This window comes from Pseudomonas sp. NPDC088885 (assembly GCF_044750025.1).
GTDB lineage: Bacteria > Pseudomonadota > Gammaproteobacteria > Pseudomonadales > Pseudomonadaceae > Aquipseudomonas > Aquipseudomonas rustica.
On sequence record NZ_JBIVJB010000011.1, the window covers coordinates 1 to 91,305 of the forward strand.

At 60.0% G+C, this 91,305-nt stretch carries 60 protein-coding genes, 1 tRNA gene, 1 rRNA gene and 2 pseudogenes; 17 read left to right on the forward strand and 47 right to left on the reverse strand.

Annotated features, from left to right (window positions below; translation table 11 throughout):
• The 5 genes from ACIP1X_RS08185 to dibA form a co-directional block, all read right to left on the reverse strand.
• Positions 1-681: sulfate ABC transporter permease (locus tag ACIP1X_RS08185; RefSeq protein ID WP_400751000.1), on the reverse strand; the 681-nt coding region annotated here is incomplete at its 3' end.
• Positions 682-694: 13 nt separating this feature from the next.
• On the reverse strand, positions 695-1,513 hold the full coding sequence (cysT, locus tag ACIP1X_RS08190; protein WP_008080019.1) for a sulfate ABC transporter permease subunit CysT: 819 nt from the start codon (positions 1,511-1,513) through the stop codon (positions 695-697).
• 204 nt (positions 1,514-1,717) lie between these two features.
• Positions 1,718-2,731 (reverse strand): sulfate ABC transporter substrate-binding protein, encoded by a 1,014-nt coding sequence (locus ACIP1X_RS08195; RefSeq protein ID WP_008080017.1) that lies wholly within the window; start codon positions 2,729-2,731, stop codon positions 1,718-1,720.
• A 149-nt stretch (positions 2,732-2,880) separates the two neighbouring features.
• Entirely contained in the window at positions 2,881-3,063 is a 183-nt protein-coding gene (oscA, locus tag ACIP1X_RS08200) for a sulfur starvation response protein OscA (RefSeq protein ID WP_034151822.1), read from the reverse strand.
• Positions 3,064-3,386: 323 nt separating this feature from the next.
• Positions 3,387-5,306 carry a phosphodiesterase DibA gene (gene dibA / locus ACIP1X_RS08205; protein ID WP_400751003.1) on the reverse strand — a complete coding sequence of 640 codons (1,920 nt, stop codon included), beginning with the start codon at positions 5,304-5,306 and terminating at the stop codon, positions 3,387-3,389.
• Between the two features lie 146 nt (positions 5,307-5,452).
• Here dibA and desA point away from each other — a divergent pair, with 146 nt between their 5' ends.
• Positions 5,453-6,634, forward strand: coding sequence for a delta-9 fatty acid desaturase DesA (gene desA, locus ACIP1X_RS08210; protein WP_400751006.1), 1,182 nt, complete (start codon positions 5,453-5,455; stop codon positions 6,632-6,634).
• Between the two features lie 237 nt (positions 6,635-6,871).
• On the forward strand, positions 6,872-7,861 hold the full coding sequence (locus tag ACIP1X_RS08215; RefSeq protein ID WP_400751009.1) for a GGDEF domain-containing protein: 990 nt from the start codon (positions 6,872-6,874) through the stop codon (positions 7,859-7,861).
• A 163-nt stretch (positions 7,862-8,024) separates the two neighbouring features.
• Here the strand turns inward: ACIP1X_RS08215 and ACIP1X_RS08220 are convergent, their stop codons facing one another.
• The 3 genes and pseudogenes from ACIP1X_RS08220 to gabD all read right to left on the reverse strand — a co-directional run bounded on the left by ACIP1X_RS08220 (position 8,025) and on the right by gabD (position 12,278).
• Positions 8,025-9,236, reverse strand: a complete 1,212-nt coding sequence (locus tag ACIP1X_RS08220; protein ID WP_212546331.1) for a response regulator — start codon at positions 9,234-9,236, stop codon at positions 8,025-8,027.
• Positions 9,237-9,373: 137 nt separating this feature from the next.
• Positions 9,374-10,650 (reverse strand): annotated as a pseudogene (gene gabT, locus ACIP1X_RS08225) (4-aminobutyrate--2-oxoglutarate transaminase).
• 185 nt (positions 10,651-10,835) lie between these two features.
• Positions 10,836-12,278 carry an NADP-dependent succinate-semialdehyde dehydrogenase gene (gabD, locus tag ACIP1X_RS08230; RefSeq protein WP_400751012.1) on the reverse strand — a complete coding sequence of 481 codons (1,443 nt, stop codon included), beginning with the start codon at positions 12,276-12,278 and terminating at the stop codon, positions 10,836-10,838.
• Between the two features lie 431 nt (positions 12,279-12,709).
• On the opposite strand from gabD, the gene ACIP1X_RS08235 reads away from it, so the two are divergent.
• Positions 12,710-12,786, forward strand: a tRNA-Arg gene (locus ACIP1X_RS08235).
• 69 nt (positions 12,787-12,855) lie between these two features.
• On the opposite strand, the gene ACIP1X_RS08240 is transcribed toward ACIP1X_RS08235, so the two are convergent.
• The 7 genes from ACIP1X_RS08240 to ACIP1X_RS08270 all read right to left on the reverse strand — a co-directional run bounded on the left by ACIP1X_RS08240 (position 12,856) and on the right by ACIP1X_RS08270 (position 17,427).
• Positions 12,856-13,167: a type II toxin-antitoxin system RelE/ParE family toxin gene (locus ACIP1X_RS08240; RefSeq protein WP_400751015.1), complete on the reverse strand. Its 312-nt coding sequence runs from the start codon at positions 13,165-13,167 to the stop codon at positions 12,856-12,858.
• The gene (locus tag ACIP1X_RS08245) at positions 13,167-13,463 is read right to left on the reverse strand and encodes a type II toxin-antitoxin system Phd/YefM family antitoxin (protein WP_400751018.1); all 297 of its coding nucleotides are present in this window, start codon (positions 13,461-13,463) and stop codon (positions 13,167-13,169) included. Before ACIP1X_RS08245 ends, ACIP1X_RS08240 begins: the two co-directional genes overlap by 1 nt.
• A gap of 138 nt (positions 13,464-13,601) precedes the next feature.
• Positions 13,602-13,868 carry a hypothetical protein gene (locus tag ACIP1X_RS08250; RefSeq protein WP_400751021.1) on the reverse strand — a complete coding sequence of 89 codons (267 nt, stop codon included), beginning with the start codon at positions 13,866-13,868 and terminating at the stop codon, positions 13,602-13,604.
• Between the two features lie 19 nt (positions 13,869-13,887).
• Positions 13,888-14,484, reverse strand: a complete 597-nt coding sequence (locus ACIP1X_RS08255; RefSeq protein ID WP_400751024.1) for a hypothetical protein — start codon at positions 14,482-14,484, stop codon at positions 13,888-13,890.
• Positions 14,481-15,062 carry an RNA polymerase sigma factor gene (locus ACIP1X_RS08260; RefSeq protein WP_400751097.1) on the reverse strand — a complete coding sequence of 194 codons (582 nt, stop codon included), beginning with the start codon at positions 15,060-15,062 and terminating at the stop codon, positions 14,481-14,483. Before ACIP1X_RS08260 ends, ACIP1X_RS08255 begins: the two co-directional genes overlap by 4 nt.
• Before the next feature lie 30 nt (positions 15,063-15,092).
• A complete protein-coding gene (locus ACIP1X_RS08265) occupies positions 15,093-16,778 on the reverse strand; it encodes a von Willebrand factor type A domain-containing protein (protein ID WP_400751027.1) in 1,686 nt (561 codons plus the stop codon).
• Between the two features lie 88 nt (positions 16,779-16,866).
• On the reverse strand, positions 16,867-17,427 hold the full coding sequence (locus ACIP1X_RS08270) for a YbhB/YbcL family Raf kinase inhibitor-like protein (protein WP_053116460.1): 561 nt from the start codon (positions 17,425-17,427) through the stop codon (positions 16,867-16,869).
• A 139-nt stretch (positions 17,428-17,566) separates the two neighbouring features.
• Here ACIP1X_RS08270 and ACIP1X_RS08275 point away from each other — a divergent pair, with 139 nt between their 5' ends.
• Positions 17,567-19,090 (forward strand): FAD-dependent oxidoreductase, encoded by a 1,524-nt coding sequence (locus tag ACIP1X_RS08275; protein ID WP_400751031.1) that lies wholly within the window; start codon positions 17,567-17,569, stop codon positions 19,088-19,090.
• Between the two features lie 236 nt (positions 19,091-19,326).
• Here the strand turns inward: ACIP1X_RS08275 and pgaD are convergent, their stop codons facing one another.
• From pgaD to ACIP1X_RS08350, 15 genes are all read right to left on the reverse strand, one after another.
• Positions 19,327-19,854 (reverse strand): poly-beta-1,6-N-acetyl-D-glucosamine biosynthesis protein PgaD, encoded by a 528-nt coding sequence (gene pgaD, locus ACIP1X_RS08280; RefSeq protein ID WP_159811945.1) that lies wholly within the window; start codon positions 19,852-19,854, stop codon positions 19,327-19,329.
• On the reverse strand, positions 19,851-21,206 hold the full coding sequence (gene pgaC, locus ACIP1X_RS08285; RefSeq protein WP_159811944.1) for a poly-beta-1,6-N-acetyl-D-glucosamine synthase: 1,356 nt from the start codon (positions 21,204-21,206) through the stop codon (positions 19,851-19,853). Before pgaC ends, pgaD begins: the two co-directional genes overlap by 4 nt.
• Before the next feature lies 1 nt (position 21,207).
• Positions 21,208-23,205: a poly-beta-1,6-N-acetyl-D-glucosamine N-deacetylase PgaB gene (pgaB, locus tag ACIP1X_RS08290; RefSeq protein WP_400751034.1), complete on the reverse strand. Its 1,998-nt coding sequence runs from the start codon at positions 23,203-23,205 to the stop codon at positions 21,208-21,210.
• Between the two features lie 12 nt (positions 23,206-23,217).
• A complete protein-coding gene (gene pgaA, locus ACIP1X_RS08295; RefSeq protein WP_400751037.1) occupies positions 23,218-25,698 on the reverse strand; it encodes a poly-beta-1,6 N-acetyl-D-glucosamine export porin PgaA in 2,481 nt (826 codons plus the stop codon).
• 256 nt (positions 25,699-25,954) lie between these two features.
• A complete protein-coding gene (locus ACIP1X_RS08300) occupies positions 25,955-27,460 on the reverse strand; it encodes a YdgA family protein (RefSeq protein ID WP_400751040.1) in 1,506 nt (501 codons plus the stop codon).
• Positions 27,461-27,754: 294 nt separating this feature from the next.
• The gene (locus tag ACIP1X_RS08305; protein ID WP_053116453.1) at positions 27,755-28,390 is read right to left on the reverse strand and encodes a hypothetical protein; all 636 of its coding nucleotides are present in this window, start codon (positions 28,388-28,390) and stop codon (positions 27,755-27,757) included.
• Between the two features lie 93 nt (positions 28,391-28,483).
• The gene (locus tag ACIP1X_RS08310) at positions 28,484-29,926 is read right to left on the reverse strand and encodes an efflux transporter outer membrane subunit (protein ID WP_212550029.1); all 1,443 of its coding nucleotides are present in this window, start codon (positions 29,924-29,926) and stop codon (positions 28,484-28,486) included.
• Positions 29,923-30,825, reverse strand: coding sequence for an HlyD family secretion protein (locus ACIP1X_RS08315; protein WP_053116451.1), 903 nt, complete (start codon positions 30,823-30,825; stop codon positions 29,923-29,925). The genes ACIP1X_RS08310 and ACIP1X_RS08315 overlap by 4 nt, the downstream gene beginning before the upstream one ends.
• Entirely contained in the window at positions 30,822-31,031 is a 210-nt protein-coding gene (locus ACIP1X_RS08320) for a DUF1656 domain-containing protein (protein ID WP_007917703.1), read from the reverse strand. Before ACIP1X_RS08320 ends, ACIP1X_RS08315 begins: the two co-directional genes overlap by 4 nt.
• The gene (locus ACIP1X_RS08325; RefSeq protein WP_400751044.1) at positions 31,028-33,091 is read right to left on the reverse strand and encodes an FUSC family protein; all 2,064 of its coding nucleotides are present in this window, start codon (positions 33,089-33,091) and stop codon (positions 31,028-31,030) included. Before ACIP1X_RS08325 ends, ACIP1X_RS08320 begins: the two co-directional genes overlap by 4 nt.
• Positions 33,088-33,516 carry a MarR family winged helix-turn-helix transcriptional regulator gene (locus tag ACIP1X_RS08330; protein ID WP_159812031.1) on the reverse strand — a complete coding sequence of 143 codons (429 nt, stop codon included), beginning with the start codon at positions 33,514-33,516 and terminating at the stop codon, positions 33,088-33,090. The genes ACIP1X_RS08325 and ACIP1X_RS08330 overlap by 4 nt, the downstream gene beginning before the upstream one ends.
• Before the next feature lie 143 nt (positions 33,517-33,659).
• The gene (locus ACIP1X_RS08335; RefSeq protein WP_400751047.1) at positions 33,660-33,941 is read right to left on the reverse strand and encodes a type II toxin-antitoxin system RelE/ParE family toxin; all 282 of its coding nucleotides are present in this window, start codon (positions 33,939-33,941) and stop codon (positions 33,660-33,662) included.
• Positions 33,931-34,176, reverse strand: coding sequence for a type II toxin-antitoxin system Phd/YefM family antitoxin (locus tag ACIP1X_RS08340; RefSeq protein ID WP_053116448.1), 246 nt, complete (start codon positions 34,174-34,176; stop codon positions 33,931-33,933). Before ACIP1X_RS08340 ends, ACIP1X_RS08335 begins: the two co-directional genes overlap by 11 nt.
• Before the next feature lie 92 nt (positions 34,177-34,268).
• Complete coding sequence (locus ACIP1X_RS08345; RefSeq protein WP_212546343.1) at positions 34,269-34,514, reverse strand: DUF2789 domain-containing protein; 246 nt, start codon at positions 34,512-34,514, stop codon at positions 34,269-34,271.
• 157 nt (positions 34,515-34,671) lie between these two features.
• A complete protein-coding gene (locus ACIP1X_RS08350; RefSeq protein WP_400751051.1) occupies positions 34,672-35,133 on the reverse strand; it encodes an aminoacyl-tRNA deacylase in 462 nt (153 codons plus the stop codon).
• A 173-nt stretch (positions 35,134-35,306) separates the two neighbouring features.
• On the opposite strand from ACIP1X_RS08350, the gene ACIP1X_RS08355 reads away from it, so the two are divergent.
• On the forward strand, positions 35,307-35,837 hold the full coding sequence (locus ACIP1X_RS08355) for an NfeD family protein (protein WP_400751053.1): 531 nt from the start codon (positions 35,307-35,309) through the stop codon (positions 35,835-35,837).
• Between the two features lie 2 nt (positions 35,838-35,839).
• On the forward strand, positions 35,840-36,598 hold the full coding sequence (locus tag ACIP1X_RS08360) for a slipin family protein (protein ID WP_007917711.1): 759 nt from the start codon (positions 35,840-35,842) through the stop codon (positions 36,596-36,598).
• A gap of 38 nt (positions 36,599-36,636) precedes the next feature.
• On the opposite strand, the gene ACIP1X_RS08365 is transcribed toward ACIP1X_RS08360, so the two are convergent.
• The 12 genes from ACIP1X_RS08365 to ACIP1X_RS08420 form a co-directional block, all read right to left on the reverse strand.
• Positions 36,637-38,217: a glycosyltransferase family 39 protein gene (locus tag ACIP1X_RS08365; RefSeq protein ID WP_400751055.1), complete on the reverse strand. Its 1,581-nt coding sequence runs from the start codon at positions 38,215-38,217 to the stop codon at positions 36,637-36,639.
• A gap of 94 nt (positions 38,218-38,311) precedes the next feature.
• Positions 38,312-39,880, reverse strand: coding sequence for an efflux transporter outer membrane subunit (locus ACIP1X_RS08370; protein ID WP_400751058.1), 1,569 nt, complete (start codon positions 39,878-39,880; stop codon positions 38,312-38,314).
• Positions 39,877-40,947, reverse strand: a complete 1,071-nt coding sequence (locus ACIP1X_RS08375) for an HlyD family secretion protein (RefSeq protein ID WP_212550039.1) — start codon at positions 40,945-40,947, stop codon at positions 39,877-39,879. The genes ACIP1X_RS08370 and ACIP1X_RS08375 overlap by 4 nt, the downstream gene beginning before the upstream one ends.
• Positions 40,948-40,974: 27 nt before the next feature.
• Positions 40,975-42,513 carry an MFS transporter gene (locus tag ACIP1X_RS08380; protein WP_400751060.1) on the reverse strand — a complete coding sequence of 513 codons (1,539 nt, stop codon included), beginning with the start codon at positions 42,511-42,513 and terminating at the stop codon, positions 40,975-40,977.
• Between the two features lie 227 nt (positions 42,514-42,740).
• Positions 42,741-43,658, reverse strand: a complete 918-nt coding sequence (locus tag ACIP1X_RS08385; RefSeq protein ID WP_053116440.1) for a LysR family transcriptional regulator — start codon at positions 43,656-43,658, stop codon at positions 42,741-42,743.
• Between the two features lie 130 nt (positions 43,659-43,788).
• The gene (locus ACIP1X_RS08390; protein WP_212546384.1) at positions 43,789-44,655 is read right to left on the reverse strand and encodes an ABC transporter permease; all 867 of its coding nucleotides are present in this window, start codon (positions 44,653-44,655) and stop codon (positions 43,789-43,791) included.
• Positions 44,656-44,676: 21 nt separating this feature from the next.
• Positions 44,677-45,537, reverse strand: coding sequence for an ABC transporter ATP-binding protein (locus ACIP1X_RS08395; protein WP_400751064.1), 861 nt, complete (start codon positions 45,535-45,537; stop codon positions 44,677-44,679).
• 5 nt (positions 45,538-45,542) lie between these two features.
• Positions 45,543-46,568 carry an ABC transporter substrate-binding protein gene (locus ACIP1X_RS08400; protein ID WP_053116437.1) on the reverse strand — a complete coding sequence of 342 codons (1,026 nt, stop codon included), beginning with the start codon at positions 46,566-46,568 and terminating at the stop codon, positions 45,543-45,545.
• 18 nt (positions 46,569-46,586) lie between these two features.
• The gene (locus ACIP1X_RS08405) at positions 46,587-47,483 is read right to left on the reverse strand and encodes a TauD/TfdA dioxygenase family protein (protein ID WP_400751066.1); all 897 of its coding nucleotides are present in this window, start codon (positions 47,481-47,483) and stop codon (positions 46,587-46,589) included.
• 374 nt (positions 47,484-47,857) lie between these two features.
• Complete coding sequence (locus ACIP1X_RS08410; protein WP_053116435.1) at positions 47,858-49,225, reverse strand: HlyD family type I secretion periplasmic adaptor subunit; 1,368 nt, start codon at positions 49,223-49,225, stop codon at positions 47,858-47,860.
• Positions 49,215-51,371 carry a type I secretion system permease/ATPase gene (locus ACIP1X_RS08415; RefSeq protein WP_212546386.1) on the reverse strand — a complete coding sequence of 719 codons (2,157 nt, stop codon included), beginning with the start codon at positions 51,369-51,371 and terminating at the stop codon, positions 49,215-49,217. The genes ACIP1X_RS08410 and ACIP1X_RS08415 overlap by 11 nt, the downstream gene beginning before the upstream one ends.
• A gap of 33 nt (positions 51,372-51,404) precedes the next feature.
• The gene (locus ACIP1X_RS08420; protein ID WP_053116433.1) at positions 51,405-52,754 is read right to left on the reverse strand and encodes a TolC family outer membrane protein; all 1,350 of its coding nucleotides are present in this window, start codon (positions 52,752-52,754) and stop codon (positions 51,405-51,407) included.
• A gap of 358 nt (positions 52,755-53,112) precedes the next feature.
• On the opposite strand from ACIP1X_RS08420, the gene ACIP1X_RS08425 reads away from it, so the two are divergent.
• Together ACIP1X_RS08425 and ACIP1X_RS08430 are read left to right on the forward strand one after the other, a co-directional pair.
• The gene (locus tag ACIP1X_RS08425) at positions 53,113-72,648 is read left to right on the forward strand and encodes an immunoglobulin-like domain-containing protein (protein WP_400751069.1); all 19,536 of its coding nucleotides are present in this window, start codon (positions 53,113-53,115) and stop codon (positions 72,646-72,648) included.
• Between the two features lie 148 nt (positions 72,649-72,796).
• Positions 72,797-73,135 (forward strand): hypothetical protein, encoded by a 339-nt coding sequence (locus ACIP1X_RS08430; protein WP_053116431.1) that lies wholly within the window; start codon positions 72,797-72,799, stop codon positions 73,133-73,135.
• 168 nt (positions 73,136-73,303) lie between these two features.
• On the opposite strand, the gene lapD is transcribed toward ACIP1X_RS08430, so the two are convergent.
• The gene (lapD, locus tag ACIP1X_RS08435) at positions 73,304-75,250 is read right to left on the reverse strand and encodes a cyclic di-GMP receptor LapD (RefSeq protein ID WP_400751071.1); all 1,947 of its coding nucleotides are present in this window, start codon (positions 75,248-75,250) and stop codon (positions 73,304-73,306) included.
• Positions 75,251-75,264: 14 nt separating this feature from the next.
• Entirely contained in the window at positions 75,265-75,957 is a 693-nt protein-coding gene (gene lapG / locus ACIP1X_RS08440) for a cysteine protease LapG (protein WP_212551643.1), read from the reverse strand.
• 194 nt (positions 75,958-76,151) lie between these two features.
• Here lapG and ACIP1X_RS08445 point away from each other — a divergent pair, with 194 nt between their 5' ends.
• The 5 genes from ACIP1X_RS08445 (at position 76,152) to ACIP1X_RS08465 (ending at position 83,228) form a co-directional block, all read left to right on the forward strand.
• Entirely contained in the window at positions 76,152-76,862 is a 711-nt protein-coding gene (locus ACIP1X_RS08445) for a GntR family transcriptional regulator (RefSeq protein ID WP_400751074.1), read from the forward strand.
• 770 nt (positions 76,863-77,632) lie between these two features.
• Complete coding sequence (locus tag ACIP1X_RS08450) at positions 77,633-78,409, forward strand: DUF3050 domain-containing protein (RefSeq protein ID WP_400751076.1); 777 nt, start codon at positions 77,633-77,635, stop codon at positions 78,407-78,409.
• Positions 78,406-79,335: a diiron oxygenase gene (locus tag ACIP1X_RS08455; RefSeq protein WP_400751079.1), complete on the forward strand. Its 930-nt coding sequence runs from the start codon at positions 78,406-78,408 to the stop codon at positions 79,333-79,335. The genes ACIP1X_RS08450 and ACIP1X_RS08455 overlap by 4 nt, the downstream gene beginning before the upstream one ends.
• 10 nt (positions 79,336-79,345) lie before the next feature.
• The gene (locus tag ACIP1X_RS08460) at positions 79,346-82,738 is read left to right on the forward strand and encodes a non-ribosomal peptide synthetase (RefSeq protein WP_400751082.1); all 3,393 of its coding nucleotides are present in this window, start codon (positions 79,346-79,348) and stop codon (positions 82,736-82,738) included.
• Positions 82,739-82,760: 22 nt separating this feature from the next.
• Entirely contained in the window at positions 82,761-83,228 is a 468-nt protein-coding gene (locus tag ACIP1X_RS08465; protein WP_400751085.1) for an SRPBCC family protein, read from the forward strand.
• A 126-nt stretch (positions 83,229-83,354) separates the two neighbouring features.
• Here ACIP1X_RS08465 and ACIP1X_RS08470 read toward each other — a convergent pair whose 3' ends face one another.
• Positions 83,355-84,140, reverse strand: coding sequence for a methyl-accepting chemotaxis protein (locus ACIP1X_RS08470; protein WP_371262348.1), 786 nt, complete (start codon positions 84,138-84,140; stop codon positions 83,355-83,357).
• Positions 84,141-84,209: 69 nt separating this feature from the next.
• Positions 84,210-85,235: pseudogene (locus tag ACIP1X_RS08475) on the reverse strand (cache domain-containing protein); the annotation flags it as partial.
• A 360-nt stretch (positions 85,236-85,595) separates the two neighbouring features.
• On the opposite strand from ACIP1X_RS08475, the gene ACIP1X_RS08480 reads away from it, so the two are divergent.
• The 4 genes from ACIP1X_RS08480 (at position 85,596) to ACIP1X_RS08495 (ending at position 90,946) form a co-directional block, all read left to right on the forward strand.
• Positions 85,596-86,096 (forward strand): sigma-70 family RNA polymerase sigma factor, encoded by a 501-nt coding sequence (locus tag ACIP1X_RS08480; protein WP_026000801.1) that lies wholly within the window; start codon positions 85,596-85,598, stop codon positions 86,094-86,096.
• On the forward strand, positions 86,096-87,097 hold the full coding sequence (locus ACIP1X_RS08485) for a FecR domain-containing protein (protein ID WP_400751088.1): 1,002 nt from the start codon (positions 86,096-86,098) through the stop codon (positions 87,095-87,097). Before ACIP1X_RS08480 ends, ACIP1X_RS08485 begins: the two co-directional genes overlap by 1 nt.
• An 88-nt stretch (positions 87,098-87,185) precedes the next feature.
• Positions 87,186-89,690, forward strand: a complete 2,505-nt coding sequence (locus ACIP1X_RS08490; RefSeq protein ID WP_400751091.1) for a TonB-dependent siderophore receptor — start codon at positions 87,186-87,188, stop codon at positions 89,688-89,690.
• 77 nt (positions 89,691-89,767) lie between these two features.
• Entirely contained in the window at positions 89,768-90,946 is a 1,179-nt protein-coding gene (locus tag ACIP1X_RS08495; RefSeq protein ID WP_400751094.1) for a PepSY-associated TM helix domain-containing protein, read from the forward strand.
• Between the two features lie 72 nt (positions 90,947-91,018).
• Here the strand turns inward: ACIP1X_RS08495 and rrf are convergent.
• Positions 91,019-91,134: ribosomal RNA gene (gene rrf, locus ACIP1X_RS08500) — 5S ribosomal RNA — on the reverse strand.
• Positions 91,135-91,305: the final 171 nt, after the last annotated feature.

The following is a 91,305-nucleotide window of genomic DNA, read 5'->3' on the forward strand; positions in this document are numbered from 1 at the left end:
CACCGACACCGCACCGAATTCACCCATGGCCCGCGCGGTACACAGCACCACGCCATAGATCAGGCCCCACTTGATGTTGGGCACGGTGACATGCCAGAACATCTGCCAGCCATTGGCGCCGAGCAGTCGCGCGGCTTCTTCTTCCTGCGTGCCTTGTTCTTGCATCAGCGGGATCAGCTCACGGGCCACGAACGGCACGGTGACGAAGATCGTCGCCAGCACGATGCCCGGCAAGGCGAAGACGATCTGGATGTCGTGATCCTGCAGCCATGGCCCGAACAGGCCCTGCGCGCCGAACATCAGCACGTAGACCAGACCGGCAATCACCGGCGACACCGAGAACGGCAGGTCGATCAGCGTCACCAGCATGCTCTTGCCACGGAACGAGTACTTGCTCACGCACCATGCGGCGCTGACGCCGAACACCAGGTTCAACGGCACCGAAATCAGCACGGCGAACACGGTGAGTTTCAGTGCCGACAGTGCGTCCGGTTCAAAGATCGCGGTGAAAAATGCGCCGAGGCCATTCTTCAAACCCTGCGATACAACGATGAACAACGGCAGCAGCAGAAACAGGAAAAAGACCAGCCAGCCAAGGCCGATCAGGACTCTGCGCGAAGTGGCACTGCCACGGCGTGCAGCGTTGGCCGAAGAGGCGGCCGCAATAGACGATTGGGACATTGTTCGCGCCTCCTTATGGGGTTTCGATGCGCCGCTGCAGCAAGTTGATCAGCAGCAACAGGACGAAGGAAACCACCAGCATCAACACGCCGATAGCGGTGGCGCCGGTGTAATCGTATTGGTCGAGTTTGACCATGATCAGCAGCGGCAGGATCTCGGTTTTCATCGGCATGTTGCCGGCGATGAAAATCACCGAACCGTACTCGCCGACGCCACGCGCGAACGCCAGGGCAAAACCGGTGAGCCAGGCGGGCAGCAGCGCGGGGACGAGGATGTGGCGGAACACCTGCAGGGGTTTCGCACCGAGGCACGCGGCGGCTTCTTCGACTTCACGAGGGATGTCGGCCAATACCGGCTGCACCGTACGCACTACGAATGGCAGCGTGACGAAAGTCAGCGCCAGGGTGATACCGAGCGGGGTGTAAGCGATTTTGAAACCGAGGTCAGCGGCGAATTGCCCGACCAGACCGGCCGGAGCGTACAGCGCGGTCAGCGCGATACCGGCTACGGCGGTCGGCAGCGCGAAGGGCAGATCGATCATCGCGTCGATCACCTTGCGCCCCGGGAACGTGTAACGCACCAGCACCCACGCCAGCAGCGTACCGATGATGCCGTTGATGATCGCGGCACACAGCGCGGTGCCGAAGCTCAGCTTCAATGCCGCCAGCACGCGCGGTGCGGAGATGATCGCCCAGAACTGATCCCAGGTGAGTTGAGCGGCGTGGACGAACATCGCCGCCAGCGGGATAAGCACAATCAGGCTGAGGTACACCAAGGTGTAACCCAGCGTCAGCCCGAAGCCGGGTATGACGGGGGAGATACGACGCGACATAAAAGTCCTTGGTTAAAAACGCATCAATGTGGGAGTGAACTTGTGGTGAGGGGATTTATCCCCGTTGGGCTACGCAGTAGCCCCAAAATCGGCAAATGCGGAAAACCAGATACACCGCATGTGAAGGTTTTGGGGCAGCTTCGCTGCCCAACGGGGATAAATCCCCTCGCCACAAAAGCCCGCTCCCACAGTTTTGAAGTCAGATTACTGCGCCTGATAAATCTGGTCGAACACGCCACCGTCGTTGAAGAATTTCGGTTGCGCAGTTTTCCAGCCGCCGAAGTCTTTGTCGATGGTCACCAGATCCAGTTTCGGGAACTGCTGGGCGTATTTGGCAGCGACTTCTTTGTCACGCGGACGGTAGAAGTTTTTCGCGGCGATTTCCTGACCGGCCGGGCTGTACAGGTGTTTCAGATACGCTTCGGCGATCTGCTCGTTGCCCTTCTTCTCGGCGTTTTTGTCGACCACGGCCACTGGCGGCTCGGCGAGGATCGACAGCGAAGGCACGACGATGTCGAACTTGTCGGCGCCGCCATCTTCTTTCAGGGCCAGGAACGCTTCGTTTTCCCAGGCCAGCAACACGTCGCCCTGACCGTTGTTGACGAAAGTAATGGTCGAACCGCGCGCACCGGTGTCGAGGATCGGCACGTGCTTGAACAGGGTTTGTACGTATTCTTTAGCTTTGGCTTCGTCACCGCCATTGGCTTTCAGGCCGTAGGCCCACGCGGCGAGGAAGTTCCAGCGTGCGCCGCCGGAGGTTTTCGGGTTCGGGGTGATCACCGAGACGTCGTTCTTGACCAGATCGCCCCAGTCCTTGATGCCTTTCGGGTTGCCCTTGCGCACCAGGAAGACGATGGTCGAGGTGTACGGCGTGCTCGCTTCCGGCAGACGCTTCTGCCAATCGGCCGGCAGGGTCTTGCCGAGTTTGGCGATTTCGTCGATGTCGCCGGCCAGAGCCAGAGTCACCACGTCAGCGCGCAGACCGTCGATCACTGCACGACCCTGCTTGCCCGAACCACCGTGGGATTGCTGGATTTTCACGGTGTCGCCAGCGTGATCTTTCTGCCAGAACTTGATGAATTCAGCGTTGTAGTCCTGATACAGCTCGCGCGTCGGGTCATACGACACGTTGAGCAGCTCGTAATCCTTGGCAACGGCAGAACCGGCAAACACAGCACTGGCCAGGGCGGCCAAAGCGTAACGGCGAATCGACGACATGGTGAAAGCTCCTGGAATTCTGGGTGGTGGCTTTTTTCTTATGTATTTCGCAAATCGTGGTGCCGGTTCAAAGATCGCAGCCTTCGGCAGCTCCTACACACACAGCCCCCTGTAGGAGCTGCCGCAGGCTGCGATCTTTTGATCTTCACTCAGCCCGGTTGCTTACCCGGTTGCTGCAAACGGAATTTCTCTTTGCGTTCGATCTGCACGACTTGCGCGTTGTGCACAGTGATCTCCACCGCGCCAAATCGCAGATCGCGCAGTGCGCTCTGGATTTCACGCAAAATGGTGGTTTCGTCCTGACCGTCAACGCTGCGAAGGGATGCGCTCATGGTGCTGCTCCTTTGAATGGGATATGCCTGGCAGTGGGCGGCACTGCGTTCGGCGTGGGAGCAATATAAGAGAGGCGCGGATATTCTTAAAAAGACTATTTAAGAATGTTTATATAACTGAAAAACATTATGTGGCGGGGCAAGGGTTTGCGCCGATCTGTGAGCGACAGATAACCCTGTGGCGAGGGGATTTATCCCCGTTGGGTTGCGAAGCGACCCTGAAAATTTGGGGACTGCTGCGCAGTCCAACGGGGATAAATCCCCTCGCCACAGGTTTTGTATTCACCTCAGGTTTTGTGTGCACCCAGGTTTTGTGTCAGCTGTCAGCCAATAACAGGTGCTTTCATCCAATCAATCTCCAACGCCGGCACCGGCCGCCCAAACCAATACCCCTGCCCCAGATCACATGCCTGCTCCAGCAAAAACACGGCCTGTTCCGCCTGCTCGATCCCTTCCGCATGCACCTGCATGCCCATGCTCCGCGCCAGCGCGATAATCACCCGGACAATCGCCGCGTCGTCCTCATCCCACGGCAAACCTGCAACAAATCCCTGATCGATCTTCAATTTCTGCACCGGCAAGCGCTTGAGCCGCAACAGCGACGAATAACCGGTACCGAAATCATCAATCGCCAGACGAATCCCCAACTCACGCAAGCGGTGCATCTGCTCTAGCGCCACTTCCGGATCGTCCATCACCGCGCTCTCTGTAACTTCCAGCTCCAGATACGCCGGATCCAGCCCAGTCTCGCGCAGCACCTGTGCCACTTGTTGATACAGTTCACGCCGCGCAAACAACCGCGACGAAACATTCACCGCGACAAACGACAGCACCACCCCGGCCCGCTGCCACTCGCACATTTGTTGGCAAGCCTGCTGCATCACCCAGGCGTCGATTTCGGCAATCAACCCGGTGCGCTCGGCAATCGGAATGAATTCCGCCGGCGACACCAGTCCACGCTGCGGATGCTGCCAGCGCACCAGCGCTTCTACGCCGATCAGGCGACTGGTTTTCAGGTCATGCACCGGTTGGTAGTAGACGCGCAGCTCTTGCAGTTCCAGCGCGCGGCGCAGTTCGAAAGCGAGTTCGACCCTTTGCTGAGCGTGAGCGGTGAGTTCTTCGGTGTACAAGGCGTAACCGTTGCGCCCGCTGTTCTTGGCTTTGAACAGTGCGGCATCGGCGTTGCGCAACAGTTGTTCCGCGCTCAAGGCATCGCTGGGGAACAGGCTGATGCCGATGCTGGCATTGATGAACAGTTCGTGGCCGTCGATGCAGAACGGTTCTTTGAAGCCATCGAGAACGCGCTGGGCCAGCGCCGCCGCTTGCGCAGGCTGTGGACAACTTTCCGCGAGCACCGCGAACTCGTCACCGCCGAGCCGCGCCAGGGTGATGCCGGGGCCGAACAGCTCCTGCAACCGCGACGCCACCGCTTTGAGTAGCCGATCACCGACGTTATGCCCGAGGCTGTCGTTGATCATTTTGAAGAAATCCAGATCGATCAGCAGCAGCGCACAGCCACGTTTGTGGGTCTGCGCAGACGTCAGCGCTTGCTCGGCGCGATCGCTGAACAGCAGGCGATTGGGCAGATCAGTCAATGGATCGTGGTGGGCGAGGCGTTTGAGTTCGTGCTCGGAATCCTTGATCGCGGTTATGTCGGAAAACACCGCCACGTAATGGCTGACCTCTCCGCGATCATCGTGAATGACGCGGATGGTTTGCCATTGTGGATAAATCTCGCCGCTTTTACGCCGGTTCCAAATTTCGCCGCTCCACTCTTCCTGCGACGCCAACGTGGCGAACATCGCCTGATAGAAGCCCGGCGGATGGTGGCCGGACTTGAACAGGCTCGGCCGTTGACCGATGACCTCTTCACGCTGATAACCGGTGATTTCGATAAAGGCGCGGTTAACGTGGACGATCAGCCCCTGACGATCAGTGACTAGCACGCCTTCGCGGGTGCAATCGAACACGGCCGCCGCCTGCCGCAGACGCTCGCGATCAGCGTGACGTTCGCGCAACCGCGCTCCGATACCGAGAAACTCACACAACCGCGCCCGCGCCAGAAAAATCAGCCCGGCGCTGACCGCCGCAAACAGATAACCGTTGATCAGTTGCCAACGAGCAAGATCGACGGAGTTATCGAAGAAATTGTTTAATAAATAATCAGAACCTTGCAACCAGACAGCGGCAAGCACGAGATAGAGCAGCGCTGCACGCAAGGCATCGCGATAAGTGGCAGACATTCGGCTGTCCATGTCCCTACAAAAAGGTTGGAATTATAGGCCAAGTAACATCCAGCGACTCTTATCTGAAAGGGCGACTGGTTTTATCTGTGTGCTTAGTGATAATGCAACGGCTGTTTTTATCTTTATCGAGGGCCCTATAGCCTATGTGGTACGAAGGTTTTCTTGGCTTGTCGGCCTGGTCTCTGGTCGCGGTCACCCTGCTGATGACCCACGTGACGATTGTAGCCGTCACCGTCTATCTGCACCGTTATTCGGCCCATCGCTCGCTGGAGCTGAATGCTGGCCTGAAACATTTCTTCCGTTTCTGGCTGTGGCTGACCACGGCGCAGAACACCCGCGAGTGGACAGCCATCCACCGTAAACACCACGCCAAGTGCGAAACCGAGGATGACCCGCACAGCCCGGTCATCAAAGGTCTTTCCACCGTGCTGCGTACCGGTGCCGAGCTGTACCGCGCCGAAGCGCAGAACCCGGAAACCCTGCGCATCTACGGCAAGAACTGCCCGGAAGACTGGATCGAACGCAATGTCTACAGCCGTTATCCGCTGCTGGGCGTGGCGATCATGGGCGTTATCGACCTGATGCTGTTCGGCACCATCGGCATCACCATCTGGGCGATCCAGATGATGTGGATCCCGGTGTGGGCCGCTGGCGTCATCAACGGTCTCGGTCACGCGGTCGGCTATCGCAACTTCGAATGCCGCGACGCGGCGACCAATCTGGTGCCGTGGGGCATCCTGATCGGCGGCGAAGAACTGCATAACAACCATCACACCTACCCGAACTCGGCCAAGCTGTCGGTGAAGAAGTGGGAGTTCGACCTCGGTTGGGCGTGGATCAAAGTCTTCAGCTTCTTCCGTCTGGCCAAGGTTCAGCGCGTTGCACCGATCGCCCACCGTGTCGAAGGCAAGGGCAATCTGGACATGGACACCGCGATGGCGATCCTCAACAACCGCTTCCAGATCATGGCCCAGTACCGCAAATTGGTGATCGGCCCACTGGTTCAGCAAGAACTGGCCAAGGTCGATCACTCGGTGCGTCACCAGTTCCACCGGGCCAAGCGCCTGCTGTCGCGGGAAACCAGCCTGCTGGAAGACCGTCACCACTTGCGCATCCAGAACATGCTCGAGCACAGCCAGGCACTGAAGGTGATTTACGAAAAACGCCTGGCCCTGCAGCAGATCTGGGTCAAGACCAGCTCCAATCGACACGACATGCTCGCCGCCATCAAAGAGTGGGTTCACGAAGCGGAAGCCAGCGGCATCCAGTCTCTGCGCGACTTCGCCGGCCAACTGAAAACCTACTCTCTGCGCCCTACTGCCTAACGCTGTCCCCTGTGGCGAGGGGATTTATCCCCGTTCGGCTGCGCAGCAGTCGCAAAACCTGCAACCGCGTTTTAACAATTAAAACGCGGTTGCAGCACCACCCAGCGGCAATCCCCCCTTCCCCTGCAAAATCCGGGAACTTCGCCCAAAATCCCCTATCTCAAAGACACTTCGCCATCCCGGCGGGCTGTTCTGTGGCCGTTGTCGATTGCGGCACGCCCTTTGAGACTTGTGCCGATGGTCAATAACAACCAAAAAGACTCATCTTTCCCGCAGTGGCCCGAAGCCGCGCAAACCCTCATGGCCTTGATGCACGCCCAAGGCGAAGTCGCCCGCTTAAGCGAACGCGAACAGCTGTTCAGCTCGCTGCTGGTCAGTGTCAACGCGGTGCTTTGGGCGTTTAACTGGGAAACCCGTCAGGTGCTGTACGTCAGCCCCGCGTATGAACGGATTTTCGGCCGCTCCGCCGGCCTTCTCCTCGCCGACTACAACCAGTGGCGCGACAGCATCTACCCCGACGACCTCGAATACGCCGAACGCAGTCTCGCCGAAGTCCTGCACAAGGGCGCGGTGGAAGATCGCGAATACCGCATCATCGCCGCCGATGGCCAGATCCGCTGGCTCAGCGACAAATGCTTTATCAACCGTCAGGACGATAGCGGACAACCGGTGATCATCGTCGGCATTGCCGAAGACATCACCGAAAAGAAGCAGATGGAAACCGAGCTGCATCGTCTGGCGACCACCGACGTGCTGACACAAAGCAGCAACCGCCGACACTTCTTCGAATGCGCCCACCGCGAGTTTGAAGAGGCGCGGTTGCAAGGTTCGCCGATGGCGTTTTTGCTGCTGGATATTGATGACTTCAAAGTGATCAACGACAGTTACGGGCATCCCGAGGGCGACAACGTGTTGCAGCGAGTCGCCGAGTGCGGGCGCGGATCTTTGCGTCGCGGTGATCTGTTTGGGCGGATTGGCGGGGAGGAATTTGCGGCGGTGTTTCCGGGGTGCGCGCCGGACATGGCGATGCAGGTCGCGGAACGCTTGCAACAGGAGATTCAACGTCTGGGTTTCAACCACGATGGCCAGACCTTCAGCATCACCGTGAGCCAGGGCCTGACCAGCCTCACCGACGAAGATGAAAGCCTCGACAGCCTGTTCGCCCGCGCGGATGCAGCGATGTACGAAGCCAAGCGCCAAGGCAAAAACCGCATTATCTCTGCCTGAATATTCGATTTGAAATGCGAACCTGTGGCGAGGGGATTTATCCCCGATGGGGTGCGAAGCGCCCCCCTTTTTGATTCAAAAAGAGGGGGACTACTGCGCAGTCCATCGGGGATAAATCCCCTCAACACAAAGTCTCGACTCTTATAAGAAAGGTGTGGGCGGGTTACTTACGCATCCGCATCAGCTCCGGCAAGCCGATCTTGAGCAGCCGTGCCGTGCGGCTTTTCGCCAATTCTTCTATGCCTTCATGCTCAGTCAGGTGCGCCATTTGCGCCGCCATGTTCATCACAAGCGCTTCACGGGAATACACCCCGCCACCGAGTTGATACACCGCCGCAATCAGCTCACGCAGCTCCAGCGGCAATCGCCAGCGCGTGCGCAACGCCGATCCATACGCCGCACCAAATTCCGCCAGCGCCTCACCAACCTCCTCCAGCTCATCCAGCGCCCCACCGGCCTGCTGCCATTCCTGCAAACAACGCAGCAACGCCAGATCACCCAACCGATGCAGCATCCCCGCGCAGTAGCAGCGCTCCTGATCCAGATCGAGCAAACGCGCCAACGTGCGCGCGTATTCAGCGGTGTGCAGCGAAAGCCCCCAATAACGCTCGGCATAATCCGCCAGACACGGATCGCTGAGCCTGGCGCTACGCTTGAGCGCCAGCCCCAGAATCAAGTTCATGCTCTGCCCGGTACCGAGCCGGTGCAGTGCCTGCGCCAGTGTCTGCACGGGCGCGCCATGGTGTTGCGCGGCGCTGTTGGCGGCAGCGATCAACACGGCAGTGATCTGCGGATCGGTTTTTATCTCATCTTCGAGCACCTTCAGATCCAGCCCGCCAGGGTTGAGGCTGCGCTTCACCGCCACCTGCACATCGGTCATCAGCGGCGCGCCGTCGGCCTGCTCACGGCGTCGCTCGAGAAACACCGACAGCGTCATACCCGGCGCCAGCGCCGGCACTTCGCAGAACACCTCTTCCCCGGCATTGAGCAGCAACCCCTGCAAACGCTGGGTCAGGCTTTCCATGTTCAGCGGCTTGGTCAGATACGCCGTCGGCGCCAGCGGAATCGCTTCGCGCACGCTGGCGCTGTCGTTGCGGCTGCTCATCAGAATGAACGGCAGCGGCGGATTGCGTTTGCGCTGCCGCACGCTGCGCAGCACGTTCAAACCATCGATGCCGGGCAGCTCCCAGTCGACGATAGCGAGGTCATACGGCACTTCGCTGAGCAACGACATCGCTTGCTGGCCATCGGCACATAGATCCAGCCGCGCATCGCAACGCACGTTCAGCAGCACTTGTTTGAGCAGGTCGCGCGACCACGGGTCGGCCTCGGCAATCAGCACTCGGGGTACGGCGGGTAAATCAACGGCAGTCATGCGCGCTCTCCCTTGCAATGCCTGAACCTTAGCCAATGCTGGCCTTTCGATACAGTGCTAAAGCCCCCGATGTGTTTCAAGGGGCGTAAAAAAACCCGCCGAAGCGGGTTTTTTGTCGATCAGGTCACACTGGGTGATCAGAGCTCGGAGAAGCACTCTTCGATGATCGCCAGACCTTTGTCCAGTTGCTCGTCCGGCGAGGTCAGCGGTACGAGTACGCGCAGAACGTTGCCGTAGGTGCCACAGGACAGCAGGATCAGACCCTTGTCGCGTGCCTTGGCCACAACCGATGCCACTGCTGCAGCGTTCGGCTTGTGGCTGTCGCCGTTTTCGAACAGCTCAACAGCGATCATCGCGCCCAGCGCACGGACTTCACCGATCACCGGGTACTTGGCCTGGATAGCCTTCAGGCCAGTCACCAGACGCTCGCCGACTGCTTTGCAGCGATCAAGCAGGTTCTCTTCTTCGAACACTTCCATCACGGCCAGCGCAGCGGCGCATGCGATCGGGCTACCGGCGTAGGTGCCGCCCAGGCCGCCTGGAGCAATGGCGTCCATGTATTCGGCCTTGCCGCAGACACCGGCCAGCGGGAAGCCGCCAGCGATGGATTTGGCGAAGGTGGTCAGGTCGGCAGCAACGCCCATCTGTTCCATGGCGAAGAAGGTACCGGTACGGCCAGCGCCAGTCTGTACTTCGTCAGCGATCAGCAGGATGCCGTGCTGGTCGCACAGAGCGCGCAGGCGCTTCATGAACTCTTTCGGCGCGACGTAGAAACCACCTTCACCCTGTACAGGCTCGATGATGATCGCGGCGATGTCTTTCGGCTCGGCGTCGTTCTTGAAGATGCGTTCGATCGAAGCGATCGAATCGTCGATGCTTACGCCGTGCAGTTCGTTCGGGTATAGCGCGCGGAAGATGCCGCCGGCATCAGGCCCATGCCGGCCGAGTAAGGCACGACTTTACCGGTCAGGCCCAGGGTCATCATGGTGCGACCGTGGTAAGCGCCGGTGAAGGCGATCACGCCAGCACGGCCAGTGGCGGCACGGGCGATTTTCACGGCGTTTTCGACGGCTTCGGAACCGGTGGTAACCAGCAGGGTTTTCTTGGCGAAATCACCCGGGATCTTCGCGTTGATTTTTTCGCACACTTCTACGTACGGCTCGTAAGCCAGCACCTGGAAGCAAGTGTGGGTCAGCTTGTTCAGCTGTTCGGTCACGGCGGCGATGATTTTCGGGTGCACGTGGCCGGTGTTCAGTACAGCGATACCGCCGGCGAAGTCGATGAACTCACGACCTTCAACGTCAGTCACGGTAGCGTTTTTTGCCGACTCAGCGAAGATCGGGTGAATCTGGCCAACACCACGTGGAACAGCTGCGGTACGGCGGGCCATCAGTTCAGCGTTAGTCTTGCTCATTACAGTCCTCATTCGCCGCTCATCGGGCGGCGTTGTTCAAGGATTAAGCGGGAGGAAGCGACGGTGGCAGCATGCGATGATCGACTGCCACGGCGTTCCCGGCCGCAGAGAAAATTCCGGTTTGAAACGACGCAAAGGGACAGCGCTCTCGTGCCCTTTGCGTTTGCAGCGATCTTTGACCGGGCTTAGATGCCCAGGCAGAGGTATTTGATTTCCAGGTAATCTTCGATGCCGTACTTGGAGCCTTCACGGCCCAGGCCCGAAGCCTTGATGCCGCCGAACGGCGCGACTTCATTGGAGATCAGCCCGGTGTTGACGCCAACCATGCCGTACTCCAGCGCTTCCGCGACACGGAACACGCGACCGAGGTCGCGAGCGTAGAAGTACGAAGCCAGACCGAACTCGGTGTCGTTGGACATCGCGATCACTTCGGCTTCGTCTTTGAAGCGGAACAGCGGCGCCAGCGGACCGAAGGTTTCTTCCTTGGCCACAGCAGCATTTTTCGGCACGTTGGTCAGGATGGTCGGTTCGAAGAAGTTGCCTTCCATCGCTTTGCCACCGGCCAGCACGGTCGCGCCTTTGGCTACGGCGTCAGCAATGTGTTCTTTGACCTTGGCCACAGCTTTTTCGTCGATCAGCGGGCCAGTGGTGGTGCCGTCTTCCAGACCGTTGCCGATCTTCAGTTTGGCCACAGCCACTTTCAGCTTCTCGGCGAACGCGTCGTAGACCGAATCCTGAATGTACAGACGGTTGGCGCAGACGCAGGTCTGACCGTTGTTGCGGTATTTGGAAATGATCGCGCCTTCGACGGCCTTATCCAGGTCCGCATCGTCGAACACGATGAACGGTGCGTTGCCGCCCAGTTCCAGCGAAACTTTCTTGATGTCCTTGGCGCATTCAGCCATCAGCTGACGGCCGATTTCGGTCGAGCCGGTGAAGGACAGTTTGCGCACGATCGGGTTGCTGGTCAGCTCGCTGCCGATGTCGCCGGCGCTGCCGGACACCACGCTGAATACGCCAGCAGGAATGCCGGCACGCTGAGCCAGTTCAGCCAGAGCGAATGCGGAGAATGGAGTTTGCGAAGCAGGCTTGAGCACCATGGTGCAACCGGCAGCCAGCGCAGGGCCGGCCTTACGGGTGATCATCGCTGCCGGGAAGTTCCACGGGGTGATAGCCGCAGTAACGCCGATTGGCTGCTTGATAACGATCAGACGCTTGTCTGGCTGGTGACCCGGAATCACGTCACCGTAGATGCGCTTGGCTTCTTCGGCGAACCATTCGATGAACGAAGCGGCGTAAACGATTTCGCCCTTGGCTTCGGCCAGCGGCTTGCCCTGCTCGAGCGTCATCAGGCGAGCGAGGTCGTCCTGGTTCTCGATGATCAGTTCGAACCAGCGACGCAGCTTGTTCGCACGGTCCTTGGCGGTCAGTGCACGCCAGGACGGCAGCGCTTTGTCAGCGGCTTCAATGGCACGGCGGGTTTCGGCAGCGCCCATCTTCGGCACGGTGCCGAGGATTTCGCCAGTTGCCGGGTTATTGACCTTGATCGTCTGACCGTTGTCCGCATCGACCCAAGCGCCATCAATGAAGGCTTGCTGGCGGAACAACTGGGTGTCTTTAAGCTGCATGTCGGCTTTCCTTAACAGCACCGCGGCCTGCGCGGAGCAAATTATGATTGTAGAAAGGCGCCTCGCAAGGCTGCCGTCAGGGAAATCAGTGACCGGGTGTGGCGCATCAATCGTGGACGATTCGAACCACTGGCGCTTCAACACCCGCTCAACGAGCGTTTGAAATCTCAAACGGATCGTAGGATCAAAGGGGTTAAAGGACAATAGGTCGTTCGAAAAAAAGAACAAAAACGCCGCTTTTGCCGGATTTTTCAGATCAACGAGCCAAACCCGGTGCCGCAGCAAAACCATAGATCAACCCCGCGAAAGCGCCAAGCGAGGGTTTTGCAGGACGTTACAGCTTTAAGGAATACAGTGATTTCAGCGGACACGCGCACTGACAAACCCCAGCATGGACGCCCCGAGCCGACCTAGGTATGATGTCGCCCGCTGCACCAGTAGCTCAGCTGGATAGAGTACTGCCCTCCGAAGGCAGGGGTCGTGGGTTCGAATCCCGCCTGGTGCACCATTGATCTAAACGAGAAAGCCCCGGACTGATGAAGTCCGGGGCTTTTTTGTGGGCGATTGCATTTCAATTCTACTGAGGCTCAGCACCTACAGCTTCAAACAATCGGGCAAGATCTCGCGCACTGTGCAAAACCCGCTCTATCTGAACGTCTCCCTCTACGATCGAGTAAAAAATCAAATAACGAGCATGAGTGATCATCTTCAGCCCCTTGGCACAATCCTCTCGCGGAATGCCTTGATTAGGCTGAGCGATCAAGTGATCGCACCGTACGCGTAACTCGCCAACGAAAGAACGTGCGCGCTTGGGATTATCGCGAGCGATAAAGCGGGCAATCTGCTGCAAATCCTCCCGTGAAATCGCGGAAAAAAACAACCGCCTCATCAACGACTTTGCTCAGCTTCAACACCATCTATAAGCGCATCAAGCTCATCGAATACAGTGTCAGCGGCGATTGCCGGACGGGGATCATTGCGGCTGGCCGCAATCGCCTCGCGTAACTCGGCAGCTCGAAGGCGATCCAGCAACTCCTGATAAGTCGCATGCGCCAGGAGATAGGCAGCGGGACGATTGTGATTGAGAACAGCAATGGGTTCTGAACCCGCCTGTTCAATCACCGTACTCGGGCTCCGTTTCAGTTCAGTAATACTCACCGAACGACTCGCAAGCAACTGCTCCATGGCGACTCCAAAAGGTACAGAAAAAAGTACCTTATAGTGCTCTTTTTAGAGAAGGAGGGTCAATGCTTATGAGTCTGTAAAAGAAACCGGGAAAGGGAGAGTGTTTACAACTTGAAGCCAGAATCCGCCAAAGCGGCATTACTCCGTCGTCCAATCAAACTCATCATATTCTTCGTCATCCTCTTCCCCCTCAACCTCCTCAAAAACCTCGTCCTCATCAACGACGTCTTCTTCCGGCTGGTTCAGCAGAAATTCCTTACGTGCCTCAGTAATAGCGCGCCGCATCTCTTCGCCCTTTTGCGGGCAGTTGAGCAGTTGGGCAATGCGGTCAATTTTCGATGCCACGTTGTCCTCCGGCGTATTGGCAATGCCCCGATAGTGCGCGTTTTTGCGGGGCATTGCCAAATGGCTGAGGTTTGCAGGGTCATTTTTCTTGCAACTGTTCGAGTCGGGCGTCGAGATCGACGTTCGGGTAGCGTTTGTGCAGGTTGTTGAACAGGCTGTCGGCGGCTTGCGATTGGCCGGATTCGCGCAGGCGCAGGACTTCGCGCAGTTGTTCGTCGAGGCCATTGGGTGGGGCGGCGGCGCGCTTGCTGACCTTGGCTTCATCCGCGCTGATCGCCTGGCTTTGCATTGGCGCGGCCATTTCCATCATCGGCGCGGGCGCGGCTCGGGGCGCTGCCGGGGCGGACAATCGGTGCAGTTGCGCGGAATCCTCTTCGGCCATCGGCACAGCGAGTTTCGGCGCCGGGGCGTAGTCGTATTGGCGCAGCGGTTCGGGCGTGCGCTGCACCAGCGACAACATCAACGCGACGCCAACGAGGCTGGCGAATGCGACTTGCCAGCGCGGTTTTCGGCAGGCCCGCAACCAGCGTTGCCACAGGCTCGGTTGCACCGCAGGCGTTTCGCGGCGCGCGGTATTGAGGATGAATGCGTCGAGATGCGCGGGCGGTTCAGCGTTGTGCTGTTCGCGCACGTATTTGATCAGCGGATCTTCGGGTGTCTGGCGGGCGTCAGTCATGTGAGTACCTCCTCGGCCAGCAGCCGACGCAGTTTTTGCTGGGCGTAGCGCAAGCGGCTTTTGACGGTTTCCAGCGGTGTTTCGGTGAGGCTGGCGATTTGTGCCAGGTCGAGGTCGCCGTGCGCGCGCAGCAAGAACACTTCGCGCTGGTCGGCGGGCAAGGTTTGCAGGGCGCTTTCGAGGCGCTGGCTGTCGCGGCTGAGGCTCAGCAGTTGCTCGGGATCGCTCGCTTCATCGCTGACCGCGTGAGTTTGTTCCTCATAACTGTCGTGCAGCGGTTGTTGCGCGCCATGTTTGCGCCAGTGATCGATCAGGCGGTTGCGTGCAATCTGGAACAGCCACGTACGAAATGTCGCGCGACCTTGTGGCTGACTGGCGCTGCGGATCAGGCTGAGCCAGGTTTCCTGAAACACCTCATCGGCCAATTCCGGTTTACCGCTCAACCCAAGCAGAAACCGGTACAAACCCTGTCGATGACGGGCGTATAAGAGCTCGAACGCCGCGCCGTCGCCCTCGCGATAACGCGCCAGCAGCGATTCATCGCTGCTGGCGGTCGGGCTGTCTGCCGAAGCAAACAACTGGCTGATAAAACCCTTCAGACGATTCACTTATTCAATCCGTTGTTCAGTGGCCTGCGCATTCGATGCGGTAGAAGTGCGCAGACTCTGCGCCAGCTGCACCAGTTGCACGAACTCGTTGCGCAAGCCGAAACGGTCGTCACCACGAGCGCCACGGGCCAGCGTTTCGGTGTCTTTCAGGCTGAAATCGCCGGTGTAGCGGCCGTCCTTGAGTTGCTGGGAAAACGCGGCGACCGCAGCGGCAAAACGCAGATCTTCGCTGGCGCTTTTCACCTGATTGGCAATCGGCCGCTCGATCAGCAGACTTTTCCCACCTTCGGGCTGTTGATATCGCACACGCAGCATCGCCAATTCCCCGTTCGCGTCAGAAACCGCTGGCGTCGATTTACCGTATCGCAACGGCTCCAACCAACCCTTCTCGCCTGCCGGAACAATTTCGTACAGCGCGGTCACCGTATGGCCTGCACCGATTTCGCCGGCATCGACCTTGTCATTGCTGAAATCCTCACGCTTCAACGCGCGGTTTTCGTAGCCGAGCAGGCGATATTCGCTGACCTGCGCCGGGTTGAACTCCACCTGCAACTTGACGTTTTTCGCGACGATGGCGAGGGTCGAACCGAGTTGATCGACTAGCACCTTGCGCGCCTCGCGCAGGTTGTCGATGTAGGCATAGTTGCCATCGCCGGCGTCAGCCAACTGTTCCATCAAGTGTTCATTGTAGTTATCCACACCAAAACCAAGAGTGGTCAGGGAGATTCCGGTTTTGCGTTTATCCACAGCCATTTGCTTGAGGCTGTCGAAGTCGCTGACCCCGACGTTGAAATCACCGTCGGTGGCCAAGAGGATGCGGTTGATGCCTTTGCCGATGAAGGCCTGCTGCGCCATTTGATAGGCCAGTTCGATGCCTGAAGCGCCTGCGGTCGAGCCACCAGCGGTTAATTGCTCGATGGCTGTACGAATTTTCGTTTTTTCCCGTCCGGAAGTCGGTTCAAGCACCACTCTCGATTCGCCGGCGTAGACCACCAGCGACACGCGATCCTGATCGCGCAATTGATCGACCAGCAATTTCAGCGTGCTTTTCACCATCGGCAAGCCTTCACGACGATCCATCGAGCCGGACACATCGACCAGAAACACCAGATTGGCCGGAGGCAATTCCGCCACCGCGCGATCGGAAGCCTTGATGCCGATGCGCAGCAAGCGCGTGTGCGGGTTCCACGGTGACGCGGCCAGCTCGGTGGTCACGCCAAACGGCGAGCCATCGCTCGGCAGCGCGTAGTCATAAGGGAAGTAATTGACCATTTCCTCGAGCCGCACCGCACCTTCCGGCGGCAGCCGTCCTTGATTAAGCAAACGGCGGACGTTGGCATAAGCACCGGTATCGACGTCGGCGCTGAAGGTTGAAACCGGGGTTTCGGCGACGCTGTGAATCGGGTTATCGGCCAAGGCCTGATATTGCTCGCGCTGCTCGTCGCGATAGCCTTGTGGATAACTTTCGCTCTGCGGCATCGGCGCGCTGCCCGCGTTGGGCATTTTGTACAACGCGCGTTTAGCCATTGTGCTGTCGGCCATCAGCGCTTCCTGCTGGATCAATTGCGCAGGCTGAGCGGGCGCCGGCACTGCAGCGGATTCCGGGTTGGAGGAAACGCCGCAGCCGGCCACCACCAGCAACACACCGACAGCAACGGGCCGCAAGAAATACACAGGACGGGACATGGGGGCTGACCTCGGGGATGAAATTGATCATTCATCCACTGAGACGGGCCGCCCCTTCAGTTCGGGTTAAACGCCGCTGAAAATATTTTCAGCGGTGATAACGCCGCACCGCACTGCTGTTGCGCAGCACATGACCTTTGATTTTTTCCATCAGTTCGGCGCGGGTCAGACCAGCCGGCAAGGCGTCCGGGGCCAGATCAAGGGCGTAGATCTGGATGATGTAGTGGTGCGCGCTATCGCCCACTGGTGGGCATGGGCCCATGTAATGGGTGTTGCCCTTGCTGTTGGTGCCGCCGACGCCTTCGAACGCGGATTTCGCACCGACACCGGCCGCAATCTGGTGCGTCGTGGCTTTGATGCCGTAGTGAATCCAGTGATCAACGCCCAGACCTTTCTGGCCGTCCGGATCGTGCATGACGATCGCGTAGCTCTGGGTACCCGTCGGGCCGGCGTTCCAGCTCAATGCCGGCGACTGATTCTTGCCACCGCAACCGGCCGCATCGCTGGCCGCTGCCGAGGTGAACAGACGGTTGTCGGAAACACCCGGGATGCTCAGGGTGAAACGCTCCTGGGCCTGCGCCGGAAACTGCACGCAAAGGGCGACGGCAATGGCCGCCAGCCAAGGGTTGAGAGAGGTCAATCGGGTCATTCCGGGAGCACCTTGTGCAGTTGGGCCGTCGTCGGCTTGCAGACTATAGCTGTACCGTTCGTGCCGTGGCACCAGGAAATCGCTGAACCTCGCACCACGGCGCAAACTCGTAAGAGAAATGCCCGTGAGGAAGCCGATCATGTCCCTGCACCGTGTCGCCCGCTTCGCCGATGTCCCTGAAGACCGTGGCCTGCAAGTTGAAATCGGCGACTGCAAGATCGTTTTGCTGCGTGCGGGAGGCCAGCTACGCGCGTTTCAGGGCGAATGCCCACACGCCGGCGCGCCACTGGCTGACGGCGCGTTGTGTCACGGACGGCTGATTTGCCCGTGGCACAAGGCGGCTTTTCGGGCGGAGGACGGCGCGTTGTGCGAGCCTCCAGCGCTCGACAGTCTCAAGCGTTATCCATTGGAATTGCGTGGCGATGAGGTTTGGGTCGATGACCAAGCGCTGGCGGATCCGCACACCCCGCCGGCGGACGATTCACGCACTTTCGTGATCGTCGGCGCGGGGGCAGCAGGCACCGCGTGTGCGGCGGCCTTGAGGGAAAAGGGTTTTGGTGGTCGCATCGTGATGATCGACCGCGAACCCGACGCCGGTTACGACCGCACCGTGCTGAGCAAATTTGTCCTCGCCGGGGACATGCCGCCGGAAGAAACACCGCCGCTGCGAGATGAAAGTTTTTATAAAGAGCAGCGCATCGAACGCCAGCGAAGCGAAATCACCTCCATCGATGCCGAGACTAAAAGCCTCCATTTCAATGACGGCCAAACGCTGAGCTACGACGCAGCCGTACTCGCCACTGGCGGCGAACCCAATCCACTGGAATTGCCCGGCGCCGACCTGCCGCAAGTTTTCGTCCTGCGCTCAAAAGCCCAGGCCGAACAGATCATGAAAGCGGCCAGCCCCGATCAACGCGCGGTGATCATCGGCGACAGCTTTATCGCCCTCGAATGCGCCTCGGCCCTGCGCCAGCACGGTCTCGACGTCACGGTGCTGGCGCGCCACGAAATTCCTTTCGCGGCGCAATTCGGCGAGGCGGTGGGCAAAGCGATCCGCGCCCTGCATGAAGAAAAAGGCGTGAAATTCATCACCGATCATGAGGCGACAGAGGTCATTGGCGACGGCAAAGTCGAGGCGGTGCTGCTGGACAACGGACTGCGCATTTCAGCCGATCTGGTGCTGGCGGGTATTGGCGTGCACCCGGCGACTGAGGCGTTCGCGTCACTGCCGAGGGAAAAAGATCAATCTTTGCGCGTTGATGACGGCATGCGCGTTACCGAAGGACTGTGGGCGATTGGCGACATCGCCACCTTCCCGCTGCACGGCCAGCCGCAGCGCATCGAACACTGGCGCCTGGCTCAGCAACATGCGCGCATCGCGGCGGCCAATATGCTTGGCGGCGAGGAGCATTATCTGGACGTGCCGTTTTTCTGGACGTGGCATTTTGGCAAGAATTACGACTACCTCGGACACGCCGAGCATTGGGATGAAGTAGAGTTTCTTGGCGAGCCGGAGCATCCGCCGTTTATTGGGTTGTTCGGCAGAAACGGCATTCTGGTCGCCGCGGTGGCCTGCGAAAAGGAACGAGCGATGGCAATGCTCGCCGAACGCATGAAACAACCGCTAATGATGGAAGAAGCCTGGGCCCTCATCCAGATCTGATCACCGATCCCGTGTCCCGTGTAGGAGCTGCCGGAGGCTGCGATCTTTTGATCTTTAAAATCAAAAGATCGCAGCCTTCGGCAGCTCCTACAGGTGCTTCGAGCTTTGATCCAGCGTTTGATCGCTCCCACGCTCCAGCGTGGGAATGCAGCCCGTGACGCTCCGCGTCAGTGGACGCGGAGCGTCCCAAGAGGCATTCCCACGCGGAGCGTGGGAACGATCGGTCAAGCACTGGGTTACCGGGTCAAAGGCTCGCGATTTTCGTCATCTTCGGCATGCAGAAAGATCACCCGTGGGTGTTCCAGCGGTGCCAGCGGTGCTGGCAATTCGGCCTGTTTGACTGGCCAGAAATGCGTCACCACATGGCTGATGTCGCCGTCCTGATCGTTGTGAATGGTCATCACGCCCGGCGTGCGCAGCTTTTGAAAACGGTCATCGCACAGCTTGAAGCTCTTGCTCAGCCCTTCATCGTCAATCACCGGCGACGGCAATCGACGCTGGGCGAAGCTGCGACTTTTACGCTGTTGATAGCGCGCCCAGGAAATCAGCACCACCGCGTTGACCAACGCAATCCACATGTAGATCTGCAACGTGCCCAGCGCATCGAACGCCGAGTTGTCGATACGCGGCGCGCCCGCATGCGTCTCGATCAACGGCCACAATCCGCGAATCAGCAGATACAGCAGGCCAACCCACGCCAACACGGTGAGGATCACGTCGATCACTACCAGGAATGGCCGCTGGCGAGTCCGGATGATTTTCATTTGATGACCTCTTCTTCGTCGTCGCCGAGCGGTTTGATGCCCCGGTCAGGGCTGACCCAACGCGCACGTTTCTGATGTTGGCCGAACAGTACTTTCGGAAAACTGACCAGCGTGGTCAGCAGGCTGATGAGCCAGAACACCAATGGATACCAGACCACCCAGAACATGGTCTTGCCCAGACCCGGCTCATAGCGGCGGTCGATGATGATGCTGACTGCGAACTGCACCAGGCAGACGAAAGCCAACAGCAAACCGGTGAAGGCCGGCGGCATCAGGTGATCCACCGCAATCGCTTCCGGCATGACCACGAATTTGCCGACGCCCCAGAAAATCACCGACAACAGGAAGGTGAACGCCCAACCGGTCGACAGGCAGTATTCGAACAGCAGCGGCCACAGGTAACGATGGCGGTACTGCCAGATGCCGCGAATGTTTTTGAACAGCACTTCTGCGCCGCCCTGAGCCCAACGCAGACGTTGCTTCCACAAGCCGCCGAGGGTTTCCGGCATGAGAATCCAGCACAGCGCGCGCGGCTCGTAAAAGATGCTCCAGTGATCGAGTTGCAGCTTCCAGCTGATGTCGATGTCTTCGGTGATCATGTCCGGGCTCCAGTAGCCCACCCGGTTCAGCGCGGTACGGCGGAACGCGACGATCACACCGGACACGGTGAAGATCCGCCCGAACACCCGTTGCGTGCGTTTGATCAAACCGATAATCGAAGAGAACTCGCCAACCTGCACTCGCCCGACCAGCGTCGAACGTGTGCGGATCCGTGGGTTGCCGGTGACCGCGCCAAGGCGTGCGTTGTCCAGCATCGGCGCAACCAGATAGGCCGCCGTGTTCGGCGCCAGCAGCGCATCACCATCGATGCACACCAGATATTCACTGCGCGCGGCAATTGCGCCCATGCGCAGGGCCACAGCCTTGCCCTGGTTTTCCGCCAGGTGAAGAACACGCAGGCGCGGATCTTCCTTGGCCAATGCGTCGAGTACTTGCGCGGTGTTGTCCTTGGAGCCGTCGTTGATCGCGATAACTTCGATGTTCGGGTAATGCTGAGCCAGCGCCGCGTGGATCGTATCGGCAGCGTTGTCACCTTCGTTGTAGCAAGGGATCAGGATCGAGATCAGCGGTTCGCCTTCCAGTGGCGGCGGCAGGGTGTCGTCCTTCCACGGCCAGTGGCGTTCCCAGTGCAGCCAGAAATACAGGCCACCGGCAATCCACAACCCGGACATGAACAACGGGTAGAAGAACACGAAGTCCATCAGGAACTGCCCGGTCACCAGGAAGATCAGCCCCAGCGGAACGCCGAGGACGATCGCCAGAACAAGCAGGGCTAACAGTCTATCCAGCATGTTATGGATTCCATTTGTTGGAGAGTGCAGGCCTTACGATTTTCAGGTCTGGCAGGTTGTCGAGGAAGTTGTCCGGGTAGTAACCGAAACTGGTCGCGCCCTGACGCTTGAGACGGCCCATCCAGTCCGCCATCACCGCTGCGTCAATGTCGGCCTGGTCTTTTTTCGTCCAGTCCCGTGCCTGCAATTCGAACACGGTGCGATCCAGTGCCCCGGGACGTTTTTTGACGATTTCGACCAGCGCTTCCAGCCACGGCCCGGACTGCGCCTGCGTCTGTTTTTCCATCAATGGCATGGCCATTGGCGCCGTCCAGTCGTAGGTCGCGAGGAAGTCGTCGAGGTTCTGCGCGAACCACGCTTCGCTGGCCGGATTGATCATCGGCTCGGCGAAAATATTGCGCGCGGTCTGCACCTGCGGGCCACGAATGGCGCGGACTTTGGCAGTCAGCTCGTTGGTGAAATCGATGAGGTATTTGCTCTTGAAACGCGTCCAGCGCTGCATCGCCGCCGGATCATCGCGAAGTGCGGCGATCGAACCCGGAAGACCGTTGGCGGCGTAAACCTTCAGCGCCTGCGGGCCGGCGTCTTCGAAATCCGAAAGCACCGCATCGTCGTGATAAATAATGCCGTCGACCGAGGTCAGTCGCGCCACGTCTTCGTAGATTTCACCGATGATCCGCCGCACTTCCGGATCGAACGGCGACAGGCGTTGGTACTGATCCGGATCGACCGACGTGGTGCCGGTTTTCGGATCCCAGCGCGTCACGCGCGGCAGCTTCGAATCGAGGCCAAAACTCAGCACTGGCATCCACGCGAATACTTTCACGTGAGCGCGGGTGCGCAGTTGCCAGGCGACGCGGTCGAACAGGTCGGCGCGCACTGGCAAATGACGGTTGGGGAAGTACAGCGAATGCACCAGGCCATCGCCCTTCGGATCGGCAAAGGCTTGCAGGAACACGGTGTTGGCCCCGAGGTCAGCCATGCGCTGCACCAGTTTGCCGAGGTTGATGTCCTGTTGCGCCGGATCCGGGTCGTAGACGTTGTCTAGGTCGACGTGCACCACGCGCATGGCGAAATCGGACTGCACCGCGACGACGCTGTTGGCGAAATGCTCGCCGTCAGGGTCGGAGGCGACGAGGAAGCGCGGGCTGCTCATCAGGTTGTCGAGGGTATCGAGGCCGTCATCGAGGGTCAGGGCCATTTCATAGCCCTCCTCACCGACCACGGTCAGCGAAGTACCGTCCGCCGTGCCATACGGCCAGACCCAGACCCGTGGTTTCTTGCCGGTGACCTTGCGGATTTTCTCCGAGATGTTGTTCACGTCGGTGCGGATCCGCGCCTGAAAATCGGCCTCGGATTCATAACGTTTGGTCACCGGATCGTAGCGACGGGTCGCGGCGGCAGGCTGCATGTTGCCCTGCGGGTTGGCCAGAATGCCTTTGTGGTTGGCGTCGGTGTGCGCAGCGATTTCCACCAGACCGGATTTCGAGATTTCGCGCACCTGATCCCAGGTGAGGAAGTCGGAACGCGCACGCGGTGTGCCGGCGAAATCCACCGGCTGGTTCAGCGGCGTGTCGATCCAGCTGCCGACTGGCGCCAGCAGTGCATGCCAGTTATAGGCGCGCAACACCGGCAGCACGCGGGTGTAGAAGCTCGAATAACCATCGTCGAAGCTGAGCAGAATCGCTTTCGCCGGCAGCTCCGGGCCGCCCTTGCGCGCCGCCATGATCTGGTCGACCGTGACCGGTTTGTAGCCGTTCTCACGCAGCCAGGCGAGTTGTTCGATCATGCGCTCGGTGCGCACCGCTACCACGGCCTGATCGGGATCGCGATCCTCGATATCGTGGTAGGCGATACCGAGTACGTGGTTTTTCGGCCACGGTTTTTCGCTGGCCGCCACCGGACGCTCGGACGGCGGCGCGAAGGCCGGAGCTTGCTGGGCGCAAGCGCTGATCAACAGCGCTCCCAGCAGAAGGATGAAACGCGAAATCAATGGCATCTTCAAACTCTTCTAGAAGCGGAAAGTGAGGTCGACGAGCAGACGCAGATCGGTCTCCCGATCACCGTCGTAGAGCCGGTTGATCACACTGAACAAACCGCCCACCTCGAACACGTCGTTCCAGGCATAGCGTTGGCCGTAGCCGAGCAAGGCCATGCCGCCGGTGCCGTGATCACGCTGGCTGTACGTCCCCGCGCCGGCCTGGAATTGCTGACTCCAGGACGTTTCGTAGCGGTGGTAGAGGACGTGGTTGACGTTGACCAGCGGCATCACGCTGAAGTCAGATTTCGGGTTGAAGTACGGCACGTCATCGGATTTCGAGTTGTGGCTGGTGCCGACTTCCAGACCGGCATCGACCTGAATGTTCGGCGCGCTGTAAACGCCCTCGCGGCCCGTGAGCAAGGCTTCGACACGATCGTTGCCGTCGCTGAAGTGCGACGGGCTCACCGACAGGCGCCACTCGCGGCTTTCGTTGGCGCGCCAGCGGATGAAACCGCTGCCGCCGTTGGCCTTGATGTCGCTGTTGAGCGCGCGCAGCGGTGTTTCCGCCGAGAGGTATTCGAGGCTGCCGCCGTACTGCCAGTGGTCGTTGATGTCGCGGGCGATCGCCAGACGCGCGCCCTGTTTGTCGCCGTAGCCGTAATCGTGATTGGAGACTTCGGCTTCGAGGGTCATGTCGCGGGTGCGCCGCTCCAGACCGACACGCTGGAAGCGATGGTTGCCGGTGCCTTCGGCAAAATCGCCGGTGGCGTAACCGACGCCCGCAAACACACGCCAATCGTCATCAATCGGCGGGCTGTAAATCGTGCTTTGAATACCGAAATCGCGGCTGCCACTGACGGCGCCTGCACCGCTGCTGCCGCCACCGTTGGCCTTGCCGCCGTAGGCTTCGACGCGCAGTTCGGACATGTCGTGAACTTCACGTTCACGGGCCAGACGCTGCACCTGGCGGTTGTCCGGATAGCGCGCGACGACGTCATCGGTCAGCGCATCCATCTGCCGCCATTCCTGCAATTCCATCGCGGTGTGTGCCTGACCGATTTCCAGGCCCATGTCGCGCGGCACCATGCTCTCGGTTTCCTTGAGCTGCATTTCTGCGCGGCGTGGCCAGTTGCGGGCCAGGTACAAATCGGCCTGGGCCAGACGCAAACCAGTATTGCCCGGCGCCTGATCGACCAATGTTTGAAGGCTTTGTTCGCCGTGGGGCAGATCGGAACTGTAGGTGCCGGCCTGCGCCGCCAGTTGTTGCGCGTCCATCCATTCATCGTTCGGGTTGCCGACTGGCAAGCCCTTTAGCTCGATGCGCGGACGCTGCGATTTGGCGGCGTCTTCGGCGACTTTGCGCGCCTCGTCGGCACGGTCACTTTCCAGCAACGCGTAATACAGCGCGGTGCTGTCTTCGAGGCGGTTGCCGACGTCGGCATCCGGCGCGGCAAGCACTTGGCGATACAGGTCGGTGGCGATTTCCGGCTCACGCTGATCGAGATAAGACGCCGCGACCCAACGCAATGCGTAGGTCGGAATTTTCACGCCTTCGGCTTGCAGCTTTTGATATTCAGCGATGACGTCGGCGGTGCGCGCGCGAGCCTTGAGCGCGCCCATGCGGTCGATGCGCCAGCGGGTCACGTCTTCCTTGGCGCTGGCGTCCGGCGTCCAGGTGGCGAGGAGTTTGTCGTAGTCAGCCAGCGCACGATCGGCGATGACGTAGCGTTCCTTTTCACTGCGACTGGCCATTTCGGCAAGACGCACACGCTCAGCGGCCAGATCACCTTCGAGGCGACGCAGCGTGACCGGATCAATCAGACCCGGACGTTGGTTGGCCAGGCGCAGCGCGGGCTCTGGCAGACGGGCCTTTTGCAGCGCGACCACATATTCACGGGCAACTTCCGGTTTGTTGCCGGCGCGAATAAAGGCCTGATCGTATTCGAACAGCGCGTCGTACTGTTTGCCCGCGCGATTGAGTGCGTAGCCCAGCGCGAGGCGGCGTGCAGGGTCATCGGGTTTGGCAGCCACCAGCGCTTGGGCGCGGGTCACGGCTTGGTCGGGTTTACCGCCATCCGCTTGCGTCAGGGCCAGGCCCAGTTGCAGGTCGGCGTTATCCGGCTCCAGCGCGAGGGCCTTGTTGTAGACCTGAGTCGCCTGATCCCAACGCTTGAGATTGCGATAGGCACGCGCGGTGGCGGTCAGTGCCTGCACCGGCAGCACGCGGTCGCGGCCCTGGGTTTCATAGACTTGCACGACTTCGGCGTCGAGCCCGGCCCAACTGGCGATTTGCAGGTGATCGCTAATCTGCCCGGTGGTCGACTGACCCGCCGGCACCTGACGCAACACCGTCAGCGCAGGCGTGTACTGCCCGGCCCGGGCATCGCGCACCATCTGATCATAGGGTGTGTCGGCAAACGCCATGACCGGCCAAAGCAATTGGCTGCACAGCGCGACACGGAACAACGGGCGTAAACCACGATGCAATACGGGAACATCAATACGCGGCATTCGTCAGCATCCTTACATGGCCAGCCGGGTCGCAATGCCCTCCTTGCCCATTCGTAACGGTGGCCGAAACTGACAGCCTCGGCCAAGCTTAGTCAGGCAGTCTTGCACGCAAGCGTAGACCAGTATCGAGAACACAATAATTGTTCAGAATCGTCAGGGCGGTTCTGCCAGCACATCAAAAACCCAAACCCCAGACAGCAAAACGCCCGGCGTCTGTGCGGTACAGAGGCCGGGCGTTGCTATTAAGCGCGCAGAATTACTGCACTTGCGTGACGCCGCCGAACTTGCTCATCAGGAAGCCGACAAACTGCTCAACGGTCATCTTCTGGCCGTTGAATTCGACCTGATTGGCCGCGTAATGCAGCTTGGTCACGACGTTGCTGCCGTCGACGACGGCCAACTGCGAACCGACCGCCATGCCGGCGAACATGTCGGCCGCTTCCTTGGACTGATCAACGATCGCTTTAGCATCGGTCTGGCCGTCGAGTTGCGCCTGCACGCTGAGCAGATCAATCAGCATCGGCTTCGACACCTGAATGTTCAGGTCGAGCAGCGCGATCAGTTGTTTGGCCAGTTGATCCGGTGGCAGATCCATCGATTGCGGCTTGGTCAGGTCAATCACCAGATTGGCCTTGCTCTCACCGTTGGCGGTGTTGAACGAGAGGTTTTCCAGCGCAAATTGCGGGCCGGCAGCCAGCAGTTTTTGCAGATCGGCTTTGACTTGCGCGTCTTCCGCTTCGGTCAGGTTCAGCTCTGGCGCTGGCAAGCCTTGCGCGGCAGCCTCGGCGGCGGCTTTTTCGTACGGCTGCAGCTTGGTCTGGTAGATCTGCATCAACGACAGGGTCGACGGGATGTCGAGGTTTTTCAGGCTCATGGCCAGGTTCGCCGAGCCGATTTTCTTGTCGTTGAACGACACTTCGCCAATCTTGTAGTCGGCGCGACCGGAGGCGTTGCTGCCGTTTTCTTCGGTGAGGTTCTTCATTTCGAAGTTCTTCACGCCGAGCACCGACTGCTTCGGCCCGAAGGTCGATTTGCTGCTGGTCAGCTCGATGGTGTTTTCGCCGGTGTAATAGCCGTAGCTGCTTTTGGCGAGGTTGCTGGCCAGGGTCAGACCGTTGAGTTCGATCTGTACCGGCGCCTGATCTTCAGCCACGGTCACCAGTTTCAGGTTGTCCATGTAGCCGTTGGCCTTGACCTTCTGCGCCTTGGCGTTGGCGGCGATGTCCATGTTCAGGCCGGAGAATTTCAGGCTCGATTTGTCGTCCAGCGCGGTTTCAAACGGCACCAGTTCGAGGGTGCTGTTGGTCGATTCGTCGTAGCCGATGCTGGTCACGCCTTTGAGCGGCGCGGCGCCTTTGGTCGCGGCAAACCATTTTTCGGTGGCGGCGTTCTTTTCCAGCTCGTAGTTGCTGGTGGCCATGACCGGCAGCCATTTCAGCGACAGCAGACGCGAGAACGGCAGCGGGCCGTGTTCGATGTGGTCAACGAAGAGCAGCTCGACCGGCGCGTCGCCGAACATCTCGCCTTCACCTTTCAGGCGATAGTGCGCGGTGCTGGTGAAGGTGTGGCGATCCAGCGACACCAGTTCCAGCGACGCGGTGCCGTTGGAGCCGGCCATGGCGGTTTGCAGTTCTTTGTTGGCGTTGCTGACGGCGTCGTTCAACACGCCTTCGATTTTGGTCCCGGTGTACCAGGCCCCGCCTACGCTGATCGCGCCGATGGCAACAACAATTCCGAGAAGCACGCCTGCTGATTTATTCATGAATGACCTGATCGATTTCCGTGGCTGTGAGTGTGGTCGTCTTCCCTGAACCCGTGACCGGGTTGCGGCTCGACTTCGCTTAATTCAGCGGTGGAGATTAGCACCGGGCGCGGGAAGTGACCCAATGATTAAAGGTGAAAGAGTGTCTAAGGGGATTGTGGACAGCGGTCAGGCTTGAAGAGTTTCGCTGTTTTTGAAGGCGCTATCGCGAGCAGGCTCACTCCTACAAGGGGAACGCACTCCAAATGTAGGAGTGAGCCTGCTCGCGATGAGGCCGGTAGATTCAACAGAGAATCAGGAATACTGAACCTCAATCTCATCCAGCTGATGATCAAAGCTCTTCAGCCGCGCCGTCCAGGTATAAACGAGCACTTCAAAATCCCGATCGATCACCGCCCCACCCGGCCCATCGGCGCGCGGATCACAGAAATCCAGCTGATAACGCTCACGGGCCATGGCCGTGGCGACATCGGAGAGTTCGCGGGCGTTGTTGAGCCAGTGCCAGCCCTCGCCATCAATCTGCTTGTCGAGTTCCAGACACTGTTTTTTCAGCGCTTCGAGGCTTTTTTCCAGCGGCGTGCCGGTGAGTTCGCCCATGACTTCGGCGAACGTTCGGCCCGGTTGCCAGTAGCTGCCCCAGAAATACCGGTCGAACACGGTTTCGACCCGGCGCAGGGCGACTTTGGTGTCCCAGATCAGCACCCGCGTCTTGCCTTGTTCGAGCTGGCGTTTTTTCACCCGCTGAACCTGGATCGACGCCCACGCCACACCAACGATCGCCATGACCGCGATCAGCGCCGTCACGCTGTCGAGAAAGATCATGGCCTTGTCGATCTGATGGGCCAGCATGATGCCGTAGAAATAGGTGGCCGACAGCAGCACCAGCGCTGCGAGGGCGCACCAGAAGCCGAGAGCGTAAGGGTTTTTCATTATTGGTTTCCCCTAGACCAGCGCTAGCAATGTGCGCTGGAAGGGTGCTTTGCACGGGGCGCCCTTCCAACACTTCAAAGCATAGCAACGGCCTCAGGGTTTGCCGGGGCTTGGAGCGTGCGTTCGTCCGCTTTCCCAACCGCCGCCGAGGGCGAGGAACAAATCGATCTGGCTCATCGCAACTTGAGTGTTGGCGGCGGCCAGTTGCGCGGTGACATCGGTGTAGGTGCGGGTCGCTTGCAGATCCGCCAGGAACGACTCGCGGCCGGCCTGGAAGAAGCGGTGCGTCTGGTCGGCGGCGAGTTTCGCCGACTGCTCGGCATCGGCCAGTGCATCGCGGCGTTGCAGCAGCGCGCTGTACTGCGCGAGGCCGGTCTGGGTTTCGCGAATGGCGTTGAGCACCACGCCGTCGAAGTGCGCCAGCGCGCCTTGGGTGGTCGCTTCGGCTTCACGGATGCGCGCACGGGCGCCGTTGGTCGGCACTTTCCAGCTCAGCGACGGGCCGAAACCCCAGCGATTGGTTGACGGATCACCGAGGTCATCGAGAATACCGACGGTGCCGATGGTCGCGCCGATGCTGATGTCCGGGTACAACTCGCCAGTGGCGACGCCGATCCCGGCAGTCGCAGCGGCCAGACGCCGTTCAGCCTGACGAATGTCCGGACGACGTTTGAGCAGTGCGGCACCGTCACCGACCGGCACCAGTTGAGCGATTTTCGGCAGCTCGGCGCAGGTCGCGGTGCCTGCTGGCAATTGATCGACCGGTTTCGCCAGCAGCATCGACAGTCGGAACAACCCGGCCTGACGCGCTGCTTCATAACGCGGCATGTCGGCGCGCAGGGATTTGAATTGGGTTTGCGAACGAGTGACCTGGGTTTCGTCGCCACGGCCGGCGTCGCGCAGACGCTGGATCAGCGTGGTGCCTTGCGATTGCAGGTCGAGGGAATGCTGAGCGATTTCGCGTTCTTCGTTGGCCGCGCAGACTTGCGTGTAAGCGCGAACCACGTCTGCGACCAAGGTGATGCGTGCGGTGTCAGCGGCGGCTTGAGTGGCATCGGCGTTGGCCTTGGCGCCTTCGATGCCGCGCTGCAAGGTGCCCCACAGATCGAATTGGTAAGAAGCGCTGATGCCGATGTCACCGATATTGGCCACCGGGACTTTTTCCGGCAGCAAAAACGCCTGTCCGGATTCCTGCAAACGCTCAGCGCCCATTTTCACGCCAGCGCTCCAGCCACCGGCCGCTTCGGCTTCATCGACCTGAGCGCGGGCGCGTTGCAAATTAGCCGCCGCAACACGCAGATCGGTGTTGGACGCCATCGCTTGCTGCACCAGTTGATCGAGGCGCGGGTCTTTATACAGTCGCCACCAATCCGCCGGCACCGGCGCCGAGACCACAGGCTTACCGTCGACAGCCAGTTCGCCCTGAAAATCCTTGCGCTGAACCGCCGAATTCTCAGGCACGTGATAGTCCGGCCCGACCATCTGACACGCCGACAGCATCACGCCCAACCCGGCGATCATCAGGGCCCTGCTCATTGCGCGGGCTCCTGCTTTTTATCGTCGACCTTCGAGTCTTCGATGATCGATACCGTGGCAGTGCGCCCGGCGATCATGCGGAAATCTTCCGGCACGTCATCAAAGGCAATCCGCACTGGAATCCGCTGCGCCAGCCGCACCCAGCTGAACGCCGGGTTGACGTTGGGCAACAGGTTGCTGCCGCTGGTGCGGTCGCGGTCTTCGATGCCGGCGACGATGCTTTCGACATGCCCGCGCAGTTTGGCGCGGTCGCCGATCACACGGATATCCACCGACTGACCGACATGAATGCCGTCGAGTTTGGTCTCTTCGAAATAGCCGTCGATGTGGAACGAATTGCTGTCGACCACCGACAACACCGGACGCCCGGCGGTGACGAATTCCTGCGGACGCGGCGCGCGGTCGTTGACGTAGCCGTCGACCGGACTGCGAATCACCGAGCGATCAAGATTGAGCTGGGCGCTGTCCACCGCAACCGTGGCTTCGGCCAGTGCCGATTGCGCACGGGCCACACGCGACTGGCTTTCTTCCAGTTGCTCGGCCGGCACCAGGTTACCGAGGCCACGGTTACGTTTGGCTTCGCGCTGGGCCTGAGCGAGGGTTTCCTCGCGATCAGCCACAGCCGCTTTGGCCTGACGCAGGGCCAGTTTGAAGCGATCCTGGTCGATGCTGAACAGCACCTGGCCGCGCTTGATCAACTGGTTGTCTTTCACTTCAACCTGCTGGATCAACCCGGACACGTCCGGGGCGATCTGAATGATGTCGGCGCGAATGTGGCCGTCACGGGTCCACGGCGCGAACATGTAATACATCACCATGCGCCAGACGAGGACAACGGCAAAAGTCACGATCAGCAGGGTCAGTACCACGCGACCGATGGTCAAAAACGGTTTTTTCATGTCATCAGGTATCGACTGAGTGAGTCCACGCCGTACAGAAGTACCGCGTAGAGCGCCACGTTGAACAATGCCCGGTGCCAGACCAGACGGTAAAAGTGCACGCGCGTAAGCACGGCATGCACCAACAAAAACAGCACATAAGTGATGCCCATCAACACCAGCAAGGTCGGCAGGAAAATGCCGCTGATGTCCAGATCACCGATCATAGGGGCGCTCCATCGGGCAGCGGTTCTTCGGGCTCGGCGCTGGAAACGAATTCGACGCCGGGCAGCAACGCCAGACGCAAACCGCTCAAGGCGTGCAACAGGTTTAGCCGGGTTTCATCATCGCCGTGACCATTGAGTGCGCGGCGGGTGCGATCCAGAGTCATCAGCAACGGCGCAGGCGCCGGCAAGCGTTCGCCGGCCTTGAGGCAAGCGCGGAAATACTCACCGACTTCACTGACCACTTGCTGCAACAAAGCGTTCGGTGCGCCGGTGACCCGTGGCGTGTAGGCGAGCAAATCGAGCAGGTTCAGACCGACGCGCACTTCGCGCATGGCGATGCCGGTGTCCTGCCCGGTGAGGGCCAGACGCGGCAGGTGCTGCATCAGCCGATCGAGCAACTGCACACCCAGTTTGCGGTGCTCGGCGAGGTTGGCCGGCTCGGTCATGTGCACGATGTCTTTCCAACTGAAACGGGTCAGGCGTTTCGCTGCCAATTCGGCACCAAACGGCCGCGCCACCAGCGTCCAGATAAACGCGAACAGCAGACCGATCGGACCCGCCAGGTTGGAGTTCACGAAAGCGAAAAAGTCCGCATCGTAAGCGCCCTGAATACTGATGAACGACGAGGTGTTGACCAGCGTCAGCAGCATGCCGAGGTAGAAGCGCGGCTGCACCGTCAACGTGCCGACGCAGATAAACGGGATGGAAAACGCCAGCACCAGCATCGGGAAGTCGTGCAGGTTGGGCAGAATCAAAAACAGATAAAGGCTGGCGAACAGTACCGACATGCCAGTCCAGAAAAAGAACCGGTAAATCTGCGGCGCCGGGTCGTCCATCGAGGCGAAGAAACTGCACGCCACCGCCGCCAGAATCACCGCGCTGCCGCCGTCCGGCCAGCCGAGCAGAATCCACAGCACCGAGGCGGTGATGATCGCCAGAATGGTCGAAGCCACCGAGTAGAGCATCAGCCCACGGTCGATAAACGGTGTCAGCCGACCCAATCGCCAATGGCGGTAAACCGCGCGCCAGTTGTCTTGGCGCTCGCAGACAATCGCGTCCTGCAGGCTGCGGCAGTCCTGCCACAAATCGATGAATTCACCGAGCCGGTAGATCGAGTTGGAGAACAACAGTTGCCGGCGATCTTCCAGTGCTTCGGCACTCGGTTGCAGGGCTTCGAGCTGATCTTTCAGCGCTTGCCAGCGGTCGAGATCGGCGTCTTCATGACCGAGCCATTCGCGGGTCGCGACGAGCAGCGGTTCGAATTTTTCCACCAGCTCAGGCGTGCGCCGTTCGAGGGCGTAGAGCGAATCTTCCAGCGCATCGATCACCGGTAATAGATGAATCATCCGCCCGCGCAATTCTTTGGTGTTGCGCACGGTTTGCGGTCGCGAGCCTTCGTGGGGCAACTGGCCGATCATCAATTCGAGGCTGTTGAAGTTGGCGACCATGGCCATGCGCAGCGCGGTGACTTCTTCGGGCTGCACGTCGCGACTGAGGAATTTCAGGCTGTAGGTGGTTGCGTCGGCGAACCACTTGCTCACGGCGTCGTTGAACACCGGCGCCAAGCGTCGCGGCCAGAACATTGCGCCGACCACGGCGGCGACAGCGATGCCGAGGAAAATCTCTTCCGTGCGTGCTTCGGCCACGTCCCACACCGCCAGCGGGTTATCCACCACCGGCAAGGCAATCAGCGGCAAGGTGTAACCGGCGAGCATCAATGCGTAGCTGTTGGCGGTGCGCAAATGCAGGGACATGAACAACAGAATCCCCGTCCACAGCGCGATGACCACCACCAATACATACGGGCTCTGCACGAACATCGGCACGAAAAATACCGCCGCTGCCGCACCGAGAAAGGTGCCAATCGCACGGTATAACGCTTTCGAGCTGGTCGGCCCGAGGAACGGGCTGGAGACAATGTACACCGTCGCCATCGCCCAATACGGACGTGGCATTTGCATAAGCAAGGCGATGTACAGCGCGATCATCGACGCTGCAAAAGTCCGCACCCCGTAGAACCAGTCCCGGGCCGGCGGAATGCCGGAGAAAAAACCGTTCAAGAATTAACCACCAATGGCGGGTTGGCCGCCTCAAAAGCTCTGAGTACCCGAAGCGTAGCTTCCAGATCGCTCTGGTCGATGCCCTCAAGCACTTCATGACGCAGACGCACCAGTTCGATCTCCACCGCTTGCACCAGTTCACGACCGGAGTCGGTCAGGCTCAAGCACTTGGCGCGGCGATCGTGGGCATCTTCGGTACGGCAGACGTAACCCGAATGACACAACTGATCGAGCAGACGCACCAGCGACGGACTTTCCATCCCGGCCGCTTGCGCCACCTGCACCTGCCGCACGCCCTCGCCCAAACGCCCGATCATCAAGAGCGGCACGGCGCAGGCTTCGGAGATTCCATAGTTGACCAGCGTGGTCTGGCAGATCTTCCGCCAATGCCTGGCGGCCACCACCATGGCACTGCTGATGTTCATCTGGAGAGCGTCGAGGGAATCGGACACGGGGAATGCACACTGTTAGTTTGCTAACTATCAATATCGCATTGGAGGGGAATTTCAGTCAAGTTTTGAAACAAATTGCCTATTCGGGCGGAGAAAATCTCTCCGAAAAAAATCACTCAGCGTTTTTTAGCATTCTCATAAACGCTACTGCGTTCCCGTTTGCCGACCGCAACAACGGAAACGACCACGCGCTCGTCGATCACTTGATAAACCAAGCGATAGCCGCAAGCCTTCAATTTGATTTTGTAACAGTCCGGCATCCCATGCAGCGCATCGGCAGGGACTCTAGGCAGATTCAAGCGTTCGCCCAGCTTCTTTTTGAATTGCTCTCGTAGTGTATGACCCAACTTGTTCCATTCTTTGTGAGCAGATGGCAGGAATTCGAGCTTATAAGTCATCCAGGCTTACCGAAATAGGCGTCTCGTGGCTGCGGGCGCGAACAATTTCAGCAAGCTCCAGATCGTCAAGCCGCTCCATCATTGCTTCGTATACATCCGCTGGAACCATGTAGCCCATAACGCGATTGTGGTTGAGAACCGCCACAGCTCCACCATGCGCGCCGTTCAGCACGGCAGAAGGGTTTTTCTTTAACTCGGAAACACTGACAGCCATATCGGCGAGAACACTTTGCATAATAAAAGACCTCAATTGAGGTCGTGATTTTGGTCTATTTTTTTAACTGCAACAACCATGGCTTTGTGTTGAATGACCAGAGGTCACCGGTACTAGCCCTGGCGCCCCTTGCGCAACATCACATTCAACTGATCCACCACCTCCGCCCAATCGGCATCATCCAGAATCTCATCGCGTAAAAACTGCGACTGGCTCTCCGTCCAGAAGAACGCATCGGCCAAGTGCAGCTCGGGTTTAAGCGGGGAATGGGTGGCGATGAATTGGTCGATGCTGACCGGGTCGTTGTCCAGGCCGAGTTGTTTGAAGAGAGATGGGAGGCTGTGATTTGGGTTTTCCATTGCAGTGATCCTTGGGAATTAGCGGTGAATGGAAGATCATTCGCGAGCAAGCCCGCTCCCACATGAGTACGAGGTGATCACAGATTTTGTGCCCACCTGAGAACCCCTGTGGGAGCGGGCTTGCTCGCGAAGGCGTCAATGAAAACGCCACAAAATCCTAATGACTCAACTCCCGCACCTCAGCATGCGGCACCATCTTCAGAAACTCCGGCATGCTCATGTGCAGCAGATAATTGTGGTTGCCCGCCTCCAGATAAATATCTTTCTGCCGCGTCAGCAACGGGTCGATGACCATGTCCAGCCCGTAGGAATCACCCAATGGCGGCACCGCGCCGCGTTCGCAGTCGTCAAAAATATGCGCCAGATTGCTTTCGCGGGTCAGTTGCCATTCGCCGCTGTTGCGCACTTTGCTCAAGTCCAGATAACGGCTGGCCGGCAGCACGGCCATTAGGTAATGCCCGTGGTGGTCGTCGAGGATGATCGATTTGGCCACTCGTTCCGCTGGCACGCCGGCGACGCGCGCGGTTTCCAGGCTGCTCGATGAATGTCGATGAGCAACGACGTCATATTCGCAATGCGCCCGGGTCAGGCTGCTTTGCACCTTTTTTGCCATTCGCATGATGCACCTCGGTGTCGCGCGGAAGGTGGTTGCTGTGTTTTGAGTCTAGTTCGACGGGCCGCTGACGAAGGGAAATCCGCTCACCGGACACATCCGCACATTGATCAAAATTCATCCAGAGCAACCCTCAACTAGACTGAAAGAAACCGCCACTGACGCTCATGGAGAGTCACGTGAACAGCCGATGTTGTGCCTTCGCCTTGCTCCTGCTGACAAGCGCATCCGCCTTCGCCGCCGACACCTCATTGCCAGCGATGAGCCCGGTCGGTCTGTGGCTGATCACGCTGGGCATCGTGTTTCTGATCGCCGAAGCCGCGCTGCCCAACTACGGGGTGATCGGTCTGGGCGGGATCATCATGTTCGTCATCGGCGCGCTGATTCTGAGCAATGCCGAACTGCCGGTGCCGATGATGATCGGCCTCGGTTTGATCAGCGCTGTGCTGTTGATCGCTTTGCTGATTCGCGCGCTGAAAACCCGCCCACGCCACGCCGTCAGTGGCGATGCCGGACTGCTCGGCAGCGTCACCGCGATCACCACCGTACAACCGGGAGACGCGCATAACGGCTGGATTCAACTGCAAGGCGAACGCTGGCAAGTGCTCTGCGCCACACCGCTGCAAACCGGGCAATCGGTGCGCGTAGTGGCTCGCAAGGGATTGATGCTGGAAGTGGCCGCGACTGACGCGGCGCCGCTCGGAGAGTGATCATGGGTCTGCAAATCGGTTTTGTTGCGCTGCTGTTGTTGGTCATCGCCCTCGCCGGCTCGACGTTCCGCATCCTGCGCGAATACGAGCGCGGTGTGGTGTTCCAGCTCGGACGTTTCTGGCAGGTCAAAGGCCCGGGCCTGATCCTGCTGATTCCGGTGGTGCAGCAAATGGTTCGGGTCGATCTACGCACCGTCGTCCTCGATGTACCGCCGCAGGACGTGATCACTCGCGACAACGTGTCGGTGAAGGTCAACGCGGTGTTGTATTTCCGCGTGCTCGATCCGCAGAAGGCGATTATTCAGGTCGAGGATTATCTGTCGGCCACCAGCCAGTTGGCGCAGACCACTTTGCGCGCGGTGCTCGGTAAACATGAACTGGATGAATTGCTGGCCGAACGTGAGCAGTTGAACATCGACATCCAGCAAGTGCTCGACGCGCAAACCGATGCCTGGGGTATCAAGGTCGCCAACGTCGAAATCAAGCATGTCGACCTTAATGAATCGATGGTGCGCGCCATCGCCAAACAGGCCGAAGCCGAGCGGGAACGGCGGGCCAAGGTGATCCACGCTGAAGGTGAGTTGCAGGCGTCGGAAAAACTGATGCAGGCTGCGGAAATGCTTGGCCGTCAGCCTGGGGCGATGCAGTTGCGGTATATGCAGACGCTGAGCTCCATTGCCGGCGACAAGAGTTCGACGATTGTTTTTCCGTTGCCGATTGAGTTGCTCAAGGGGATGGCGGATTTGTCGGGGAAATCTTGAGGAGCGAAAGATCGCAGCCTGCGGCAGCTCCTACAGGATTAGTCTGCGCGGGGTTTGGGGGTGAGCAGGCGCGCTTTTATGCCTCCAGCGTGGATTTCAGCGCTGGGCTGCCAAGGCGTCGGCAGCGGTGAAAATTCTTCCGGGCCATCGAAGGTTCCGACCAGCCAGACTCGGCCACCGCTTGGCAGTTCGGCCAGGCTGTCCAGATATACATCCCGATTGACCAGCGTGCCAAAGCCGTATTCGTTCGGCCGCGTCGTCTGCCCATCTGCTGTCGGTGGCGTGTAGAGGCGGATCTGCGCGCCGGTGCGATCGTAATAAACGTAACTCAGGTACCAGAGCATGTCGCTGGTGATGATCCGGTCACCCGGCAGGAAATGTTGATTGACGTAATTTACGACGCGATCGAGCTGATCATTGCTGTCGACATTGGCGTTGTTACTGAGACCGACCAGCTCCACACCGATCAATGAAACCAGCACCGCCAGTGCAAACAACCGTGCGCGACTGTACAAGCGGTCAACGGCCATTGCCGCCAGCATCGGCAAACCGAGGGCGTACGCCGTCAGGTAGCGCTCGATGAACACCGGGGTGATGAGCGACACCGCGAACACCAGCATTAGCGGCAGTCCGGTGTACAACGCCAGGAGAATACTTCCGCGCGACACACTGCGGTCGCGCATCACCGCGACAACCGCCAGTGCCAACAACGCCATCGGCAGCGCGACGAAAACCAATATCGGCAGGCTCTCGCCATCGTCCTGAATCAGCCACGACCAGATCATCGACGGCAGAGAACTCAAGGTCACCGCCGGCTCCCAGCCCACATCGCCGCCCGCCTTGAGTTGTTCCATGTGCTGCATCAAGTCGAGCAGATTGGGCAGCCAAGGCAGGTACAACGCGACGATCGCCAGATTCGCCAGCCACCAGTTCCAGCGCTGAATATGCCGGAACCGGTAACCGCGCTGGACGCGAATCACGATCAGGTAAAGCCAGTGACACAACGCCGCGAGCACGGCGAAGTAATGGGTGTACAACGCGGCGCTCATCAACAGCGTATAAACCACCAGATAGCGGTGCCGTTGCGGGCGTCGGATCCAGTACACCAGCGCCACACTCGCGGCGATCAGCAACAGGCCAAGCAGCGCATACATGCGCACTTCCTGGCTGTAGCGCACCGCTGTCGGCAGCAGCGCCAACAGCAAACCGGCGACGAAAGCGGCGCGGCGAGTGGCCAGACGATCAACCAGCCAGATGCCCATCCCGACCGCGGCGATGCCCGCCAGTGCACTCAGACAGCGGATCGCGAAAATGCCGTCACCGAACAGTTCGATCCAGCCATGCAGCAGCATGAAGTAAAGCGGCGGATGCACATCGAAGGCTGCGTGCTTCCAGATTTCGCTCAGCGAATAGCGCGCCAGTAGCAGGCTGGAACCTTCATCGCCCCAGATCGCCGCCGCCGTCAGATCATAAAATCGCACGAACGCGGCCAGCGCCAGCAGGGGCCACAGCCAGTGTTCTTTGACCCAGCGCACCAGCCACCGCGTGCCGAACCAGGAGCCGGGTGCGGCAAAGGGGTCTTGGGTGTCGCCGACCGGCGTGACTCTGTTAGCCGCCATTGCTTCCTCATGCCACGCCACGGCGCCACGAAAGTATGGCGTCGAAACCTGCCACTCACTTTAGGTCAGCCACAGCGCAACCGTCGATGAAGGTTTAGCGTTTCACGACACCCGGCGATGCGGCGGCCACTTCCCCCGCCGGATACACCGACTCCCAGCCCCCACCCAGCGCTTTGTACAACCCGACCATCGCCAACGAAACGCCGGTCGAGCTTTCCACCCACTGTTCCTGCGTCGCCAACAAAGCACCCTGCACCGTCAGGACGTTGACGAAATCGACCACGCCTTCGACGTATTGCTGTTGCGCAGTGCGCAGGGCGATCTGGTTCTGGCGTACGGCTTCGGCGAGGCTGTCGCGGCGGCGTTGGCTGGCGTTGTAAGCAGTCAGTTGATCGTCGATTTCGTGCCAGGCACGCAACACAGTCTGCTGATAAGCGACGGCGGCTTCCTGCTGTTGGGCTTCGCGCAATTGCAGCACACCGCGCAGACGACCGCCGTCGAACAGCGGCAAGCTGAATTGCGGGCCGATGCCGAACGCGCGCGAGCCCCACGATCCGAAATCACTGAGCTGCATGGCTTGCGAGCTGAGGTTGCCGGACAAGGTGATGCGCGGATAGAAATCGCCTTTGGCGACGCCGATATTGGCGGTAGCGGCGTGCAGGCGCGACTCGGCCTGACGGATATCCGGACGCCGTTCGGCCAGTTGCGACGGCAGGCCGATGGCGACTTGCAGCGGCGACTGCGGCACGGCAGCATCTGTGGATAACTCTTTGGCCAAGGCTTGCGGTGGTTCACCCATCAACAGGCTGATCGCGTTGATCAGTTGCGATTGGCGTTGCTCCAGCGCCGGTAAGCGCGATTCGATGGCAGCCACTTGCGCGGCGGCTTCGGCGACGTCCAGATCAGTCGCGACGCCGTCGGCCAGACGCAGCTGCGAGAGGTTCAGGCTGTGTCGGGCGACGTCGAGGTTTTGCTCGGTGACGGCGCGGGTGTTTTGTATGCCGCGCAACTGAATGTAGTTTTGCGCGGTATCGGCGAGCACGGCCAGCAGCACGCCGCGACGGTCGTTTTCGGCGACTTCGAGATTGGCGTCAGCGGCTTCGGTTTCGCGGCGCACGCGCCCCCAGAAATCCAGCTCCCACGAGGCGGAGAAACCGGCGTCCCAGAGGTTGAAGGCGGAATCACCGTCGAGTCCGGATGGATCGCTGAGGCCTTTGCCGCTGTTGCGTTCGCGGCCGTAACTGCCGGTGGCGGCGGTGTTCGGGTAGCGGTCGGCGCTGATGACCTGGCGTGAAGCACGGCTTTGTTGCAGGCGGCTGCTGGCCAGTTGCAGGTCGAGGTTGCTCTTCACCGCACGTTGGGTCAGCGTGGAAAGTTGCGGGTCGTGGAAGACTTCCCACCAGCGTTCGTTGAGGGGTTCGCTGACGGCTTGGCTCGGGGCTGATTTGGCGGGTTTGGCCCAGTCGCTGATTTGTGTGGCTTGGGGTTTTTGGAAGTCTGAGCCGACGGTGCAGGCGGTGAGACTTGCCATGAGCAAGGCACTTAACGTGAGTTGCTGCCACTGGCCTCTTCGCGAGCAGGCTCGCTCCCACATTTTGGAATGCGTTCCCCCTGTGGGAGCGAGCCTGCTCGCGAAGGCGTCGGTGCGGTCAACACTGTTCATCGCTGAGTTACCTCACGCACAGACTTCGCCGAACTCGCGGTATCAATCCGCGCCTCCACCGACATGCCCACCCGCAACCGCTCAGCCAACGGCTGACCCGGTTCGAGCATGATCTTCACCGGAATCCGCTGCACGACCTTGGTGAAGTTACCCGTGGCGTTGTCCGGCTTCACCGCTGCAAACGTCACACCCGTGGCCGGCGCAATGCTTTCGACGCGACCGCTCAAGGCTTCACCGCCCAGGCTGTCGACACGCACCTGCACGGCTTGCCCCGGCTGCACATCCGTCAACTGAGTCTCCTGAAAATTCGCAACCACATACGCCTGCTGCAACGGCACCACCGCCAGCAATTTGCTGCCCGGCGTTACATAGGCGCCGACGCGCACCGCGCGCTCGCCGATCATGCCGTCCTGCGGCGCGGTGATACGTGTATAGGAAAGCTCGAAACTGGCGATTTCCAACGCCGCTTGTGCGTGTTTCAGACTGCCTTCGGCGGCATCACGTTGGGCGGTCAGAATGTCGACTTGCTTGCGTTCCGCTGCCAGTTTCGCGGTGGCGGTGTCGAGGTGCGCCGTCGCTTGATCGATGCGCGTGCGCGCCTGTTGCGCGTTCTGCACAGTGCCGGCACCGACGCCGGCCAGGTGGTTGTAGCGATTTAATTCCTGCTGGGCAAAGGCCATTTCTGCTTTGGCCGACACCACCGACGCCTGCGCCTGAGCGATCACCGAGGTCTGCCGTTCCAGCGTCGCTTTGGCGTTCTGCAACTGCGCCCGCGCCACCAGCGTTTGCGCGTCCGCCGCTTCCGCAGACGCACGCAAATCGCGATCATCAATCAGCGCCAGCAACTGCCCGGCCTTGACGCGCTGGTTGTCTTCGACCAGCACTTCTTTGATAAACCCGGCCACACGCGGCACCACCAGGGTGTAGTCGGCGGAGACGAACGCATCGTTGGTATTTTGCTGGGTGCGTTTACCAAACAGGCCCGGCATCGCCAGATACACCAACACGCCAACGGCCAGCGCGGCGGCCACGGCCACGGCGAGTTTTTGCTTTGCTTGAGTCGTCATAAAAACCTTCATTGTTCAGTGCAGCAATCAGGTCGGCGCGCGCGGTGGAAAGATCCGCGTCGGCAGCCAGAAAATCAGCAGGATCAGCATCACCGCGACGCCAGCCATGCACACATAGAGATCGGAAGAAGTCAGCACCACGGCCTGTTCGTGCAGGCGATGAGCGAGGCCCGGATCGCTGCGATCGGCCAGCGGCGAATTGCCGAGGCTGTCGATCAACATGTTCGAATGGAAATGCAGACGCGACGTGGTCAGCGCTTCGATCACCCCGGTGGCGACCACGGCCGACAGGCCTTTCACCGTGTTGAACCACGCCGAAGCGAACGGCCCTTCCAGCGGCGAAATGCTCCCGGTCGAGAGCATCAACAACGGCAACACCGCCATCGGCTGACCGAAAATCTGCAGCCATTGCAGGACATAAAAGTCGTCACGAATCCACGCCGACGTCAGTTGCGAACCACCGAGGCACGACAGCGCCAACATGCTCAAACCGATCCCGAGCACCCAGCGACAATCGACCCAACGCAGATTGCACAGCGCCGCCACCAGCGGCAGTGCGATCAACTGCGGCAACGCAGCGAGCAGCATGATCGGCGCGGTCTGCACCGGGCGATAACCCTGCACCTGTACCAGATAACTCGACGGAATCAACACCACCGCCAGCAAAATCACCAACACACCGGCCAGGGTCATTAGGGCGAATGACAGGTTGCGAATACCGAGCATCTGCAATTTGAAAAACGGAATCGGCTGCGACCATTCATTGATCAAAAACGCTACCAGCAGCAGCGAACCAGCGCCGAGCAAGCCGCAGATCAGGCTCGATTCGAACCAGTCCAGTCGATTTCCCTGCAGCAAACCGATCACCAACATGCAGATCGCCGGGAAGCCCAGCAGCAGGCCTTTCCAATTGAATGTCTTGAGGCGCTCCAGCCGCAGCGGATCCTGCGGAATGCCGTAAGCCACCATCGCCATGGCGATCAGGCACGGCACGATGATTTGCCAGAACGTCCATTGCCAGCCGACGTATTCCGTCCACAACCCGGCGAGCGGCGTACCGAGGCCGGGGCCGAAAGTCGCGGTCAGCGCGTAACCGGCCAGACCGTAGAGTTTGATATTTGCCGGCAAGAAGCGCAGGGCCACGGTCATCAGCATCGGCGGCAGCGCGCCGCCGGCCAGGCCTTGCAGGATGCGCATCAACAGCAGACTTTCGTAATTCGGCGCGAACGGGCACAGCACGCCGAGCACGGTGAACAGGCCGATCGCGCAGAGGGTGAAACGGCGCAGCGAGAAGGTCACCGAGCACCACGGCGCAAACGCCATGGCCGCGACCGAGGTGGCGGTGTAACTGGCGACCAGCCAGGTGCCTTCGTCGTAACCGATGTGCAGCGCGCCACGGATGTCGGCGAGGGCCACTTTGGTGACCATCTCGTTGAGGCCCGACACCAGCACCGCCAGCAGCACGCCGACCAGACCGGTGATGATCCGCGCCCCGAACACCGGAGGCGCGGCCGCCGTCGCCGGGCTGGCCGCAGCGAGGGGCGCCGAGACCGTCAGGGATGTCATGAATGAAAACTCCGGGGGTGGGAAATACCGGAGCATTTTAGTGGGGCTTATCGCTGACGAAAATTGACTTATTGGCAGGTTATAAGTGCATTTCGTGCAGCAATGCAGAACCCTTGTGGGAGCGGGCTTGCTCGCGAAAGCGGTGGGTCATTCGGCAATGATGTTGACTGAATTGACGCTTTCGCGAGCAAGCCCGCTCCCACAGGGAGTTTTGTGTTGGCTGGGGATTAAGGTTGCGCGGCCAGCCAGGTTTCGTCGCAGCAGGTTTTCAGGGTTTCACGCAGCCAGCGGTGCGCCGGATCCTTGTCAAAACGCGGGTGCCAGGCTTGTGTCAGCATCAGTGTTGGCAACGGAATCGGCAGGTCGAACGAGCGCAGCTTCAAACCCAATCGCCGCACGCTGAGCAGCGCTTCCTTGGGCACCGGCAGAATCAGATCGGAATCCGGCAAGGCAAACATCGCCGCATGGAAACTCGGCGCAATCACCGCCACCCGCCGCTCAAGCCCCAACGCGTTCAACGCCGTATCAATCGGGCCCCGAGCGATACCCCGGCGCGACATGCTGATATGGGAAAACCCGGCGTAGCGTTCAGCGGTTATCTCACCGTCAAGCAGCGGATGATCTTCACGAACCAGCCCAACGAAATGCGTGGAAAACAGATTCTGCACTTTCACTTCAGGGCTGACCGGCCGGGTGTTGCTGACGCTGAGGTCGATCCGTCCTTCGCGCAACGCTTCATCATCGCCATCGCCCTCGGGGACAAAACGCAGCTCGCAGTGCGGTGCTTGTTGGTCGAGGGTGTCGAACAGCTTGCCGCCGTAGACGCCGATGAAAAAGTCATTGGCGCGAATGCTGAAGCGCCGGCGCAGCGTGCCCAATTCCACCGTGTCAGCGGAGCGGAACAGCAGCGCGGCTTGTTCGACGACGTCGCGCACCTGCTCACGTAATTCCAATGCTTTGGGGGTTGGCACCAGGCCACGGCCGGCGCGCACGAGGATCGGATCGCCGATGGCTTCGCGGATACGCGTGAGGGTGCGGCTCATCGCGGCGGGGCTGAGGTTCATCCGCCGCGCGGCGCCGACCACACTGCCCTCGTCGAGCAAAGCGTCGAGGGCGACCAGAAGGTTCATGTCCGGGAGCTGCATGGCGAGCACTCGTGGCGAATCAGGATTGATCTGCGTGCAATCCTAGCAGATCAAAAGATCGCAGCCTTCGGCAGCTCCTACGGGGATCCCATTCCATGTAGGAGCTGCCGAAGGCTGCGATCTTTTCAGGTCAGCGCTGCATACCCCAGCGCTTCACGGTCACCCGCTCCAGCGTGTCAAACACCAGATTCTCCACCAGCAAGCCAATCAGAATCACCACCGCCAACCCGGCAAACACCTTGTCGGTGTACAGCTCATTTCGATTCTGAAAGATGTACCAGCCCAAGCCACCCTTGCCACTGGTCGCACCAAACACCAATTCCGCCGCGATCAACGTGCGCCAGGCAAACGCCCAGCCAATTTTCAGCCCGGCCAGAATCGACGGCAACGCCGCAGGAATGAGGATGAACAGCACCAGCCGCAATCCCTTCAAACCATAATTGCGCCCGGCCATGCGCAGCGTCTCGGACACCCCAAGAAACCCGGCATAGGTATTCAGCGCCAACGCCCACAACACCGAATGCACCAGCACAAAAATCAGGCTGTTCTGGCCCAACCCAAACCACAGCAACGCCAATGGCAGCAGGGCAATCGCCGGCAACGGGTTAAACATCGAGGTCAGTGTACTCAGCAGATCGCGCCCAAACTGGGTCGACACCGCCAGTGTCGTCAGGGCAAACGCCAGAACGATGCCGATCAGATAACCCTTGAGCAGCACCACCAAGGATATCCACACCTTGCTCAACAACTCGCCGCTGAGCAGGCCGTCGTACAGCGCATGGCTGGTCTGCAGAAAACTCGGCAGCAACAGATCGTTGTTCTGCACCCGCGCGACGATTTCCCAAAGCACCGCGAGCAATATCAGGATCAGGCTTTTGCGCAGCCAACCCTGTTGCCACAGCCGCGTGCCGAGCGACAGTTCGCGCTCGACCGGCACTTCCGTCAGCGGCTCTAAAACAATTTCGAATTCTTCACGCACAGATGATGACTGGCTCATCGGGTTGATCCTCCTGGCCGCTCAATAGGCGATGCGAATGTCGTTGAAGTCGTGCTCACGCTCGGTTTCCGGCGACTGGCCTTCGTCGAACAGCAGACGATGAATGCGCCGCGCCGATTCCTGAAACGCCACGCCACCGAGGCTGTGCAGATCGTATTGATGGCTGTGCACTTCGGCGCGCACCCGCCCCGGATGTGGCGACAGCAACAAAATGCGATTGCCCACCACCAACGCCTCTTCAATCGAGTGGGTGACGAACAACAATGTGAAACGCACCTCTTCCCAAAGCAGCAGTAATTCTTCCTGCATCTTGCGTCGGGTCAGCGCATCGAGTGCGGCGAACGGCTCGTCCATCAAGAGGATTTTCGGCTGCATCGCCAACGCCCGGGCAATCGCTACGCGCGCTTTCATGCCACCAGACAAGGTGTGCGGATAGGCATCGGCGAACGCCGCCAGGCCGACCTTCTCCAGATAATGCAGCGCGCGTTCTTCGGCCTCTTTTTTCTTCAGCGTGCGCGACGCCAGCAGCGGAAACATCACGTTCTGTTTGACGGTTTTCCACGGCGGCAGTTGATCGAATTCCTGAAACACCACAATCCGGTCCGGCCCTGGCGCGTCGACGCGCTGGCCTTGCAGACGGATCTCGCCTTCGCACGGTTGAATGAACCCGGCGACCGCTTTAAGCAAAGTGGATTTGCCGCAACCGGACGGGCCGAGCAGCACGTAGCGATCGGCCGGGTCGATTTCAAAACTGACCTGGTGCGTGGCGCGCACCACACGTTGCGGCGTGCGGTATTCGAGGCTGACATGATCGACCGCCAACAGCGCTTCGCGGTTGACGATCAGGTTGCTGGCCGCGTGGCCTTGCAAAGGGGCGTTCATCTCGATCAGCTCCCTTGCAGCGGTTTGGCGTCCTGGAAGAAATAGTCCTTCCACGATTCAGGTTTGTTTTTGATCGCGCCGACGCGGTAGAGGAATTCGGCCAGTGGATAAGTATTTTTCGGCGTCACGCTGAATTCGAACTGCGGGTTGTCGATGATTTTCAGCAACGCGGCGCGGTCGATTTTCGCTTTGGTCACGCGGATGTAGGTGTCGGCCGCCGCGCCCTTATCGTTCTGCGCAAATTGCGCCGCCTCGGTCAGTGCTTCGACGAAGGCTTTGTAGGTTTTCGGGTTTTCCTCGCGGAATTTCTCGGTGGCGAACAGCACCGTCGGCGAGTTCGGGCCGAGCACGTCATACGAGTTGAGCACGACGTGAACGTTAGGGTTTTCCAACGCCTGATCCTGGAACGGCGGGTTGGAGAAATGCCCGGTCAGCTCGGTGCCGCCGGCGATCAACGCAGCCGTGGCGTCCGGGTGCGGAACGGCGATGGTGTATTTGTCGAGGCGATTGAATTCCTTGTCGCCCCACTGCTTGGCCGCCGCGTATTGCAGGAAGCGCGACTGCACCGAAACGCCAACCGCTGGCACTGCGATGCGATCCTTCTCGGTGAAATCGGCGATGGTTTTGACCTTCGGATTGTTGCTCACCAAGTAGTAAGGGAAGTTGCCCAGCGAGGCGACGGCTTTGACGTTTTGCTTGCCGTGGGTGCGATCCCAAATGGTCAGCAGCGGCCCGACGCCGGCACCGGCAATGTCGATGGAACCGGACAACAGCGCATCGTTGACCGCAGCGCCGCCCGAGAGCTGCGTCCAGTCGACCTTGATGTCGATGCCTTCTTGCTTGCCGTATTTCTCGATCAGGCCCTGATCGCGCACCACGTTGAGCAATAAATAGACAATGCCGAACTGTTCGGCGATGCGGATTTCACCTTCGGCGTGGGCCACGGTCGGTGCGACCAGGCTGCCGGCAATGAGGCTGAAACCGAGGCCGATGGCGGCGGCCAGCGGGGCAAATGGAAGTCGTTTGGACATGATCGAATCTCCGGCAAATCAGAAAGGCGCGTCGCCCTGAATGGTCGTGCGATACAGCTTGCGGCGCAGGTGCGCGGGGCAGCCGGCGGCGAGGTGGATCAGCGAACGGTTGTCCCAGAACACCAGGTCGTGGGGCTGCCACTGATGGCGGTAGATGTTTTGCGGCAACACGCTGTGGGCGTAGAGCTCGCTCAGCAGTTGCTGGCTCTCGTCGTCCGGCAGACCAACGATGCGCGTGGTGAAACCTTCGCTGACGAACAGCGCTTTGCGGCCGTTTTCCGGGTGCGTGCGCACCACCGGGTGCACCACTTCCGCGACCTGAGCGAGTTGCTCCGGGGTCAGCGTCGGGCGCCAGTTGCCTTCGAATTTGGTTTCGCTGTAACGCGCGGTGTAGGAATGCGCGGCGCTGCGCCCTTCGACTGCTTTACGCAGCTCAGCGGGCAGGTTGTCCCAGGCTTTGTGCATGTCGGCGAACAAGGTGTCGCCGCCCTCGGAAGGCAGCTCTTGCGCATGCAGCATCGAGCCAAGGCTCGGCAGCTCTTTATAGGAAAGGTCGGAGTGCCAGAATTTGCCGGCGTCGCCGAGGCCGATGTTTTGGCCGTTTTCGACGATGTTGGAAACGATGAGAATTTCCGGGTGATTGGCCAGCAGGAACTGCTTGAGCACGTGGATCTGCAACACACCGAAGCGGCGGCTGAAGTCGATCTGCTGTTGCGGGGTGATTTGCTGATCGCGGAATACCACGACGTGGTGGTCGAGGTGCGCGCGATGGATGCGCGCAAAGTCTTGATCATTGATCGCCCGGGTGAGGTCGAGGCCAATGATCTCAGCGCCAACGGCACCGCTGAACGAGCGAATTTCGAAGGTTTGCGGCGCGGCGCTCGCGGCGCTTGGGGTAGCAGTAGCTGCGGACATCTTTCAATCTCCCACGCACGGCGCGCTCACGGGCGCGCTCGTCGATCAGACACTCACGCTGGATTGCGTGTCGGTTCAGGTCGTGCGGCGCGCCGATTAGTCGGCAGGTACGCAGGGGAGTGACTTTATAGCTATAAGAATCGGAAATTAAATACCGTTAATGAATAACGATATGGCGAATGGTGAGGAATGGACTGGGTGGTGAGTGACGGTTTTTGTCACTTGCTGACAGAGAAGTGCTGTTTCGACTGACGCCTTCGCGAGCAAGCCCGCTCCCACAGTTGATCTTCAGTGAACACAATTTCTGTGTTCAACAGAGATCCAAATGTGGGAGCGGGCTTGCTCGCGAAGGGGCCACAAGCCGCGCTGGACATCTAGCGCTCGTGTAGTGCCTCAGCCCGCGCGCGGATGATCGGTTTGAGCAGGTAGCTCAACACCGATTTCTTGCCGGTGATGATATCCACCGACGCCACCATCCCCGGAATGATCAGCAACGGCTTGTCATCCGTACCCAGATGACTGCGCTCCGTACGCACCTTGATCACGTAATACGTGGTCTTCTTGTCTTCATCGGTAATGGTGTCGGCACCGATCTGCTCAAGCTTGGCTTTCAGGCCACCATAAATGGTGTAGTCGTACGCGGTGAATTTCACCGTGGCTTCCTGGCCCGGATGCAGAAACGCGATGTCCTGCGGGCGGATTTTTGCTTCGACCAGCAAGGTGTCGTCCAGCGGCACAATCTCCACCAAATCGCTGCCCGGCTGGATCACGCCGCCGATGGTGTTGACCAGCAACTTGTTGACGATGCCCCGCACGGGCGAGGTGACCAGCGTACGACTGACGCGATCTTCCAGCGCCTTGCCGGTAGCGCTGGCCTTGTTCAGGTCGGTACGCGCTTCGTTGAGTTGGGTCAGCGCTTCACTGCGGAATTTGCCGCGCGTCTCGTCGATCTTGCGCTGCACTTCCTTGATCGCCGATTCGGCACGCGGAATCGCCAAAGTTGTAGCATCGAGCTGACCACGGGTTTCCACTTCGGCGCGCTTCAGTCGCAAGACTTCAACCGGGGACACTGCGCCCTGCGCCACCAGCGGCTCGGACATGTTGATTTCCTGACGCTGCAAGCCGAGTTGCTGACGGTATTGGCCCTGCTTGGAGCCGAATTCGCGAAGCTCTTGCTGACGCTGAATCAACTGCTCCTGCAAACCGCCGATCTCGTCGTGCAGTTGCTGGCGGCGGCTGATGTACAGCGACTCTTCGCTTTTCGCCTGACCCGGCACGGCTTTGAGCACGTCCTCGGGGAAATTCAGCGGACGGTCATCGACTTCGGCGCTCAGACGCTCAACGCGCAGCAACATCGACAGACGATCGGCCTCGGTTTCGCCGACGTTGGAGGCAAATCGCGTGTCGTCGAGACGAATCAGCGGTGCGCCGGCCTCGACAATCTGGCCTTCCTTGACGAACAGCTCGGAGACGATCCCGCCCTCAAGGTTCTGGATTTTCTGGATCTTCGACGACGGAATCGCCTTGCCGTCGCCCTTGGTCACTTCGTCGATCACGGCGAAATTGGCCCAGAGCATAAGAAAAACGAAGAAGCCGATGATCGCCCAAATGGTCAGGCGCACGACGCGCGGGGCGTCCTCGATCAGCGCCTTGTTGACCTCTGGCAGCGGCTGGCCCTGCAACGATGCCGAGCCCTTGAAGTAGCGACGGATCGAATCCTTGAAACCCGACTTAAGCAACACTGATCTGCCCCTTCTTCAACGCTTCCATCACGGCGGCTTTCGGGCCATCGGCGAGAATCTGACCACGGTCGACCACCAACAGGCGATCGACCAGCGACAACAGTGAAGCCCGGTGCGTGACCAGAATCACGGTCTTGTTTTCAATCACTGCCGCGAGGCGTTGCTTGAGGCGTTCTTCGCCGGTGTTGTCCATCGCGCTGGTGGGTTCATCCATCAGCAGAATCGGCGGATTGAGCAGCAGCGCTCGGGCCAGGGCGACGTTCTGTCGTTGGCCGCCGGAGAGGTTCTGCCCACGCTCGCCGACTTGCAGCTCATAGCCTTGCGGGTGCAGACGGGCGAATTCGTGGACGCCGGCCAGTTCGGCGGCTTGCAGCACCAGTTCGTCTTCTACATAACGCGCACCGGAAACCAGGTTGTCACGCAGGGTGCCGGCCAGCAGTTGGATGTCTTGCGGCACGTAGCCGATGTTGTAGCGCAACTCGCTGACGTCGATCTGGCGAATGTCCACACCGTCGACCAGCAAGGCGCCATCGTCCGGCTGATAGAGGCCAACCAGCAGTTTGGCCAGGGAGCTTTTGCCCGAGCCACTGCGACCGATGATGCCGATTTTTTCGCCGGGACGGATCACCAGGTTGATGTTCTTCAGCGCCGGGTTCTGTTGTTCCGGGTAGGTGAAGTTGAGCTGGCGGCACTCGATGGCGCCTTGCAAAACCTTGCGGCTCAGCGGGCGCTCTTCGAAGTTGCGCTCTTGCGGCAACTCCATCATTTGATCGACCGAGGTCATGGTCACCCGCGCCTGTTGATAGCGGGTCAGCAGACCCGACAGCGAGGCCAGCGGGCTCAGCGCGCGACCGCTGAGCATGTAGCAAGCGATCAGACCGCCCATGCTCAGGTGCCCGTCGATGATCTGGTACACGCCGAAGACGATCATGATCACCCCGGCCAGTTGCTGGATCAGCAGGGTGATGTTCATCGCCAGGCCGGAAAGCATTTTCACCCGCAGCTCAAGGCGGCTGAGGGTGCCGATGGTCTGTTCCCACTGGTATTGGCGTTCGCTTTCGGCGTTGTTGACCTTGACCGCGTCGAGACCGGCGAGGGTTTCGATCAGGCTCGACTGACGCTCGGCGCCGAGGGCCATGGTGCGTTCCATCGTGGCCACCAGCGGCTTCTGCAAGGCGTAGCCGATCAGCAAGGCAATCGGGAACGCCAGCACCGGAATCCACACCAGATGCCCGCCAAGAATGGCGATGACGATAAAGATCAGGATGGTGAACGGCAGGTCGATCAGGCTGGTCAGGGTCAGCGAGGCGAGGAAATCGCGCAGGCTCTGAAACTCATGAATGTTCTGCGCAAAGCTGCCGACTCGGGCCGGGCGATACTTCATCGACATGCCGACGATGCGCTCGAACAGCGTCGCCGAGATGATCAGGTCGGTTTTCTTGCCGGCCAGATCCAGGCACAAACTGCGCAGGCTTTTGAGGATCAGGTCGAACAGGTAAGCGCCGGTAATCCCGAGGGCCAAGACCCACAGGGTCGCTTCGGCCTGGTTCGGCACCACGCGGTCGTAGACGTTCATCACGAACAGCGGCGCAGCCATCGCAATGATGTTGATCAGGAAGCTTGCGGCAATCGCATCGGCGTACAGCCAGCGCGAACGCTTGAGGGTGTCGCGGAACCACGAGCGAGCGCGCGGAATCAGCGTGCCGTGGTTAACGTCGAATTTGTGTTGCGGCTGGGCGAAGAAAACTTTACCGGTGTAATCGTCGGCGAGCAGTTCGCGACTGACCACGGACTCGCCGCCGTCGCTTTCGCTGAGCAGCACCCGCGCTTCGTCGTCACCTTGCCAGCCCAACAGGACGGCGCTGCGGCCATCCTTGAGCAGCAACAGCGCGGGCATGGCGATCGCCGGAATTTCTTCCAGTTTGCGCTGCAACACCCGCCCTTGCAGGCCGGCGCGAGCCGCCGCGCGGGGCAGCAACTCGACACTCAAACGTTGTTTGGGCAGCGGCAGGCCGGTGGTCAGCATCGCCGCGCTGGCAGGCTTCTGATGGAGCATGCAAAGGGCGAGCAGACCGTCCAGTAACGGATCGTCGTGCAACGCGCGTGGATCATGACTGAGATGAACTCGACTGACTTCTGATTCCACGCTCGACACTCTTTAACAGTTGAAAGGGATAACTCAATTCATCCCAGGCAGCTGAACCTTGGGCTTCACGTCGTTCTGCACAACGGATGCCAACGGCGCGACCACTCCCTGGCTTCTGAGCAACTCGCCCATGGTCGCCTTGATTCGGTACTGAGTAAATAACTGAATGTTTTTGATTTCAGCCAGACGCCGCGATGCGGTGAACAGCTCGTTTTCGCTGTCGAGCAAATCGAGCAGGGTGCGTTCGCCGAGGCTGAATTGACGCTGATAAGCAGTGCGCACGGCGGTGCTGTGATCGACGTATTGCTGCGCGATCGGCACCTGCGCGTTGGCGTTGTTCAAGGCGTTCCAGGCCAGGCCCAGCTCTTCGTTCAACTGACGCAGGGCGTTGTTGCGGATGTCCAACGCCTGGTTCGACAGGTACGACTTGGATTCCAGATCAGCCTTGTTGCTGCCACCGGAATAGAGGTTGAAGCGCATGCGCAGCATGGCTTGCCACTCGTTGTTGTGACCGTTCTGGCCATCGATATCGTTGTCGGCGGTGCGGCCCAGTTCAGCGTCGAAACGCGGGTAGAAGGTCGACTTGGCGGTCTCGTACTGCTTCTCGGCAGCGGCGATATCGGACTCGGCCGAACGCAGGATCGGACTGTTTTCGACCATCTGCGTGCGCGCTTCATTGAGGTTGGCCGGCATCATCGCGATGAACGGCGCCGGGCGCTCCAGCTGATCCGGCATCTGGCCGACGGCGCTGAGGAAGTTGGTTTCCGAGTCGGCGAGGTTGGTCTGCTCGGTGATCAGGTTGTTGCGGGCCTGAGCCATACGCGCTTCGGCCTGATCAAGGTCGGCGCCGCTGCCGACGCCGCGCTGGGTGCGCAACTGGATCTGGTCGTAGATACGCTGGTGGCTCTTGAGGTTTTCTTCGGCCAGACGCACGAACTCGCGACGCGTCAGCACGTCCAGATAAACCTGGGCGACGGTCAACGCGGTGCGCTCGGAAGTGCCGAGCAGCGAGTAAGCGCGGGAGTTAACGGTGGCTTGTTGACGCCCGACTTCGCTGGAAGTGGCAAAACCGTCAAAAACCATTTGCGAGAGACGTAAACTTGACTCGCTGCGGTTCAGGGTTTCGTAGTGGTTACCGGAATCGGCGCGTGTGGTCACGCTGTCGGTGCCCTCACGGCCATAACCACCCAGCAGATCGACCTTCGGCAGGTATCCACCTTTCGCTGCTCTTAATTGATAATCCGCCGCCAAACGACTGTTGACCCCTGCCTGGATCTCCGGATGGACATCCAATGCCTGCTGCATGGCTTCTGGTAAGGATTGTGCTTGTACAAAAGAGGCGGCGAGAGCGAAGGGTACGGCGAAAAGCAGGGGCGAACGCATGGTAGGAATTTCCCAGAACTTCTTGTCTTGAATCACAGCAAAAACGGGGCGCTGCGTCGGATGATGGCAACCAGATTGACCGTATGTCGGAAAGTTCAAAACAGGAACTGGATCACACGCTGAAGGACGGGTCGCCGCGGAAATATCAATGTGACATTACTGGGGCGATTGTTTAGGATGGCACCCAGAAGGTCAATAGTTTGGCATAAAGTTAATAGCGAAAAAATCTAGCCAAATTATTGACGATTAGACGCGTCAAACTTGCTACGCAAAATTTAAAAGTACGTCCAGACTGAATCGGCGCCCATGCCATCAGGTCCATGGAAGTCAACTGAACGTGACACCCGGAGAGTCTTCAATGAGCAGTGTTGTTGCCATCGTCAAAAGCATTGTTGGTCAGGTATTCGTGGTGTCACCAGAGGGCGTGCGTCGCGTACTCGTTGAAGGCGATCGCCTGTTTGTCGGCGACCAGATCGACACTGGCCTCTCCGGCGCCGTGTCGCTTGAATTGGCAGATGGCCGCACCCTCGACCTCGGTCGCGAAACCCAGTGGAGCGCCAACGCGCCCGACTCCAGCACTGACCTGGCCGAAGCCACCGCGCAGGCAGCGCCGTCGGTAGAAGAATTGCAGCAAGCCATCGCCGCCGGTGTCGACCCGACGACCGCCCTCGACGCCACCGCTGCCGGCCCAAGCGCCGCAGGCACTGGCGGTGCCGCCGGTGGTGGCCACAGTTTCGTGATGCTCGACGCCACCGCTGGCCGCGTAGACCCGACGATTGGCTTCCCGACCGCAGGCATCAACGCTGCCGGTCAGACCACGCAAGACATCACCGGCGGGCAGACCACCGACACCACCACGAATGCCCTGCGCGATTCGACCCTGAGCGTCAGCGCCACACCGACCATCACCGAAGCCGGTGGCGTGCTGGTGTACACCGCGACCCTGACTCAGGCGCCGCTGACCGACCTGACCATCACCCTGTCCAACGGCGCGGTGATTGTGGTTCCGGCCGGTTCCACCACTGGCACCGTCAACGTGCCGCTGGCGCCGAACGACACTGTTTATAACGACTCGACCCAGATCGACGTGACCGTCACTGGCACCACCGGCGGCAACGGCATCACCGTAACCACGCCAACCGTCCCGGCCACGACCCAGGTCACCGACACCATCGACACCACCACCGTCACTTTGACGGCGGGCACGAATGTCACCGAAGGCGGCCAGATCACCTACACCGCGACCCTGACCAACCCGGCGCAAACCCCGGTGACCGTCACCCTGTCGAACGGCTCGACCATCACCATTGGCGCGGGCCAGACCACCGGCACCGTCAACGTGCCAACGCCGCCGAACGACGTCTATAACAACGGCAGCACCGTCACCACCACCATCACTGGTGCCACCGGTGGCAACTTCGAAAACCTGGTGCCGAACCCGACGCCAGCAGTGACCACCATTACCGATTCGGTCGACACCACCACGGTCACCCTGACCGCTGGTTCGACCGTCACTGAAGGCGGTCAGATCACTTACACCGCGACCCTGACCAACCCGGCGCAGACGCCGGTGACCGTCACCCTGTCGAACGGCTCGACCATTACCATCGAAGCTGGCCAGACCACTGGCGTCGTCAACGTGCCGACCCCGGCCAATGACGTCTACAACAATGGCAGCACTGTCAGCACCACGATTACCGGCACCACCGGTGGCAACTTCGAAAATCTGGTGCCGAACCCGACGCCGGCAGTGACCACCATCACTGATTCGGTCGACAACACCACCGTCACTCTGACGGCGGGGACTAATGTCACCGAAGGCGGTCAGATCACTTACACCGCGACACTGACCAACCCGGCGCAAACCCCGGTGACCGTCACCCTGTCGAACGGCTCGACCATCACCATCGAAGCCGGCCAGACCACGGGCGTCGTCAACGTGCCGACCCCGGCCAACGACGTCTACAACAATGGCAGCACGGTCAGCACCACGATTACCGGCGCTACCGGTGGCAACTTCGAAAACCTGGTGCCGAACACCACGCCTGCGACCACCACGATTACCGATTCGATCGACACCACCACGGTCACCCTGACCGCTGGCTCGACCGTCACCGAAGGCGGTCAGATCACTTACACCGCGACCCTGACCAACCCGGCGCAGACGCCGGTGACCGTCACTCTGTCGAACGGCTCGACGATCACCATCGAAGCCGGCCAGACCACTGGCGTCGTCAACGTGCCGACAGCGGCCAATGACGTCTACAACAACGGCAGCACCGTCACCACCACAATCACTGGTGCCACCGGTGGCAACTTCGAAAATCTGGTGCCGAATCCGACGCCAGCAGTAACCACCATCACCGATTCGATCGACACCACCACGGTCACCCTGACCGCTGGCTCGACCGTCACCGAAGGCGGTCAGATCACCTACACCGCGACCCTGACCAACCCGGCGCAAACCCCGGTCACCGTCACTCTGTCGAACGGCTCGACGATCACCATCGAAGCCGGCCAGACCACGGGCGTCGTCAACGTGCCGACAGCGGCCAATGACGTCTACAACAATGGCAGCACTGTCAGCACCACGATTACTGGTGCAACCGGCGGCAACTTCGAAAATCTGGTGCCGAACCCGACGCCAGCAGTAACCACCATCACTGATTCGGTCGACACCACCAACGTCAGCCTCACCGCCACCGGCACCGTCGTCGAAGGTGGCCAGATCACCTACACCGCGACCCTGACCAACGCCGCGCAAACCCCGGTGACGATCACCCTGTCGAACGGTTCGACCATCACCATTGAAGCCGGCAAAACCACCGGCAGCGTTAACGTGCCAACAGCGGCCAATGACGTCTACAACAATGGCAGCACGGTCAGCACCACGATTACCGGCGCTACCGGTGGCAACTTCGAAAATCTGGTGCCGAACACCACGCCAGCGACCACCACGATTACCGATTCGATCGACACCACCAATCTGTCGCTGTCCGCGACCGGCACCGTTGCTGAAGGCGGTTCGATCGTTTACACCGCAACCCTGACCAATCCGGCCGGCACGCCAGTCACCGTGACCCTGAGCAACGGCTCGGTGATCACCATCGACGCCGGCAAGACCACCGGCACCGTGACCGTCGCGGCACCGGCGGATGACGTTTATAAAGACGCCGGCCAAGTCGAAGTCAGCATCAATAACGTCACTGGCGGCAATTTCGAGAACCTGGTGCCGAGCACCGTTCCGGCCGTCACCGAAGTGACCGACACCGTCGACACCTCGACCGTGAAATTGACGGCTGACACCTCGGTGGCTGAAGGCGGCACCGTCACTTACACCGCAACCGTTGGCGCGCCAGTCACCGGCTCGCCGGTTGTCGTGACCTTGGCCAACGGCCAGAACATCACCATCGCGGTCGGCCAAACCACCGGCACCGTGACCACCACCGCGCCGAACGACGCGCTGGCCGGCAACGCGCCGCTGAGCAACTCGATCACCAATGTCAGCGGTGGCAATTACGAAAATCTGGTCGCCGACAAAACTCCGGTCTCCACTAACGTCACCGATGTTGCCGACACCACCAACCTGTCGCTCAGCGCTACCGGTACTGTGGCTGAAGGCGGTTCGATCGTTTACACCGCAACCCTGACCAACCCGGCCGGCACACCGGTGACCGTGACCCTGTCGAACGGCTCGGTGATCACCATCGAAGCGGGCAAAACCACCGGCACCGTGACCGTCGCTGCGCCTGCCGATGACGTCTATAAAGACGCCGGCAAAGTCGAAGTCAGCATCGACAACGCCACTGGCGGCAACTTCGAGAATCTGGTGCCAAGCACCGTTCCGGCTGTCACCGAAGTGACCGACACCCTCGACACGTCGACCGTCAAACTGACCGCTGACACCACCGTGGCTGAGGGCGGCACCGTCACTTACACCGCAACCGTTGGCGCGCCGGTCACCGGTTCGCCTGTCGTCGTGACCTTGGCCAATGGCCAAACCATCGCCATCGCGGTCGGCCAGACCACCGGCACCGTAACCGCCACTGCACCGAACGATGCGTTGACCGGCCATGCGCCGCTGACCACTTCGATCACTGAGGTTTCCGGCGGTAACTACGAAAATCTGGTGGCTGACAAAACTCCGGTCAGCACCACCGTCACCGACACCACCGACACCACCAATCTGTCCCTCAGCGCCACCGGCACTGTGGCTGAAGGCGGTTCGATCGTTTACACCGCGACCCTGACCAACGCTGCCGGCTCGCCCGTTACCGTAACCTTGTCGAACGGCGCCGTGATCACCATCGAGGCCGGTAAAACCACCGGCACCGTGACCGTTGCGGCCCCTGCCGATGACGTCTACAAAGACGCCGGCAAAGTCGAAGTGAGCATCAAGGACGCCACCGGCGGCGACTTCGAGAACCTCGTTCCGAGCACCACGCCAGCCGTCACCGACGTGACCGACACCATCGACACCTCGACCGTGAAACTGACCGCGACCGAGACCGCTGCTGAAGGCGGCACCGTCACTTACACCGCGACCGTCGGCGCGCCAGTCACCGGTTCGCCGGTCATCGTGACCCTGGCCAACGGTCAGACCATCACCATCGCCGTCGGCCAGACCACCGGCACCGCGACCGCCACCGCACCGAACGATGCGTTGACCGGTCATGCACCGCTGACCAACTCGATCACCGAGGTGAGCGGCGGCAACTACGAAAATCTGGTGGCTGACAAAACTCCGGTCAGCACCACCGTGACCGACACCACTGACACCACCAACCTGACGCTCAGCGCCACCGGTACCGTGGCTGAAGGCGGTTCGATCGTTTACACCGCGACCCTGACCAACGCTGCCGGCTCGCCCGTTACCGTGACCCTGAGCAACGGCTCGGTAATCACCATCGAAGCTGGCAAAACCACCGGCACCGTAACCGTCGCTGCGCCTGCCGATGACGTCTATAAAGACGCCGGCAAAGTCGAAGTGACCATCAAGGAAGCTACTGGCGGCGACTTCGAGAACCTGGTGCCAAGCACCGTTGCAGCCGTGACCGACGTCACTGACACCATCGACACCTCGACGGTGAAACTGACCGCCACCGAAACCGCTGCTGAAGGCGGCACCGTCACTTACACCGCGACTGTTGGTGCGCCAGTGACCGGCTCGCCTGTCGTCGTGACCCTGGCCAACGGTCAGAGCATCACTATCGCTGTCGGCCAAACCACCGGCACCGTGTCGACCACCGCACCGAACGACGTGCTGGCCGGCCACGCACCGCTGACCAACTCGATCACCAACGTCAGCGGCGGCAACTACGAAAATCTGGTCGCCGACAAAACCCCGGTCAGCACCGCCGTGACCGACACCGTCGACACCACCACCGTTTCGCTGACCGCCACCGGCAACGTCAATGAAGGCGGGCAGATCGTCTACACCGCGACCCTGACCAATCCGGCCGGCACCCCGGTGACCGTGACCCTGAGCAACGGTTCGACCATCACCATCGACGCCGGCAAGACCACCGGCACCGTGACCGTTCCTGCGCCTGCCGATGACGCCTACAAAGACGCCGGCAAAGTCGAAGTGACCATCAAGGAAACCACGGGCGGCAATTTCGAAAGCCTGGTGGCCAATCCGACGCCAGCGGTGACCAACGTCGCCGACACCATCAACACCACGCACCTGACCCTCAGCGCTGAAAGCTATGTGCTCGAAGGCACCTCGATCACCTACACCGCGACCCTGACCAACGCCGCGCAAACGCCGGTGACCGTCAACCTGAGCAACGGCCAGACCATCACCATCGAGGCTGGCAAAACCAGCGGTTCGGTGACTATCGCGGCGCCGAGCGATGACGTTTACAAAGACGTCAGCAAGCTCACCGTGACCATGACCGATGCCACCGGCGGTAACTTCGAAAAACTCGACGTCAGCAAGACCCCGGTCAGCACCACCGTCAATGACACCGTCGACAAAACCACGCTGACCCTCAGCGCCAACGACACCGTCAGCGAAGGTGGCCAGATCACCTACACCGCGACCCTGAGCAATCCGGCCGGCACCGCCATGACCGTGACCCTGGCCAACGGCGCAGTGATCAACATTGCTGCCGGTGCGACCAGCGGTTCGGTGAATTTCGCCGCGCCTGCCAACACCCCGTACATCGACGGCGGCAAAGTACAGACCGCGATTGCCAGCCACAGCGGCGGCAACTTCGAGCAGGTTGATGCCAACCGTTCGGCGGTGGTCACCACCGTCACCGACACCACCGACACCACCAATATCAGCCTGAGCGCCACCGGTTCGGTCGCCGAGGGCGGCTCGATCGTCTATACCGCAAGCCTGACCAACGCGGCCGGCACGGCGATGACCGTGACCCTGAGCAACGGCGCGGTGATCAACATCGCCAAAGGCGCGACGTCGGGCACTGCCACCGTCGCCGCACCGGGCGATGACGTCTACAAGGACGCCGGCAAAGTCGACGCGAGCATTACCAAGACCACCGGCGGCAACTTCGAGAACCTGGTAGTCGACAAGACTCCGGCCGTCACCGACGTCACCGACACCATCGACAACAGCACCGTTTCGCTGACCGCCACCGCCGCCACCGTTGAAGGCGGCGTGGTGGTTTACACCGCTTCCGTGACCGCTCCGGTCACCGGCGCGCCGGTTGTCGTGACCCTGTCCAACGGCCAGACCATCACCATTCCGGTCGGCGCCAGCAGCGGCAGCGTCAACTTCACCGCACCGAACGATGCACTGGCTGGCGGCAACACGCTGAGCGTGAAAATCGACGGCACCAGCGGCGGCAACTACGAAAATCTCGTCGCAGACAAAACCCCGGCCGTAACGTCGGTGACCGACACCGTCGACACCACCAACCTGTCGCTGAGCGCGACCGGCACCGTGGCTGAGGGCGGTTCGATCGTCTACACCGCAACCCTGACCAATCCGGCTGGCACGCCAGTCACCGTGAACTTGTCGAACGGTTCGACCATCACCATCGAAGCGGGCAAAACCACCGGTTCCGTGACCGTTGCCGCGCCTGCCGATGACGTCTACAAAGACGCCGGCAAAGTCGAAGTGACTATCAAGGACGCCACCGGCGGCAACTTTGAAAACCTGGTGCCGAGCACCACGCCAGCCGTGACCGACGTCACTGACACCATCGACACCTCGACCGTAAAACTGACGGCCGACACCACCGTGGCTGAAGGCGGCACCGTCACTTACACCGCCACTGTCGGCGCGCCGGTTACCGGTTCGCCCGTCGTGGTGAACCTGGCCAACGGCCAAAGCATCACCATCGAAGTCGGCAAAACCACCGGCACCGTGACCTTCACCGCACCGAACGATGCGCTGACCGGTCAGGCTCCGCTGACCAATTCGATCACCGGCGTGACCGGCGGCAACTACGAAAATCTGGTCGCCGACAAAACCCCGATCACCACCACCGTGACCGACACCACCGACACCACCAACCTGTCGCTCAGCGCCACCGGTTCCGTGGCCGAGGGTGGTTCGATCATCTACACCGCGACCCTGACCAACGCTGCAGGCTCGCCAGTCACCGTGACCCTGTCGAACGGCTCGGTGATCACCATCGAGGCCGGTAAAACCACCGGCACCGTGACCGTTGCAGCGCCAGCCGATGACGTCTACAAAGACGCCGGCAAAGTCGAAGTGACCATCAAGGACGCCACGGGCGGTAACTTCGAGAACCTCGTTCCGAGCACCACGCCAGCCGTGACTGACGTCACCGACACCATCGACACCTCGACCGTCAAACTGACCGCCACCGAGTCTGCTGCTGAAGGTGGCACCGTCACCTACACCGCGACCGTCGGCGCACCAGTCACCGGCTCGCCGGTTGTCGTGACCCTGGCCAACGGTCAGAACATCACCATCGAAATCGGCAAAACCACCGGCACCGTCACCACCACCGCACCGAACGACGCGCTGAACGGCCACACGCCGCTGACCAACGCGATCACCGACGTGAGTGGCGGTAACTACGAAAATCTGGTCGCCGACAAAACCCCGGTTTCGACCACCGTCACCGACACCGTCGACACCACCGATCTGACGCTGAGCGCGACCGGCACCGTCGCCGAGGGCGGTTCGATTGTTTACACCGCGACCCTGACCAACCCGGCCGGCACGCCGGTGACCGTGACCCTGTCGAACGGTTCGACCATCATCATCGAAGCGGGCAAAACCACGGGCACCGTGACCGTTGCAGCGCCAACCGATGACGTCTACAAAGACGCCGGCAAAGTCGAAGTGACCATCAAGGACGCCACCGGCGGCAACTTCGAGAACCTCGTTCCGAGCACCACGCCAGCGGTGACCGAAGTCACCGACACAATCGACACCTCGACGGTCAAACTGACCGCCACCGAGACCGCTGCTGAAGGTGGCACCGTCACCTACACCGCGACCGTCGGCGCGCCAGTCACCGGTTCGCCGGTTGTAGTCACCCTGGCCAATGGTCAGAACATCACCATCGAAGTGGGTAAAACCACCGGCACCGTGAGCACTACCGCGCCGAACGATGCGTTGACCGGTCATGCTCCGCTGACCAACTCGATCACCAACGTGTCCGGCGGCAACTACGAAAATCTCGTTGCCGACAAAACCCCGGTCAGCACCACCGTGACCGACACCACCGACACCACCAACCTGTCGCTCAGCGCCACCGGTTCTGTGGATGAAGGCGGCCAGATCACCTACACCGCAACCCTGACCAACGCTGCTGGCAGCCCGGTAACCGTGACCCTGAGCAACGGCTCGGTCATCACCATCGACGCAGGCAAAACCACGGGCACCGTGACCGTCGACGCGCCGAAAGATGACGTCTACAAAGACGCCGGCACCGTTGAAGCGACCATTAAAGGCGCAACCGGTGGCGATTTCGAAAGCCTCGTCACCAACACCGCCCCGGCCGTCACCACCGTCAATGACACCATCGACACCTCCACCGTGTCGCTGTCCGCCACCGCCAACGTCGCCGAAGGCGAAACCGTGGTCTACACCGCGACCGTGACCGCGCCAGTCACTGGCTCGCCGGTTGTCGTCAACCTGTCCAACGGCCAGACCATCACCATCGCCGTCGGTGAAACCACCGGCACGGTGAACTACGTTGCGCCGAACAGCCCATTGGCCGGCGGCAGCTCGCTGAGCGTGACCATCGATGGCGCCACTGGCGGCAACTACGAAAAACTCGCGGTCGACGGCAAGTCCGCCGACACCGCGGTTTCGGACACCAACGACACCACCAACCTCAACCTGACCGCGACCGACTCGGTGGCTGAAGGTGGTTCGATCGTTTACACCGCGACCCTGACCAACGCCGCCGGTACTCCGGTGACCGTGACCCTGTCGAACGGCGCAGTGATCACCATCGAAGCAGGCAAAACCAGCGGCACCGTGATCGTTGCGGCTCCGGCGGATGACGTTTACAAGGACGCTGGCAAAGTCGAAGCAACCATTTCGACGGCGACTGGCGGCAACTTCGAGAACCTGGTGCCGAGCACCGTTCCGGCCGTCACCAACGTCACCGACACCATCGACACCACCACCGTCAAACTGACCGCGACCGAGTCGGCGGCTGAGGGTGGCACCGTCACTTACACCGCGACCGTCGGCGCGCCAGTGACCGGTTCGCCTGTCGTCGTCACTCTGGCCAACGGCCAGAACATCACGATTGAAGTGGGTAAAACCACAGGCACCGTGACCACCACTGCGCCGAATGACGCACTGACTGGCCATGCTGCGCTGACCAATGCGATTACCGACGTTTCTGGCGGCAACTACGAAAATCTGGTGGCCGATAAGACGCCGGTTTCGACCAATGTGACTGACACTGTCGACACCACCAATCTGTCGCTGAGCGCGACCGGTTCCGTGGCTGAAGGTGGCTCGATTGTTTACACCGCGACACTGACTAACGCTGCTGGCTCGCCAGTGACCGTGACCTTGTCGAACGGCGCCGTGATCACTATCGAAGCTGGCAAAACCAGCGGTAACGTCACCGTCGCTGCACCTGCCGATGACGTCTATAAAGATGCCGGCAAAGTCGAAGCAACCATTTCGAGCGCCACTGGCGGCAACTTCGAGAATCTGGTGCCGAGCACTGTTCCAGCCGTTACCGAAGTGACTGACACCATCGACACTTCGACCGTGAAACTCAGCGCCTCCGAAACAGCGGCCGAGGGTGGCACCGTCACCTACACCGCGACTGTTGGTGCGCCAGTGACCGGCTCGCCGGTTGTGGTGAACTTGGCCAACGGCCAGAACATCACGATTGAAGTAGGTAAAACCACTGGCACCGTAACGTTCACCGCGCCAAACGACGCGCTGACCGGCCACGCGCCAATTACTAACGCGATCACTGGTGTCACTGGCGGCAACTACGAAAATCTCGTTGCTGATAAGACTCCGGTTTCGACCAACGTTACCGACACCGTCGACACCACCAATCTGTCGCTGTCCGCGACCGGTTCCGTGGCTGAAGGTGGTTCGATCGTTTACACCGCAACTCTGACCAACGCCGCTGGCTCGCCAGTCACCGTGACTCTGTCGAACGGCGCCGTGATCACCATTGAAGCGGGCAAAACTTCGGGCAATGTGACCGTCGCTGCACCTGTCGATGACGTTTACAAAGACGCCGGCAAAGTCGAAGCAACCATTTCTGCCGCAACCGGTGGTGACTTCGAAAAACTGGTACCGAGCACTGTTCCAGCTGTTACCGAAGTGACCGACACCATCGACACCTCGACTGTCAAACTCAGCGCTTCCGAAACAGCGGCCGAGGGTGGCACCGTCACCTACACCGCTACCGTGGGCGCACCAGTGACTGGTTCGCCGGTTGTCGTGACTCTGGCCAACGGCCAGAACATTACGATTGAAGTGGGTAAAACCACTGGCACCGTGACCTTCACTGCGCCGAACGATGCGTTGACCGGTCATGCGCCGATCACCAACGCAATCACTGACGTGACTGGCGGCAACTACGAAAATCTCGTTGCTGATAAAACTCCGGTTTCGACCAACGTTACCGACACCGTCGACACTACTAACCTGTCGCTGTCCGCGACTGGCTCCGTGGCTGAAGGTGGTTCGATCATCTACACCGCGACATTGACCAACGCTGCTGGCTCGCCAGTCACCGTGACCCTGTCGAACGGTGCTGTGATCACCATCGAAGCGGGCAAAACTTCCGGCACCGTGTCTGTTCCAGCGCCAGCCGATGACGTCTACAAGGACGCCGGCAAAGTTGAAGCAACCATTTCTGCCGCAACCGGTGGTGACTTCGAAAAACTGGTACCGAGCACTGTTCCAGCCATTACCGAAGTAACCGACACGATCGATACCTCGACCGTCAAACTCAGCGCTTCCGAAACAGCGGCCGAGGGTGGCACCGTCACCTACACCGCGACCGTTGGTGCGCCAGTGACCGGCTCGCCTGTCGTCGTCACACTGGCCAACGGTCAGAACATCACGATTGAAGTGGGTAAAACCACTGGCACCGTGACCTTCACCGCACCGAACGACGCGCTGACCGGTCATGCGCCGATCACCAACTCGATTACCGGCGTGACTGGCGTTAACTACGAGAACCTGGTGGCTGATAAGACGCCGGTTTCGACCAACGTCACCGATACCGTCGACACCACCAATCTGTCGCTGTCCGCGACCGGTTCCGTGGCTGAAGGTGGCTCGATTGTTTACACCGCAACCCTGACCAACGCTGCTGGCTCGCCAGTGACCGTGACTCTGTCGAATGGCGCCGTAATCACTATCGAGGCAGGCAAAACTTCGGGCAACGTGACCGTCGCTGCACCTGCCGATGACGTCTACAAAGACGCAGGAAAAGTCGAAGCGACCATTTCTGCCGCAACCGGTGGCGACTTCGAAAAACTGGTACCGAGCACTGTTCCAGCTGTTACCGAAGTGACTGACACGATCGACACCTCGACCGTGAAATTGACGGCGACCGAGACCGCTGCTGAAGGTGGTGCGGTTGTTTACACCGCCACTGTTGGCGCGCCTGTGACTGGCTCGCCGGTTGTGGTGACCTTGGCCAATGGTCAGAACATCACGATTGAAGTGGGTAAAACCACTGGCACCGTGACCTTCACTGCGCCGAATGATGCGCTGACTGGTCATGCTCCAATCACCAACGCAATTACCGGTGTGACTGGCGGCAACTACGAAAACCTCGTAGCCGACAAAACTCCGGTTTCGACCAACGTTACCGACACCGTCGACACCACCAATCTGTCGCTGTCCGCGACCGGTTCCGTGGCTGAAGGTGGCTCGATCGTTTACACCGCGACCCTGACTAACGCTGCTGGCTCGCCAGTCACCGTGACCCTGTCGAACGGTGCCGTGATCACCATCGAAGCGGGCAAAACTTCGGGCAACGTGACCGTCGCTGCACCTGCCGATGACGTCTACAAAGACGCAGGAAAAGTCGAAGCGACCATTTCTGCCGCAACCGGTGGCGACTTCGAAAAACTGGTACCGAGCACTGTTCCAGCTGTTACCGAAGTGACTGACACGATCGACACCTCGACCGTGAAATTGACGGCGACCGAGACCGCTGCTGAAGGTGGTGCGGTTGTTTACACCGCCACTGTTGGCGCGCCTGTGACTGGCTCGCCGGTTGTGGTGACCTTGGCCAATGGTCAGAACATCACGATTGAAGTGGGTAAAACCACTGGCACCGTGACCTTCACTGCGCCGAATGATGCGCTGACTGGTCATGCTCCAATCACCAACGCAATTACCGGTGTGACTGGCGGCAACTACGAAAACCTCGTAGCCGACAAAACTCCGGTTTCGACCAACGTTACCGACACCGTCGACACCACCAATCTGTCGCTGTCCGCGACCGGTTCCGTGGCTGAAGGTGGCTCGATCGTTTACACCGCGACCCTGACTAACGCTGCTGGCTCGCCAGTCACCGTGACTCTGTCGAACGGCGCTGTGATTACCATCGAAGCCGGCAAAACTTCGGGCAACGTCACCGTCGCGGCTCCTGCTGACGACGTTTACAAAGACGCCGGCAACGTCCAGGCCACCATCAAAACCGCCACCGGTGGCAGTTTCGAAAACCTGGTAACCAGCACCGCGCCAGCCGTGACCAGCGTCACCGACACCATCGACACTTCGACCGTCAAACTGACGGCCGATACTTCGGTCGCTGAAGGCGGCAACGTCACCTACACCGCGACCGTCGGCGCACCGGTTACTGGTTCGCCGGTCACCGTAAACCTGTCCAACGGCCAGAGCATCACCATCGAAGTCGGCAAAACCACCGGCACTGTGACCTTCACCGCACCGAACGATGCGCTGACTGGCCATGCTCCGCTGACCAACGCGATCACTGGCGTAACCGGCGGCAACTACGAAAATCTCGTGGCCGACAAAACTCCGGTTTCGACCAATGTGACTGACACTGTCGACACCACCAATTTGTCGCTGTCGGCGACCGGCTCTGTCGCCGAGGGTGGCTCGATTGTTTACACCGCGACATTGACCAACGCCGCTGGCTCGCCAGTGACCGTGACCCTGTCGAACGGCGCAGTCATCAACATCGAAGCGGGTAAAACCACCGGCACCGTCACCGTCGCGGCTCCAGCTGACGACGTTTACAAAGACGCCGGCAACGTCCAGGCCACCATCAAAACCGCCACCGGTGGCAATTTCGAAAACCTGGTAACCAGCACCGCGCCAGCCGTGACCAGCGTCACCGACACCATCGACACCACGACCGTGAAACTGACGGCCACCGCGACAGCGGCCGAAGGTGGCAACGTCGTCTACACCGCCACTGTTGGTGCTCCGGTAACCAATTCGCCTGTGGTCGTAACGCTGGCCAACGGTCAGACCATCACCATCGGCGTGGGTCAAACCACTGGCACCGCAACCACCACTGCGCCAAACGACGTGTTGACCGGCCATGCACCACTGACCAACTCGATCACCAACGTCAGCGGCGGCAACTTCGAGAACCTCGTCGCCGACAAGACGCCAGTCAGCACCACCGTGACCGACACCGTAGACACGACAAACCTGACGCTGAGCGCCACCAACTCGGTCGCTGAAGGTGGTTCGATCGTTTACACCGCAACCCTGACTAACGCCGCTGGCTCGCCTGTCACCGTGACGCTGTCGAACGGTGCGGTAATCACCATCGACGCCGGCAAAACCACGGGCACTACGACGGTTCCAGCGCCAGCCGATGATGTCTACAAAGACGCCGGCACCGTGCAAGCAACCATCAGCAGCGCCACCGGTGGCAGCTTCGAGAACCTGGTACCAAGCACTGCTCCAGCGATCACCAGCGTGACCGATACCATCGACACCACGACCGTGAAACTCACTGCGACTACAACCGCAGCCGAGGGTGGCAACGTCGTCTACACGGCAACCGTCGGTGCTCCGGTAACCGATTCGCCAGTCACCGTGACCCTGGCCAACGGTCAGACGATCACCATCGCTGTGGGTCAAACCACTGGCACCGCAACCACCACCGCACCAAACGACGTGTTGACCGGCCATGCACCACTGACCAACTCGATCACCAACGTAACCGGCGGCAACTACGAAAACCTCGTGGCCGACAAAACTCCGGTCAGCACCACCGTGACCGACACTGTCGATACGACGAACCTGTCACTAAGCGCTACCAACTCGGTCGCCGAAGGTGGCTCGATCGTTTACACCGCGACATTGACCAACGCCGCTGGCTCGCCAGTGACGGTGACCTTGTCGAACGGCGCTGTGATCAACATCGAAGCCGGTAAAACCACCGGCACCGTGACCGTCGCTGCTCCGGCGGACGACGTCTATAAAGACGCCGGCACCGTGCAGGCAACTATCAGCACTGCCACCGGTGGCAACTTCGAAAGCCTGGTACCAAGCACGACGCCAGCCGTGACCAGCGTCACCGATACCATCGACACCACCACTGTGAAGTTGACGGCAACGGCGACAGCGGCAGAAGGCGGCAACGTCGTCTACACCGCGACTGTCGGTGCTCCGGTTACCAATTCGCCAGTTGTAGTGACTCTGGCCAACGGTCAGACCATCACCATCGACATCGGCAAAACCACCGGCACCGTGACCTCCACCGCACCGAACGATGCGTTGACTGGCCACGCGCCGCTGACCAACTCGATCACCAACGTCAGCGGCGGTAACTACGAAAACCTCGTGGCCGACAAAACCCCGGTCAGCACCACCGTGACCGACACCATCGACACCACCAACCTGTCGCTGTCCGCGACCGGCACCGTGGCCGAAGGTGGCCAGATCACCTACACCGCTACTCTGACCAACGCCGCTGGCTCGCCAGTCACCGTGACCCTGAGCAACGGCTCGGTGATCACCGTCGACGCAGGCAAAACCACTGGCACCGTCACCGTCGCTGCACCAACTGACGACGTCTACAAAGACGCCGGCAACGTGCAGGCAACCATCAAAACCGCCACCGGTGGCAGTTTCGAAAATCTGGTGACCAGCACCGCGCCAGCCGTGACCAGCGTGACCGACACCATCGACACGACGACCGTGAAGCTAACCGCAACCGGCACCGCCGCTGAAGGTGGCACCGTCACCTACACCGCGACCGTCGGCGCGCAAGTCACCGGCTCGCCAGTGACCGTGACCCTGGCCAACGGTCAGACCATCACCATCGACATCGGCAAAACCACCGGCACCGTGACCTCCACCGCACCGAACGATGCGCTGACTGGCCATACCGCACTGACCAACTCGATCACCAACGTCAGTGGCGGCAACTACGAAAACCTCGTAGCCGACAAAACCCCGGTCAGCACCACAGTGACCGACACCATCGACACCACCAACCTGTCGCTGTCCGCGACCGGCACCGTGGCCGAAGGTGGCCAGATCACCTACACCGCAACCCTGACCAACGCCGCTGGCTCGCCAGTGACCGTAACCCTGAGCAACGGCTCGGTGATCACCATCGAAGCCGGCAAAACCACCGGCACCGTGACCGTTCCTGCACCGGCTGACGACGTCTACAAAGACGCCGGTACCGTGCAGGCAACGATCAGCAACGCCACCGGTGGCAGCTTCGAAAACCTGGTAACCAGCAACACGCCAGCCGTGACCAGCGTCACCGATACCATCGACACCACTACTGTCAGCATCACCGGCAGCAACTCGGTAACCGAAGGCCAGACCGCCAGCTACACCGTCAGCCTGAACCACCCGGCGCAAACCGACGTGACCCTGAAAATCGTCTACAGCGGCACCGCCGCTGACGGTTCGGACTTCACCGGTGTGTACACCGTGAAGATCCCGGCAGGTGCGAGCAGCGCGCAGTTCAACGTCGCCACCATCGATGACAAGATCACCGAAGGCACCGAGAACTTCGTGGTCAAGATCGATTCGGCCACGGGCGGCAACTTCGAGAACCTCGCGATCAGCGCCACCAACGGCAGCGTCAGCACCTCGATCATCGACAACGATGCGCCGCCGGTCATCGACCTGGACGCCAACAACTCCAGCGGCGCCACCGGTGCCGACTACAAGGTGACGTTCACCGAAAACACCCCGGGCGCGGGTGTGTCGATTGCCGACACCGATATCAAGATCACCGACCCGGACAGCACCATGCTCACCGGCGCGACCGTGGTACTGACTAACCGTCAGGACGGCGATGCGCTGAACCTGGGCAACAGCGTCAACGGCATCACCATCAATGCCAACAGCACCAACGGCACCGTGACCCTGACCTTGTCGGGTAACGCGACGCTGGCTGACTACATGCAGGCCATCAAGAACATCAGCTTCACCAACAACAGTGAAGACCCGAGCACCGTGCCGCGCATCATCACCGTCACCGTGACCGATGGCGGCAACTACTCCAACACCGCGACCACCACGGTCAACGTGGTGGCGGTCAACGATGCGCCGATCGCCGCACCGAGCAACGTCACCGGCACGGAAGACACGCCGCTGATCCTCGGCTGGTCGACCTTCGGTGTGACTGACGTCGACAGCCCGGCCAGCAGCCTCGGGGTGAAAATCACCCAGCTGCCGGGCGAAGGCAAACTGCAGTATCTGGACGGTTCGACGTGGAAAGACGTCGCCAACAACCAGACCTTCAGCAAGGCCGATATCGACGCGGGCAAGCTGCGCTTCATGCCGGATACCAACGAGTCGGGCGCGAACGGCAATGCTGCGGGCATTGGCGATCAGAAGGCTGACTACGCACAACTGCAATTCCAGCCAACCGACGGCCAACTGCTGGGCAGCACCGGCACGATCAAGATCGACATCACGCCAGTGGCTGATGCACCGACCCTGGGCGTGGCCGACAACAGCGTGAAGTCCACCGGACTGATCAAGGAAGTCTGGACCGGCCTGTCGGGCCTCGGCACCAACGGCAACGGCGCGGATGCGACGACGTTGAAAAACGTCATCGACGCCGCCGGCAAACCGAACTCCAGCACCAACGTGACCAACGTGCAGTCCGACGGCAGCGTGACCGCCGGTACCGCATCGAAAACCTCGGGCCTGATTTATCTGGAAGCCGGCAAGAGCTACACCTTCACCGGTATCGGTGATGACAGCCTGTTGGTGACCATTGGCGGTAAAACCGTGGCCTCGACCACGTGGGGCGTGGGCGGCAACCTCAACGGCTCGTTCACCCCGACCACCAGCGGCTATTACACCCTGGACATCTACCACCACAACCAGAGCGGCCCGGGCAGCTATGACGTCAACCTGTCGGTCAACGGCGGCACGGCGATCGACCTGAGCAGCGCTGGCGTGCCGATCTACACCGGCGTGCAGGATCTGGTGAACTCCGGCGTGACCGTTTCCGATCTGCATGGCAGCAACGGCGAAGGCTATTACGACGGCTACAAGCTCAACACCGGCGCCGAAGGCACCAGCGTCAAGTTGTCGGCCGTGACCGCGGGCCTGACCGACACCGACGGCTCGGAAACCCTGAGCGTGAAGATCAGCGGCGCACCGGTCGGCTCGGTACTCACCGACGGCGCGGGCCACAGCTTCACCGTCACCGCGACCAGCGGCGACGCCAACGTCACTGGCTGGAGCCTCGGCACCCTGACCGTGACCCCGCCGACCTACTACAACGGCCAGTTCAACCTGACCGTGACGTCGACCTCGACCGAAGCGCTGGGCGGTTCGGCCAGCACCACCGCGACCATTCCGGTCACCGTGGTGCCGGCGGTCTATAACGCCATCGTCGGCACTTCGGGCGATGACACCTTCAGCGGCACCGACGGCAACGACATCATGGTCGCTGACATCGGCGGCCTGACCGTGGTGCCGGGCACCAACTACAACATCGCGTTCATGGTCGACAGCTCGGGCAGCATGAGCGCTTCGTCGATCAGCGCGGCCAAGGACTCGCTGACGTCGGTGTTCAACACCCTCAAGCAGAGCCTCGGCGGCAACAACTCGGGCACGGTGAACATTTTCCTCGCGGACTTCGACACTCAGGTGAACAAGTCGGTGTCGGTGAACCTCAACGACCCGAACGCGCTGACGCAGCTCAAAGCCGTACTCGACTCGATGGCGTCCGGCGGCGGTACCAACTACGAGGACGTGTTCAAAACCACGGCCAACTGGTTCCAGAGCGCTGACGCCGTGGCCAACACCGGGGCGAAGAACCTCACGTACTTCATCACCGACGGCCAGCCGACCTACTACCAGAGCGGCGAGCAGACCAACCCGACGCTGTACAACAGCGTGAAGTTCGACAGCGTGGTGACGACCAGCAATTACAAGCTGGGGGACACCTTCAGCACCTACATCGACAACACGCATTACCTGAGCATCAACGCCAGCGGTTTCGCCCAGTTGCAGACTTACACCAACCGCTACGGCTGGAGCACTACAAACCTGGGCACCGTTCACGCTCAGGGCGACGGCACTTACGAGTTGTCGACGCTGGCCGGTAGCGGTAACAGCACCGACTCTTACACCACCAGCAACTCGACCAGCAGCTTCTCGTTGCTCAGCGGTCTATCGAGCGTTGAAGCCATCGGCCTCAACAGCGGTGTCAGCCTTAATGACCTGAAACCTTACGACTCGGACAAAACGCCACAAACCAACATCGATCCGAAGGATCTCGCCAACTCGATCATCGGCCACACCGAAGCGACCCTGCCGGGCAACGACACGGTCAACGGTGGCGACGGCAACGACATCCTGTTCGGCGATCTGGTGAGCTTCAACGGCATTGCCGGCGAGGGTTATCAGGCGATGCAGGCGTTCGTGGCCAAGGAAACCGGGGTCGACGTCAGCAAAGTCACCACCAGCAACGTGCACCAGTACATCACCGAGCACTATCAGGCGTTCGATGTGTCCGGCGCGCATGACGGCAACGACACGCTGTTGGGTGGCGCGGGCAATGACATCCTGTTCGGCTCGGGCGGTAACGACACGCTCGACGGCGGCAAAGGCAACGACATCCTGCTCGGTGGTACTGGCAACGACACGCTGATCGGCGGTTCGGGCAACGACATCCTTATCGGTGGTTCGGGTGCCGACACCTTCGTCTGGAAATCGGGCGACACCGGCAACGACGTGATCAAGGACTTCAAGGCCGCCGACGGTGACCGCATCGACCTGCGCGATTTGCTGCAGGGCGAAACCGGCAGCACCATCGACAACTTCCTGAAGATCACCACGGTCGATGGCACGTCGTCGCTGCAGGTCAGCTCGGCAGGCAAGTTCAACTCCGGCGATGCCGCTGCGGCAACGCCAGACGTGACGATCAAACTGGAAGGCAACAACTGGTCGAGTGCCAACATTCATAACCTGATTGCTGGTAGCGACCCGACCATCAAGGTCGACCACAACAACAGCTGATGCATGAACAAAACGGCCGCCCTGATGGGGCGGCCGTCACGTTTACGCCAATCGTCACGGTGACGATTGCGTCGCCGCACCGCATACTCGCGCGCAGTTGGCTATGCTGCTGACAGCATGACGCTGGTTCATTTCTGAGGGATGCTCAATGTTTTACGTGCAACGCGATGCGCAAGGTGTGTTGACGCGCGTGGAAGCGGCGGCTTACGCCGAAGCCACGGAAACGCTGCCGGCCGACAACCATGAAATCCAGGCGTGGTTCGCCAACGCTGCGGTGGAAAACAGCCTCAAACAGCTCAAGCAGAGCGACTTTGAAATGATTCGGGTACTCGACGACCTGATTCAAGTGCTGACCAGCAAAGGCGTGATCCGCGTCACCGACCTGCCGCCAGCGGCCCAGGCCAAACTGCTGGATCGTAACCAGGCACGTGAGGCGTTGGGCGGGTTGAGCCAGCTGATTGATGAAGATGAGAGCGGGCTGATTTAAAGCAAAAGATCGCAGCCTTCGGCAGCTCCTACATGAAATGCACTCCCCTGTAGGAGCTGCCGAAGGCTGCGATCTTTTTGTCTTTCCAGTCCCACATTTAAAATGCATTCCACTGTGGGAGCGGGCTTGCTCGCGAAAGCGTCATCACTGACGCCATCAGTTAAGGGATTACTGCCAAGGCTTCGGCTCACCCAACAACTGCCCCTGAACCCCATACAAGCCCATCTCGCGAATCACCGACAATTCCCCTTCCGTCTCGACCCGCTCGGCAATCAGCGGCAAATCAATACTGTGCGCCGCGCGCTGAATCGCCTCGATAAACAGACGCTTGTCGCTCTCCTGATCGATCGCCCGAATGTAGCTGCCATCGATCTTCAGATACGCCAACCCAAGCCGCGCCAGGTTGCCGATCATGCTGAAGCGCCCACCAAAGCGCTGCAGGCTCAGCGAAAAGCCCAACTCACGCAGACGACGGGTCAACTGCTCCAGCACAGCCTGATCCGGCAACTGTTCCTCACCGATTTCCAGGGTCAAACGCGGGCCAAGATTGGAATGCGTACGCAGAATCTCAAAGACTTTATTCAGCGCCTGCGGATCCGCCAGCGTCGCTGACGACAAGTTCAGCGCCAGCGAATCTTCATGCCCTTTCATCTGCTCCAGCACGCGCTCAAGCATCAGGCGATCCAGCCGCGCCGTCCAGCCGAAGCGCTCCAGCCATGGCAGGAAACGCCCGGCAGGAATGGTCTGGCCGTGCTCATCGAGCAATCGCGAGAGCACTTTGTAATGCAGCACCAATTGCGTGTCTTGCGCCGCCACCACCGGTTGGAAATACAGCTCGAAACGCTGCTGAGTCAGCGCCTGATCGAGCAAGCGGTGCCAGGCATGGTGATCGTCGCCAACGTCGGCGGTCAGGCTCTGATCGAGGCACGCCCAGTTCTGCTCACCCTGCCCTTCGGCTTGCGCCAACGCCTGATCGCCAAGGCTCAACACCGATTGCGGCGAATCACCGTGAGCGAACGGCGCCAGACCAATCGATGCCACGGCCTCAACATCGGTAGCGCCGGTGGCGTGCAAACTGCTCAGCGCGGCGTCAAGATTCTGCGCCAGTTGCAGCGCTTCCTCACGCACCAGGCCCGGCGCCAACACCGCGAATTCACCACCGCGAATACGCGTGACGAGGTTCTGGGTTTCCGGGTATTTGGCGCACTCGCGGGACAATTGCTCGCCCACCGCTTTCAACAATTCATCAGTACGCTGACCGCCCAGACGCTGGTTAAGCCCGGCCAGATCCTTGACCCGCAACAGCAGCAGATAACCGGAGCTGGCCTGTTCGGCATTACTCACGCGGTTGTTCAACTGCATCTCGAAATAACGCCGGTTGGCCAGCCCGGTGAGGTTGTCCTGATACGACTCGGCACGCAGTTTTTCACTGCGCTCCGCTTGCTCCTGGAACAGCGCTTTGAGTTTCTCGACCATCTGGTTCATGGCCAGTACCACGCGGCGCAATTCCGGTGTGCGCGGCAAGTCCGGCAGGCTGAGAAATTCGCGGCGGGCAATGGCGTGGGATTGCTTGACCATGTAATCCAGCGGTTTCAATTGCCGGCGCAACAGCAGCGCGCCAAGCACCGCACTCACCGCGCCACAGACCAGCAGCCAGCCAAGGCTGCCCAACGCGCTCTGCCACAGCTTGGCCACAGCGAACATCGGGTGGCTGACCACCTCGACTCGCGCCGCCTGCTCCCAACCACGGCTGACCAGCGCATCGCCACCGGCGGGCTCCAGGCCGATCAATTTGACGAACCAGTCCGGCACGTTGGTGACCGCCGGGCTGCCGCTGCGCTCAACCATGGTTTTGTCGGTCTTCACATCAACCACACGAATGCTCGCGTAATAGCCGCTGTCAAAAATCGAACTGACCAGCAACTCGACCATCGCCGGGTCGTCGATGTTCGGCGTCAGCGACAAGGCCAGCGCCGTCGCGGCGTCCTGGGCGTGCGAGCGCAACTGGTTGACGTACTGGGTACGCGAGCTTTCCAGACTGACCATGAAGCTGCCGGTGAAGGCGACCACCAGGAACAGACAGATAGCGATCAACAGCTGTTTGAACAAAGACATCTGAGCGCGTGCTCCTAGTTAGTCGTCTCGACCGGAAAACCTTCGGCCTGCATTTTCTTCAACACATCCTGCCAGCGTGACAGGCGTTTGGTATCACCGACCTTCTTGTTGCCCTTGGCGCCCGGCAAATACAACCCTTCAGCATTGAAAGAGTAGACCGGCAGCAAATCGGTTCGCTGCGACGCCGGTTGAATCTGATCGATCAGGCTGTCGAGCACCAGCGGCATGGCATCGGGGGTGGAATAGTACGTCAGCACCATGTGCGCGCGATTCTGGCGCAGTGCCTTGACGTAAGTGATGCGCAGCTTGTCACTGGAGACGCCGAGATGGCGCAGGCTGAAATACTTGGCGATCGCATAGTCTTCGCAGTCGCCAGCGCCCTTCCACAGCGCCTCGATCGGCGTTTCCCAATAATCGACCTCGTGCCACAGGTCGATATCTTCGACATAGCGCACCTGTTTGTTGAAAAACAGGTTCACCACTTTCAGCTTCTCCGTTTCGCTGGCCTGTTGCTGCGTCGCCAACAGATTCTGCCAGGCATCGATGCGCTGCTGCCCGGCACCGAGCGGCCCGTACAGGGCGGTGGCCTTGCGGCTGATCGCGGAAAAATCCCAATCGGCATGCAGACCGCCCAGCATAAGACTGGCCAGCAGCAGTGCGCAGCCTAGCCAGCGCAGAGTCCGAGGGATCGCGAAACGTACCGCCACAGCAGGTTTCCGGGGGGCAGGAAGGAAAGCGTTTGATGGTGAAGCTTAGCCCGTTAAAAAACAATGGCACGATGAGATCATCGGCATCGCGCTAAACTGTTTGCCAAGTATTCCTCTACACGGTTTGACAACTTGTAGGGCAATCACTAGTGTCATTTGGATCCAAATTCAGCCGACCTACAGGGTGCGTAGTCGTGACACAGAAGCCCAAACCGCTACACAGCATTAAAGTCGATGGGCCGATTCCTGCACACCTGGCCCGCTCGATCATCGAAGAAACCCTGCGCGCAGCCATTCTTGATGGTCGCCTGCCGTGCGGCACCGCTCTGCGCCAGCAGGATTTGGCCGATTTGTTCGGGGTCAGCCGCATGCCGGTGCGCGAAGCGTTGCGCCAGCTCGAAGCGCAAGAACTGCTGAGCGTGACCACGCACAAAGGCGCGGTGGTCGCCGCGCTGATTCAGGGCGACGCCACGGAAACCTACGAATTGCGCATTCTGCTTGAGGGCGAAGCACTGCGGCAGTCAATCCCGTCGCTGACGACGGCCGATCACGAGCTCGCCGCCGGCTACATCCGCGAACTCGAAACCCAACACGACTACACCGAAATCGGTCGGCTCAACCGCCTGTTCCACATGGCGCTGTACGCCAAGGCGCCGAACAAGCGCCTGCTGCGTCTGGTCGAGGACGGTCTCAATGAAGAAGAACGCTTTCTGCGTTTCAACCTTGAAGCCATGGGCCTGGGCAAGATTTCCCAGGACGACCACCGCGCCCTGCTGCAAGCCGCGATCGAGCGCGACGTTGAACGCTCGGTGATGCTGCTTGAGCAGCACCTCAACCGTGGTGTCGAGGTGATCACCCGCTATCTCGCCAGTCCTGCCGCGCAAAATCGCAAAGCCCTGCGCTAAAGCCTTAACGCCGGACGCGGATCATTGCGTCCGCCCGGCGAATAACCCGCTTACAAATCCCCTCAACCGGTCGCGCACAAACACTGTGGCGGATCGGCGTCTTCGCTCTAACCTCCCTGCGCCTGTTCGAACGAAATTGCCACCGTGGCAATAACCAAACGGTAATAGCCGTCGCGGTCATTTACCCGCACTCTTGAACGGCCAACCCCAATAAAGAACGGGGGCGCACCGCCTGATCGGTGCAGTCCCCGCAACAGGAACCTACGGAAGGAGCCTTGTCACGGGAAAAGGAAAGTCATGGCGCCGTTTCCGGCCAACTTTCATCCCTCAAACCACACCAATCTTTTTCATTAGAAAGTTGCTTCGAGTGAGGCATTCACTCTTGTCGATCAATTTTGGCCGTTATTGGCTGAAAGGAGTAACTACGCCCAAATAAAACTTAACCCGCAAGTTTTATCGGGGGCACTCATATTTGAAAAACATCCAACTTAAAATAATTAAAATTACACTTGTTAAATGCTTTTGCCGTGTATTACTTTTCTCTCGCCGAGTTTGAACTTCGCTGCAAACTTCGGCACAAGCGATATGCCACACCCATGACGACAGCGGCCCTCCAGCAGGCCGCAGGCTTTAATCGCCAGTACATTCAGTACAACAACTTCCGTCTGGAAGTCTTTGTCGCCGGTCGAAAAGTCACATGTAAGCCTTCGCTCCACTGATTGCGCAGTTGAAACAAAAGTGCCATTCCATAATCAATGATAAAGGACATCATGATGCCCACTAAGCACCAACTCGCCCTGAAGAAAGCCGAACTTAGCATTCACCCGATCTTTTCCGAGATCAACTCGTTATCGGTCTTGCGCCGCTTTATGGAAACCCACGTGTTTGCCGTGTGGGATTTCATGTCGCTGACCAAACGCCTGCAGCAGGAACTGACCTGCACGCGTTTGCCGTGGCTACCGCCGCGTGATCCTCGTGCGGCACGGCTGATCAATGAAATCGTCCTCGGCGAAGAGTCCGACGACCGTCTGGCTCACGGTCACTACAGCCATTTCGAGTTGTACCTGGATGCAATGCGCGAAATCGGCGCGAGTACCACGGCAGTGGAGCGCTTCGTCGCGCTGCAACAGGAAGGCGTGAGCTACGACGTCGCGCTGCAAAGTGTCGAGGTCGATCCGGCCGCCGCGCAGTTTGTCCGCGACACCCTGCACACCGCGCTGAATGCGCCGGGGCACAGCGTTGCCGCCGCGTTTTTGCACGGTCGCGAAAGCGTGATTCCGACCATGTTCCAGCGCATCCTCGACGACTGGGGCATCGGCATCGAGCAAGCACCGACCTTTCGTTACTACCTGGAACGGCACATCGAAGTCGACTCCGAAGACCACGGCCCCGCCGCAGAACAACTGCTCGAGCGTCTGGTCGATGGCGATCCACAGCGCGAAGCCGAGGTCTACGCCAGCGCCGTCGCCGCCGTCGAAAGTCGCATCGCCCTATGGGACGGCCTGCGCCTGAGCATGCGCGAACCGTTGGCGGAGGTGGCGCAATGAATGCCGCCGACTATCAATCCTTCGCCGATACCTGGGAAAGCCGCGCGACCATCCGCACCCGCCCCCGTCGCGTACTGGAAAACGATGAGCGCCTGATCTATCCGCTCAGTCGCCAGCCGCTGGTGCTCAGCGAAACCTTCCTGCGTGAGTGCCCGCAGCAGCGCGATTTTGCGTTGGTGCAGACCTTGTACAAATTCATCAACGACGTAGTGATTTTCGAGACGGAAATCGTCGACAAGACCGCGCGCAGCATCGCCAAGAATCGCTTCGCCGTGGCCTTTCCGTTCGCCTGTCGGTATGACGCGATGACCGTGGTGGTCGACGAGGATTACCACGCGTTGGTAGCGATGGATTTCATGCAGCAAACGGTGGCGATGACCGGCATCGAACCGATTCAGTTGCCCGATGAAATCGAACTCAGCCGAGCGATTCCCGCCGCCGTCGCGTTGGCCCCGGAACACCTGCGCAGCGCCGTGGAATTGATCTGCGTGGCCATCGCCGAAAACACCGTGACCGGCGACGTCGCGGCGTTCGCCCGGGACGACACGGTCAAGCCGTCGATCAAGGGCCTGATGGCCGACCACTTGCTCGACGAGGGCCGCCACTCAAGTTTCTGGGCGCGGATGGTGCGCATCTATTGGCACACCGCGAGCGACGCTGATCGCGAAACCATCGCGCAGATTCTGCCGGTGTTCATCGGCCATTACCTGACCAACGACATCCAGAAATCCTTTGATCTGCGCCTGATCGATGCCCTGCCGGTCAGCCAGATCACAAAGCGATCACTCAAGGACGAAATCGCCGGTCTGGCCTTCCCGATCAATCGCCACCACCCGCTGGTGGGCAACATCGTCAAGTTCTTCCACAACAGTTCGCTGCTCGACACGCCTTGCGTGCAACTCGCCCTGCGCGACTACCTGGTTTGAGGAGGCCGACATGAAACGTCTCGACATTTTGCTGATTGGCGCCAGCCAGGCCATGACCGACCTGGCGCAGGAACTGGAACAACACGGTCACGCATTGACGCGCAGCGGCGCCGCACAATCGACGGTGGATTTGATCATCGACGATGGCTTTATCGGCGCCGGTGATTTCTGCACGATTCCGCATTTGCATCTGCGCTTAGGTATTGGAGCGCAAAGCGCTGCGGGTTTGCCGACACTCGATTTGCTGTGCTTTCTCGGCTCGTCTTTGATCAGCCGTGTGCCGATTGGCGACGAGCCTTCGGGAAACGGCCAGGTATTGCGCCAGCGGGTGCTGACACACGTGGTGGACGAAGTGGCGTTGCTGGTCAGCCGCTTCTCCCGCGATGCGGATTATCTGCAGCAAGCCCATACGGTGACTGCGCCAGATTTCGAGCGGATGGAAAACCTGCTGTTTCTCGACAGCCTGGCCTACATCCATCGCCTCAACCACACGGCGAATCCAGCACTGCTGAAACAGGCGCAAATCCCGCTGATCGAGCGGCTGCAACAGAGCCTGATCGAGCATGCCGAACGTCCGGCGCTGCACCTCGGCGAACGCTCCATCAGCTACCGCCAATTGCACGCCCACAGCCGCGCAATTCAACAGCGTTTGCTGCCGATTCTTGAGCAGCATCCACAGCCGTGGGTGGTTGGTATCTGCCTGCCGAAAAGCCCGGCGCTGTTTGCTTCGATTCTGGCGATTCTCGGCAGCGGTGCGGTGTATCTGCCGCTGGAGCCGAGCCATCCGCTGCAGCGCCAGCAATACATCCTGCACAACGCCGGCGCGTTGCTGTTGCTGCATGACGGCGAGCATCCGCTCAGCGCAACCATGGCAGGGCTGGACGTCAGTCGCATCGACAGCGCCCAAGCAGATCTCAGCCAAGTGTTGATGCGCCAGCGCCCCGCACTCGATGCGCCGTGCATGGCGCTCTACACCTCGGGCACCACCGGGCATCCAAAAGGCGTGCTGCTCAGTCAGACCAACCTCGCGCACTTCACCGCGTGGTACGCCGACTATGTGCAATTGCACGCCGAGAGCCGAGTGTTGCAGTTCTCTTCGCTGAGCTTCGATTCATCGTTGATCGACATCTTCCCGACCCTGCTCACAGGCGCCGAACTGGTGGTGCCGGACGACACGCAACGCCGCGATCCGCTGCAACTGGTCGCGTTGATCCGTCGTCGGCAACTGACTCACGCATTCCTGCCACCCGCGCTGCTGAGCATCCTGCCGCTGGAACAATTGGAAGGCGTGCAAGTGATGACCGGCGGCGATGTCTGCGAGCCGTTCGTCATTGAACAACTGACCCGCCAGGGCACGCTGCACAACCTCTACGGCCCGACCGAAGCCACGGTGTTGATCACTGCGCGACAACTCACACCCGGCGACAGCAACCGCAGCCTCGGCGCGCCGATTGCCAACAGCCAAGTGCTGATTCTCGATGACGATCTGCAACCGGTGCCCGAGCACACCGTCGGCGAGTTGTTCATCGTTGGCCCCGGCGTTTGCCTCGGCTATCTGAACAATCCGCAGCAGACTGCCGAGCGTTATCTGACCCTGCAATTGCCCGATGGCGAAACCCTGCGCGCTTACCGCAGCGGCGACATGGCCAAGTGGGGCGAGCACGGCATCGAGCTGTGCGGACGCCGCGATAATCAGGTGAAGATTCGTGGTTTCCGGGTCGAGCCGGAAGAGATCGAACGCTGCCTGCGCGAGAGCCAGCTGTATCGACAAATAGCCGTGGTGATTGATCCGCAGCGGCGGATTCTGGCGTTCCTCGCGAAGCCACAATCCGACGAATCCCGCGATGCACTGAAGGCCCACGCCCAGCAGTTTTTACCGGACTACATGCAACCGGTGGCGTGGACTGAACTGCCGAGCATGCCGTTCGCCAGCAACGGCAAAGTCGACCGCAAAGCGCTGCTGGAATTGCCGGTGAGCGTGCAGGACAACGGCCCGAAATGTCTGCCGGCGAATGCTGATGAAGCGTTGTTGCTGGAGATCTGGGCCGAGTTGTTGGAGCTGCCTGTTAGCGATATCTCCACCGACGAAAGCTTTTTCAATCTCGGCGGCCATTCGATTCTGTTGTCGCGGATGTTGCTGCGCTTGCGTGAGGAGTTCGGTCGCAGCATCTCGATCAATCGCTTCATCGAACTGCCGACCATCATCAAACTCGCGACGCTGGTGCGCGGCACCGATGACAGCGCGGTACTCAGCGCCCAAGCCATGGCCGACGCCGAGCGCACGCTGGATATCGAACCGCTGCCGATCAGCCGCATGGGCGATGTGCACAAGGTCATCGTCACTGGCGCCAACAGTTTTGTCGGTGTGCACATCGTCGAGGCGCTGCTCGGTTGGGGCGCCAGCGAGGTCGCGTGTCTGGTGCGTGACGGCGGCGGGCAAACGGCGGCGCAGCGCTTTGCGCAGTCACTGCGCGAAAACCGTCTGGAGCATCTGGATCTGAGTCGGGTGCGGGTTTACGCGGCAGATATCACTCGCCCGCAATTGGGCTTGGCCAACGACGATTATCAGCGTCTCGATCGCGAGTTCGGCGCGCTGGTGCACAACGCCGCCAACGTCAATCACGTGCTCGACTACGAATCACTGGCGGCGGACAACGTCGAGCCAATTTTCGCCCTGCTGCGCCTGTGCGAAGGGCAGAGCAAAAAGGTCTTCAATTTTGTCTCGACGCTTTCGGCGTCCAGCACCGTCGACGCCGCCGGCCAGGTGCTGGAATTACCCGCCGCACTGACGCCGCCGATCTACATTCGCAACGGCTACAACCTGTCGAAATGGGTCGGCGAACGCATCCTCGAACGCGCGCGGGAACGCGGCGTACGGGTCAATCTGTATCGACCCGGCAACATCAGTTTCAACAGCCTGAGCGGCGTGTGTCAGCCGCACAAAAACCGTTTGATGCTGATGCTCAAAGGCTCGATTCAGCTCGGCCAGGTGCCGGCCTTCGCGTTGAATTTCGACCTGATGCCGGTGGACTTTCTCGCGCGATTTATCGCCTTCCATGCCAGCCGATATTCGCCCGATCACGCGGTGTTCAACCTGCATAACCCAGAGCCGCTGAGCTGGGATGCCTACGTTGCTTCGTTCCGCGAAACCGGCAGCGAATTTTCACTGGTCAGCGTCGCCGACTGGCAGCAGCAACTCGGTCGCGTCGACGCCGATAACGCGCTGTTCGGCGTGCTCGGTTTCTACCTCAACGGCTTTGAAGAAGACATCGGCGACATCTCCCTGATCGGCCACGCCAACGCTGAAGCCGGCGTCCAGCAAATGGGCGCGCACTACCCGCAGAAATCCCCGGCGCTGCTGCGTCGCGGCTGCGCTTACCTGAAAGAAATCAACTTCATCTGATTCAACAACAAGGAGCAACACCATGAGCACTCTGCAACCCGACACCCTGATCAAAAACCCGCATGGCTGCCACGTTGTGTCTTCGGTGGAAGTGCCGGTCGACGCGGCGCAGGTCTGGGCGGTGGTCGGCAATTTCGGCGGTTTCGACCGCTTCATTCCGGCGCTGTCGCACATCGAAATGACCGGCGAGGGCGTGTCCTCGCTGCGCAAGAAATTTTTCAAGGATGGCAACGTGGTGGTCGAGCAACTCAACTCCCGCGACGACCAGGCGCTGAGCATGACCTGGACGACGATTTACAACACGCTGGGCGTGGCGAATCTGTGGGCGGCGATGAATGTGGAAGCGCTGGCCACGGGCAAATCCCGCGCGACATGGACGATCATTGCCGAGCCTGCCGGCGGTGGCGAAGAGGCGCTGCCGGGGTTCAGGGATTTTGTGCAGGGGTTTGCGGATGAGGCGATGGGGAATGTTTTGAGGCTGTTTGTTTAAGGCTATAGATGTGTGGTGAATGAACCACCGCTTTCGCGAGCAAGCCCGCTCCCACAGGGGAACGCATTCCAACTGTGGGAGCGGGCTTGCTCGCGAAGAACGATAACGCGGTCTCGACTCTGAAAATCAGATTTTGAAACTGTCGACCAACTGCTTCAACCGATTCGCCTGCTGCGACAACGCATCGCAATCCTTCAACGTTTCATTGAGGTTGGCCACGCTCTGCTGGTTCAGCATGTTGATCTGGTTAACGTCGACATTGAGGGTTTCCACCACCGCTGTCTGCTCTTCCGTCGCCGCTGCCACCGACTGGTTCATGCCGTCGATTTCACCGATGCGCTGGGTCACGCTGACCAGGCGCAAACCGGCCTGATTGGCCACTTCCACGCTCTGCTCGCTGGATGCCTGACTGGCGTTCATCGTACTCACCGCTTCACGCGAACCGACTTGCAAGGAAGTGATCATTTTGTGGATCTCTTCCGCCGATTCCTGGGTGCGATGGGCCAGGTTGCGCACCTCATCCGCGACCACGGCAAAACCACGCCCGGCCTCACCGGCACGCGCCGCTTCAATCGCCGCGTTCAGCGCCAACAGGTTGGTCTGCTGCGAGATGCCTTTGATCACATCGAGGATGTGGCCGATGTTGTCGGTACTCGCATTCAAGGTTTCGATCTGCGTGCACGACAGGCTGATTTTCTGCGACAACTCGGTCATCGCCAGAATGGTTTGTTCCACCACCTGACGACCATCGTCAGCCTGCTCGCTCGCACCGCTGGCGTGCTGCGAAGCATCGGCGGCATTGCGCGCGATTTCCTGAGTGGCGGCGCCCAATTCGTTGATCGCCGCCGCGACGCTGTTGGTGCGCGCACTTTGTTCGTCGGAACCGACGATCGAGGCATTGGACGACGCCATCACTCGTTGCGATAAGTCATGCACCTGACGCGTTGCCGAGGACACTTCGGAAATCGACGCGTGGATACGTTCAACGAACTGGTTGAAGGCACTGCCCAGTTCACCGAATTCGTCTTTGCTCTCTACGACCAAACGACGGGTCAGATCACCCTCGCCCTGCGCAATGTCCTGCATCGCACGGCCCATGGTGGTCAGCGGACGCATCAACACGTTGATCAACAGGCTCAGCAGCAAGGCAATCGCGCCCACGGCTACGAACATCGCGATCAGCGCCGAGGTGCGGAATTGGCTGAGTGCGGCGTAGGCTTTGTCGCGATCGATCGACAGACCGATGTACCACTGCGCATTCGGCAGGTCGCTGACCGGGGTGAACGACAGAATGCGTTCCTCGCCGTTGAGCAGCACATTCTGGTTGCCCTTTTCGATGCGCACGTTGCCGTTCGGGTAGATGTCCTTGAGGTTTTTCATCACCTGATCTTTGTCCGGGCTGACGATCACCTGACCGTCAGCGCTGACCAGAAACGCATGGCCGAGGCCACCGAAATCCACCGAGTTGATGATCTTCACCAGGGTTTCCAGGCTTAGGTCACCGCCAACCACACCGAGCAATTCGCCGTTGTGTTTGACCGGCATGGCAATGGTCACCACCAGGCCACCGACAGCGGCCATGTACGGCGGAGTCAGCATGGTTTTGTCGGCGGCGACCGCTTGTTTGTACCAAGGGCGCTGACGCGGATCGTAACCGTCCGGCATCTTCGCGTCAGGGCGCTGGGTGAACACACCGTTGGCCTGACCGACGTAGGTGAACTGGAAGTTCTGGGTGAAGGCCGGTTGATCGACCAGACCCGGCAAGTCGGCGTCTTTGCCCTGATGAGCGACGTTCTGCGCGAGGTTTTCCAGCACCAGAATCCGCCCGCTCATCCAGTTCTGCACGCTGCTGGCGGTCAGATCGCCGGCCTGCTGTACCGAGGATTGGAGGTTCTGGCGAATGGTGTTTCGCTGCAGATAATCGTTGTAGAGGGTGAATAACGCGAAAGCCAGGACCACGACGCCCGAGGCGGCCAACAAAATTTTATGGCTGAACTTGAGATTCATTTCATGGGACTTCTTATGCCGAAGGTGGGGATGCGTTCCAGATGCAACATTCCATGTAGCTCCGATGTTCAGTAGCGCTGAGGGTCAGCCGCTCTGATTTCCAGTGACGGGTAGGCAACGTTCTGCCGGTCGCTCTACTTTGGTGCACGCATGTCTCACCAGTCTGTCGGCACGTGAAGGAGAAATCTTAGGGTTGCGTGGGAAATGGACGGCTTTTGCCTCGGATTCCCGCCGAACGGCGTGCTAGAGCCTGCGCAGCAAAATTTTTCAGGACGGATGTTCGAGCGGCGGTTGCAAAACCTGTAACCCTTGATAACAATGCGACTAATTATCATTTGTGACGTTTTGGCAGCCGCGTTCATGTCCTCACCCGAGTTCGCCGTTCAGGCGCTTTACAGTAGTCATCACGGCTGGCTCAACGCTTGGCTGCGCGCACGGCTGGGCAACGCAGCGGATGCGGCGGATCTGGCGCAGGACACCTTCGTGCGTCTGCTGCAACGCACCGAACGCCTAGAACTGAAAGCGCCCCGCGCCTTTTTGCGCACCATCGCCCGTGGTCTGGTGATCGACCATTGGCGCCGCGAGGAAATCGAACGCGCCTACCTGGAAACCATCGCCCATTTGCCCGAAGCCGAAACGCCGAGTGCCGAAGCCCGTGCGCTGGTGATCGAATTGCTCGAAAGCATCGCGCGCATGCTTGAAGGACTGAAGCCGAAAGTGCGTCAGGCATTTCTCCTGGCGCAGTGCGAAGGTTTGACCCACAAGCAGATTGCCGAGCAGATGGGTTTGTCGCTGCGCTCGGTGGAACGTTACGTCGCCGATGCGCTGTATCACTGCTACGTGCTGCGGTACGAAAGCTGATGGCTGTGGATAACTTGTCCCTCGGCCGCCGCGCCGAACCTCCGCAAAAAGCAGTGAAGCAAGCCATTCACTGGCTGCTGCGTCTGCGTAATAACCATGGCAATGCGCGGCTGAATCGCCAGTGCGAACAGTGGCGCGCCGAGCATCATGAGCATGAATTGGCCTGGCAACGCGTGCAGTCGCTGCACGCCGAGTTGAGCAACAACCTGCGCGCGGTGCCGGGCGCACAAGTGGCATTCAATACCCTGGAGAACAGCGCGCAGGGACTGAATCGTCGGCAGGCGTTGAAGCTGTTGTCTGGCGCAGTGTTGATGGGCTCCGCCGCATGGTTGGCCAAAGACACGGCCGCGTGGCAGCAATGGAGCGCCGATTACGCCACGGCCACCGGCGAGCGGCGTGGTTTCCAGTTACCGGACGGCACGCGGATCGAACTCAATACCGCCAGCGCGGTGGATCTGGATTACACCGCGCAACAACGGCTGATCAAACTGACGCGTGGCGAAATCATCGTCACCTGTGGTGGCGCCGATGAAGGCGCTGATTTTGAACGGCCGCTGCGCGTGCATAGTCGTCACGGATCCTACGAGCCGCAGAATGCGCGGTTCATCCTGCGTCAGGACAGCGATTGCACGCGGCTGAGCGTCACCCACGGGCAGGTGGCCATTCACTCTGCCGGGACTGTTATCGAAGCGCTGGCCGGACAGAGTTATCTGATCGATCCCTATCAAGTGCGTCCGGCACCGGCGCTGGATATGGATGCGGGCGCGTGGGTCGACGGCTTGATCGTTACCCGCAACATGCGTCTGGGCGATTTCCTCAAGGAAGTCGGCCGCTATCGTCAGGGTTTTCTGAATTGCGCATCAGAGGTTTCCGATTTGCGCCTGTCCGGCGTGTTCCGCCTCGAAGACACCGACAAGTTGCTGGCCATTCTGCCGCAGACCTTGCCGGTGCAGTTGCGCTATCGCACACGCTGGTGGGTGACCCTGGAACGTGTGGTCTGAAATTATTTTGGCGGGTTTTTGCGGCAAGTCCGGCTTAGTCAGTAAGCACTTCAATTCAAGCGTTTGCGACTTCCTACGGAAACCTACAATGACTGTCCGCGCCACCTGTAAGAACCCTCTGAATTTCACCTGCGAATCGGGCCTGTTGCGCCACGCCATTCGGGCGGCGCTGTTTTCCACCGCGCTGGGCGTCGCTGTGCTGCCAAGCGTCAGCGTGGCGGCCGACACCGTTAACAGTGAAGTCGGCCAGCGCTACAACATCGCTGCCGGGCCGCTGGGCGAAGCGCTGAATCAGTTCGCGCGCCAGGCCGGCATCACCTTGTCAATGACGCCGCAGCAAACTCAAGGCCGGCAATCGCCGGGTGTACAGGGTGAATATTCGACCGATCAGGCGCTGAGCCATTTGCTTGGCGGATCCGGTCTGGAAGCGGTCAGTCAGGATGGCAGCAGCTACGTCCTGCGCGCGATCGCCGAGACCGAAGCGCTGGCCCTGCCGACCACCGACATCAAAGGCTTCGCCCTCGGCAACGCGCTGGGCAGCATGGACGGCTACAACGCAACGCACAGCCAGATTGCCACCAAAACCAGTACCGCATTGCTGGAAACCTCGCAGAGCGTGTCGGTAGTCACTCGCGAGCAAATGGACGACCAAGGTTCGCAAACCGTCTCGCAAACCATGCGCTACACCCCGGGTGTGCTGACCAATCCGTATGGCGCGACCCATCGCTATGACTACGTGGCGATGCGCGGCTTCAACGACGGCTCGGTGGATAACATTTACCTCGACGGCCTCAAGTCGATGGGCGACAGCGGCACTTACAGCACCATGCAGGTCGACCCGTATTTCCTGGAACGCGTGGACATTCTCAAGGGGCCGTCGTCGGTTCTGTATGGCCGCAGTTCGCCGGGTGGCCTGGTGGCACTGACCAGTAAAAAGCCGCTTTACGAGGCTTACCATCAGGTGCAAGCCACCGTCGGTACGCAAGGTCAGCGCGGGGTCAGTTTTGACTTCAGCGGCCCGGTCGATGACGACAAGCGCATTGCCTATCGTCTGATCGGGTTAACGGATCAGTCCGACACGCAGTTCGACCACAACAAGGAAAAACGCTTTGCGCTGTCGCCAACCGTCAGCATCGATTTCAATGAAGACACGTCGCTGACCTTGCAGGCGTATCTGCAACACGATCCGGATGGCGGCTACCACGGCGGCGTGCCGGCGGACGGCACGATCCATCAGCGCAACGGCAACCGGATCTCCCCGCACTTCTTCGAGGGTGAGCCGGGGATCGACGGTTACTCGCGTGATCAGCAGTCATTCGGTTATCAGTTCGAACATCGCTTCAATGATGTCTTCACCGCGCGACAGAACTTCCGCTACCTCGATTCCAAAGTGAACATGGATCAGGTCTATGCGTATGGCTGGACGACGCCGACCAGCAACGAGCTGAACCGCTACTACACCGGCGGTGATGAGCGTCTGCATGCGTTCATCGTCGACAACATGCTTCAGGCCGAATTTTTCACCGGCGCGACCAAGCACACCGTGTTGATGGGTGCGGATTACCAGCGGCGTAAAACTGTGGTCGACTGGACCAGCGGCGGTCTCGCGCCGATCAATGCGTTCAACCCGGTGTACGGCAACTCGGCGATCGATATGTACGGCGAGACCAGCTATCTGCGTCGTCTGGAGCAGACCGGCGTATACCTGCAAGACCTGATCGAGATGGATAAATGGCGCTTCTCGCTGGGCTTGCGTCAGGATTGGGTCGAGACTTCCGATGAGAACCGCATCGCTGAAGCGGGGCGTCCGGAAGGTACAGAGATCAACGACCGACGCACCAAACTGACCGGCCGCGCGGGTGCGTTGTACCTGTTCGATAACGGTCTGGCGCCTTACGTCAGCTACTCGGAATCGTTCAACCCGAACTCCTATGCCGACAGCGCCGGTAATCCGTTGGCGCCTACCGATGGCACGCAGTGGGAAGTCGGTTTGAAGTACCAACCGCCGGGCACTGACAATCTGTTCACCGCGTCGCTGTTCCGCATCGACCAGGAGAACCTGGCGACCAAACTGCCGCAGGAAAACTTCTACCGCGCTGTAGGCGCTGTCCGCTCGCAAGGTCTGGAGCTGGAAGCGCACATGCAACTGACCGACAACCTGAAAGTGCTCGGCAGCTACACCTTCACCGACATCGAATATTCGAAGTCGATGGTCAGCACCTTAAGCACGCCGACCGATGTGATCGAGAACAAAGGCAACTCGCCAACGCAGGCGCCGCGACACATGGCGTCGTTGTGGGCTGACTACAAGTTCGACAGCGCAGCGCTCGATGGCCTGCGTCTGGGCGGTGGTGTGCGTTATGTCGGTTACAGCTGGGCGGATGCGGAAAACACCTTAAAGGTGCCGTCCTACACACTCTTCGACGCCTCGATCGGTTATGACTTGGGCAAGGTTGGCTTGAAGGGCGTCGACGTACGCCTGAACGCGAACAATCTGACCAACGAGTCCTACGTCGCTTCCTGCGCGAGTCTGAACTTCTGCTACATGGGCGAAGAGCGCAACGTCGCGGCGACGGTCAGCTACCAGTTCTAAGTCATTTGTCTCGTGCATAAAAAAGCCAGCCCCTGAATTTCAGGGGCTGGCTTTGTCGTTTCAGTGGGGAAATTTTCATGCGTGCGTTTCTGGTTTTGTTGCATCGCTATATCGGTTTGGCCACTGCAGTGTTTTTGCTGCTGGCCGGGATTACCGGAAGCATTCTGGCGTTCAACCATGAGCTGGATGAGTGGCTGAATCCGCAATTTTATTCGGCGTCTGCCGAGGGTTCGCGATTGCCGCCGGGCGAGCTGGTTGATGCGGTGCAGTCTGCGCATCCGAAGCTTCAGGTCTGGTACATGGAGTATCCGCATGAGGCCGGGCATACCGCGCTAATGGCGGCGGTGCCACGTAACGATCCGGCGACGGGCAAGCCGTTCGATGAGCGCAATCAGGTGTTCTATCTGGATCCGGTGAATGCTGAGCAAACGGGTCAGCGTTATTGGGGCGAGTGCTGTTTTCAACGGGAGAATTTCGTCCCGTTCATTCTCGAATTCCACTACAACCTGACGCTGCCGAGAAACTGGGGACTGTGGTTGATGGGCCTGGTGGCAATCGCGTGGGTGATCGATTGTTTTGTGGCGCTGTGGCTGACGTTGCCGCGTGGCAAGCCGTTCTGGAAGAAGTGGTCGACGGCCTGGAAGGTCAAGGGCGGGCATGCCTATCGGCTTAACTTCGATCTGCATCGCGCGGGTGGATTATGGCTGTGGCTGTTGTTGCTGCCGATCGCGGTGAGCAGCGTGGCCATGAACTTGCCGAGTCAGGTGTTCAAGCCTGCGGTGTCGCTGTTTTCACCGATTGAGCCGAGCGTCTACGAGGCGCGAGGACGAATGCCTTCCTCAGAGTTGGGGGTGACTCGATTGAGTTATCAACAGGCGTATGAGAGGGCATTGGAAGAGGGGAAAAGGTTGGGGCTGACAGCGGCGATTGGGGAGTTGTATTACAGCTTTGAGTACAACTTCTACGGCGCAGGATTCGGGCAGCATGACACTGAAGCACATGGCAAATCCTGGCTGTTCTTTCACGGTACCGATGGGCGATTGTTAGGGCAGGAAATTGCGGGACAGGGGACGTTAGGGGAACAATTCTACCGGCTGCAGTTACCGATACACGGTGGACGGATCATTGGTGTGACGGGGCAAGTATTGATCGCGGTGTTAGGTGTTTTGATTGCGGGGTTGTCAGGGACTGGCGTCTACATCTGGTGGCGCAAATGGCAGGCTCGACGTATCAGCAGGGCACGTAAAGCGCTTTGATCACTGAATTGTGCAGACCCTGAAATGACAAAACCCCTGTCTGCGTTAGCAGACAGGGGTTTCGGAATTTAATCTTGACGATGACCTACTCTCACATGGGGAAACCCCACACTACCATCGGCGATGCATCGTTTCACTACTGAGTTCGGGATGGGATCAGGTGGTTCCAACGCTCTATGGTCGTCAAGAAATTCTTTATCTGGCCCGTCAACACGGTAACAAGCCAGCAAAAACAGATACTTCTACTAAAACAAAACCCCAACCGCTTTCGCAATTGGGGTTTCGGAATTTAATCTTGACGATGACCTACTCTCACATGGGGAAACCCCACACTACCATCGGCGATGCATCGTTTCACT

Bases quoted from the DNA above. Each gene is read 5' to 3' on its own strand.
- ACIP1X_RS08450 (WP_400751076.1), top strand. From the start codon at position 77,633: ATGATGCCCACTAAGCACCAACTCGCCCTGAAGAAAGCCGAACTTAGC.
- ACIP1X_RS08270 (WP_053116460.1), bottom strand. From the start codon at position 17,427: ATGACCCGATTGACCTCTCTCAACCCTTGGCTGGCGGCCATTGCCGTC.
- ACIP1X_RS08480 (WP_026000801.1), top strand. From the start codon at position 85,596: ATGTCCTCACCCGAGTTCGCCGTTCAGGCGCTTTACAGTAGTCATCAC.
- ACIP1X_RS08455 (WP_400751079.1), top strand. From the start codon at position 78,406: ATGAATGCCGCCGACTATCAATCCTTCGCCGATACCTGGGAAAGCCGC.
- lapD (WP_400751071.1), bottom strand. From the start codon at position 75,250: ATGTCTTTGTTCAAACAGCTGTTGATCGCTATCTGTCTGTTCCTGGTG.
- ACIP1X_RS08375 (WP_212550039.1), bottom strand. From the start codon at position 40,947: ATGACGACTCAAGCAAAGCAAAAACTCGCCGTGGCCGTGGCCGCCGCG.
- ACIP1X_RS08220 (WP_212546331.1), bottom strand. From the start codon at position 9,236: ATGACTGCCGTTGATTTACCCGCCGTACCCCGAGTGCTGATTGCCGAG.
- gabD (WP_400751012.1), bottom strand. From the start codon at position 12,278: ATGCAGCTTAAAGACACCCAGTTGTTCCGCCAGCAAGCCTTCATTGAT.
- cysT (WP_008080019.1), bottom strand. From the start codon at position 1,513: ATGTCGCGTCGTATCTCCCCCGTCATACCCGGCTTCGGGCTGACGCTG.
- ACIP1X_RS08265 (WP_400751027.1), bottom strand. From the start codon at position 16,778: ATGTCCCGTCCTGTGTATTTCTTGCGGCCCGTTGCTGTCGGTGTGTTG.
- ACIP1X_RS08350 (WP_400751051.1), bottom strand. From the start codon at position 35,133: ATGCGAATGGCAAAAAAGGTGCAAAGCAGCCTGACCCGGGCGCATTGC.
- ACIP1X_RS08420 (WP_053116433.1), bottom strand. From the start codon at position 52,754: ATGCGTTCGCCCCTGCTTTTCGCCGTACCCTTCGCTCTCGCCGCCTCT.
- ACIP1X_RS08340 (WP_053116448.1), bottom strand. From the start codon at position 34,176: ATGCAAAGTGTTCTCGCCGATATGGCTGTCAGTGTTTCCGAGTTAAAG.
- ACIP1X_RS08365 (WP_400751055.1), bottom strand. From the start codon at position 38,217: ATGGCGGCTAACAGAGTCACGCCGGTCGGCGACACCCAAGACCCCTTT.
- ACIP1X_RS08370 (WP_400751058.1), bottom strand. From the start codon at position 39,880: ATGAACAGTGTTGACCGCACCGACGCCTTCGCGAGCAGGCTCGCTCCC.
- ACIP1X_RS08275 (WP_400751031.1), top strand. From the start codon at position 17,567: ATGTCCCTGCACCGTGTCGCCCGCTTCGCCGATGTCCCTGAAGACCGT.
- ACIP1X_RS08255 (WP_400751024.1), bottom strand. From the start codon at position 14,484: ATGACTGACGCCCGCCAGACACCCGAAGATCCGCTGATCAAATACGTG.
- ACIP1X_RS08330 (WP_159812031.1), bottom strand. From the start codon at position 33,516: ATGAACATCAGCAGTGCCATGGTGGTGGCCGCCAGGCATTGGCGGAAG.
- dibA (WP_400751003.1), bottom strand. From the start codon at position 5,306: ATGTCTGCCACTTATCGCGATGCCTTGCGTGCAGCGCTGCTCTATCTC.
- ACIP1X_RS08485 (WP_400751088.1), top strand. From the start codon at position 86,096: ATGGCTGTGGATAACTTGTCCCTCGGCCGCCGCGCCGAACCTCCGCAA.
- ACIP1X_RS08495 (WP_400751094.1), top strand. From the start codon at position 89,768: ATGCGTGCGTTTCTGGTTTTGTTGCATCGCTATATCGGTTTGGCCACT.
- ACIP1X_RS08310 (WP_212550029.1), bottom strand. From the start codon at position 29,926: ATGAGCAGGGCCCTGATGATCGCCGGGTTGGGCGTGATGCTGTCGGCG.
- ACIP1X_RS08320 (WP_007917703.1), bottom strand. From the start codon at position 31,031: ATGATCGGTGATCTGGACATCAGCGGCATTTTCCTGCCGACCTTGCTG.
- ACIP1X_RS08335 (WP_400751047.1), bottom strand. From the start codon at position 33,941: ATGACTTATAAGCTCGAATTCCTGCCATCTGCTCACAAAGAATGGAAC.
- ACIP1X_RS08300 (WP_400751040.1), bottom strand. From the start codon at position 27,460: ATGAATAAATCAGCAGGCGTGCTTCTCGGAATTGTTGTTGCCATCGGC.
- ACIP1X_RS08315 (WP_053116451.1), bottom strand. From the start codon at position 30,825: ATGAAAAAACCGTTTTTGACCATCGGTCGCGTGGTACTGACCCTGCTG.
- ACIP1X_RS08405 (WP_400751066.1), bottom strand. From the start codon at position 47,483: ATGTCCGCAGCTACTGCTACCCCAAGCGCCGCGAGCGCCGCGCCGCAA.
- ACIP1X_RS08215 (WP_400751009.1), top strand. From the start codon at position 6,872: ATGGTCAATAACAACCAAAAAGACTCATCTTTCCCGCAGTGGCCCGAA.
- pgaD (WP_159811945.1), bottom strand. From the start codon at position 19,854: ATGAAAATCATCCGGACTCGCCAGCGGCCATTCCTGGTAGTGATCGAC.
- ACIP1X_RS08470 (WP_371262348.1), bottom strand. From the start codon at position 84,140: ATGGCGTCGTCCAATGCCTCGATCGTCGGTTCCGACGAACAAAGTGCG.
- pgaB (WP_400751034.1), bottom strand. From the start codon at position 23,205: ATGCCATTGATTTCGCGTTTCATCCTTCTGCTGGGAGCGCTGTTGATC.
- ACIP1X_RS08385 (WP_053116440.1), bottom strand. From the start codon at position 43,658: ATGCAGCTCCCGGACATGAACCTTCTGGTCGCCCTCGACGCTTTGCTC.
- ACIP1X_RS08490 (WP_400751091.1), top strand. From the start codon at position 87,186: ATGACTGTCCGCGCCACCTGTAAGAACCCTCTGAATTTCACCTGCGAA.
- desA (WP_400751006.1), top strand. From the start codon at position 5,453: ATGTGGTACGAAGGTTTTCTTGGCTTGTCGGCCTGGTCTCTGGTCGCG.
- ACIP1X_RS08460 (WP_400751082.1), top strand. From the start codon at position 79,346: ATGAAACGTCTCGACATTTTGCTGATTGGCGCCAGCCAGGCCATGACC.
- ACIP1X_RS08195 (WP_008080017.1), bottom strand. From the start codon at position 2,731: ATGTCGTCGATTCGCCGTTACGCTTTGGCCGCCCTGGCCAGTGCTGTG.
- ACIP1X_RS08305 (WP_053116453.1), bottom strand. From the start codon at position 28,390: ATGAAAAACCCTTACGCTCTCGGCTTCTGGTGCGCCCTCGCAGCGCTG.
- ACIP1X_RS08380 (WP_400751060.1), bottom strand. From the start codon at position 42,513: ATGACATCCCTGACGGTCTCGGCGCCCCTCGCTGCGGCCAGCCCGGCG.
- pgaC (WP_159811944.1), bottom strand. From the start codon at position 21,206: ATGCTGGATAGACTGTTAGCCCTGCTTGTTCTGGCGATCGTCCTCGGC.
- ACIP1X_RS08245 (WP_400751018.1), bottom strand. From the start codon at position 13,463: ATGGAGCAGTTGCTTGCGAGTCGTTCGGTGAGTATTACTGAACTGAAA.
- ACIP1X_RS08425 (WP_400751069.1), top strand. From the start codon at position 53,113: ATGAGCAGTGTTGTTGCCATCGTCAAAAGCATTGTTGGTCAGGTATTC.
- oscA (WP_034151822.1), bottom strand. From the start codon at position 3,063: ATGAGCGCATCCCTTCGCAGCGTTGACGGTCAGGACGAAACCACCATT.
- ACIP1X_RS08240 (WP_400751015.1), bottom strand. From the start codon at position 13,167: ATGAGGCGGTTGTTTTTTTCCGCGATTTCACGGGAGGATTTGCAGCAG.
- ACIP1X_RS08430 (WP_053116431.1), top strand. From the start codon at position 72,797: ATGTTTTACGTGCAACGCGATGCGCAAGGTGTGTTGACGCGCGTGGAA.
- pgaA (WP_400751037.1), bottom strand. From the start codon at position 25,698: ATGCCGCGTATTGATGTTCCCGTATTGCATCGTGGTTTACGCCCGTTG.
- ACIP1X_RS08390 (WP_212546384.1), bottom strand. From the start codon at position 44,655: ATGAGCCAGTCATCATCTGTGCGTGAAGAATTCGAAATTGTTTTAGAG.
- ACIP1X_RS08360 (WP_007917711.1), top strand. From the start codon at position 35,840: ATGGGTCTGCAAATCGGTTTTGTTGCGCTGCTGTTGTTGGTCATCGCC.
- ACIP1X_RS08400 (WP_053116437.1), bottom strand. From the start codon at position 46,568: ATGTCCAAACGACTTCCATTTGCCCCGCTGGCCGCCGCCATCGGCCTC.
- ACIP1X_RS08465 (WP_400751085.1), top strand. From the start codon at position 82,761: ATGAGCACTCTGCAACCCGACACCCTGATCAAAAACCCGCATGGCTGC.
- ACIP1X_RS08395 (WP_400751064.1), bottom strand. From the start codon at position 45,537: ATGAACGCCCCTTTGCAAGGCCACGCGGCCAGCAACCTGATCGTCAAC.
- ACIP1X_RS08345 (WP_212546343.1), bottom strand. From the start codon at position 34,514: ATGGAAAACCCAAATCACAGCCTCCCATCTCTCTTCAAACAACTCGGC.